Source organism: Marinifilum sp. JC120, from assembly GCA_004923195.1.
Classification (GTDB): domain Bacteria; phylum Desulfobacterota; class Desulfovibrionia; order Desulfovibrionales; family Desulfovibrionaceae; genus Maridesulfovibrio.
This window is the reverse complement of record RDSB01000003.1, coordinates 1-115343: the sequence shown is the minus strand read 5'-3', so window position 1 is coordinate 115343 and position 115343 is coordinate 1. Positions and strand designations below refer to the sequence as shown.

Annotated in this window: 106 protein-coding genes, 1 tRNA gene, 2 pseudogenes and 1 riboswitch (1 of these 110 running past the window's edge); of the genes and pseudogenes, 64 read left to right on the top strand and 45 right to left on the bottom strand. The window is 47.1% G+C overall.

Annotation, left to right across the window (positions count from 1 at the left end; genetic code table 11):
* The 4 genes from D0S45_04635 to D0S45_04620 form a co-directional block, all read left to right on the top strand.
* Positions 1-410, top strand: the 3' portion of a protein-coding gene (locus tag D0S45_04635; GenBank protein ID TIH18508.1) for an aminobutyrate aminotransferase. It extends 70 nt beyond the left edge of the window; only the last 410 of its 480 coding nucleotides appear in the window; its start codon lies off the left edge, out of view; it ends in the stop codon at positions 408-410.
* On the top strand, positions 407-520 hold the full coding sequence (locus D0S45_04630) for a Com family DNA-binding transcriptional regulator (GenBank protein TIH18507.1): 114 nt from the start codon (positions 407-409) through the stop codon (positions 518-520). Before D0S45_04635 ends, D0S45_04630 begins: the two co-directional genes overlap by 4 nt.
* 142 nt (positions 521-662) lie before the next feature.
* Positions 663-2330 (top strand): phage tail protein, encoded by a 1668-nt coding sequence (locus D0S45_04625; GenBank protein TIH18506.1) that lies wholly within the window; start codon positions 663-665, stop codon positions 2328-2330.
* A 241-nt stretch (positions 2331-2571) separates the two neighbouring features.
* Positions 2572-3258 carry a hypothetical protein gene (locus D0S45_04620; protein ID TIH18505.1) on the top strand — a complete coding sequence of 229 codons (687 nt, stop codon included), beginning with the start codon at positions 2572-2574 and terminating at the stop codon, positions 3256-3258.
* Here the strand turns inward: D0S45_04620 and D0S45_04615 are convergent.
* A complete protein-coding gene (locus D0S45_04615; GenBank protein TIH18504.1) occupies positions 3255-3749 on the bottom strand; it encodes a hypothetical protein in 495 nt (164 codons plus the stop codon). The genes D0S45_04620 and D0S45_04615 overlap by 4 nt on opposite strands.
* On the bottom strand, positions 3750-4529 hold the full coding sequence (locus tag D0S45_04610) for a DUF4198 domain-containing protein (protein ID TIH18503.1): 780 nt from the start codon (positions 4527-4529) through the stop codon (positions 3750-3752). It abuts the gene before it with no gap.
* Between the two features lie 468 nt (positions 4530-4997).
* On the opposite strand from D0S45_04610, the gene D0S45_04605 reads away from it, so the two are divergent.
* Positions 4998-5816 carry an alpha/beta hydrolase gene (locus tag D0S45_04605; GenBank protein TIH18502.1) on the top strand — a complete coding sequence of 273 codons (819 nt, stop codon included), beginning with the start codon at positions 4998-5000 and terminating at the stop codon, positions 5814-5816.
* 92 nt (positions 5817-5908) lie between these two features.
* Here D0S45_04605 and D0S45_04600 read toward each other — a convergent pair whose 3' ends face one another.
* The 7 genes from D0S45_04600 to D0S45_04570 form a co-directional block, all read right to left on the bottom strand.
* Positions 5909-6172: a type II toxin-antitoxin system RelE/ParE family toxin gene (locus D0S45_04600; protein TIH18501.1), complete on the bottom strand. Its 264-nt coding sequence runs from the start codon at positions 6170-6172 to the stop codon at positions 5909-5911.
* On the bottom strand, positions 6165-6404 hold the full coding sequence (locus D0S45_04595; protein ID TIH18500.1) for a toxin-antitoxin system antitoxin subunit: 240 nt from the start codon (positions 6402-6404) through the stop codon (positions 6165-6167). Before D0S45_04595 ends, D0S45_04600 begins: the two co-directional genes overlap by 8 nt.
* A 68-nt stretch (positions 6405-6472) precedes the next feature.
* The gene (locus D0S45_04590) at positions 6473-7612 is read right to left on the bottom strand and encodes an ABC transporter permease (protein ID TIH18499.1); all 1140 of its coding nucleotides are present in this window, start codon (positions 7610-7612) and stop codon (positions 6473-6475) included.
* Positions 7609-8523 carry an ABC transporter ATP-binding protein gene (locus D0S45_04585; GenBank protein ID TIH18498.1) on the bottom strand — a complete coding sequence of 305 codons (915 nt, stop codon included), beginning with the start codon at positions 8521-8523 and terminating at the stop codon, positions 7609-7611. The genes D0S45_04590 and D0S45_04585 overlap by 4 nt, the downstream gene beginning before the upstream one ends.
* Complete coding sequence (locus D0S45_04580; GenBank protein ID TIH18497.1) at positions 8516-9550, bottom strand: HlyD family efflux transporter periplasmic adaptor subunit; 1035 nt, start codon at positions 9548-9550, stop codon at positions 8516-8518. The genes D0S45_04585 and D0S45_04580 overlap by 8 nt, the downstream gene beginning before the upstream one ends.
* Positions 9547-10155: a TetR/AcrR family transcriptional regulator gene (locus D0S45_04575; GenBank protein ID TIH18496.1), complete on the bottom strand. Its 609-nt coding sequence runs from the start codon at positions 10153-10155 to the stop codon at positions 9547-9549. The genes D0S45_04580 and D0S45_04575 overlap by 4 nt, the downstream gene beginning before the upstream one ends.
* 313 nt (positions 10156-10468) lie before the next feature.
* Positions 10469-12172, bottom strand: a complete 1704-nt coding sequence (locus D0S45_04570) for a Na+/H+ antiporter NhaC family protein (protein TIH18495.1) — start codon at positions 12170-12172, stop codon at positions 10469-10471.
* 326 nt (positions 12173-12498) lie between these two features.
* On the opposite strand from D0S45_04570, the gene thiC reads away from it, so the two are divergent.
* Entirely contained in the window at positions 12499-13767 is a 1269-nt protein-coding gene (gene thiC / locus D0S45_04565) for a phosphomethylpyrimidine synthase ThiC (GenBank protein ID TIH18494.1), read from the top strand.
* Between the two features lie 226 nt (positions 13768-13993).
* Positions 13994-14653 (top strand): hemolysin III family protein, encoded by a 660-nt coding sequence (locus tag D0S45_04560; protein ID TIH18638.1) that lies wholly within the window; start codon positions 13994-13996, stop codon positions 14651-14653.
* Positions 14654-14747: 94 nt separating this feature from the next.
* On the opposite strand, the gene thiL is transcribed toward D0S45_04560, so the two are convergent.
* From thiL to D0S45_04535, 5 genes are all read right to left on the bottom strand, one after another.
* Positions 14748-15719, bottom strand: a complete 972-nt coding sequence (gene thiL / locus D0S45_04555) for a thiamine-phosphate kinase (GenBank protein TIH18493.1) — start codon at positions 15717-15719, stop codon at positions 14748-14750.
* Positions 15720-15726: 7 nt separating this feature from the next.
* The gene (locus tag D0S45_04550) at positions 15727-17844 is read right to left on the bottom strand and encodes an ATP-dependent helicase (GenBank protein ID TIH18492.1); all 2118 of its coding nucleotides are present in this window, start codon (positions 17842-17844) and stop codon (positions 15727-15729) included.
* A 217-nt stretch (positions 17845-18061) separates the two neighbouring features.
* Positions 18062-19360 carry a phosphodiesterase gene (locus tag D0S45_04545; GenBank protein ID TIH18491.1) on the bottom strand — a complete coding sequence of 433 codons (1299 nt, stop codon included), beginning with the start codon at positions 19358-19360 and terminating at the stop codon, positions 18062-18064.
* 213 nt (positions 19361-19573) lie between these two features.
* Positions 19574-20458: a DUF2156 domain-containing protein gene (locus D0S45_04540; GenBank protein TIH18490.1), complete on the bottom strand. Its 885-nt coding sequence runs from the start codon at positions 20456-20458 to the stop codon at positions 19574-19576.
* A complete protein-coding gene (locus tag D0S45_04535; protein ID TIH18489.1) occupies positions 20451-21842 on the bottom strand; it encodes an MATE family efflux transporter in 1392 nt (463 codons plus the stop codon). The genes D0S45_04540 and D0S45_04535 overlap by 8 nt, the downstream gene beginning before the upstream one ends.
* A gap of 290 nt (positions 21843-22132) precedes the next feature.
* Here D0S45_04535 and D0S45_04530 point away from each other — a divergent pair, with 290 nt between their 5' ends.
* Both D0S45_04530 and D0S45_04525 read left to right on the top strand, forming a co-directional pair.
* Positions 22133-22540, top strand: a complete 408-nt coding sequence (locus tag D0S45_04530; protein TIH18488.1) for a LysR family transcriptional regulator — start codon at positions 22133-22135, stop codon at positions 22538-22540.
* Between the two features lie 403 nt (positions 22541-22943).
* The gene (locus D0S45_04525; GenBank protein TIH18487.1) at positions 22944-24689 is read left to right on the top strand and encodes a hypothetical protein; all 1746 of its coding nucleotides are present in this window, start codon (positions 22944-22946) and stop codon (positions 24687-24689) included.
* A gap of 80 nt (positions 24690-24769) precedes the next feature.
* Here D0S45_04525 and D0S45_04520 read toward each other — a convergent pair whose 3' ends face one another.
* The 8 genes from D0S45_04520 to D0S45_04485 all read right to left on the bottom strand — a co-directional run bounded on the left by D0S45_04520 (position 24770) and on the right by D0S45_04485 (position 34180).
* A complete protein-coding gene (locus tag D0S45_04520) occupies positions 24770-25645 on the bottom strand; it encodes a hypothetical protein (GenBank protein TIH18486.1) in 876 nt (291 codons plus the stop codon).
* A 271-nt stretch (positions 25646-25916) separates the two neighbouring features.
* Complete coding sequence (locus tag D0S45_04515; GenBank protein ID TIH18485.1) at positions 25917-28175, bottom strand: acetyl-CoA carboxylase carboxyl transferase subunit alpha/beta; 2259 nt, start codon at positions 28173-28175, stop codon at positions 25917-25919.
* A gap of 9 nt (positions 28176-28184) precedes the next feature.
* A complete protein-coding gene (locus tag D0S45_04510) occupies positions 28185-29603 on the bottom strand; it encodes an acetyl-CoA carboxylase biotin carboxylase subunit (GenBank protein TIH18484.1) in 1419 nt (472 codons plus the stop codon).
* A 517-nt stretch (positions 29604-30120) separates the two neighbouring features.
* Positions 30121-30720 carry a hypothetical protein gene (locus D0S45_04505; protein TIH18483.1) on the bottom strand — a complete coding sequence of 200 codons (600 nt, stop codon included), beginning with the start codon at positions 30718-30720 and terminating at the stop codon, positions 30121-30123.
* Positions 30721-30903: 183 nt separating this feature from the next.
* Complete coding sequence (locus tag D0S45_04500; GenBank protein TIH18482.1) at positions 30904-32175, bottom strand: Y-family DNA polymerase; 1272 nt, start codon at positions 32173-32175, stop codon at positions 30904-30906.
* On the bottom strand, positions 32175-32609 hold the full coding sequence (locus D0S45_04495) for a LexA family transcriptional regulator (protein TIH18481.1): 435 nt from the start codon (positions 32607-32609) through the stop codon (positions 32175-32177). Before D0S45_04495 ends, D0S45_04500 begins: the two co-directional genes overlap by 1 nt.
* Positions 32610-32710: 101 nt before the next feature.
* Positions 32711-33628, bottom strand: coding sequence for an exopolyphosphatase (locus D0S45_04490; GenBank protein ID TIH18480.1), 918 nt, complete (start codon positions 33626-33628; stop codon positions 32711-32713).
* A gap of 129 nt (positions 33629-33757) precedes the next feature.
* Positions 33758-34180, bottom strand: coding sequence for a universal stress protein (locus D0S45_04485; protein ID TIH18479.1), 423 nt, complete (start codon positions 34178-34180; stop codon positions 33758-33760).
* Positions 34181-35015: 835 nt separating this feature from the next.
* Between D0S45_04485 and D0S45_04480 the strand changes: the two genes are divergently transcribed.
* From D0S45_04480 to D0S45_04470, 3 genes are all read left to right on the top strand, one after another.
* Positions 35016-35588 carry a TetR/AcrR family transcriptional regulator gene (locus tag D0S45_04480; protein ID TIH18478.1) on the top strand — a complete coding sequence of 191 codons (573 nt, stop codon included), beginning with the start codon at positions 35016-35018 and terminating at the stop codon, positions 35586-35588.
* Between the two features lie 129 nt (positions 35589-35717).
* Positions 35718-37862 carry a PAS domain S-box protein gene (locus tag D0S45_04475; GenBank protein TIH18477.1) on the top strand — a complete coding sequence of 715 codons (2145 nt, stop codon included), beginning with the start codon at positions 35718-35720 and terminating at the stop codon, positions 37860-37862.
* Between the two features lie 18 nt (positions 37863-37880).
* Entirely contained in the window at positions 37881-38780 is a 900-nt protein-coding gene (locus D0S45_04470; protein ID TIH18476.1) for a TIGR01777 family protein, read from the top strand.
* Between the two features lie 21 nt (positions 38781-38801).
* Here the strand turns inward: D0S45_04470 and D0S45_04465 are convergent.
* Positions 38802-38960: pseudogene (locus D0S45_04465) on the bottom strand (ISL3 family transposase).
* 106 nt (positions 38961-39066) lie between these two features.
* Here D0S45_04465 and D0S45_04460 point away from each other — a divergent pair.
* The 3 genes from D0S45_04460 (at position 39067) to D0S45_04450 (ending at position 41935) form a co-directional block, all read left to right on the top strand.
* The gene (locus tag D0S45_04460; protein TIH18475.1) at positions 39067-40464 is read left to right on the top strand and encodes a caspase family protein; all 1398 of its coding nucleotides are present in this window, start codon (positions 39067-39069) and stop codon (positions 40462-40464) included.
* A 110-nt stretch (positions 40465-40574) separates the two neighbouring features.
* Positions 40575-41024 carry a hypothetical protein gene (locus D0S45_04455; GenBank protein TIH18474.1) on the top strand — a complete coding sequence of 150 codons (450 nt, stop codon included), beginning with the start codon at positions 40575-40577 and terminating at the stop codon, positions 41022-41024.
* 17 nt (positions 41025-41041) lie between these two features.
* Positions 41042-41935, top strand: a complete 894-nt coding sequence (locus tag D0S45_04450) for a DUF4384 domain-containing protein (GenBank protein ID TIH18473.1) — start codon at positions 41042-41044, stop codon at positions 41933-41935.
* A gap of 91 nt (positions 41936-42026) precedes the next feature.
* On the opposite strand, the gene rsgA is transcribed toward D0S45_04450, so the two are convergent.
* Positions 42027-43067, bottom strand: coding sequence for a ribosome small subunit-dependent GTPase A (gene rsgA / locus D0S45_04445; protein ID TIH18472.1), 1041 nt, complete (start codon positions 43065-43067; stop codon positions 42027-42029).
* Positions 43068-43292: 225 nt separating this feature from the next.
* Here rsgA and D0S45_04440 point away from each other — a divergent pair, with 225 nt between their 5' ends.
* The 5 genes from D0S45_04440 (at position 43293) to D0S45_04420 (ending at position 47845) form a co-directional block, all read left to right on the top strand.
* Complete coding sequence (locus D0S45_04440; protein ID TIH18471.1) at positions 43293-44258, top strand: serine/threonine protein kinase; 966 nt, start codon at positions 43293-43295, stop codon at positions 44256-44258.
* 40 nt (positions 44259-44298) lie between these two features.
* Positions 44299-44787, top strand: coding sequence for a universal stress protein (locus tag D0S45_04435; protein TIH18470.1), 489 nt, complete (start codon positions 44299-44301; stop codon positions 44785-44787).
* 31 nt (positions 44788-44818) lie between these two features.
* The gene (locus tag D0S45_04430) at positions 44819-45802 is read left to right on the top strand and encodes a hypothetical protein (GenBank protein TIH18469.1); all 984 of its coding nucleotides are present in this window, start codon (positions 44819-44821) and stop codon (positions 45800-45802) included.
* Between the two features lie 105 nt (positions 45803-45907).
* On the top strand, positions 45908-46354 hold the full coding sequence (locus tag D0S45_04425) for an arsenate reductase ArsC (protein ID TIH18468.1): 447 nt from the start codon (positions 45908-45910) through the stop codon (positions 46352-46354).
* A 282-nt stretch (positions 46355-46636) separates the two neighbouring features.
* On the top strand, positions 46637-47845 hold the full coding sequence (locus D0S45_04420; GenBank protein TIH18467.1) for an L-serine ammonia-lyase: 1209 nt from the start codon (positions 46637-46639) through the stop codon (positions 47843-47845).
* Positions 47846-47928: 83 nt separating this feature from the next.
* Here the strand turns inward: D0S45_04420 and D0S45_04415 are convergent, their stop codons facing one another.
* Entirely contained in the window at positions 47929-48885 is a 957-nt protein-coding gene (locus D0S45_04415) for a dipeptide ABC transporter ATP-binding protein (protein ID TIH18466.1), read from the bottom strand.
* Positions 48886-48961: 76 nt separating this feature from the next.
* Positions 48962-49924 (bottom strand): ABC transporter ATP-binding protein, encoded by a 963-nt coding sequence (locus D0S45_04410; protein TIH18465.1) that lies wholly within the window; start codon positions 49922-49924, stop codon positions 48962-48964.
* A gap of 99 nt (positions 49925-50023) precedes the next feature.
* Here D0S45_04410 and D0S45_04405 point away from each other — a divergent pair, with 99 nt between their 5' ends.
* The 7 genes from D0S45_04405 to cobI all read left to right on the top strand — a co-directional run bounded on the left by D0S45_04405 (position 50024) and on the right by cobI (position 57339).
* On the top strand, positions 50024-51343 hold the full coding sequence (locus D0S45_04405; protein TIH18464.1) for a methylenetetrahydrofolate--tRNA-(uracil(54)-C(5))-methyltransferase (FADH(2)-oxidizing) TrmFO: 1320 nt from the start codon (positions 50024-50026) through the stop codon (positions 51341-51343).
* Between the two features lie 2 nt (positions 51344-51345).
* Positions 51346-52686, top strand: coding sequence for an MATE family efflux transporter (locus D0S45_04400; protein ID TIH18463.1), 1341 nt, complete (start codon positions 51346-51348; stop codon positions 52684-52686).
* Positions 52687-52705: 19 nt separating this feature from the next.
* Positions 52706-52908: riboswitch (cobalamin riboswitch) on the top strand.
* A gap of 104 nt (positions 52909-53012) precedes the next feature.
* Positions 53013-53915 (top strand): sirohydrochlorin cobaltochelatase, encoded by a 903-nt coding sequence (locus D0S45_04395; GenBank protein ID TIH18462.1) that lies wholly within the window; start codon positions 53013-53015, stop codon positions 53913-53915.
* Positions 53916-53933: 18 nt separating this feature from the next.
* Positions 53934-54995 carry an iron ABC transporter permease gene (locus D0S45_04390; GenBank protein TIH18461.1) on the top strand — a complete coding sequence of 354 codons (1062 nt, stop codon included), beginning with the start codon at positions 53934-53936 and terminating at the stop codon, positions 54993-54995.
* A 3-nt stretch (positions 54996-54998) separates the two neighbouring features.
* Positions 54999-55775: an ABC transporter ATP-binding protein gene (locus D0S45_04385; protein ID TIH18460.1), complete on the top strand. Its 777-nt coding sequence runs from the start codon at positions 54999-55001 to the stop codon at positions 55773-55775.
* Positions 55699-56631 (top strand): ABC transporter substrate-binding protein, encoded by a 933-nt coding sequence (locus tag D0S45_04380; protein ID TIH18637.1) that lies wholly within the window; start codon positions 55699-55701, stop codon positions 56629-56631. The genes D0S45_04385 and D0S45_04380 overlap by 77 nt, the downstream gene beginning before the upstream one ends.
* On the top strand, positions 56632-57339 hold the full coding sequence (gene cobI / locus D0S45_04375; GenBank protein ID TIH18459.1) for a precorrin-2 C(20)-methyltransferase: 708 nt from the start codon (positions 56632-56634) through the stop codon (positions 57337-57339).
* A gap of 62 nt (positions 57340-57401) precedes the next feature.
* Here the strand turns inward: cobI and D0S45_04370 are convergent, their stop codons facing one another.
* Positions 57402-58352, bottom strand: coding sequence for an aminodeoxychorismate lyase (locus tag D0S45_04370; protein ID TIH18458.1), 951 nt, complete (start codon positions 58350-58352; stop codon positions 57402-57404).
* 328 nt (positions 58353-58680) lie between these two features.
* Between D0S45_04370 and D0S45_04365 the strand changes: the two genes are divergently transcribed.
* Complete coding sequence (locus D0S45_04365) at positions 58681-60681, top strand: hypothetical protein (GenBank protein ID TIH18457.1); 2001 nt, start codon at positions 58681-58683, stop codon at positions 60679-60681.
* 140 nt (positions 60682-60821) lie between these two features.
* Here D0S45_04365 and D0S45_04360 read toward each other — a convergent pair whose 3' ends face one another.
* From D0S45_04360 to D0S45_04345, 4 genes are all read right to left on the bottom strand, one after another.
* On the bottom strand, positions 60822-61850 hold the full coding sequence (locus tag D0S45_04360) for an aspartate-semialdehyde dehydrogenase (protein ID TIH18456.1): 1029 nt from the start codon (positions 61848-61850) through the stop codon (positions 60822-60824).
* Positions 61851-61947: 97 nt separating this feature from the next.
* Positions 61948-62820 carry a methylenetetrahydrofolate reductase [NAD(P)H] gene (locus D0S45_04355; protein ID TIH18455.1) on the bottom strand — a complete coding sequence of 291 codons (873 nt, stop codon included), beginning with the start codon at positions 62818-62820 and terminating at the stop codon, positions 61948-61950.
* Positions 62821-62941: 121 nt separating this feature from the next.
* Positions 62942-63346 carry an NUDIX domain-containing protein gene (locus D0S45_04350; protein ID TIH18454.1) on the bottom strand — a complete coding sequence of 135 codons (405 nt, stop codon included), beginning with the start codon at positions 63344-63346 and terminating at the stop codon, positions 62942-62944.
* A gap of 118 nt (positions 63347-63464) precedes the next feature.
* Positions 63465-65459 carry an ABC transporter ATP-binding protein gene (locus D0S45_04345; GenBank protein ID TIH18453.1) on the bottom strand — a complete coding sequence of 665 codons (1995 nt, stop codon included), beginning with the start codon at positions 65457-65459 and terminating at the stop codon, positions 63465-63467.
* A 244-nt stretch (positions 65460-65703) separates the two neighbouring features.
* Between D0S45_04345 and D0S45_04340 the strand changes: the two genes are divergently transcribed.
* A complete protein-coding gene (locus D0S45_04340; GenBank protein ID TIH18452.1) occupies positions 65704-65976 on the top strand; it encodes a GIY-YIG nuclease family protein in 273 nt (90 codons plus the stop codon).
* 301 nt (positions 65977-66277) lie between these two features.
* Here the strand turns inward: D0S45_04340 and D0S45_04335 are convergent, their stop codons facing one another.
* On the bottom strand, positions 66278-66970 hold the full coding sequence (locus tag D0S45_04335) for a chloramphenicol acetyltransferase (protein TIH18636.1): 693 nt from the start codon (positions 66968-66970) through the stop codon (positions 66278-66280).
* A gap of 134 nt (positions 66971-67104) precedes the next feature.
* On the opposite strand from D0S45_04335, the gene D0S45_04330 reads away from it, so the two are divergent.
* The 3 genes from D0S45_04330 (at position 67105) to D0S45_04320 (ending at position 70756) form a co-directional block, all read left to right on the top strand.
* A complete protein-coding gene (locus tag D0S45_04330) occupies positions 67105-68796 on the top strand; it encodes a CgeB family protein (GenBank protein TIH18451.1) in 1692 nt (563 codons plus the stop codon).
* Between the two features lie 10 nt (positions 68797-68806).
* Positions 68807-70459, top strand: coding sequence for a glycosyltransferase family 2 protein (locus D0S45_04325; GenBank protein TIH18450.1), 1653 nt, complete (start codon positions 68807-68809; stop codon positions 70457-70459).
* 69 nt (positions 70460-70528) lie between these two features.
* Complete coding sequence (locus D0S45_04320) at positions 70529-70756, top strand: YgdI/YgdR family lipoprotein (GenBank protein ID TIH18449.1); 228 nt, start codon at positions 70529-70531, stop codon at positions 70754-70756.
* Between the two features lie 55 nt (positions 70757-70811).
* Here D0S45_04320 and D0S45_04315 read toward each other — a convergent pair whose 3' ends face one another.
* The 3 genes from D0S45_04315 to D0S45_04305 all read right to left on the bottom strand — a co-directional run bounded on the left by D0S45_04315 (position 70812) and on the right by D0S45_04305 (position 75506).
* The gene (locus D0S45_04315; GenBank protein ID TIH18448.1) at positions 70812-72350 is read right to left on the bottom strand and encodes a methyl-accepting chemotaxis protein; all 1539 of its coding nucleotides are present in this window, start codon (positions 72348-72350) and stop codon (positions 70812-70814) included.
* A gap of 277 nt (positions 72351-72627) precedes the next feature.
* Positions 72628-73170 carry a hypothetical protein gene (locus D0S45_04310; GenBank protein ID TIH18447.1) on the bottom strand — a complete coding sequence of 181 codons (543 nt, stop codon included), beginning with the start codon at positions 73168-73170 and terminating at the stop codon, positions 72628-72630.
* 149 nt (positions 73171-73319) lie between these two features.
* Positions 73320-75506, bottom strand: a complete 2187-nt coding sequence (locus D0S45_04305) for a glutamine synthetase type III (GenBank protein TIH18446.1) — start codon at positions 75504-75506, stop codon at positions 73320-73322.
* An 827-nt stretch (positions 75507-76333) separates the two neighbouring features.
* Between D0S45_04305 and glnH the strand changes: the two genes are divergently transcribed.
* From glnH to D0S45_04280, 5 genes are all read left to right on the top strand, one after another.
* Positions 76334-77077 (top strand): glutamine ABC transporter substrate-binding protein GlnH, encoded by a 744-nt coding sequence (gene glnH / locus D0S45_04300; GenBank protein TIH18445.1) that lies wholly within the window; start codon positions 76334-76336, stop codon positions 77075-77077.
* A gap of 77 nt (positions 77078-77154) precedes the next feature.
* A complete protein-coding gene (locus D0S45_04295; protein TIH18444.1) occupies positions 77155-77823 on the top strand; it encodes an amino acid ABC transporter permease in 669 nt (222 codons plus the stop codon).
* A gap of 4 nt (positions 77824-77827) precedes the next feature.
* Complete coding sequence (locus D0S45_04290) at positions 77828-78559, top strand: amino acid ABC transporter ATP-binding protein (protein TIH18443.1); 732 nt, start codon at positions 77828-77830, stop codon at positions 78557-78559.
* A 154-nt stretch (positions 78560-78713) separates the two neighbouring features.
* A complete protein-coding gene (locus tag D0S45_04285; GenBank protein ID TIH18635.1) occupies positions 78714-79289 on the top strand; it encodes a calcium-binding protein in 576 nt (191 codons plus the stop codon).
* Positions 79290-79434: 145 nt separating this feature from the next.
* Positions 79435-79932, top strand: coding sequence for a hypothetical protein (locus D0S45_04280; GenBank protein TIH18442.1), 498 nt, complete (start codon positions 79435-79437; stop codon positions 79930-79932).
* Positions 79933-79980: 48 nt separating this feature from the next.
* Here D0S45_04280 and D0S45_04275 read toward each other — a convergent pair whose 3' ends face one another.
* A complete protein-coding gene (locus D0S45_04275) occupies positions 79981-81252 on the bottom strand; it encodes a hypothetical protein (protein TIH18441.1) in 1272 nt (423 codons plus the stop codon).
* 207 nt (positions 81253-81459) lie between these two features.
* Between D0S45_04275 and D0S45_04270 the strand changes: the two genes are divergently transcribed.
* A complete protein-coding gene (locus D0S45_04270; GenBank protein ID TIH18440.1) occupies positions 81460-82227 on the top strand; it encodes a hypothetical protein in 768 nt (255 codons plus the stop codon).
* 80 nt (positions 82228-82307) lie between these two features.
* Here D0S45_04270 and D0S45_04265 read toward each other — a convergent pair whose 3' ends face one another.
* The 3 genes from D0S45_04265 to D0S45_04255 form a co-directional block, all read right to left on the bottom strand.
* Entirely contained in the window at positions 82308-84146 is a 1839-nt protein-coding gene (locus D0S45_04265; GenBank protein ID TIH18439.1) for a UbiD family decarboxylase, read from the bottom strand.
* 132 nt (positions 84147-84278) lie between these two features.
* Entirely contained in the window at positions 84279-84656 is a 378-nt protein-coding gene (locus D0S45_04260) for a PH domain-containing protein (GenBank protein ID TIH18438.1), read from the bottom strand.
* Positions 84657-84759: 103 nt separating this feature from the next.
* The gene (locus D0S45_04255) at positions 84760-85623 is read right to left on the bottom strand and encodes a TIGR02285 family protein (GenBank protein TIH18437.1); all 864 of its coding nucleotides are present in this window, start codon (positions 85621-85623) and stop codon (positions 84760-84762) included.
* A 177-nt stretch (positions 85624-85800) separates the two neighbouring features.
* Here D0S45_04255 and D0S45_04250 point away from each other — a divergent pair, with 177 nt between their 5' ends.
* The 4 genes from D0S45_04250 to D0S45_04235 all read left to right on the top strand — a co-directional run bounded on the left by D0S45_04250 (position 85801) and on the right by D0S45_04235 (position 88798).
* Positions 85801-86691, top strand: a complete 891-nt coding sequence (locus D0S45_04250; GenBank protein TIH18436.1) for a helix-turn-helix domain-containing protein — start codon at positions 85801-85803, stop codon at positions 86689-86691.
* A 69-nt stretch (positions 86692-86760) separates the two neighbouring features.
* Entirely contained in the window at positions 86761-87441 is a 681-nt protein-coding gene (locus tag D0S45_04245; protein TIH18435.1) for a 4Fe-4S dicluster domain-containing protein, read from the top strand.
* A gap of 115 nt (positions 87442-87556) precedes the next feature.
* A complete protein-coding gene (locus D0S45_04240) occupies positions 87557-88261 on the top strand; it encodes an HAD family hydrolase (protein TIH18434.1) in 705 nt (234 codons plus the stop codon).
* 153 nt (positions 88262-88414) lie between these two features.
* Positions 88415-88798 (top strand): ferredoxin:thioredoxin reductase, encoded by a 384-nt coding sequence (locus D0S45_04235; GenBank protein ID TIH18433.1) that lies wholly within the window; start codon positions 88415-88417, stop codon positions 88796-88798.
* Between the two features lie 76 nt (positions 88799-88874).
* Here the strand turns inward: D0S45_04235 and D0S45_04230 are convergent, their stop codons facing one another.
* Positions 88875-89927, bottom strand: a complete 1053-nt coding sequence (locus D0S45_04230; protein TIH18432.1) for a PAS domain-containing protein — start codon at positions 89925-89927, stop codon at positions 88875-88877.
* Between the two features lie 248 nt (positions 89928-90175).
* Here D0S45_04230 and D0S45_04225 point away from each other — a divergent pair.
* Positions 90176-91873 (top strand): annotated as a pseudogene (locus tag D0S45_04225) (pyridine nucleotide-disulfide oxidoreductase).
* 66 nt (positions 91874-91939) lie between these two features.
* Here D0S45_04225 and D0S45_04220 read toward each other — a convergent pair.
* Positions 91940-93112, bottom strand: a complete 1173-nt coding sequence (locus D0S45_04220; GenBank protein ID TIH18431.1) for an iron-containing alcohol dehydrogenase — start codon at positions 93110-93112, stop codon at positions 91940-91942.
* Between the two features lie 21 nt (positions 93113-93133).
* On the opposite strand from D0S45_04220, the gene D0S45_04215 reads away from it, so the two are divergent.
* Positions 93134-94186: an AraC family transcriptional regulator gene (locus D0S45_04215; GenBank protein ID TIH18430.1), complete on the top strand. Its 1053-nt coding sequence runs from the start codon at positions 93134-93136 to the stop codon at positions 94184-94186.
* Positions 94187-94201: 15 nt separating this feature from the next.
* Here D0S45_04215 and D0S45_04210 read toward each other — a convergent pair whose 3' ends face one another.
* Positions 94202-95551, bottom strand: coding sequence for a DEAD/DEAH box helicase (locus D0S45_04210; GenBank protein TIH18429.1), 1350 nt, complete (start codon positions 95549-95551; stop codon positions 94202-94204).
* Between the two features lie 215 nt (positions 95552-95766).
* Here D0S45_04210 and D0S45_04205 point away from each other — a divergent pair, with 215 nt between their 5' ends.
* Entirely contained in the window at positions 95767-96600 is an 834-nt protein-coding gene (locus D0S45_04205) for a class I SAM-dependent methyltransferase (protein ID TIH18428.1), read from the top strand.
* Positions 96601-96702: 102 nt separating this feature from the next.
* Here D0S45_04205 and D0S45_04200 read toward each other — a convergent pair.
* Positions 96703-96795, bottom strand: a tRNA-Ser gene (locus D0S45_04200).
* A 262-nt stretch (positions 96796-97057) separates the two neighbouring features.
* On the opposite strand from D0S45_04200, the gene D0S45_04195 reads away from it, so the two are divergent.
* Both D0S45_04195 and D0S45_04190 read left to right on the top strand, forming a co-directional pair.
* Positions 97058-98293 carry a phosphatidylserine decarboxylase gene (locus D0S45_04195; GenBank protein TIH18427.1) on the top strand — a complete coding sequence of 412 codons (1236 nt, stop codon included), beginning with the start codon at positions 97058-97060 and terminating at the stop codon, positions 98291-98293.
* A 70-nt stretch (positions 98294-98363) separates the two neighbouring features.
* The gene (locus D0S45_04190; GenBank protein ID TIH18426.1) at positions 98364-98768 is read left to right on the top strand and encodes a hypothetical protein; all 405 of its coding nucleotides are present in this window, start codon (positions 98364-98366) and stop codon (positions 98766-98768) included.
* Positions 98769-98814: 46 nt separating this feature from the next.
* Here the strand turns inward: D0S45_04190 and D0S45_04185 are convergent, their stop codons facing one another.
* On the bottom strand, positions 98815-99321 hold the full coding sequence (locus D0S45_04185) for a nucleoside deaminase (protein TIH18425.1): 507 nt from the start codon (positions 99319-99321) through the stop codon (positions 98815-98817).
* A gap of 51 nt (positions 99322-99372) precedes the next feature.
* Complete coding sequence (locus D0S45_04180; protein TIH18424.1) at positions 99373-100182, bottom strand: phosphoribosylformylglycinamidine synthase subunit PurQ; 810 nt, start codon at positions 100180-100182, stop codon at positions 99373-99375.
* A 286-nt stretch (positions 100183-100468) separates the two neighbouring features.
* Here D0S45_04180 and D0S45_04175 point away from each other — a divergent pair, with 286 nt between their 5' ends.
* The 17 genes from D0S45_04175 to D0S45_04095 all read left to right on the top strand — a co-directional run bounded on the left by D0S45_04175 (position 100469) and on the right by D0S45_04095 (position 114960).
* Complete coding sequence (locus D0S45_04175; GenBank protein TIH18423.1) at positions 100469-102100, top strand: CTP synthase; 1632 nt, start codon at positions 100469-100471, stop codon at positions 102098-102100.
* Positions 102101-102175: 75 nt separating this feature from the next.
* The gene (locus D0S45_04170) at positions 102176-102988 is read left to right on the top strand and encodes a 3-deoxy-8-phosphooctulonate synthase (protein ID TIH18422.1); all 813 of its coding nucleotides are present in this window, start codon (positions 102176-102178) and stop codon (positions 102986-102988) included.
* The gene (locus tag D0S45_04165; protein TIH18421.1) at positions 102978-103499 is read left to right on the top strand and encodes an HAD-IIIA family hydrolase; all 522 of its coding nucleotides are present in this window, start codon (positions 102978-102980) and stop codon (positions 103497-103499) included. Before D0S45_04170 ends, D0S45_04165 begins: the two co-directional genes overlap by 11 nt.
* On the top strand, positions 103500-104090 hold the full coding sequence (gene lptC / locus D0S45_04160; protein ID TIH18420.1) for an LPS export ABC transporter periplasmic protein LptC: 591 nt from the start codon (positions 103500-103502) through the stop codon (positions 104088-104090).
* Positions 104091-104104: 14 nt separating this feature from the next.
* Positions 104105-105730, top strand: a complete 1626-nt coding sequence (locus D0S45_04155; GenBank protein ID TIH18419.1) for an LPS ABC transporter substrate-binding protein LptA — start codon at positions 104105-104107, stop codon at positions 105728-105730.
* Between the two features lie 150 nt (positions 105731-105880).
* Positions 105881-106603: an LPS export ABC transporter ATP-binding protein gene (gene lptB / locus D0S45_04150; GenBank protein ID TIH18418.1), complete on the top strand. Its 723-nt coding sequence runs from the start codon at positions 105881-105883 to the stop codon at positions 106601-106603.
* 318 nt (positions 106604-106921) lie between these two features.
* On the top strand, positions 106922-108337 hold the full coding sequence (gene rpoN, locus D0S45_04145; GenBank protein ID TIH18417.1) for an RNA polymerase sigma-54 factor: 1416 nt from the start codon (positions 106922-106924) through the stop codon (positions 108335-108337).
* 51 nt (positions 108338-108388) lie between these two features.
* Positions 108389-108925, top strand: coding sequence for a ribosome-associated translation inhibitor RaiA (raiA, locus tag D0S45_04140; GenBank protein TIH18416.1), 537 nt, complete (start codon positions 108389-108391; stop codon positions 108923-108925).
* Positions 108926-108928: 3 nt separating this feature from the next.
* On the top strand, positions 108929-109378 hold the full coding sequence (locus D0S45_04135) for a PTS sugar transporter subunit IIA (GenBank protein ID TIH18415.1): 450 nt from the start codon (positions 108929-108931) through the stop codon (positions 109376-109378).
* Between the two features lie 97 nt (positions 109379-109475).
* A complete protein-coding gene (gene rapZ, locus D0S45_04130; protein ID TIH18414.1) occupies positions 109476-110357 on the top strand; it encodes an RNase adapter RapZ in 882 nt (293 codons plus the stop codon).
* Between the two features lie 30 nt (positions 110358-110387).
* On the top strand, positions 110388-110816 hold the full coding sequence (locus tag D0S45_04125) for a PTS sugar transporter subunit IIA (protein ID TIH18413.1): 429 nt from the start codon (positions 110388-110390) through the stop codon (positions 110814-110816).
* Between the two features lie 3 nt (positions 110817-110819).
* Positions 110820-111281 (top strand): PTS mannose/fructose/sorbose transporter subunit IIB, encoded by a 462-nt coding sequence (locus D0S45_04120; protein TIH18412.1) that lies wholly within the window; start codon positions 110820-110822, stop codon positions 111279-111281.
* A gap of 34 nt (positions 111282-111315) precedes the next feature.
* Positions 111316-111993, top strand: coding sequence for a hypothetical protein (locus tag D0S45_04115; GenBank protein ID TIH18411.1), 678 nt, complete (start codon positions 111316-111318; stop codon positions 111991-111993).
* A gap of 76 nt (positions 111994-112069) precedes the next feature.
* A complete protein-coding gene (locus D0S45_04110) occupies positions 112070-112990 on the top strand; it encodes a manganese-dependent inorganic pyrophosphatase (GenBank protein TIH18410.1) in 921 nt (306 codons plus the stop codon).
* Between the two features lie 165 nt (positions 112991-113155).
* Positions 113156-113383 carry a MoaD/ThiS family protein gene (locus D0S45_04105; protein ID TIH18409.1) on the top strand — a complete coding sequence of 76 codons (228 nt, stop codon included), beginning with the start codon at positions 113156-113158 and terminating at the stop codon, positions 113381-113383.
* Positions 113384-113512: 129 nt separating this feature from the next.
* Positions 113513-113866, top strand: a complete 354-nt coding sequence (locus D0S45_04100; protein ID TIH18408.1) for an aspartate 1-decarboxylase — start codon at positions 113513-113515, stop codon at positions 113864-113866.
* A gap of 83 nt (positions 113867-113949) precedes the next feature.
* Positions 113950-114960 carry a PEGA domain-containing protein gene (locus tag D0S45_04095; GenBank protein TIH18407.1) on the top strand — a complete coding sequence of 337 codons (1011 nt, stop codon included), beginning with the start codon at positions 113950-113952 and terminating at the stop codon, positions 114958-114960.
* Positions 114961-115343 lie beyond the last annotated feature (383 nt).

The following is a 115343-nucleotide window of genomic DNA, read 5'->3' as shown; positions in this document are numbered from 1 at the left end:
GATCTCCCGGTTTTAACGGCTATTTCAAATGGCACCGTTATACATACGGCACCAATCCTTCATCAAATAAACAAGGACTCAATGCCCCTGCGGACTGGCGCACCCCGGCAGATTGGACTTTTTCGGAAAAGACCGGGCACTGGTACACGCCCGGTGAAATGCAGAATGCCGGGTACAACAAAATTGAAGGCGAATGGCTGCATCCCAACGACATCCGTCAGCGGGAAGTTGATCGACAGAATGCCGAGCTTGATATCAAGGTCGCCCGGCGCAAGGAAACCGAAGGTCAAATGCGTAAAGTGCATGCTCTCGGACGGAAGAAAACAATTCTTACCGGAGCGAACGGGGTGGAAGGCAAGGCCACGGTCAGCAAAGAAATTTTAAATAGATCTAAAGGAGTAATGAAATGAGCGAGCATCGTTGTCCGGTCTGCCGTAGGCTTTTGATGAAAGGTAAAGTTGTGGAAGTGCAGGTTAAGTGCCCTAAGTGCAAGAAACTTGTAAGAATTGTCGGAGACTAGTGGCTTTTGAAGATTGCAAAGGCATTAAAATAAAAGAGCGAAGCTTACTAAAAGTTTGGAAGGGGGAGTCCAGAGGGGGAAACTTTYCCAAAAGTTYCCCCCTCTGGCCCTCGGAGAGCCACCGGAGGCAAAAGAGAGATATATGAAACATATTGAAAATAATAAATATTTGCAGCGATTGCAGTCATTGCGTCAGGAACGCAACAGCTGGGAATCGCATTGGCAGGAGATCAGCGATTACATCCTGCCCCGTAAAGGAATTTACAACGGGTATCGTCCTAATGACGGGCGTACAAGGTCCGGTAAAATTATCGATTCAACAGCCACAAGGTCCTTGCGTATCTTAGCTGCCGGTTTGCAGGGTGGGCTTACCTCCCCGGCAAGGCCGTGGTTCAGGTTGAATATTTCTGATCGCGATCTCGCGCGGCATAAATCGGTGCGCGAGTGGATTTCCAAGGTGGAAAGCACCATGTACCGTGCGCTGGCCCGTAGTAATTTTTATTCCTGCATCCATTCGCTTTATACGGAGTTGGCCGGATTCGGTACCGGGATTCTGTATTGTGAACCGGACGAGGAACGCGGAATCCGCTTCCGCACCCTTACTGCCGGGGAATACTGCCTTGCCACGGATGCGCAGAGCCGGGTGGATACGGTCTACCGTGAATTCAAGATGACTGCCCGTCAGCTTGAGAAACGTTTCGGCAAAGAGAATCTGCCCGCCACGGTGCATACCAGCCTGAATGTGAACCGGGACCATTGGTTTGACGTACTGCATGTTGTCCAGCCGCGCGATGAGTTTGATGTTGGTCGTATGGACGCTATGAATATGCCTTTTGAGTCAGTGTTCCTGCTCAATGGCAGGGGCGGACATGTTTTGTCCGAGAGCGGATTTGTGGAGAATCCATACATGGCTCCGCGCTGGGATACCGCAGCCATGGATGTGTACGGGCGTTCTCCGGCCATGGATGTGCTGGCCGATGTGAAGATGCTCATGGAGATGAGTAAAAGCCAGATTCAGGCTGTACATTTGACCTTGCGCCCGCCCATGAAGGTGCCTTCCATGTACTCAAGGCGCTTGAATCTGCTGCCCGGGGGCCAGAACCCGGTGGAGCAGAACCAGCAGGATTCGGTTGCCCCGCTTTATCAGGTTCGCCCGGATCTTGCCGGGGTCAGCAACAAGATTCAGGATATTCGAACTGCCATCAGAGAAGGGTTCTACAATGATATTTTTATGATGATGGCTGGGTCCAATCGCAAGACCATTACCGCTGCCGAGGTTGCTGAGCGGCACGAGGAAAAGTTGATTCAGCTTGGTCCGGTAATTGAGCGGCAACATACGGAACTTCTTGATCCGCTCATTGACAGGGTCTTCGGCATCCTGCACCGAGCCGGACAATTGCCTGATCCACCTTCGATTCTGGACGGGGCTGATCTTAAAATTGACTATATTTCTGTTCTGGCGCAAGCCCAGAAAATGGTCGGCACCCAGTCCATTCAGTCGCTGGCTCAGTTTGTGGGAAATCTGGCACAGGCTAACCCCGAAGTATTGGACAAGGTGGACATGGACCGGGCGGTAGATGATTACGCTGATCTTATCGGGGTGCCTAATGGCATTGTTCGTTCCGGTGACGAGGTGGAGAAGTTCAGGAACATGCGCAGGGATATGGTCATGAAACAGCAACAGTTGCAGCAGGGTTTGCAGGCCGCATCGCTGGGATCAGTGATAATTAAGGATCTTTCGCAATCAGGTTTGAATCCCGCCCAGATGCAGGGCGTGGTTAATCAGGCCGGGCAGATGATGCAGACATAATTTTAAAAGCGGAGTCGTTACGGCTCCGTTTTTTTTGTTTTTACACGTTACCTAAAGAAATATTGGACTTATTTTGAGAATGTTGCTGTGAGCGCGACAGGAGACTGTAAATACAGGAGTTATAAAGGTTCGGATTAAATGGTTCGGAACTATTGATCTACTTGACTTTTTTTGATTATTTGTGCTTTCTGTCTGGAGCGAGGGTGTCTGTTATTATTTTTTGATTGAAAGGAATATTTGCATGCTGGTTTTGACCGATTTAACGAGATTTAATGATAGCGATAATGTTTGTATGGCCTTGCTGGATGAGGATAGCTGCACCTGCTATCGCCCGTTGCCGTATGAGAATCTGGATTTTGTAGCTTTCAGAAATATCCGTCCGGGGATGATTGTTTCTGCGGATGTTATCCCCCATGAAGATGCAAATTCTCCTCATGTGGAGGATTGCACCTTTGAAAATGATGTCTGGCTCGATTGTGTTGACGAGCAGACATTCAAGGATCTTCTTGAACGCAGTGCAGTGGATTCTCTTGATGAGGCTTTCGAGGGTCTTATTACCCCTAAGAATAGGTGTGTTCTTGCTGAATCTCCCTGTGCCCATTCCATCAGGACCATACGTGTTAATCCTAAATCTATCAGCGTTCAGGTTGTTAATCCCGGTGACGATGTAAAGCTTCGACTCGGTTTTACTGATCTGGGCGGGGATAAATTTCGGCACACTCCCATTGCGGATTTATGTTTTCATCGTATGGCTATGGAGTACGTGCAGCAGGATCGCTATGATGAACTTGAAGCCCTGCTTGCCGGTGGGGAGGAAGTGTACATCCGTGCGGGTTTAAGCAGGCTGTACAAAAGCAGGAATGGCAAACAGGGCTTTTGGATGCAGGCTAATGGGGTTTTTATTTTTCCCGGTTATTATTCGGGTTAGCTTTTAATCTCTTTTATCGCCGTAGCCTTCCGTCTTGCCCGGAGGTAGGATGCGGCAAGACAGAGGTTGAAAATAAGGCTGATTCCCAGCAAAGCCTTGATCGTTATGGAAGCCTGCAACGGGCTTTCCTTTTTATGGGCTGAAATCCCGTCTTTATTCGATCCGGCAACGTCCACATCAAAAATCAGTTTGTGGCCCAGTCCGCCGTCCACTTCCACTTTCCATATCCCGGGCTTATCGGGCAGAAAGGAGAATCCTCCGTTTCTGTCGGTTCGCCCGTTCTGGAATTCCACTTCAGCATTATCCGGTCCATAGATCAGGACCTCTCCGTAGGCGATGGGGTCACCGGATGAGAATCCGGATTTGAATGTTATGGCCGGTGAGGTTTCGACCATTTCATACGAAACTCCATGAGCGCACGCGATGTTGCTGAGGTATAAAATCCCGGCCACAACGAGTGTCACGACCGGGAGAATCTTTAGTAATCTCATTTACTTTACTTCAAATATAAGCACTGCACGCATGACGTGGCTGTCGTAGTCCGCAGTGGGGTTGTCATTTTTATACTGTGCACGGACCATCCATGTTCCGGGAGCGGTGATTTTTACTTTTGCAAGGCCGTTTCCGTAAGGCTCAGTAAAGTATGCGTAGGTGTTGGGAGTCATGCTGAATCCATCGTAAGTGGCAGTCATGCTTTCAATAGAAACGGCTTTGCCGTCCAGCAGGGTCTGGAATTCAATTTCATCGCCGACTTTAGCGAGAGTAGGGTCGCTCATGGGAACAATTTCAAGCTTGTGGCCTACTATTTTTTTGTAGTTTCCGTCAGCTTTGCCCACAGTGATCAGGGTCTTACAGAATTTTTCATACTTACCGCTTTTGATAACTCCCTTTAATCCTTTTTTGGACTGCTGTTTCCAGCCTTGGGTAGTCTGGGTCCAGATCATACCGTTACGGTGTCCGGCAATGATGGCGGTACCTTCAGCTTCAGGTTTAACCTGACCATCCAAAGTCATGAGCATTTTATTCTCAGTAAGTTTGACCGGAGTGGATTTGCCGTTCTGGATGAAATTCATTTCGACCTGATTAATCGGTTCCATCTCTTCACTGATCATAAAGATGTGGGCAGAGACAACGCTGAAAGGTACAACATGTCCTTTTTCGGCTGTCAGCTGTACGGGCTTAACGATGAATTCATGGGCAAATGCGGTTGAGCAGCACAAAACAGCGAGTAGACAGGACAGTACTAGTGTGGTTGGTTTAAGTAATTTCATAACAAACTCCGGTTAAAGATTATAGATTGATTGTGCTTGTGTGTTATGAATTTTAAAAATGTATGTCAATATTGAAATTAAATTTTAGAGGGTTTGGGGTATGAGCGTGAAAAAAGTTTCATCCGGCCAAAGCGTACTTTGGCTCATAAATGCCCATGATTCTGAGTTTGAAAAACTCTTTGTCCCGATAGCTGTATAATTATCGTTTTAATGTCTTGATTTTATTGTTCTCGCCCAAGATAGGGCCTGACGAGATCGAATGATCGCAGAGGACAGAACGCTGAAACGGTATATAGCCAATATTCTGGTCATGACCTACAATGGCCGGATCTCGGACACATCGTTTCGGGTAATCAGATTTGTCATTTTTTACTTTTTATGTAAGATTAATTTAACTATTCTGTATTACCACTTCAAAAAGAATAATAATAAAAATCAAGTAGTTAAAAGACACCAGAGGACATATTCATGGACACATGGAGCCTACCTTACGAATTTCATTTTCAAGACAGAAGAATCAAGTATGGAATAACAGGACAAGGCCCTGCGTTGGTTGCAGTTCATGGAACTCCATGGTCTTCGTACAACTTACGACATTTGATCAAGTCCCTCGCAACAAACTACACAGTTTATTACTACGATCTTCTTGGCTATGGCCAATCCAGCAAAGAACAAGGCGATGTTTCTCTCGGGATTCAAAATGAAGCACTGTCTGCTCTTCTTGCTTTTTGGGAACTAGATTCTCCAATCGCACTTGGACATGACTTTGGGGGAACTACAGTGCTAAGGACCCACCTTCTAAACAATCCCTCATTCAAAAAGATCATACTCATTGACCCTGTTGCCATTTCTCCATGGGGCTCACCATTTTTTCAACATGTCCGGGAACATGAAGCTGCTTTTGCCGGTGTTCCTGACTATATTCACGAAGCAATTGTTAAAACTTACATTCAAACGGCAGCCTACCTCCCTATTCCTGAAATCACCTTAAACAGCACCATTAGCCCTTGGACTGGCCCAAAAGGCAAAGCTGCTTTCTATAGACAAATAGCTCAAGCGAGTTCTCATTTCACTGACGAAATTGAACATCTTTACAAACATATTTCGACACCAACTCTGATCATCTGGGGCAAAGAAGATACTTGGATTCCGGTAGACAATGCACACAAATTACATAAGTTGATTCCCGGAGCGGAATTGTTATTAATTGACGATGCAGGGCATCTTGTCATTGAAGAACACCCACATCAAATATTGAAAAAGCTGAAGTCATTCTTGGCTAAATAAAAAAGTTCACTAGGCCAAAGCGTATTTTGATTCATGAATCCTCATGATTCAGAGTTTGAAAAACTCTTTGCCCCGGTAGCTGTATGCCTGGTTCATCCGGTTAAAGCGAACTTCGTTTCATGAATACCTATGATCCTGAGTTTAAAAAACTCATTAATATAAGGGGTTTTGGGAGCTAGGAGTTTGCGCGTATTGATTGTGCAGCCTGTTCTTGCTCGCGCCGGGAAGTTTGTTAGGCTTTCTCCCGCATCAAATATCTTTTGTGCAGTCTCGCGGGCCAGCTCTGGGTCTGATTCTTTGAGATATAGAACGATCCGTTGAACGTCGTTTAGTGCCGGTTCTGACCAGTTAATCAATTTCTATTCCCAGATTGCGGATACGGTCTTTAGCGTCCTCATGCGAAATAACCTTGCCGTTTTTTACGGCATCAATCCCTTCCTGCACCTGCTGTGCGAACCACGTTTCGTAGCTTAAATATTTTGCAATAGCTTCCTGAATGACCCAGTCGCGGGATTTGTCTTTAGTTTTGGCAAGACCGTCGATCTGGCCGAGGATGGTTTGATCAAACTCTATGGATGTATGGGGCATAGTTCTCTCTTGTTTCTTTCGTTGAAGATTACACATCCTTTTTAAGCTGGGCAAGCCAATAGCCCCCTCTAATCCAAAGTCTGCCGATACCTCTTCAATCCTACGATAATTACAATTATCCAGAAAACCACGATGGGCCATAGGTGGTGCAGGGATTCTTCCCAGCCTGTTCCTTTGAGCAGGACCCCGCGCACTAAGCGCAGGTAGTGGGTTAGCGGGAGGATGGAGCCGAGGTTTTGCGCCCAGTCTGGCATGCCTCGAAAGGGGAACATGAAGCCGGATAATAGCAAGGATGGCAGAAAGAAGAATATGGACATCTGCACGGCTTGCAGCTGGTTGCGGGCCACTGTGGAGATGGTTACCCCCACGGTGAGGTTGGCGGCGATGAAAATAGCTGAATAGGTGAACACAATCAGCGGATTGCCGTTGATGGGTACGTGGAATACAAAGATGGATGCTGCCATGATCAACATCATCTGGATATAGCCGACCATGACGTAAGGGATGATCTTGCCCATCATTACTTCCAGCGGGCGGACCGGGGTGGTCAGCAGGTTTTCCATGGTTCCGCGTTCAGTTTCGCGGGTGATCGCCAGCGAGGTGATCATAACAAGCGTCAGGGTCAGGATTACGCCCATCAGGCCGGGGACGATGTTATACTGGCTGATGGCTTCGGGGTTGTAATCGGCATGGATACGTAGGTCCACTGCGCTTTCTTCGGGCAGCATATAGCTGAGCGATCCTTTAAGATCACGCGTCATTGCCCGGTTTATGATTTCACGCATGGAGTTTACTGCATTGCCCGTTGCCATGGGGTCGGTTGCATCAGCTTCCAGAAGCAATACCGGGCGTTCCCCGCGTTCGATATCCAACCCGAATTGTTGAGGGATGGTCAGCACAAACTGTACTTCGCCCAGCTCCAGCAGCCGTTTGGCCTCGGCTCGTGAATTAATGAAACGGTCCACATTGAAATACGTACTGGCTTGCATTCCAGCCACGATTGACCGCGAGTAACGGGAGTTATCCCCGGAAAGAACGGCAAGGGGCAGGTGGCGCGGGTCGGAGTTGATGGCAAATCCAAAGAGAATGATCTGAATTAGCGGGATTCCGATCATCATGGCGAAGGTTAACCTGTCGCGGCGCATTTGGATGAATTCTTTCCCGGCCATGGCCATGAATCTTTTGAAAGAGAATAGTCGTAAACTCATGGATTTTTCCCCTGCATCAGGTCTATGAAGACTTCTTCAAGGCTTGTTTCGCACTGTTCAAATTTGTTGTCAGGTCCGGCATGGGTTCGGATTCCTGTTTCGATCAATACGTTATCGCGTCCGCTGATGTGCAGGGTGTTCCCGAAAGCAACAACCTGATCAATGCCTTCGCTGGCTCGCAGTTTTGGAGTTAATTCATTTAAATTCGGTCCGCTGAGGGTCCATGTGTGCAGGCCGGAATCGTGCACCAGCTCATCAAGCGTGCCTTTTGCCAGCAGATCGCCATAAGCAATGTAGGCCAGCCGATGGCAACGTTCGGCTTCATCCATGTAATGGGTAGAGATGAGGGCAGTGATACCTTGCGCGGCAAGGTTGTGCACCTCGTCCCAGAAATCGCGGCGTGCAGACGGATCGACCCCGGCAGTGGGTTCGTCGAGGAGTAGCAGCTGCGGATTGTGCAGGGTGCATCCTGTCAGGGCCAAGCGTTGCTTCCAGCCACCGGATAGTGATCCGGCTAATTGGTTGGTGAATCTGCCCATGCTCATGCGCTCGATAGCGTCATTTATAAGTTTTTTGCGGTTGGGAAGCTGGTAAGCACGGGCGAGAAAATCGAGATTTTCTTTAACGGTAAGATCGCCGTAGAGGCTGAATTTTTGGGCCATGTAGCCCACTTTGGGCTTGATAAATTCAGCCTCATTAATGATGTCATACCCAAGGCAGGTGCCGGACCCGGAATCCGGGCGCAGCAGTCCGCAGAGCATGCGGATGAAGGTGGTTTTCCCGGACCCGTTGGGCCCGAGGAAGCCGAAAATTTCACCCTTACGGACCTGCATATCCAGCCCTTTTACCACTGTTTTGGGGCCGAAGGATTTGGTCACACCGGATACGTCTATGACAGTTTGATCAGTCATTGCTGCTCCGAAAGTAACTTTTGATGCGTGTGAGGAAGCCGTTTTCAATTTCAAATTCGGCAGCTGTCCTGCTTACATCTACGGGCTGTCCGGGTTTGAAAAGAACAGCTTTGTCCATAGCCGGAATAGCTTCCAGCATGAAAACCAGTTTGGCGCGGCTTTGGCTGGAGTAGATGACCGGAGGCGTGTACTCGGCCTGTGGTGATATGTAGGTCAGGGTTACCGGGATCGGTTCTGTCAGTCCGTCGTAATTAACGAGCAGCTTTTCGTTGAATTCAAATCCGCCCACAATTTGTTCCGGTACGTAAAAGCGCACCTTGCGGTTTTCCGGGGGCAGGATGGATATCACCGGTTTTCCGGCTGCGATCCATTCGCCACGGTAGCGGATGGTATCGAAAACCAGACCGGAGCGAGGCGCGGATTGTGCTTTTTGATCATAATTCCAGCGGGCCTGTTCAAGCTTGGCCTGAGCTGCCCTTACCGATGATTCTGCCGCACTGATTTCATCGCTGCGGGAACCAAGGGTTGCGGTTTTGAGTTCAGATTTAATTTCTTTTACCAGTTGAATGGCCTGCTCGTAATCAGTGCGAGCCTGGTCTCGTTCTTCTTCGGAGATCGTTCTGGAATTGTAAAGATCTGCTCTGCGTTTGTATTCTGTTGCGGCCAGCTTTTCCGCTGCCACGGCCTTTCTAAGTCGGGCTTTGATGGAGGCTATTTCAGAAGGTCTTCGTCCTTTGCGTTTGTCTGCAAGGTCACTGATGATTTTATCCAGATTTTCCTCTGCTTCATCTACTCCCGCCTGTTCAAAATCCCGTTCTAAGGTGAAAAGTGGCTGCCCGGTTACAACTGTCTGGCCTTTGCGCACGCTCACTTCATCAAGTTGTCCCCCAAGCGGTGATGATACATAGATAAATTCACCTTCCACATAGCCCTGCCAAAGATTGGATTCTGTTTCCTCGCATCCGCAGAGCAGGGTAGAAAGGAGTATCGCTACAATGATATGTGAAAATCTTAAGCCGGATTTCATTGTCGGTTCTCCTTTTTCACAGCAATGGTTTCTTCAAATAATTGCAGGTTGCGTTTGATCTGTTCGCGTGGATCGAATTCACCACTGGAAATATGAAAGAGGAAAGAGGGCGGAACTACGGTTCCCAGCAACATGAATACAATATCCGCTGGGTCAAGGTCTTTGCGGATTTGCCCCAGTTCCTGACCTTTCGCAGCAATGTCTGCGGCTGCGGCGCGGTATTCAGTCAATAGGGAATAGAGGGCTTTGCGGCGAATGGAATTCTTTTCCAGCGCGGCTTCAGAAAAAAGCAGTCGAGGGATGCCGGGGTGCTTGTGCAGTAAGTCCGCGTGGCGCAGGGCCAGTTGTTTGAGCACATCAAGCGGGGTTTCGCCTGCATCCATGGCATCTTTGGCATTGTCGATGAGTTTTTTGCGGATCAGTTCGCGCACGCCATCGAAAATTGCATCTTTGTTTTTGTAATGACGGTAAAGGGCGGCAGGTACAATGCCGCAAGCCTTGGCTACATTGCTCACCGTAATGGCTGAAACTCCTTTGGCAGCAAGCTTAAGGGCTTCTTCTGCTATCTGTTCGCGCCTTGAAGGGCTATCCATTCTTTTGCTCAATTTGATTCTCCAAGTTTGTGAATGTGAATTCACTTTAACTTTCTAAAAAAGTCTATGTCAACGGAAAAACAAAAAAACCTCCCACCGAATCAAATCGGAGGGAGGTATCAGACAGTTGATAAAGCACCATCTGCGGCGTAAAGTGAATTGTTAGTGAATCTTCGAGCTTACAAGACCTTACACCTGTGGTGCACTGTAAAAAATGCTGAAACTCACGTATGTCGTATACGCGTCGTTTCAGCACTTTTTTTGTTTCTTGCATCTGGCACTTTCTCATCAGTCTGCCAGATTTATTGATATCTTCTGCTGCGAACTAGTTCGGAACAGGCTTACCCAGGAACCTTACTGTTGCCAGCACTGCCAAAACGCCTACAGGCAGGATGATCAGTACGGGCATTCCGAGTCCTGCGGGGATGTAACCGAACAGGATGGAGATGGTTGCTACCGGGATGGCGTAGAACAGCTGTGTTCTGGTGTGATCGATGTGGTCACATGCGGACCCCATAGAGGACAGGATGGTGGTGTCCGAGATGGGGGAGCAGTGGTCGCCGAAGATGGCTCCGGTAAGAACCGCACCGATGTTCAGGATTACGTAGCCCTGCTCGGGTACCAGCGCGAAAGCCAGCGGGATGCAGAGCGGCATGAGGATACCCATGGTTCCGTAAGAAGTTCCTGTTGCAAAAGAGATGATGGAACCCATTATGAAAATAATGGAGGGCAGCAGGAAGGTCGGGATGGTATCGGAAAGTACGCTTACGAGATAAGCAGCGGTTCCGAGTTCTTTAATGATACCGGAAAGGGACCATGCCAGCAGCAGGATTACTGCGGTGATGTTCAGAGATTTTACACCCTGCACCCATGTGGAAATTGCTTCATCAATTTTCATGATTTTTTTGCCGATTGCCATGGCAAGGGCAACAATTCCGGCTATGAGAGCAGCCTGAAAGAGAACAACAGAAGCATCGGAAGCACCGAAAGCTTCTTGAATAGCCAGGAAGCTCATGGGAGAATCGAAAACAGCTTTGGCTGCTGCATCGTCGCCACCCATAATGCCGTTATATCCGTTGAAGTAAAAACCTAGGAATGCTGCAACGATCAGGGTGCCGATGGGAATGATGGCGTTCCAGATGCTGGGTGTTATGCCTTCAACCGGTTCCAGCTCTGTTGCTTCATCAGCGACCATGGGCTTTGCATTGTCATCAAGCAGTTTGCCTGTGGTACGTGCTCTATTTTCAGCTTTGTACATGGGGCCGAATTCGCGCATAAACCAGATAGTGGCAAGAATGAAGACCAGAATGAGAATGTTGTAAAAACGATAAGGAATGGTTTCTACAAAGATGCCGTATGCATTCATGGTGTAGCCGATGCCCTGCAAACCGTCACGGATGAGACCTACTTCGTAGGCTACCCATGTGGAGATCAGCGCAATACCGGCGATGGGAGCGGCTGTTGCATCAATAATAAAGGCAAGTTTCTCGCGGGAAACTTTCATTTTGTCAGTGACAGGGCGCATGATAGGACCGACGGTCAGTGAGTTTGCGTAGTCATCGAAAAAGATGAACAGGCCGAGCACCCAGGTTACGAACTGTGAGCTTCTGGGGCTTTTGGCTTTTTTAGCAAGAGCATCAGCAATTGCTTTGGCTCCACCCATTTTAGATACCAGTGCAATAAGACCACCGATGGCGAGGCACTGAAGTACAATACCAGCGTTCCACGGATCAGCAAGAGAAGTAAGAATTTCATTGGAAAGTCTCAGGAAACCATTGACGAATCCATCATAAATATTGAAGTCGCCGACTTCAAGCATGAATGCACCGGAAAATACACCGATGAGCAGTGAAAGAACAACGTTCTTGGTGATGAAAGCAAGAACGATAGCAACCAGTGGTGGAATAAGAGTCCACATGCCGAATTTCAGAGCATTAGCCGGGCCGAGGCTTGAGTCAGCCGCAAAAGCAGGCTGACACAGCATTGTAAATAGTACTGTGAGTAATAACAGTCCTCTCCAATTGCGCATTTTAAATTTCCCCCTTGAAATATTATGAATCGCAAGAAAATATGATTTGCTGATCTACTAGAATTTTCTCATAATTGCAAATTTGATTTTGTATCTGTTTAATTTTCCATGATAAAATTCTGAAATGACAGACTTTAAGCGTAAAAAATTAATGGAAAAGTAATGCGACGTTCTATCGAAATGTTCGGGAAGTCCGGCTCTTATTTAGTTTCGGGGCAAAAAGTTCCATTGTACCCCGCGGCGAATTGAGGTAAGGACTTGCCTGTACAGACACCATTGATAATACGAAAAATGCACAATCCTAAATAACGTTATAAGGAAATCAGATGTTTTCAAAAAATAAAGCTCTCAAAAGCATATTTGATTCCAGCATTGATGAACTTTGCAAGAGCGAAGGTCTTTCTAAAGAGACCATTATTCAGGGCATTGAAGACGGGACCATGGTTCTGCTTGGGAACCCCAATCACAAGAATGTAACTCCCACCCTCATCGGGCAGCCCGCAAAGGTAAAAGTAAACGCTAACATCGGTACTTCTCCTTTTAAGAGTGACCGTGAAAAGGAAATGAAGAAACTTGATACCGCATGGAAAGCTGGTGCACACGCTGTGATGGACCTTTCCACTGATGGTGATCTTGATGGAATCAGGACCGATATGTTGGCTCAGTGCCCGCTGCCTCTCGGTACCGTGCCTATCTATGCAATGGCTCAGCAGTATGTTGCTCGCGATGAAGATCCCGCAGGTTTCTCCATTGATGAACTTCTCGCTGAAGTTGAAAAGGAAGCTGAACAGGGTGTGGATTTCATGACCCTGCATTGCGGCTTGACCCGTCGTGGCGCAGAATGGGCGACTGAAGAAGGTGAGCGTCTGCTGGGAATTGTTTCCCGTGGCGGCTCTATTCTTGCCCGTTGGATGCGTGATAACGATGCGGAAAACCCGCTGCTCACTAACTACGACAGAATTCTCGAAATCTGCCTCAAGCACAACGTAACTCTTAGCCTTGGTGACGGCCTCCGTCCCGGTGCTGGTGAAGACGCTGGTGATGCTGCGCAGTGGGAAGAAGTTCTCGTACTCGGCAAGCTTGCCAAGCGTGCTCACGAATATGGCGTTCAGGCCATGATCGAAGGCCCCGGCCACGTGCCCATGAATCTTGTGGAAGCACAGATTCGCGGTATCAAGGCTGCAACCTATAACGCACCTCTCTACGTCCTCGGACCTCTGGTTACTGATTCCGCTCCCGGCTATGACCACATTGCCGGCGCCATCGGTGGTGCAATTGCTGTTATGAACGGCGTGGACTTCCTCTGCTATCTTACTCCCGCAGAGCACCTGACCCTGCCCGAAATTGACGACGTCTGGAATGGTGTAAAGGCTTCCCTCGTTGCCGCTCAGTGCGGTGAAGTTGGGCTTGGCCGTAAAGATGCTGTTCAGCGCGACAAAGACATTTCTATCGCACGTAAGGAGCTTGACTGGGACCGCATTGCCGAATTGGCAATTGACCCCGCTCTGGCCTGCGCCCGTAGAAAAGATCACAAAGATGAAAAAGAATGCGCTATGTGCGGAAAATTCTGCGCAGTTCGCATGCTTTCCGAATAGTCCTGATTATATCATAAGAGCCGCTCTGTACGTTCTATAGATGATAATGGCCCGTAACACCGCTGGTGTTACGGGCTTTTTTTGTGTATTCTGATTATCTTGTATTTAAACGATCGTTTGAATGTGTGCGTTTGCCCGTTTTTTGCAGATTTTTCTGCAAGCTGTTTTTGGGGAAAATGTCAGGGCCCAAGATGCTATAAAATTCGCTATTCAAGGACGGGATGTTATGCTGCAATATGTACGCGACCCCATGAGCGGGTTAACTCATTTTATAGGCTTTTGCCTTGCCATCGCAGGGCTGGTTATGCTGCTGGTTTCTTCAGTCAATCCGACTAGCGTGATGCATGTGGTTACTTTTTCTGTATTCGGCGGGGGCATGATTTTGCTCTACCTTGCCAGTACTCTTTACCACTGGTTACCCCTTTCCAAACAGGGCATCCTGTGGCTGCGTAAGCTAGACCATTCCATGATCTACATTTATATAGCCGCCACTTACACACCCATCTGCCTTGTGGGGCTGAAGGGGGCTTGGGGCTGGTCATTGTTCGTTGCGATCTGGTCTATGGCTGTGGCCGGGATCATTACCAAGATGGTTTGGCTCAACGCGCCGCGCTGGCTGTCCACTGGATTTTATCTTGCCATGGGCTGGCTGGTGATTGTGGGGGCGTACCCATTGATTCAGGCTTTACAGACCGGGGCTTTGCTTTGGCTGCTGGCAGGCGGGATCATGTATTCAGTCGGCGCGGTAATTTATGCTCTGAAGCGTCCCAATCCGTGGCCGGAGTTCTTCGGTTTCCATGAAATATTTCATGTGTTTGTCATGGCCGGAAGCTTTTGCCATTTTTGGGTCATGTATAAATATATTACGGCCTTGGGATGGAGTTAGAAAAGCCTCCGGCGGCCCTTCGGGGAGCAAAGAAACTTTTTGGAAAAAGTTTCTCTGCACACTTCAAAAACTTTTATTAAGCTTCGCTGGGTGTTTATCCAGAAAAGTGATCGAATCCTTCAGATGTATACTCTTTGCCGTTGAGTAATATTTTGCTGTCCCCGGTGATCGTGCCTATCTGGTACAGGCCGGGGATTGCTGCTTTTAATTCTGCAAATCCTTCAGCAGAAGCGGCCCCGAACAGGGCGTAATCTTCTCCTCCGAGAAAGGCGTGCTCTGTTGCGGAAATCGATTTTGATTCAGCATAGCGAACGATTTCTTCTTGCAACTGCGATTCATCCAGTGAAATTTCAGCTCCTAAATTTCCTTCACAACATCCCAGAAAACGGGGCAAATCTCGGGCCAGACCGTCTGAAAGGTCCATTAGTCCTTTCACGTGAGGCGACTGGGCCAGCTTTATCCCGGTAGCAACGCGCATGGGCGGGCGCAGGTGGGCTTGCACGCATTTGGGGTAAATTTTAGCTGCTTCTGTTCCAGACTCTTCAAGGGCCAGTAGTCCAGTGCGGGCCATGCCCGCAGAACCGTGCAGGAATAGAATATCCCCCGGCACAGCATTTCCCCGTGAAAGAAATCTACCCCCCGCAGATTCTCCCCAGACAGTCACTGAAATTCCAAGATATTGCCCACCGGAAAGGTCACCTCCGGCTAGAATCAGTCCATGCTGTTGCGCGAGAGCGGACATGGATTTAAAGAAAGGTTCCCAGAATTCATTTTCCAGACTGGGCGGAATAATCAGGCCCAGCGCGAATCCGCAAGGCTGACCGCCCATGGCCGCAATATCACTGATATTTACCGCAAGGGATTTATAGCCGATGTCTGTCGGTGAGAAGTATGATCTTCTGAAATGTACGTCTTCAAGAAACAAGTCTTTACTGATGCACAAGTCTTTCCCTGCACGCAGGACAGAGCAGTCGTCCCCGCGTCCAAGGGTGACATGGCCGTTCTCGGACGGGAAGTATTTATCGATCAGGGTCAGGAAATCCTGTTCTGAATTTAATTGAGTCATAATTTCCCTACAACATCTCTACGAAATCTTCGACGATCACTTTGGGTCCGAAGCCGGGAAAATTGATACGCAGCTTGTTAGGCTCGATGCGTTCAATGATCTTGCCGCGCCCGAATATCTTGTGCTTGCAATGACCCAGCTTCATGGGCGAGGGCTTCGTGGTGGTTGAGACCGAAGGAGCGGAGTAGGGATCGGGCTGTGCCACCCTGTTTTTCTTTTTCGCCATGCCGCCGGAATAGGATTCCTGTAGTTCATCGAAAAGCTCGGGATCCAGCTCGCGCAGAAACGGGCTGGGCACCGCAGGTTCGGAGAAATCGGTGTTCTTGCGGTTGATGGAAGCCGGGGCGCACATGATAAGCTCCTGCCGCGCACGGGTGCAGGCTACGTAGAGTAGACGGCGTTCCTCTTCATACTCATTGGGCTTTTGCATGGATTTGCGGGAAGGAAAACGATCCTCCACAAGATCAATGATGATGACCGCATTCCATTCCAGACCTTTGGCGGAATGGATGGTGGAAAGGGTGACTACATCTTCCTCTTTCTCTTCCTCGTTGTGCTGATCGGGATCAAGGCAAAGGTCGGTCAGGAAATATTCCAGATCATCGTAGTTTGATGCAATCTGGCTGAGCTGTTCAATTCCGGCCTCGCGTCGCGGATAATCGTCCGGGTATTGGGCAACCAGCAGCGGCCTGTAAAGCGGAACGATTATTTCAAGGCAGGTTGCCGGGGAGGAGTTCTTTTTCCGCAGCCCGTCAAGATCGCGCAGAATGTCCTGTAGTAATTGGTATTTCTTGGTGAATTTGCCTAGTGCCTTCTGGTCTGCGGAGATTACAGCTTGAGCAATTTTAGTTGCAGTCTTGGGACCTACTCCCTTAATGTGTCCAAGGGTACGCTGCCAAGCGATGATATCCGCCGGGTTGCTAATTAAGCGCATGAAGGCCAGCACATCTTTAATATGCGCGGCTTCGTTAAATTTCAGGCCGCCGTATTTTTTGAAGCCTACTCCCAGACGTTTGAGGGCCACTTCCAGCCCGTAACTCTGGTATCCGGCGCGAAAAAGAACAGCCACTTCTTCCGGGCCATGCTTTTTTTGTAATTCAATGATCCGGTCCAGCACGCGGTTGGACTGACTGAAGTCACTGAGCGGAACCATGAGCTGTGGCTTGTTGCCCCAAGTCTGTTCGGTGAAAAGTTTTTTGTCGAATTTGATCTCGGCCCCATCCAAAATGGCATTGGTCAGGTCGAGGATAGGTTGGGTGGAGCGGTAATTCTGTTCCAGCCGCACTATTTTCACCTCTTCGAAAATATCAGGAAATTTTAGGATGTTGGTAACGTCCGCACCACGGAAAGAGTAGATGGACTGGGCATCGTCACCAACAGCCATGACATTGCCGTTCTTTCCGGCAAGCAGTTGTACGATGCGGGCTTGCACAAGGTTGGTATCCTGATATTCGTCCACCATGATGTACTGGTAGCGCGAACGCAGGGAATTACGCAGAAATTTATCTTCTTGGAGTAGTTTTTCCAGATAGAAGAGCAGGTCGTCATAGTCCATCAGTCCGTGCTGTTTTTTATAGACAGCGTAACCTTTGGCGATTTCTTCCATTTCTGAAGCGTAAGTCGCCAGATGAAAGGCCTCGGAATTGACCAGCGTATCGATGGAGATTTCCTTATTGCGCGATTTGCTGATCATATCCAATAGGGTGGATTTTTTAGGATATGAGCGGTCACCTTTACCGAATTTCAGGCTGTCTTTGACTTCCTTAGCCGCTGCTTCAGAATCACTGCGGTCCATGAGGGTGATGCCGTTGGGGAATCCTATTTCAGCAGCGTTTTGGCGTAGTATTGAATAAGCAAAAGCATGGAAGGTTCCGCCCTGAGTGCCGTGCAGGTCTCTGCCCAGAATCAGTTCGGTACGTTGCAGCATTTCCTGTGCGGCTTTGCGGGTGAAGGTCATCAGCAAAATGGATTCGGGCGGGATGCCCTGTTCCACCAGCCATGCCAGACGGTAAACAATAGTACGTGTTTTACCGCTGCCAGCACCGGCAATAACCAGTACCGGACCCTGCGGATATGTAGCTGCTTCATACTGAGCCGGGTTTAATTCTTTCTGAAAATCTATCATGATATATAGCCTTCGGCGACCCTGCCGGGGGCCTTAAACCCTTTTTGCAAAAAGGGTTTAAGAATCCCAAAAACTTTTATTAGGCTTCGCCGTTTCGTGTGAATTGTTGTCAGTTAAATTTATTATGTCGTTTTAGTAAGCTACATGCGAAGCTTACTAAAAGGTTTAGGAGAGTCCAGAGAACCCTTTGCAAAGGGTTCTTTGGCCCTCGGAGAGATTAATCTGTCAAAGTAATATTAAACCAGTCAAGAACCATTTGTCCGGTCTGGTGCATGGTGCTTATCTGCTGCCCGTCTGAACTGTAGAAGAATGCGTCTTTTACAGTGTGCGTTCCGGTTCTACCGTGGAATCCGAATATTTCAGCCCGGTCAAATTTGGCTTTGAGATCGAATCCCGGTCTGGCTGTGCAGATCAGGTCCGGCGGGTCACCTATGGGGCTGTCTCCGTAAACTTCGCGCGTTGTCTGCACTGAATCCATGACCTGTTGGCCATTGAATTCGAGTTGCATGAGCTTCGCAGCTATTTCAGAAGCGATGTTCAGTGCTTGTTCTGGATTGACCTGTCCTCGCCTGAAACGATCAGACGTATGGATATATATTCTTCCGGGATCAAGGGCAAATGCTTTACTGCTCGGAGAGATGATTGTGGAATCCCATTGGTCCTTTGCGGGGCGGGTATACTCAAGGTATCCGTGCTGCACGAGGAAGGTATTCAGGTCCACTTCGGTTTCAAGGGTTGCAAAACCGTGGTCGGCGAATGAAATTAGTTTTTTCTCACCCGGTAGAGCTTTGAATTTATCGAGCACAATACCGATTGCCCGGTCCCACCTGTGCATGAATTCAGCAGCCTTGGGATAAAGCGGATGGTTTTCGTCCTCGAAAGCGGGATAAAAAAAGTGGAAAAGGCGGTCTGTCTCCGTAAAGACGATGGTGAACAAATCCCACGCAAGATCGTTCCAGAGCATTTCAAGGGCATTCAAGCGGCAGTCGAGGGTGAGTGCAACCTGATCGAAAAGATAGTCCGGGTCCATGATTCCCCGGCTGGTGTCAGCTTCAAGCTGGTAGCCGGTATCACGCAATGGCCCGAGCAGGAATGGAGGCTGCACTGCCCTTTCAAGTGAGTCAGCCACAAAGCCTGAAATGATCATGCCCCGCAATGGTTTGGCGGGGTAGGTGTTGGGCAGGTTGATTACCTTGCTAACCAGTCCCTTTTCACCCAGCGCATCAAAAATGGTCGGACAAAGTACCTGCTCAAAGTTATTGATGGAAAGCGTGTAGTTTTGCGGATTAATGGAAGTGAACCCGTAAAGGCCGTGCTTTTCCGGCTTCTGCGCAGTGAAGAACGAAGTCCAGTTTACTGGGGAAAGTTCCGGCAGTTCGGCTGAGATAGGCTCGCATTTACCTGCAATACGGCCCAGATTGGGCAATTTATTTGCCCACTGCAAAGCAAGAGAGGCCGGAAGTCCATCCAGCCCCAGCACTACAAATCTTTTTCTTTCTTTTTGATTAAAAAACATAATACAGCCTCCGGCGGCCCTGCCGGGGGCCTTAAACCCTTTTGCAAAAGGGTTTAAGAATCCCAAAACCTTTTAATTGTTTTTTTATTCACTAGATTCTCAGAAAGTTCTACGTAACCAGCGGCGAAGCCCGATTAAAAGTTTTTGAAGAGTCCAGAGAAACTTTTTCCAAAAAGTTTCTTTGGCTCTCGGAGAGCCGCCGGAGGCATACATCTATAATACGGTCAATTCATACTTCTTCATAAAATTTACGGGGTTGTATGATTCTTTTGCTTTGCGCAATCCGGGCTCGCCGAGATCCTGTTCGCGATTGACGAACTTTCTGTCGCTGGCATTGTTCTCCAGAAACATCTGGTTGATGGCTTGGTAAACGCCTTTGAAATAGGTGTTCCCTTTTTCAAAATGGATAACGATGGTGTCGTCACCGAGTGGCTCGGCAATGGTGTAGGCGATAATGCGGTTACCGATACGCAGGGTCCCCCCGGAAAGATTCTTGATGGTGTCCATTTCCTTAAGAACCTTGGCGATTGCTTCGTTCTCAGCCACAAGAGCATCGGAGTGATTGTTTTCTTCCTGCCAGCGATACCATTCGAGCTGCATTTCCAACACTTCTTCTACGCAGTCCGGGGTGATTTCACGGTACTCGTAATCGTATTTTTTCATGAACTGGCGATAGAGATTTTTCTTTTTGTGGAAACGGTTGCCGCGTAGCTCTATGAGTTCCTGCACGGAATAAACGTAATCGAAATGGTCGCGGTTCTCGGTTATTTCTATCTTGTCGCCGAATATATCCTTGAGATGTAGGGCCAGTGTTTCGGGGACGCGGGTGAATTTGGTTCCCGGGGTGTTCATAAGTTCGCACTTTTCCCAGTCTGCGCTGAACCAATCTCCGATGGGTGCCCAGTTAATGATTTCGGGCTTGGTCTGCCGCACATGAATCAGCCCGGATTGTCCGCAACGCAGCTCAAGTCCGTAGTGTTCGGTCCAGCCCCAGATGTTTGCAAAAGTGTAGTCGGAAGTCCGTTGTGGGCAGGCCGCGAGAGATTCGTCAAATTTATCCTGACATTCAAGGGTTATGGGTTTGAATTCGTTAGTCATTATTGGTCCTTTTCTTCTTTTTATTGATCATACTGAATTTCTGCCAGTTTTTGCACGAGAATGTGTAAAAAATGATGGCGGCCTGTAATCCCTGAGAAATAAGCATGGCCATCCAGATTCCGGTGGCGGAATGAAGTACTTCGTGGCCGAGAAAGTAGGCCAGCGGCAGCCTGCATCCCCAGACGGTAATGGCAAAAATGAACAGGTTGTAGATAGTCGCTCCTGCCCCGTTTAAGGCCCCGGCCATGATCATGGAGGTCAGGGTAAACGGGATGGCGAGCATATTATAGTAAAGATAGTTTACTGCTTCATCAAGGACCACCTGTTCCGGGGCGATGATGGAAGTTACCGGATAAATAACCTGCCACAATAGAATGGCGGTGATGCTTAGAAATCCGATAGCCAGAAACAGTATTCTATACCCGAATTTTTTGGCCTCGTCAGCTTTGCCGTCTCCGAGGTAATGCCCAATGATGATTGAAGCAGTCATGTTGAAGGCAAAAGCAGGCAGAAAAAGGATTGATTCAATGCGGATTCCCGCAGTCATGCCTGCAAGTGCAATGACGTTGCCTTCGGGCAGGCTGGCGGTGATGGAGTAGAGTACCATGTAGCCGGAATGCCAGACCAGCTGCATCAATCCGCTGGGCCATGCTACTTTAAAAAGGTACGGGAAGGCACTTTTCATCCACTTTAGCGGGGCAATGCATTTGCGGCGCAGGTCGCCGGAACGGTACAGAACCGCGAGGTTGAAGATTGCCCCCATGGTTACGGAGCCGAATGTTGCCCAGGCAAGGCCTTTATAGCCGAGATCGGGCAGTCCCCACATACCTAAACCTAATCCTAAATCACCGATGGTGTTGGTGGTAGTTACAATGATCATGCTGTACAGGGGCAGCATTACTTTTTTTTGCGCCCGGAAAACCGCGTTGGTAATGATGAGCATGTAGTAAATAGGTACAAGATAGAGGAATACTTCGATGAAATATTCCATCACATAACGCATCTCATCAGGAACTTGTAAAACGGTCAGGATTCCGTTTCGGTAGGGAAAGCCGAAGGTGAAAATAATCAGACCTAAAATGGCCCCGAGGATGCAGCATAGACCTACGTATCGTTTTGCCCTCAGCATCATGCCCGCACCGATGGACTGGCTGATTGCGGCTACTGATCCATTTGCAGTCGCCATGGCAATGACCAGAAAGAAAAACAGGGACTGACTGATCATGCCCATGGAGGCCTGAATTTCGCGGCCCAGTTTAGATGCTACCCAGACGTCCACAAGGCCGATCATCAGGTGAAAGAGCATCATCAGGATTTGCGGCCATGACAGGTTCCATATGGTTCTGTATGGAGCGTTGGTCATGTCTGCGGTGGTCATATTCATAAGCGGGAAAAACTCCGTATTAATTCAAAATCGTAAATAACCGTATACTATTTATCCGGTATAATGGAATCAGAGGAAAGTAGGAATCGGCTGCGGAGCTAGGAGTTTAGTTACAGTCTCAGGAAAAGCAAGCATTCAGCGGGCATTATCTTATTTTTACCCTGTGCTTGATTTTACCGAATATAGATTTATTCTCATGAGTCAGAAGCGTATACTTTGTGGACAGCTTTGTTTATGCTAATTAAAACATTAATTCAAAAGTGATTGGTAAATATGCAGGAGGGTGCTTGATGTCGAGTGATGAAAATTTCTGTCCGAGAGTGCGGTTGAATCTGTGGCTGGAAACAGAAGACGGTATGCTTTTCGGTCTCGGAAGGGCGCAACTGCTGGAGCAGATTGAGACACAGGGGTCGCTGAATAAGGCGGCCAAGGCACTCGGCATGTCTTACCGTGCGGCATGGGGCAGGCTCAAAAATACCGAAGAAGTGCTTGGCGATTCACTCGTGCTTAAAACCCGTGGCCGCAAGGGCTGTAGTCTGACCCCGCTTGGAGAGCGGGTACTTGAGGATTACCGTCAATGGGTACAGGAAGTTGAGAATTTCGCTGTTATGACCGCCCGTAAATCCTTTCCGTGGAATATCGCCTCTTATGAGGAAGATATGGAGCGCATTGCGCAGGAAAAGAAAGGTAAGAAGTAGATAATTTATTATCGTCTGCAGGAGAATAAAATGTTTTCTGATTTAAAATTTTCGAAAATTAAATTACCTGTTTTAGCTCTTGGTCTGCTGCTTTGTTTTTTTTGCATATCCTGCAAAACAGTAGATACCTCCGGTGAAATATCTGCAACCGTTTCAACTATTGATAACGGAAGCAGCAAATAAGCTGATAAGAGTTTATACGAATCAACTAAAAGCCCCCCTGTTTCATTAGGAACAGGGGGGCTTCTTTGTGCAATGTGGATAAAATTTAATTGTTTCGGGCATACCACTTTATGGTGTGCCTTTTTTTTGCACTTGATATTTAGGGCGGAGTCAGGGTAGTGGGGTGATGCTTATTTTGATTATTGTTCTATTTGTTTGATTTTATTTTCAGGAGTTGGAAATGCCTAATCGTTTTGATGTATTGAAAATTAAATTGCCTCTACTGCTCACTGGCATATTTCTTTGTTTTATTTGCATATCCTGCAAGACTGCGGACAAGCCTGTTGCCGATACCGGGGATGTTGTAAAAGAAGGCGTCCGTTTGAATAAGCAGGCTGAGAAGGCTTTTGTGAGTGCTTTAAAGAGGGTTAGAAAGCACCGCACGCTTTTTAAGGATCGGGAATCTTATCCTCCACTTAAAGCTGGTCTTATACAGGCTTCTCTTTTCTTGGATCAAAATAAGGGTGATAAGAAAGCCGTCGCAGCCCTTGCTGCCATGGATAAGGGCGATGTCCGACCGGCCGCAAATTGGTTTAAGGAAAAATATGTGCGTGATGTGATAAGTGACCCGCAAGGGGCGGCAGTTTTATTGCGTCATTGCGGGCAGTTAAAAATGTTTTATGATCCCGTTTCCGGGGTGAATATACTCTATCGGGCTAGCGGGCATGAACCCGGAAACTATCAGGCCATGATGAATCTGGGGATTTATTTGAATCGCATGTGCAAGTATTCCAATGCGGAAGTTCTCTTGCGCAAAGCCATGTATCAGGCCCAAAAAGCTGGGGATGATTCCGTTCAGGCCATAGTTTCCAGTGAGATGGCCTATAGCTATCGTATGCGCGGTAAGGCAAAGTTGGCAAAAAATTATTTTTTGAAGTCCGTGGAAAAGAGTAAGGCCGCAGGTAATGATCACCGTGTGGCGATAGGTCTATTCCAGTTGGGCATGATTTGCGAACAGCTTAAGGATAGTTATTGCGCTGAAATTTATTATGGCAGGGCGTTGAAAGAGTATGAAAAATTCGGCTGGAAGAAAGATGTTGCGGCCATGAATTTGAAGCTGGGCAGGTTGTATGTGGATCAGCAGAAGTGGCTGCTTTCCGAAGGCTATATCCGTAAGGCGGTATCCGGCTATCAGGATACGGGATATAAGCTTGGTCTTGCTATGAGTTATCTGCTTTATGCCGATTTTTATAAAGGGCAGGTCAAAAAAGATCAGGCCATCACCAGCTACGGCAAAGCGCAAAAGATTTATGCTTCTCTGAAAATGCGTGAGCATGTGGCTAAAATTTATAAGCAGATGGGCGATATTAGATTTGAGCAGAAGAAGCCCATTAAGGCCATGGCTGACTGGATTGATGCTCTTAAAATTTATACGGATTTAGGTGCTGAAAAAGAAATAGATGAACTTTATGCTGTTCTGGGGCTAAGCTCATTTGTTATCGGGGATATGTCCGGGGGAATAGATTTTTTTCAGCAGTTGGTGAAGCAGCGCAAAGGCGAGGTCAGCGGGCTGGAGGAAGCAAGTGGATATGTTATTGTCGGGGCGCATGAATTGCTGCAACAGCATTTTTCAAAAGCCGAAGAGAACTACTTGAAAGCTTACGACCTGAGTCGCAAATATAGCCTACCTTTGATTCAGGGAATTTCTTGTTATTCTCTGGGCGGGTTGTACTTCAGACAGGCTGAATTTAAAAAATCTGAAATCAGATTTCAAGAAGCACGAAATGTATTTGTCCTGCAAGAGGATAAAAATATGGTTGCACTCAGTGATTTAAATCTCGGTGCTTTGTACCTTGAGCAGAAGAATTATGATCAGGCAGGAGTTTATCTGCTGAAGGCGCGTGATTATTATGCACAAGCGAAGAATAAAGATATGCTTAGTCTGTTGAATACGGCACTCAAAAAACTAGAAAAGCAGAAGAAATAAAAAGAATACCAGCAATTAAAAGCCCCTTGCAACTGACGTTGCAAGGGGCTTCTTCATGTTTGTTGAAGGGATGGTGATGCCTATTTCAGCATATAATCGAGATATTCGTTGTCTGAGGGGCGGTTGGTGTTTTGGTTATTGTCGTTGTTGTTCGAGTTGTCGGGGGGGCTGTCGTTGGTATCAGGCTTAGTGTCCTGCCTGTTTTGATATGTGTTCCCTGAGTTGGAAGAATCCGTGTCCTGACTGTTTGAATATGAGTTGCCCGAGTCGTTGATTGTGTTCGTGGTGCTGTGGCTGGTCTGACGTGTGCAGCCCGGTCTATTCACATTTATTGTCGGGTTTATGTTTACGTTAGTATTGAGGTCCGTATTCTGACTGATAACCGAACCTTGGTTCGGTAAGCTCTGCTGGTTATTGTTAGTGTTCGAATAGCCTGAATTCGTCGGTCCTGACACACCGGGATAATGCCATGCGTTCATGGCATTTCTCATTTGAATTCTGACCCGGTCATGTCCTTTCATTGCATAGCCTATGAAAATATAGTTTGTTCCCCGGTAGCGTGAAACCACAAGATATGAATCATACCATTTTCCATTACGGTCCCAGCCTGAAAAAAATCTGAGTATTGCCGGATAGCCGGAGACGTGTCCCGGCTGTTCGTTTAAAAAACGTTGGTACGGTAAGCCTTTGCTTTTTAATCTCTGAGTCCATTTTTCAAGTTCTGCAACCAGTGAATCTGAGGTTCTTTTTGCGTATAATTGAATTACAGCATCATTTGTCTGCGGAGTGCATTGTTTGAGAAGGTGGTTGACGTCCCACAGCGGAGGCATCCTTTTGCTACTTTGCCATCCAGAAGGGCATTGAAGTCCGTCGGCCATGTTTTGGGCGATGGACACTGTAGGCAGTAGGAGGGCTGTTAATAATACTATAAAAAATAATTTTATTGCCTGTTTCATTTGCTGTCTCCCGTTTAAAGGGTTCACTCCTGACTTATTTATACACTACTATCTGGAACAATGACAGCGTATCGAGAAAAGAAGACGAAACGGCGAAGCCAAATAAAAATTTTTGGGATTCTAAAACCCTTTTTACAAAAAGGGTTTTAGCCGCCGGAGGCGAAATCATTTAATCAAAAGCGCGAAGCGCATCAAATCTGCTTTCAACTAGAATGCCCCCTGTTCCAAAAAGGAACAGGGGGCATTCTGTATATGAGGGGTGTGTGGTGTATTATCTGTAATAGAGGTTGCGGCCACCTACGGTCAGAAATGCCTGATGCAGGTTGCGGCGGATGTCGCGGCGATCCCAGATGTCCTGAATGTGACCTCTGGAGAGCGCGTTGTATGCGGAATGGTAATCCGGCGGGATGTCCATGCCGGTAGTTTCTTTGATAACGCCCGGACCCGCAAAGCCGATGCGGCAGGAGCGTACTGCGTACTGGTATGGTGAGCAGCCGAGGAAACTTGCAACCGGTCCGGCGTAGGAATTGGTATCGTAAAGTACGATATAGAGTCCGCCGGACTCGATGTAACGGCGTACAGCCATGGTTACGCGCGGCATCTGGATAAGGCCGTTAGTTCCTTCCTGAATACGGATTCCGGCAGTACCGTGTACGTATGCGAGGAAGGGGTAACGTTTCTTGCCTGCCAGCTCAAGGGCGCGGATGAATTTCTCGCCTTCTGCTGCACCTACGGAACCGCCCCGAAAGGGAGCTACGAGGGTAGCACAGGTCACCTTGGTGTGCTTAATGGCACCTTCATAGGTGATGCAACCGGATTGCAGCCCGGTCTTGGCCTTAGCTCCATCAAGTCTTTCCTGATAGTTGGGAAAGCCGGTGGGGTTGGCTGAGCAGATGGATTTGTTGAATTCACGCACAGTGCCCCAGTCGAAGAGGTTGGCCATGTACCAGCGGTACTCCATGGGAAAATGGTGTCCGCAAGTGGGGCATACCCCGGCAAATTCATCGAAAAGGTCACGGGACCAGATTTCGAGGCAGCCGTTCTTTTCAGCGTTGGGACAGGTGATTTCCTTGTCTTCGCTGGCACGCGGGCTAACATAGTGGCGATAATCAGACGGCGGAATATCCGGTTCTGAATCTTCGGAAAGATTGGTCAGAGCCGCTTCAACTTCTGACACGCTCTTGGTACTCGCGCCCATCTTGCCGAGGAGCATGTGTTTGAGCTTATCGAATTTGTTGGTCACAACATGCATTTCGTCCTTGGCTTCATCAGCAAGGGCCTGAATCTTGGACTGGTACTTCCTGATCATGTCGTAGCGTACGGTGGAGTACGCAGCAGCCATGGCATCAACTTTTGCGGAGTTGAGCTTTTCAAGGAAGGAACGTTTGTCGTCGAAAGCATCCTGTGCCATGCGGCGGTATTTTTTGTAACGCTTCCAGAGCAGCCTGTCCTTGGCATTGGGGCTGATCTGCCAGCGTACGAATACGGATTCGTCGGTAATATCTTTTTTATTGCGATTTTTGATGGCCGCTTTACTGAACAGGCGAAGGCCTTTAACGCTCAGAACTACTTCATCTGTAGCTCGGATAACTTCAGCACGGACCATCTTGTAAAAATCAAAATGTTCGGGACGCGCACCAAGAGCGGGCTCATGGATAACGCCATCAATGTAACCGAAACGCAGATTATCGTCCGCAGTGATGCACTGGGATTTGGCACAGGTTTCGATCAGTTCTGCGGGAGCGCGTTCTCCGCCGCGGATACGGCCTTCAATTGCGGCAGCACCTTCGGGGGAGATAACGGAATAGTATCCGTGGGAAAGCATGAGGCGTTTATCGGCCATGGCGATGGCTTCTGCACCGCCGGAGCCGCCTTCGGAAATAACGGAAATGACCGGCACATCAAGGCCGCACATCTCGTAGATGTTTTCCGCGATCTGCTGCGCTGCACCGGGGTAATCTTCTACCGGATAGGAGCCGGGGGTGAAAACATAGGTGTGGATGGGGATATTTTCGCGTGCGGCAACTTTCATGTAGCGCAGGGCATTGGCATTACCCCACGGTTTGATGCAGCCGCCATTGCGGAATTCCTGACCATGTCCTTTTTCCTGACCTACGACCATCACCGGCTGGTTGTGGACTTTTTTGCCCACGCGGCGGGTTATGTAGGCCCTGGCGATAACCATGCCGGGGTCAATGCTCATGTCATCCTTACCACCTACAACAGTGTAATTGTCGTAGACGTTTTCAAGGATGTCTTCGAGGCAAATTCTCTCGGAATGACGGACGATGCGCACCTTGTCCATGGCGGACAGGGTTTTATCGAGGTCTTTTTCCAGCACTGCGAGGCTCTCATCGTAAGTATTGAGCTTATCCCACAGTTCTTCCTGAGTCTTATTTATGCTGGTTTCAAGGAAGGCATCAAGCTTGCCTGCGAAGGCAGTAAGGCGTCTGTCCTCGGCATCACCGAGAATATCACGCGCATACTGGACCCGCTTGACTAACCCGTCCAGTTTTTTTTCTATATCCATAATGTATTATTAGAATTCCAGTATGTTTGTTGATTTCTTGGCCAGAAACTTTAGGTTGGACTTCAGGGAAACTTCCTTTCTGTCCTTGCCTTCCAGAACGAATTCATCAAGAAATTCGAGTCCGCGTTTCTTGGATTCCTCAAGGTCCTTGCCCCAGATAATGGCCAGTGCCAAGTTGGGGTCAAATTCTGTGGGAATCTGGTAGGGCAGGTCTTTGGGGATGTGGGTGTGCATTTTGAGCCACTCATGTTCATCCCAACGGAGATTTTCAATTTTGCCTGCCCACGGTGCGAATTTATCGTCAGTGTCTTCTGCAATGATTCTGTATTCGATTCCCACACCTTCAAAGGTGATGTCATCCTGAGTGTAGCCCATGTCATCGCCGAGGGCGAGTCTGATCTGTTCTTTGATCAGGTTTACGTCCGGGTTACCCTTGATGCGTGAAATGGCGGCAGAAACACCGTTTTCAACCTGAATACGGGTGTTAACTTCCATGAGGAAGGGCGCGCCTTTAGGTGTTACGATCCATTCCCATGTTCCCACGTTGTCGTAGTTGATTTCGCGGGCCATGCTCAGGGAGTGCTCGGTGACGTCATCGAGAACTTTTTTAGCATCAAAGGAATAGGCGATGCTTTCAGGGCAGAAGCCGGGAGCAACTTCAATCCTCTTCTGGCGGCCGGGACTCTGCACAGAGCAGTTTCTGGTGCCGAAGTGGACGTGTTGTTTGCCGGAGCGTTCGGAAACGATCTGAACTTCAATGTGGTTGAAGTTGAAGATACGTTGTTCGATGAGTACGCCTTCGTCATTGAAGGTACGCAGGGAGTAGTTTCTGATCTGGCGGTAAACCTGACGGAATTCCTCGATGGAGTAAACTTCATCGATACCCATACCACCGCCGCCGGCAGATGCTTTTACGAGAACAACGGGATTACGCACGCCCTGTTCTTTCTGGAATTCAAACAGGTTGGATGCAATTTCTTCCGCTTCCAGTTCATCGTAAATGGCTCTGTCAGAGCCGGGGATGGTTGGAACGCCGAGTTTTCTTGCCAGACGTTTGGTGTTGATCTTGTCGCCGAGATCGCGGATTACCCACCAAGAAGGCCCGATGAAAGTCATGGGACGATCCCTTTCGGTTACCCTGCGGGCGAAACGGAAGTTTTCGGAGAAGAATCCGTACCCCGGATGCACAGCGGTACACATGGTCTCATCTGCAACGGAGAGGATGTCCCCGGCATCGTTGTAGGATCTGATTTTATAGACCGCAGCTTCACCGCCAAGTTCTTTGGCGATGGTTACGTGTCCGGAATCTTTGTCCTCAGCCGTGTATACACTGACAAAACTGAGTCCGAGATCTTTACATGCCTGCATGATGCGCACGGCGATCTCGCCTCGGTTAGCAATAAGTACTTTATCTGTTTTGGGATTCAAAACGACTCTCCTGAGTCTTTCTGGTTAATTCGATATATAATGTTTTATGAAACTGTTTTTTCAAAAAAATACGCAATCGTTTTAAGCCAAATAAGGCTTCTGTCAAGCTAAATATAACTGACACTTACGTAGGTATAATCGGCTCTGCTCAAGTTTTGCAGATAAAATTATAACCAGTTGAAGAGGTTAGGCTTGTGGTTTTGTTTAAAGTTGACCTTTTAGGACGTTACTTTTTTTTCGGTATGAACTTCGCTAGAATTCATTACAGTTTGCCCTGATAAAACAAACACGCCTTCTTAGTCAAATTCAGACTGCCGATAAAGCACTATCTGTGGCTTAAAGTTAATTGTTAGCGAGTCTTTGAGCTTACAAGAGCCCATCCCTGTGGGGGGCTGCGAAATAGCCTTGCATCTGGCACTTTCTTAGCTGTCTATAAGTTTGGGGTTTAATTTTAAAAAAGAAAATCCCGCATTTTGTCAGTTAAAATGCGGGATTAAGTATGCTTACGCAAAGAAGATTAAATAAGTCCGAAGCTGAGCATGTCGATGATGTCGTTTTCTTCCTCTTCAGTAGCAGGTCCGGATTTGGCTTTTGTGGATTCTTCCACGATTTTGTCTACCGCAAGGTTTTTCTTCTCATCCGGGAGATCTAGTTCTGCCACAAAAATTTCTGTTTCGGAAATTTTCTGCGGGGTGAATTTGTCCTGCCAGACAGACATGCGAGTGTAGATGGTTATGTGTTCGAGAGCTTTCTCGGAATCTCCGAGTTCTTTGTAAGCCCGGGCCAGCTTTCTGTGAGCCAGTCTGATGTGGCCCTGCTCCAGTTCAAGGTTGAGGCCTGTGTTGATGATTTCAACAGCCTCTTTGTACTTGCCTTCCCGGAGGTAGCAGTCGCCAAGCATGATGTAGCTGGGGCCGTATTCCGGGTTGCAGTCTATTGCCTTTTCAAAATAGACAGAGGCCGCCTTATCCTGATTGAGCATAAAGGCGACAGTCCCTGTCTGGTGAAGACCGGAGGCTTCGTTTTTAGTGCCGCAGCCTGTTAAAAGGGCAGCAATAATCAGGGGCAGGCCGATCAAAGTCGCTTTGGTCCTGATACTGGTAAATATTTTATTCATAGTTTTGTAGACAGTAATCTTATTTTTCCCCGACTAGGGCTTTTGAGTTTTACTTTCACTTCGTTTCATGCCCTAAAGTTATCGAATGGGCAAGCAGGATCGGAGTTACACTTTTGTTTTTTACGGTGCTAAGAGATGGGGCGGATTACTCAAGACATGTTGGTATATCTTAAATATTAAGGATTAGTCTATTTTAGGTAGCTCATTCCAGCAGGTCGTGTAAGCAGGTGATTTGTAGTTTCTGTTCATCTTCCAAGGTTGTTCAAGTCCTTCGGAGGCATAGCTCAAAGTTCGCCTGCCGAAGCGGGTGTTGGCGGAATCCAGTAGGTCCATGAGTTTTTCTTTTTGGGCTGATTCAGCTTTGCGTTCCAGTTCCAGCAGGTTGCCTTGGCGGTTGTATTTTCCACATAGATCCAGCAGGACAATTCCGGTTTTTTTATACTTGAATCCTTCTTTATATATGGAACGGATGCATTGCAGTCCTGTGCGGATCAGTTCCGGTGTGTAGTCCGTGGCGATGGAGAGCATGCGGGTTGCTGAGTTGGAGTATTGTGGCAGATCATTGTGGCGGTTGGTGGTCAGGTAGACCATGACCCCTCCGGCAAGTGAATTCTGCTCGCGCAGTTTCTCCCCGGCCCGGGCTACATAGGCAGCAACCGATTCCTCCAGTTCCGGCAGGGATGAAACCGGGCGTCCGAAGGAGCGGGATGAGGATACAGTCTTCTTGGGTTGCGGAGAATTGTCCAGTTCAAAGCAGGGTGTGCCGCGCAATTCAAGTGCCGTATGTAATCCGGTCACGGCCATGTTCTTTTTGATCCACAAATTGGGCAGATCCTTGAAGTCGCGGGCAGTGTTCACGCCACGGGTGGTCAGCCTTTTGCCGTACCTTCGGCCTATTCCCCAGATTCCGGTGACCGGAACTTTATCAAGCAACCTATCCATGTCTTTTCTGGCGCACAGGCTGAAGATCCCTTTGGTTTGCGGATGTTTTTTGGCGAATCTACTGGAAATTTTAGCGAGAGTTTTGGTGGGCCCGAATCCCACGGAGATCGGAATTCCTGTCCATTTGAAAATTTTGTCTCTGATTTCTTGTCCGATAGCGGGCAGCTCACGGAGCATGCAGGGCGGAAACTCAAGGAATGATTCATCAATGGAGTAGATTTCAAGGTCCGGTGTAATAGATGCAAGGGCGGAGGTTACCCGCTGAGAAAGGTCTCCGTAAAGGGCGTAATTGGATGAAAATACTTCGACATTGTTTTGCAGAAAAAAACTTTTGTATTTAAAAGCGGGGGCAGCCATGGGAACACCAATGTCCTTGGCTTCCTGTGATCTTGCGATAACGCAGCCGTCATTGTTGGAAAGAACCACCACCGGGCGGTTTCTGAGTTCCGGGCGGAAAAGTCTTTCACAGGAAACGTAGAAGTTGTTGCAGTCCACCAGCGCAAAGATCCGCATCACACCGCCTTGTGGATGATGTAGGTCACTACGCCCCAGACTTCAAAGGAGGTGTCTTCGGTTATTTCCAGTGTGGGGTAATCCTGGTTTTCCGGGGCGAGGAAAAGTCTTCCTTCCCGTTGCATCAGTCTCTTTACGGTTAGTTCTCCGTTGAATATGGCGATGATGATGGAGTTGTGGCGGGCGTCTTGAGAGCGGTCCACAACCAGAATATCCCCCTGATTGATGTTGGCGTCGAGCATGGAATCGCCATAGGCCCGCACAAGGAAAGTTGCTGCCGGATTGCTGATCAATTGCTCATTGAGGTCCATTTTTTTATCGATGTAGTCGTCAGCAGGGGAGGGGAAGCCTGCTATTACTTCAGATAAGAGGAGGGGAAGCTCAAGCTTGGTTGTTGCTTCCGGGGAAAATGTTTCAGCGCAAAGATATTTCATGTTTATCTTGTATTTACTCTTACTCGTTTTTGTCAATATTAGATAAACAATATGAGCAAAAAAGAACCTGACTACAGTCGCAGTCAGGTTCTCCTGTTTGGTTATTTTTTATCCATGAACATTGCGACCATTTGACCGAGAGCTGCGTCCGCTTCCTCGTGCGGGACCTGACAGGTTCCGACCTGTTTGTGTCCACCGCCACCGAATTTGAGCATTACGCTGCCCACATCTATTTTGCTGGTGCGGTTGAGGATGCTGTGTCCCACGGAGAATACTGTATTCTGCTTCATCTTACCCCAGATGATCTGGATGCTGATGTTGCATTCCGGGTACATGGAGTAGAGGGTGAATCTGTTGCCGGGGTAAATTTCATCCTGATCGCGGAGGTCGAGAATAGCCACATTGCTGAACATCTCGGTCCTGTTTTTGAGCATTTCACGGAACTGCTTATCTCTTTCGAAATAGAGGTCTACACGTTCCTTCACATCAGGTAGTTCGAGAATTTCGATGATGGGCAACTCGCGGCAATAGTCAATGAGGTGTTCCATTAACTGGTAGTTGCTGACATTAAAATGCCTGTACCTGCCGAGTCCGGTGCGGGGGTCCATGATAAAACCGAGTAGAATCCAGCCCTTGGGGTCTGCAACTTCCTCGGCAGTAATGTCGCCGCTGTCCACCTTGTCTACATAGTGAAGCATTTCGTCGAATTTATCGCCGAATTTTTCATGACCGCCAAAGTATTCCCAGATGACACGGGCCGCACTTTTGGCCTGTTTAGACATGCCTTGGTAGTCCAGTTTCATGTTGAGGCGTTCATCTTCACTGGAGTGGTGGTCAAACCAGTAGCCGCAACCTTTTATATAAGGAACGTTGGCAACAATATCGTTAGGGTCACCGGGATAGCGTCCGTCCTGAACATCTTTGGGATGGACAAACATCCAGTTGTCCATGATTCCGATTTCTTTGAGCAGGACAGCACAGGCCAGGCCGTCAAAATCTGATCGTGTCAAAAGCCGCATTAAACTCTCCGTCTGCTGGGAATAATAATTAAAATTCCGCGAATAATTTTTAAAATACTTAATTGAAAACAAGCTCAATTACAATCCCATTTTATTATAGATTGTAATCCTGCAAAATTTTCATAGCGGCTATTTAATAACCAGAACCGGGCATTCGGCAATGTGCAGGACTTTATGGGTTACGCTGCCGACAACAAGCCCTTCAAGGTCGGATTTGCCTTTGGAGCCCATGATGATCAGGTCGCAGCCTTCAGTTTCGGCAACGGTCTTGATTGATTTTGCAATGGAACCGCCGATGATTTTCTCTTCATAATTAATACTCTTGTCTTTCAGAATAGCGGTTTGTTTTTCAAGAATGGCATAGGATTCGCGGGTGGCATCATCAATTGCTTTTTGAAAGTTTGGCTCACCAAGGCCGGTGGGAACAGGGCGATGGCAGTGCAGGATGGTGAGTTTGCCGCCGGACATTTCCGCGAGAGAAGCCCCGTAGCTGATTGCGCTTTCTGAATGTTTGGAGTCGTCAACCGGAATCAGTATTTTGTTAAAGATCATGTCTGTTCTCCTTTCATGGATGTTTACGGGATATTACTTTAAGCGGCGGTTTGCTGCAACAGTACATATCCGGTCTGTTGTATAAGTTGCTGTTTTTGATGCTATTGAACGCTTGATCAGCGTTTTTTAGAGGCGTATTTACTCTCTTTAAGTCGGGCTAATATGGTTGTTGGTGAAATATATTTATCTTATTAAGGCTTTTAAAACAAGTGTTTATGAGTAAAAGTGATTCGTTGATCAAAAAGTGCTAAAAAGTGTTGACAGGAACCGATGCTGAACGTAGATACTGTTTCCAGTTGATGTCGCTCTGAAAAAGAGTTCAGAGTAGATGTCTGCAAGGGGCTGACGTAGCCTTCAGGTCTAGTATGTTTCCTGCTTCCGGCGACTGTAGGGGTTTTCGGAGGAAAGTTTGAAAGCTTCGCCTGATAATGTTGGATGACGATTCAACCTCGGCAGCACTTTGCAAGAGTTACTTTGACACAACACGGGGAGAAGCCCGCATCTCTCCCCGAGTATGATGGACATCGGCATTGATCAAGATGAAAGCAAATGATGTGCGGACATGTTCCGGATATCAGGTTTTTATAGATCAGCTTAGTAAAACACCTTCCGTTTCCATTCCTTAAAGCATAGGCCCCTCCACCACCGGAGGGGCTTTTGTTCTTTACGGCAAAGGTTAGTGGGTAAGTATTTTGGAGAATAGGGAATAAGTACTTATTTGTGGGGTTACAGTTAGAGGTGTGATCACTTTCAGAGTTGACCTTTGCTTTATTTTACGTGTAAAGATTTTTCTGTGTCTATAAATTTCAACAAATTGAAATAACGAGACTTTATAATGACCAAAAAGGATACTGTATTAAAAGCGGCCAAAGAGCTTTTCGGTGAGTTGGGGTACAGTGGTACTACATTCAAAAAAATAGCCGACCGCGCCGGTGTTGCGGTGGGGCTGCTTTCTCATCACTATGGAAATAAGGAAAAGCTTTTTCGTGCGGCCGGTTTTGATGTTGCTGAACGTCTGACTCTGGCTTTGCAGGATGAGGTCGTTCAGGCCGAGAATGGTTATGATGCTGTATGCAGGTTTGCCCGTCGGTATCTTGAATTTTCCGTAGATCCTGAAGAAGACTTTTTGGTGCTGATTAGATGTTCTCCTTACAGTGATCTTAAGACCGGGGAAGACAGAGACGCAATGGTTCATAAATTTGTTCAGATCCCTGTGTTGCTTGAAAACTGTGTGGCCCGCGGTGTCCGTGATGGGTCCATTCCAAGTCTTCCTGTTTCAGAAACAGCATCCGTTGTTCTTTGTAACCTTGTTGGTGCAGTCAGAACCAATCTGCTCACCCCTTATAGTCCTCCCAGTCTTTACAAGGAAATTTTGAATTTTATCAGCAGGGCTCTTAAGCCTGCATAGCTTTTTAGCTTTATTTTGTTTTTTACCCCGGACGGTTTTGGCTGTCCGGGGTTTTTGTTGTTCTATTGGGTTTTGTTACGGTAATTCTGGACAATTGCAGGTAGGAGTGGTCTATTGTAGAGTGAAAAAATGATATGTAGTGGTGTGCAGGATTGCTGGCGCATTGAGTCTGGGAGAGTTACCTTGATTGCAGGAAAGGGCGTAGGGTTGAGATTTTTTTTCTTGTTGCTGTTGTGCATGGCTGTGTCTCTTGTCTCAGGGCTGGCTGCGCATGCTGAAAGTGTTCTTGTGGAGGGGGATAACAATTATCCTCCGTATGAATATTTGGATGACGGTGTGCCCAAGGGATTTAATGTAGATGTTATCCGGGCGGTAGCGGAAGCCTCCGGGCTGGATATTGGTATAAACCTTCTTCCTTGGAGTGAGGTTGTTGAGAATCTTGAAAAAGGGGTCAGTGATGTGGTCCTTGGAATGTATTTTACTCCTGCCAGAACTGAATTATTCGATTTTTCAATTCCCCATAATATAATTTCCCATACCATTTTTGTGCGTTCCGGCTCTGAGATCAAAAGACTTGAAGATCTGCATGATAAGGAAATTCTGGTTCAGCGCAGCGATATTATGCATGAGTACGCTTTGGAACATTATCCGAACGCGACCATCATTCCTGTGTCTGATCAGGCGGTCGCCCTGAAGGTATTATCTTCAGGCAAGCACGATGCTGCATTGCTAGGGAAGATGCAGAATCTTTTTCGTGCTGCTGAGGAAGATTTTGAGAATCTAGATACAACTGGGGCCGACTTTGCTTTCAGTAAATATTGTTTTGCTGTCCGTAAGGGCAATGCTGAGTTGTTGGGACGCCTGAATGAAGGGTTGAATCTGATTAAAAAATCCGGGAAATATGACCAAATTTATGAAAAGTGGTTCGGTATTTACGAGCGTAAGAGTTTCGCTGATCAAGTAATTCATTATGCCATTTTTGTTTTGGGGCCACTTTTGTGTTTTCTTTTGTTGTTCGCGCTCTGGGTCGTCTTGTTGCGCCATAAGGTCCGGCAGAAAACGGAGTTGTTGCGTGCAGAGCTTCGGGAGAGGCATCGCATTGAGCATAATTTGCAGGAGGTGCAGCTTTATCTTTCCAGCATAATTAATTCAATGCCTTCTGCGATTATCGGGGTAGACAAGGACTGCCGGATCAATCAGTGGAATATTGAGGCGGAAAATGTCTACGACTTAAGCCGAGGGGCTGTTCTGGGAAAAGAACTAGCGGATGTTGTTCCCGGTCTGGCCGGAGAGACTGAGCGGGTACGTGAAGCTCTGAGAACAGGAGTGAAGGTGGTTGATCCGCATGTTCGCAGGTATGTGGGCAAACGTGTACGCTATGAGAATGTGACAATTTATCCTTTGGATCAGCCTGGTGTGGAAGGTGCGGTCATCAGGATTGACGACATTACTGATCGCATGAATTTTGAGCAGATGGTGATGCAGAATGAGAAAATGCTCTCCGTAGGCGGACTCGCAGCCGGAATGGCCCATGAAATCAATAATCCGCTGGCCATCATTCTAGGGAATGTCCAAAATATCACCCGGCAGACTTCCTGTGGGCTGGAGAAGAATGATATTGTTGCGCAGGAATGCGGGACAACCATGGAAGTGATCCAAAATTATATGGAAAAACGGGGGATTTCGCATAAAGTTGAAAGCATATTTGAAGCCGGAATTCGCTCTGCTAAAATTGTATCAAACATGCTGAGCTTTAGCCGCAAGAGCGATAAGGTCAAGGGGTGCCATAACTTGCCGGAGCTTTTGGATATAACGGTTGATCTTGTTTCAAGTAGTTACAGCCTGAAAGAGAAATATGATTTTAGACAGATTGAGATTATTCGTGAATTTGAGCCCGGTGTCCCTGCTGTCTGGTGTGAGAGCAATGAAATCCAGCAGGTCTTTTTGAATCTGATCAGGAACGGAGCTGAAGCCCTACAGGGAAAGGATTATAAAAGTGACGGTCCGCGTATGATTTTGCGGGTAAAGCGTGCCGGGGATTTGGTCAGGGTGGAAATTGAGGACAACGGTCCCGGTATGAACGAAAGCGTGAGTAAGAGAGTTTTCGAACCTTTTTACACTACAAAGGAAGTGGGCAAGGGAACTGGGCTTGGACTTTCAGTCTCATATTTTATTGTTGCTGAACATCATCGCGGAACTATGAAGGTTGAGTCCATGCCCGGTGAATGGACCTGTTTCATCATACAGCTACCCATAGAAGAAATAAAATGTTGATCTTGGCAAGGAGGAACCATGCGAGTCGTGATTACCGGCGGAACCGGATTTATCGGAAAGAGCTTGAGTCGTGAACTGGTTTCAAAAGGATATCAGGTCATATGTCTGACCCGGTCCAGTCGTCCGTCCGAAATTTCCGGGGTGCGTAACGTCGTTTGGGACGGCAAGTCTTCTTCCGGCTGGTTGGAGTATGCAGACGGTGCAGATGCCATAGTCAATCTTGCCGGAGAGAATATTGCGTCCGGGCGTTGGTCTGTAGCAAAGAAGAAATCTATTCTTGCCAGCCGGCTCGATGCGGGCAGGGCGGTTACTGAGGCTGTTGCCAGAGCTGAGAATAAACCGAAGGTGGTTATTCAGGGCTCGGCCATCGGCTATTACGGTTCCTGCGGTCCTGAACCTGTAAATGAAATTTCTCCCAAGGGCGGTCTGTTTCTTTCTGATGTTGTTGAAAAATGGGAAGCCAGCACTGTATCGGTAGAAGAGCATGGTGTGCGCCGGGCCATAATCCGTACCGCAATGGTTCTGGGTAATGGCGGTGCGCTGGCAAGAATGACCGGTCCTTTCAAATCCGGGCTGGGCAGTTATCTTGGGCACGGTCATCAGGGCGTTTCATGGGTCCATATTGAGGATGAGGTCCGGGCCATAATTTTTCTGATTGAGAACGAGAAGTGCAACGGGGTTTATAATTTAAGCTCCATTCATCCGCTGACGTTTAATCAATTTGCGGATTCTCTCGGAAGGGTGCTTGGCAAGAACATCCGCTTACGTGCCCCTGCTTTTGTTCTTAAGCTGGTTATGGGTCAGATGGCTGAGGAGGTTTTGCTCAGCGGGCAGTTTGTGTTGCCGGAAAGACTTATTTCATCCGGATTCAGTTTCAGATTTACTGAAGCAGAAGAAGCATTGCGAGATATTCTGTAGTGTAGCTGTTTTGGACACTAAGAAAGGCAGCAAAGCCTTGGCTCCTTTGCCGTCACTCACAAAAACAACAGCTCCGCTTTCCAGATCCATGACCAGTGTCAGGTCTTTGTGCCCTTTGCGCACGCTGATTTCATCGATAGCGATATACTTCAGTTTTGACAGAACTGGTGTGCTGAAACGATCTTACTACCTACATACAGGCAAGTGATGCAATCTCTGGAGGATGTCTTTTCCTTGCCTCGCCCATTCCTTATTGCTAAATTAAAAGTAATATAGGAGGGGAGTGATGTTTAGTCTTCACATCTTTGGGAAAGCTCTTGCGTCCACGTACAGGACAATTCGTCAGTTGCGCCTCTATATCCTTTTTTTCGTTCTTCTTGCAGCGTTGACCTCTTGCATTCCCAAACCGCAGTATCAGGATCCACTGGCTGATCTCAACACCAGTCATTCCGCGCCCCGTGCTTTTGACGAAGTGCGTTTAGGGCTGCTTTATTCCGGAAATGTCCAGACGTCACGGGATTTCATTTCTAGGGCTCGCAAGGCCATGGATATAGGTATTCTGACCAATACCGCGGCTATGAACGATCTGGATCTAGACTATGTGGAGAAGAACCTTCAGAATATTCTTTCCCGGTCGTTCGGGGAAGTGGTCAAGGTCGATTCTTTGGATCAGGCCAGATCCATGAATTTAGACGTGGTCATGGTCTTTGATATGCAGGTGAATCTAGGTGCTACGTCAGGTGATCAAAGTTCGGTGGACCTTAAAGGCTCATTTTTAGACTGGGATCGCCGGGTGCTTGCCGATGTCGATGGGCATGGTGTGGGCGTAATCCCCTTTCCGGCTAACTCCTTCGGCTACACGGAGGCTGCGGGAAGAGCTCTTAAGGCCTTTAATAATGAGCTGAACACATCACGCAAGCTGGCCGCCGCCCTTGAAGCTGTCACTGCACCGATAGTGGTGGTAGCGCCTCTTCCTGCTCCGGTAGCGGTAAAGGGGGAGCGTTATGCTCTGGTTATCGGCAATAGTGCGTATAAGAACGCCCCTTTGAAGAACCCGGCTAATGACGCTAGGGATATGGGCAACACCCTGCGCCGGTTGGGATTCAATGTCATTCTGGTCAATAACGGCAGGCTGCGCGATATGGAGCAGGCCATGGACCGATTTTACGCTAGCTTGCAAAAGGGCGGCGTGGGCCTTTTCTATTACGCAGGACATGGTATGCAGGTTGGCGGCAGGAACTATCTCATTCCCGTAGACGCGACTGTAAAGTCCGAATCCGATGTTCGTTACGAATGTCTGGATGCAGGACGTATCCTTGGCAAGATGGAGGATGCTGGTAATGCGCTTAATATAGTCATCCTTGATGCCTGCCGTAACAATCCCTTTGCCCGTAGTTTTCGTTCGGCGCAGAGGGGGCTGGCACGTATGGACGCGCCTACCGGGTCCATTGTGGCCTATTCTACCGCCCCAGGTTCCGTGGCTGCGGACGGCAGTGGTCGCAACGGCGTTTACACGAAGTATCTGCTTCAATTTCTGATGCAGCCGGGGCTCGATATTAGCGACGTCTTTTTTTACACGCGGAAGGGCGTGGTGCAGGAAACCGGGGGAGGACAGGTGCCGTGGGAGTCCTCCTCGCTGGTTGATCGTTTTTATTTTTTGGAGGCTCCGTCCGGGCAAGAGTAATTGCTTGTACTGGGTTTTTATTTATTAAAATATTAGATTATAGCTTTAATGTTGCTGTATTGTCTGGTGTTTTCAGGATAATTGAGATTGTTTATACAAAAGGACAAGTCATGAAACGTTTTCACTATTATCTTCTTGCTCTCTTGCTAATTACCACTCTTTCTGCCTGTAAAAAGAATACTGCTTCAGCAACACCTGAGTTCGCCACGAGTTATATTGAAATATCTGATAAAGAAGAGGCGTTCTATAAAGGGTATTTTCAGGTCGTAGGTCGGGGAAATGGCGAATCCAAGTCCATGGCTTTGTTGGCCGCACGGGCTGTGGCACAGGCTCGTTTGGTTGAGATTGTGGAAGGGATTGAAGTTGAACGAAATACACTTGTCAAAGAAGGCAAGGTTCAGGGTGATATAATTCAAACCAAGGCTAAGGGGTTTGTGAAGTTCTCTTCCATTTGCGGGGAACAATATAACCCAGCTACAGGTAACGCTGAGGTGTGTTTGAGATTACATTTGAAAACCGGAAGACTGGGCGATTTGGTCGAAGATCTGATTGAAAGGTAATGTAAGGAGGATAAATCATGAAAAAGCATATTCGGATTTTTCTCCTTGGATTTATGGCTCTATGTCTGACAGCTCCTGTCCTGGCCGGTGGAGAAAAGCAAATTTCTAAATCATCCGTACTTATAGAAGCGGAAGGTATGGCTTGTCTGGGGCTTGACCGCACGCGTACTCAGGTGCGCAAACTTGCCTTGGATGATGCCAAACAGACTGCTTCCGAACGGGTCAGTACCTATGTTTCAAGAGAAACAAGTGTAGATAAGGGAAAGCTCAGTAAAGACCTGATTGATGTTTATTCGCGGGCTACTGTCAAGGTGATTGAGGAACTTGAAAAAGGATGGACCCAGTCAAAGGATAAGAGCGGCTATCTCGACCAGTGCTATAAAATCAAGATTAAAGCCGAGATAATACCTGCCGAATCGACCACGGGAGATAGTACTCACCAAAAGGCCATGAATAATCCTCGTGCTCCTCTCACTGTAGAACTCTGGACCGATAAAGATACATACAAGCTGGGCGACTTCATGAAGTTCTATTTCCGGGGCAATAAGCCTTTCTATGCCCGCGCAGTTTATAAAGATGCTGAAGGCAACCTCATAGAGGTGACCCCGTCCGGCAGTTCAATTAAGTATGATGGCGGTGTGATTTACGAAATTCCCGGACAGAGTGATCGGTTCTCCCTCCAGGTTACACCGCCGCTGGGTAAAGAGAAGCTTCTCCTTTATACCTCCACCAGTCCCATGAACAGCTATCTGGGGCAAAGGTCAGGAGATTTGCTGGTCATTGATAATGAAATTTCTGATCTTGGAAGAAAAACACGAGGACTTGCTGTGCTTAAAGGAGATAAAAGCAGGAAAAAGGCTGCAAAGGCGGAGTTTGCAGAAACGCAAGTTGATGTTTTGGTTGAAAAATAATTTTACAGGAGTTTCGGCACTGCACACGAGGCACATCTACAATTGAACCGGATGAACCAATAAAAAGGCAGCCTGATGGACTGCCTTTTTATTATTTGCGCCACTTGCGCGAATAGTTTTTTTTCTTTTTTCCGGCCAGTCGTTTCGCTCGTTCAGCTATTTCCTCAGTGTTCTTTTCGGCTTCTTCTTTCAGTTTCAAGTAGTTTTCAAGCCTACGGCGGGTGATGGTCTTACTTTCGAGGGCTTCACGAACCCCGCAGCCCGGTTCTCGTTCGTGGCTGCAATCTGAAAAGCGGCACATTTCTTCTGCTTCCACTATTTCGTTGAAAGCCCGGTTAATGCCGGCATGGCAATCATGAAGCTGCAATTCACGGATACCCGGAACGTCGATAAGCAGTGCCCCTGATGGCATTACATGTAGGGAGCGGGTGGTCGTGGTGTGGCGACCTTTTTCGTCAGCTGAGCGAATAGCTCCGGTCTTTTCTTTCTCAGTGCCGTTGATGGTGTTGAGCAGGGTCGTCTTACCAACCCCGGATGAACCGAGCAGAGCCACGGTTTCTCCGGGCTTGAACCATTTTTGCAGGGATTCCACGCTTTGCGGATCCTTACCGTTGATGGTCGCGATGGGCATGCCTTCAAAAAGGTGCTTAGCCTGTTTGCGGTATTCCTGCGCTTCTTCTGTCAGATCTTCCTTGGTCAGCACCAGCACAAAATTTACTCCGGCCTCAAGGGCAAGGCAGATGTAACGCTCTATGCGGTTCAAGTTGAATTCGCTGTTGCAGGAAGAAACAATGAAAAGTGTATCGATGTTGGCGGCAATGGGCTGTAGTTTTACTTCCTGCCCGGGGGCCATACGTTGGAGCAGGCTGGTTCGCTCAAGAACTTGTACAGGCACCATGGTTTTGCGATCCATGAGTAGCCAGTCACCTACAGTGGGTTGTTCGTTTAAGCTGCCTATACCTTTTCCGGCAATTTTCAGCAGCAGCTCGGACTGCCCGGTGGAAACAACCAAATGCCCCTTGTGGGTCATGGTAACCCTTGCGGGAACCATTTCGTCGTTGTCCATGTCGAGTTGGTCTTTGAAGCAGTCCTTCCAGCCAAGTTCATCCAGTGAATAATGTTTTTGGGTCAAGAAATCCTCTGTTGAGAATGGATTGGTTGAAGTGTTAATTTCAATCCTTGAATTTAAGATACAATTGCAGAACAGGCAAGAGGTCACTGACAATATATTTAAGTTGGATTCATATCGGCGCGCTCTACTTTTCTCTGTTTTTCTTTCATTATTGATGGTGGTGTGTTAGATATTAAGTAAGGACAGAAGTGGATTTGCTGAACAGCTTGAACCGCGGGAGTGGATATGAGCAAGGAAGTCCGGGACCTGATAAAGACGCATCTGCCTGATTACAGCAGTTCCCGTTTCGGGAATTTGTATATTGATACCACCGAATTCATGAATATTGATTTCAGTGATGTTATTAAGCTTGGGGATGAGCATTTCCTTGTTTCCAAGAATGAAATGGAGCGCAGGTTTGGCCTAGATGATCCGAAGTACTGGGTTAAAAGGTGCAAGCGGCTTGAAAACAAGCAGCCTCAGATCCTGAAGCTTGTATTTTACGAAAAATTTCCTATGAATATCGGCCCGTTCAAGATCGAGTGTTTCAGGAGTCCGCGCAAGGAGGCCCGAATACTTGATCTGGTCCGGGGCGACATGCGATTTATGCAGGGCTATTCGGCGAATGATTCTGTCGGGAACAATGTGCGGGTGCTGGATATTATCCGTGGCAAGCGTCTCGATGTATGGGTTCATAATATTCCTGTGGATCATCGCACTTACTTCCATGAACATTTTCCTGATATTTTAGAGAAATACATCGGTGCTTGTGAGGCTATTAAGTTCCTGCACGATAATGATGAAAAGCATGGCGATATCCGTAGAGATCATCTTTGGGTTGAGTACGAAACCGGAGATTACAGGTGGATTGATTTTGATTATGCTTTTGAACTCTATGAAAACCCTTTCGGTCTTGATGTGTTCGGATTGGGGAGCATTTTGATTTATCTTGTGGGGAAAGCAAATTTCACTCCTCAGACCATGAAAGATTATAACGTTGATCCATCCATGCTTTCGGGAATAAGCCCGGGTGATTATTCGGTGGTAATAGGGAACCGGATTGTTAATCTGCGCAAGATTTATGATTACATTCCGCCATCATTGAATAATATACTTATGCATTTTTCATCTTCCAGTTCTGTTTTTTATGAGAGCGTGGATGAATTGATGTTGGATATGAATAATAGTTTAAAGGAAATACGTGGCTTATAAGTAATTTCGTGCTGCTTAAAACAGCAGGAGGGAAATCTAAATGAAATCCATGAAGATGCTGGTTGCTTTTGACGGTTCTGACAATTCATTCAAGGCGGTGGAATATGTGGGTAATGTTGCCCGAAATTGTTCCGGTGGAGAGATTGTCCTTCTTTATGTGGAGAGGTTACCGGATAAGGATGTTTTCCCGGATGATGAAGCCTGGGAAAAGCAGTGCGGTGAAAATGAGCATACCATGATGGCAAAGCTGGCTGAAGCTGAGAAAAGTCTAATTTCCATGGGAGTTAACCCGGAAGAGGTGAGAGCTGAGTATTTTGCAAGCTGTAAGTCTCCGTTTCATGAAACAGACATTTGCTCTACCGGACGCAGTATCGGTATGGATATTTTGCGTATTCGTGAAGAGGGTGGCTACGGTACTATTGTCATAGGTCGGCGCGGGGTCAGCAAGGCTGAAGAGTTCCTGTTTGGTTCAGTTTCTACCAAGATTGTCCAGTCTGCTGTAGGTTGTACTGTCTGGGTGGTTAATTGATTTTTAGAATGAAATAATTTTTAGGGACGATATGCTAAAGAAAATTTGTTCGTTTGTATTTTTCATACTGGTTTTGTGTGTGACAACTGTTCAGGCAAAACCGAAGGTGCTCTTTATTGAGAGTTATCATGCTGAGTATGCTTGGGATCAAGAACAGAGAGCAGGGCTTGAGTCTGTATTTCAGGATCAGGTTGAGCTGTGCAATTTTCAGATGGATACTAAACGAGTCACTGCGGCTCAATATTTGGAAAAGGCTGAGCTTGCTTGGCAGTATTATTTGAAAATAAACCCGGATGTGGTTGTGATTTCAGACGATAATGCTTTGATGCTTTTAGCTGGACGTTTTTTAAAAACTGAGACTCCTGTTGTATATATGGGAATTAACAATAATCCCCGTAACTATACTCCTTTAGGTAGAAATATTACTGGTGTTCTCGAGCGTCCTCTTTACAAAAGGACAGTTAAGTATTTGAAAGATTTGCTTATTTTTGGGGAGGGCAAAACTCTTATCCTGCTGGATAAAGGAACCACTTCTCAAGTTTTCAAGCATTCAGTTTTCCGCGACAGTGATAGTATGGTAATTGGTGGGATTAAAGCCGATGTGAGATCATTTGCAGATTACGGCAGATGGCAGGAGGCCGTGGAGAGAGCTAGTAATGATGGCTATAAGGCCATAGTCATCGGTTTATATCACCGCTTATTTGAAGATGGGCACAATATTGATGGCGAAGAAGTGTTGAGATGGACATCAGAAAATTCTCCGGTCCCTGTTTTTGCTTTTTGGGAAATGAGTGTGGGTAAAGATAAGGCTGTTGGCGGAATGGTTTTAAGCGGTGAGGTGCAAGGACGTGCTGCCGGGAAGATTGTAATGAAAATCCTCGATGGGGTACCAGTCAGTTCGATTCAGCCCGTTATTCCAACCCAAGGGGAGTTTGTTTTCAGCCAGTCTGAGTTGGATAGATGGAAGATCAGACTTCCCCACTATATTAAAGATCAGGCCCGTATGCTTAAATAGCCTTTCTTGTGTCAATTGTATTACGCAGTGTTTGTTTGCTTGACTCAAACGGGAAGCTTTTTTATTAAGTTTTCCTCTTTGGCAAAATACTCAAGCAGGTGATAGATGACAAACAAGATAAATCTTTTGTTTTTGTGTACAGGAAATTCCTGCCGCAGCCAGATGGCTGAGGGGTGGACCAGACATCTTAAGAGTGACATTGTTAATGCTTATTCCGCAGGCATTGAAACCCACGGGCTTAATCCTTCCGCAGTAAAAGTTATGGCTGAAGCCGGGGTTGATATTTCAGGACAGAAATCTACCCATATCGATGAATTCAGGGATATTCCCATCGATATAGTGGTTACAGTATGTAACCACGCCCATGAAACATGCCCGTTTTTTCCGGGGGGCAGCAAAGTTGTCCATGTCGGTTTTGATGACCCGCCGAAAATGGCTAAGGAAATTGCGGAGCGGGGCGGTTCTAATGAAGAGCAGCTGGACTGTTTTCGTAAGGTCCGGGATGAGATCAGGGAATTTGTAGAGAACCTGCCTGAAGGTTTGGTAGATTAAAAATCGCTTGCAAGTGCATCTTTAAAAGCCTCCGGTTTCACCGCTGGAGGTTTTTTCTTTTTATTTGCGTTCATGTTATTTAAGCTTCAGTTTAGGGACGTTATAGCGGAAAATATGTGAATTATATTTCTTTTGTTCTATTTTTGCGGGCACTGATCACGTGATCAGTATTTTTTTGTTGTCTGATTTGATTAAATCGTAATATAAGCGTTTCTAATTAAGACAAACACAGCGTGTGTTTTCAGGGGATGATTTATAAATTTTTACAAGGCGGCAGGAGAGATGGAGTCTTTAAGAGAGTTGTACCGTATTGGAGTGGGACCTTCTTCCAGTCATACAATGGGACCGCGTATGGCTGCGGAAAGGTTTTTGGAAAAACATTCTGATGCACCTCGGTTCAGGGTTACCCTTTTTGAGAGTCTTGCCGCCACAGGCAAGGGACACCTTACTGACTGGGCCATACTCAGTGTCCTTGGTGACGATAAAACAGAGTTGATCTGGAGAGCCGAGGATAAAATGCCTGAGCATCCTAATGGAATGCATTTTGAAGCCTTGGATGACTCTGGGGCTGTCGTGGATGACTGGAAAGTATACAGCGTCGGTGGTGGAGCTATTCGTGAGGAAGGAGCTTCCACTTCCAGTGCAGAGTCCGTCTATGACTTGAGTACCATTGCCGATATCATGGCTCATTGTGAAGATAAGGGCATCACCTACTGGGAATATGTTGAGCAGTGTGAGGGTCCTGAAATTTGGGATTTCCTGCGGGAAATCTGGGAAGTCATGGAAGCCTCCCTTGAACGTGGTTTGGAGGAAGAAGGTGTTCTGCCCGGTTCCATTGGGCTGCGTAGACAGGCTAAATCCTACTATCGCCGTACAAGACACGCCGGGCCGGACATGCAGCTTACCGGTATGACCACAGCCTATGCTCTTGCTGTTTCAGAAGAAAACGCCGGTGGCGGGATTATTGTTACTGCCCCCACCTGCGGATCATGCGGCATTGTCCCGGCAACTTTACGCTATCTTAAGGATATCCATGATCTTAAGGAAAATGATCTCCTGCGTGCGCTGGCCACAGCCGGACTTTTCGGAAACGTGATCAAGACCAATGCCTCAATTTCCGGTGCTGAAGTGGGTTGTCAGGGTGAGGTCGGTTCGGCTTGTGCCATGGCTTCAGCCGCTGCGACTCAGTTGATGGGCGGTACTCTGCGTCAGATTGAATACGCAGCGGAAATGGGTCTTGAGCATCATCTTGGTCTGACTTGTGATCCCGTGGACGGATTGGTGCAGATTCCCTGCATTGAGCGCAATGCCTGCGCTTCCACCCGCGCCCTTGCTCGTGCCCAGATGTCTATCCTTTCCGACGGTTCTCACCGCATTCCTTTTGATGAGGTTGTGGAAGTGATGAAGGAAACAGGACATGACTTGCCGAGCCTCTACCGCGAAACTTCAGGCGGCGGTCTGGCGAAAGCCTATAATGAACGCGCTAAGTAAACGTAGATTTTTTGTTGATCGTTTGAGAGGCCGGGGCTGATGCTCCGGCCTTTTTATTTTATTTGATCTCGTGTCTGTTTCAATCAATACAGATGGCAGGCTACTTTATGTCCGTTTGCTGTTTCTTTAGGTTCAGGCTGGTCCTGCGAACAAATCTCCATGACTTTAGGGCAGCGTGGATGAAACGGGCAGCCGGAGGGTGGTGAAATGGGGCTGGGCATGTCTCCGGCAATGATTACATCTTCCTTTTGAATTTCCGGGTCCGGGACCGGGACGGCATCAAGTAGTATCTGGGTGTAAGGGTGCTGAGGATTATGATAAAGTTCTTCGGCTGTGGCGATTTCCATGAGCTGACCGAGATACATGACCGCTACCCGGTCGCTGATATGGCTGACCACTGAAAGATCATGGGAAATGAAAACGTAGCTCATTCCGAATTCTTTCTGAATGGATTTAAGCAGGTTAAGGACCTGTGCCTGAACGGATACATCAAGTGCTGAAACAGGTTCATCACAAATAATAAGATCCGGGTTCATGGCTATTGCCCGGGCGATTGCCACGCGTTGACGCTGGCCGCCGGAAAATTCGTGGGGGTAGCGTTTGTGGTGTTCCGGTCTCAAACCAACCTGAACCAGCAGCTCTTCCACTCGTTGTTGAATTTCAGCTTTGTTACCGGATTTATGGATGCGCATGGATTCGGAAATTATTTTTCCGATTCGCTGGCGCGGATTGAGCGAGGAATACGGGTCCTGAAAGACCATCTGAATCATGGTGCTTCGCTCGGTTGCGGTCCATTCATCAAGTTTGCGTCCTTTGAAATCTATGCTGCCCTGATCCGGTTTTTCCAGCCCGGTCAGCAGACGGGCGAGGGTGGATTTACCGCAGCCTGATTCTCCCACAAGGCCGAGGGTTTCACCTTTTTTCACTTCAAGACTGATGCCGTTTACTGCCTTGACCGTTGCTTTTGAGAGGGACAGCAAACCGTTGCTGACGGGGTAGTGGCGTTTGACGTTTATAATTTCCAGTATGTTTTCATTCATTCTCAACTCATTTATGGCAGTGTTGCGTCCGTTAACTTTAGTAATAGTAAATAGGATTTATTTTAAGATTGTTAATCTAAGCGTGCAGCCAGCAGCGAACCAGCCTGCCGTCTTTACTTAAAAGTTGCGGTTCCTGTTCCCGGCAAAGGTTAAATGCCCGTTCGCAGCGTGGATGGAAGCGGCAGCCCTGCGGCAGGTCCAGTAGTGCCGGAACATTGCCCGGAATGGGGATGAGCTCGGTGCGGCAGCCCAGTCTCGGCACTGAATTCAGCAGTCCTTGGGTGTACGGGTGTAGCGGGTCTTTGAAAATCTCAGAAATAGATGCGGATTCAACAATCTGTCCCGCATACATAACCGCTACCCGTGTGGCTACCCTTGCCACCACGCCGAGATCGTGGGTGATGAGCATGAGTGAACCGTTCATTTTGTGCTTGAGATCATCCAGCAGACGCAGAATCTGTGATTGGATGGTCACGTCTAGAGCGGTGGTAGGTTCATCGGCAATGAGGACTTCCGGGGAACAGATCAGAGCCATGGCGATCATGACCCGCTGGCGCATGCCGCCGCTCAGTTCATGGGGGAAATTGTTGAGTCGTTTGTGCGGATTGGGAATGCCGACTAATTTTAGGGCATCAACAGCGGCTTCAGCTGCCTGTTGTTTGTCCATGCCTTTGTGTAGACGCAATGTTTCGCCGATCTGGTCTCCGATTTTGAAGACCGGATTGAGCGAGGTCATGGGTTCCTGAAAGACCATGGATAGGTGATTGCCGCGGATTTTTTGCATTTCCTGTTCAGAGAGTTGGACAAGATCTTGATCTCGGTAGATGACCTGCCCCTCGGTAATCCGCCCCGGTGGATCGGGAATAAGTCCCATCACCGAGAGGGATAGTACGGTCTTGCCGCAGCCGGATTCCCCGACAATGGCTAAAGTTTCTCCTTGCCCTAAGTCCAGACTGGCATTATCCACAGCCTTGATGATTCCGCCCGGAGTGGCGAAAGATGTGGTCAGGTTCTTGATTTTTAAGATTGGTGCGGTCATAAATGATGAGTTATGTATAATTTGGCAGGATCGCGAAACACATCTATAATTTATTAGTTTAGATAATCAAAAAATTCAATCGACTTTGGAGTAATATACGTGGATAAAATCGCAATAATCGGTGGTGGGCTGGCCGGATGTGAATGTGCAATGCAGCTGGCTAAGGCTGAAGTTCCGGTGGTCCTTTATGAAATGAAGCCCGATAAATATTCCGAGGCCCATCATCTACCCGGTCTGGCTGAGCTGGTTTGTTCAAATTCTCTGCGTTCCGGTGAGCTGAATACAGCCATTGGAGTGCTCAAAAAAGAAATGGAAGCCCTTGATTCCGTGCTTATGAAAGCAGCTATGCAGGCCCGTGTTCCAGCAGGTTCCGCTTTGGCAGTAGATCGCGAGGTTTTTTCCAAGCTGGTTACCGAGATTATTGAGCAGAATGAATTTATTACTGTGGTCCGCAAGGAAATAAGTTCCCTTGATGATCCTGAATTGGCTGATTTTTCAAAGATCGTTGTTAGCGCAGGTCCGCTTGCTTCTGAAGGTTTGACTGAGAGCCTTATCTCCAAGATTGGCGAACAGCGTCTTTATTTTTATGATGCCATCGCACCCATTGTCAGTCGCGATTCTGTGAACATGGATGTGGCTTTTTACGGTTCCCGTTACAAGCCTGAAGATGATGATTACCTGAATTGCCCCATGAACGAAGAGCAGTACAAGACCTTCATCAAAGAACTCAAAGAAGGTGAGCGGGTGGTTCCTCGTGAGTTCGAAAAGGAAATCCATTTCGAAGGCTGCCTGCCTATTGAGGAAATGGCTGACCGTGGCGAGAAAACTTTATCCTTTGGTCCTCTTAAGCCTGTCGGTCTCATTGATCCGCGCACAGAAGAGCAGGCCCATGCCGTGGTTCAGCTTCGTGCCGAGAACAAGGACAAGACCGCCTTTAACCTTGTAGGTTTTCAGACCAAACTCAAGTACCCGGAACAGAAACGTATTTTTCGCATGATTCCCGGTCTTGAAGATGTTGAATTCTTGCGCATGGGTTCTATTCATCGCAACACCTACGTCAATGCCCCTGAAGTGCTGGACGATAAGTTGGCTTTAAGGGCTGATCCGCGCATTCATCTTGCCGGACAGATTACCGGGGTGGAAGGTTATCTTGAATCTGCTGCCTGCGGACTCTGGGTAGGGCGCATGCTTGCTGAGCAGGCCAAAGGAAATGACCTTCCCGCGCCGCCGCCGGAAACTTCTATGGGCGCATTGCTTGGGCATCTGCGCGAAAAGAAAAAGAATTTTCAGCCCTCCAACGTGCAGTTCGGACTCATGCCTGCTTTGAATAAACGCGCGCCCAAACGGGTTCGCAAAGAATTGTATGGCAAACGTGCGATGGAATTGTTTGAAGAGTGGTTCAAAGAAAATATTAAATAGTAATGACAGAAAAAATACATCCGTTTGAAGATAAACCGAACCGGACATTGCTTACACTGGCAATTCCGGTTCTTTTCTCTATGGTCGCCGAGCCTTTGACCGGGCTGGTGGATACCGCTTTTGTTGCCAAACTTGGCCCGGAAGCTCTCGCCTCGCTGGGTATCGGGACCATTGTCTTTTCTTCCGTGTTCTGGATTTTCGGATTCCTTGGCATCGGCACCCAGACTGAAGTTTCCCATGCACTGGGCAAAAATGATCTCAAGCGTGCTTCGTCCTTGGGCTGGATGGCGGCCGGTATTTCCGCTGTGCTGGGAATGGCGTTGATTCTCCTTGTCTTTCCTTTTCTGAGCAATATTGCGGTGATGATGGGCGGGGAAGGAAATGTCCGTGATCTGGCTGTAGATTATATGAGTTACCGATTGCTTGGCGGACCGGCTGTTTTGATTGTTCTTGCCTGCTTTGGGTCTTTGCGTGGCTATCAGGATATGCGCTCTCCGCTGTGGATTGCGGTGGGGATGAACGCGATTAATGTCGTTTTGGATTGGTGTCTTGTTTTTGGGCAAGGCCCGTTTCCCGAGATGGGAGTTGGTGGCGCTGCTTTGGCAAGTTCCATCAGTCAATGGATCGGTGCGGTTTGGGCGGTGTTGGTTGTTCGCAAGCATTACGGATTTAATACCGGATTCAGCTTTGCTGACGCACGCAGGCTTTTTGTTATCGGTGGGGACATGTTTGTACGCACCGGGTGCGTCTGTATGTTTCTGCTGCTCTGTACCCGTTTTGCCACCAAAGCCGGGGCGGAATCCGGTGCTGCGCATCAGGCCATCCGCCAATTCTTTGTTTTTCTAGCTCTTTTTCTGGATGCTTTTGCTATCAGCGGCCAGTCGTTGGTGGGTTATTTTATGGGACGCGCAGACCGGGGGACAGCTCGCAGGGTAGCCGCGTTGGTTTGCAAATGGAGCTTCGGGACTGGGGTGCTGCTGACCATCGGTATGTATCTTGGTCAGCAACCCGTTGTCTGGATGCTGGTGCCGGAAGAGGCAGCTATGGTTTTCGGTCCGGCATGGCTGGCGGTTACTTTTCTTCAACCCATTAACGCACTTTCCTTTGCCACGGATGGAATTCATTTGGGGACCGGAGATTATCGTTATCTACGAAACGCCATGCTCATTGCTGTTTTGACAAGTTCTGCGCTTCTTTTTGTGGTAGATTGGATTCATCCGCAAAGCATGTTGTTTTGGATATGGATTGTGGCCGGAATCTGGACCACATTGCGTGCTCTGTTGGGGATGATCCGTATCTGGCCGGGAATTGGTGATGGCCCGCTCTCGGTGCGTTTACGTTGACAATGTGAGTGAACAAACATATCAAGCATTTGCCTACGGTGCTCTAACGAGCTTAATAGGGAATCCCGTGAAAATCGGGAACGGACCCGCCGCCGTAAGTCCTATATAGTTTCTCCCCATGTGATCGGACCAGTACGGTTCGGCGTGCCACTGAATTTCAATTCGGGAAGGCAGGGTGAAATAGGACGAGTCGGAAGACCTGCCTGGGCGCAAATCACGATCATTTTGACGGATAACGGGGCTTTTATCTGTCAAAAACTGCTTTGCGCGTAATCTGCGTGCGTGGCTCCATTCTCTTCAAGCCCCCCAAATTACAGGAGACTGTTATGCAGTGCCGTTTTGGGGACAAATTCAAATTTTTCCCCGCTTTTATTCTTGTTTGTGTTCTTATGGTTCCTTCACTGGCCTTGGCCGGACACGGTGAAGCAAAGGCTGTAAAAAAAGGTATTATGCTGGCTGCTTTCGGTTCCAGCATGCCTGAAACCAAGCCTGCGTTTGACGCAATCGACAAGGCTGTGAAAAAAGCATTTCCCGGTGTGCCTGTCCGCTGGTCCTATTCTTCCGCGATCATCAGAAATATTTTGGCAAAAGAAGGCCGCGCGGTTGATTCCCCGGTTATGGCTATGACCAAGATGATGGACGAAGGTTTTACCCATGTGGCCGTGCAGTCCCTGCATACCATTCCCGGTGAAGAGTTCGAAGGCATCAGTGATACCGTAAAAAGGTTCGAGGGCATGCCCAAGGGTATTACTAAAGTAACCGTAGGTAAGCCGCTTCTTTATTCCGACAAAGATATGCAGCGCACTGTAAAGGCCATTATCGCCAACATTCCCAAGGATCGCAAAGCCAAGGATGCAGTTGTACTCATGGGCCACGGAACCCACCATGCTGCGAATATCTACTACCCCGCTTCTCAGGATTACTTTTCCAAGGTTGATCCAAAGATTTTCATTGGAACAGTTGAAGGCGCTCCTTCCCTTGATGAAGTTAAGGTTCTGCTCAAAAAGAGCAATGCTAAGAAAGTCTACCTCATGCCTTACATGTCTGTTGCCGGTGACCATGCCCGTAACGATATGGCTGGAGATGAGGCTGATTCATGGAAATCCGAGCTGTCCAAGCTGGGTTACAAGTGTGTCCCCGTGCTTAAGGGTACCGCTGAATTCCCGCAGGTTTTGGACATTTGGGTTGACCACCTCAAGGTAGCTTTTGAACACCTTGGCGACCATTAATTAAATCGGGCGGTGAGGATGGAATTTTTAGGTAACAGAAGGGCGCAGGCAGTCATTGTACTATCATTGCTCGTGCCTATTTCTATCTTCGCCGCCTGTCTTTTCGGGGCTTATCCCACTGAATCTGCTCAGGTCTTGGCGGTCTTTAAAACTACTTTAGGTTTGGGTGGCGAGAAAGTTGATTCAGCACTTTCTTTTATCATTATAGACCTGCGATTGAGCCGGGTTTGTCTTTCTTTTCTGGTGGGCATGTCGCTGGCTGTTGCTGGTACAATTTATCAGGGTATCCTGCGTAATCCGCTTGCTGATCCGTTTACCCTTGGAGTGAGCAGCGGTGCGGCTTTTGGGGCCAGTCTGGCGATTTTTTCCGGCTCGACAATGCTCGGCGCGGAACTCTGGTCCAGATTCGGGAATCTATTTCTGCCGCTGGCAGCTCTTGCCGGAGCCATGGCCGCGCTTGGAGCAGTGCTCATGCTGGGCAGGATCGGTGGAAGGCTTCGGCGTGAAACCATGGTGCTGGCTGGGATCGTGGTTGCGACTTTTCTTTCCGCGTTAATTTCTCTGCTAAAATCACTTGATGAAGAGTCTGTAACGTCCATTGTTTTTTGGATTATGGGCAGTTTTCAGGGCCGTGGCTGGAGTCATCTTACTCTTTTTCTGCCGTACTTCATCGCCGGGATGATTCCGCTGGTATTCTACTCGCGTGAACTGGATATCCTTTCCCTTGGCGAGACTCAGGCCCGCCATCTGGGCATGGATGTTTCAAAAGTACGTATGGCCTTGCTCATCGGTTCCGGGCTGTTGACCGGGGCGGCGGTGGCTGTTTCCGGGATTATCGGATTTGTGGGACTGATTGTTCCTCATCTGGTGCGCATGTTTCAGGGCGCAGAACACAGGCCGCTTTTGCTTTCATCTTCCCTGCTGGGCGGATTGTTGCTGGTCTGGTCTGATGTAATTGCCCGTTCGTTGCTTTCCGGCGGGGAGGAACTTCCCGTTGGTGTGGTTACTGCCTTGCTTGGCGGACCGTTCTTCTGCATTGTACTCCGCTCCGGATTTAATGGCGGAAGGGGGGGGAGTTAGCGCATGATCAAGATTACGGAGTTAAAGGCCGGATACGGAGGGCGCGAAGTCCTGCACGGGTTAGACCTTGAGTTGCCCGCAGGCTCCATGACCGCCATACTCGGTCCCAACGGGAGCGGCAAGACCACTCTTGTTTCTTCAATCTCCGGTGTCCTTTCTCCATTGAATGGGCGGATTGAGATTGATGGTAGCACGGTTGATTCATACCGTCCTCGCGAACTGGCTTCCCTTATGGCAGTTCTTCCGCAACGGGTGGACCCGGCTTTTGGATTGACCGTTAAATCCATGGTTATGATGGGACGTTATGCCCATGGTTCCGGTTTTTTCGGTTATGATGTCGAGGATGAGCAGATTTGTACCGAGGCCATCGAAAGAGTAGGTATCAGCCACCTGACAGAGCGTTCGGTTGCCGAGCTTTCAGGCGGAGAATTTCAGCGGGTGCTTATGGCTCGTACTGTTGCTCAGCAAGCCCGGATCATGGTGCTTGATGAAGCTTCCTCCGGTGTAGATGTTGCCGGGAAAATTGAGCTTTTTGATCTCCTGAAAAGGATGAACCGCGACGGGGCTACCATTGTCTGCGTGATCCATGATCTCAACTTAGCGGCCCTTTATTTCGACCGTCTGGTATTTCTTTCTCAGGGAAGAGTCATGCTGGATGGTTCGCCTGCTGAAGTAATTACAGAGGAAAATATTTCAAATGTTTATGAAACATCTGTTGCGATTGTGGAGCATCCGAGTCTCCATGTTCCGCAGGTTCTTTTTTCTCCTGCTGCTGATTAGTTTCGCAGGTACTTTTGCGTTCGAGGGGCAGGCGGCGGTTTCCATTACCGATGACTTCGGCAATGAAGTCACTTTGCAGGCTCCGGCTAAGCGTATCGTGGCCTTGTATGGATCGTTCAATGAGATTCTCTATGCCATGGATCTCGGCGATAGGCTGGTGGCCCGCACCGCTGCGGATCATTATCCAGAACAGATTACGGTCCTGCCGTCCATCGGTACTCATATGCGGCCCAATCCGGAACTGATCGTGGCTCTAAAGCCTGATCTTGTCTTGCAGATGGCCGGACGTTCGCAGGCTGCTACAGCTCTTGAACCGCTCAAAGTCAGGGGGATTCCCTGCGCTATGTTTCAGGTGGCCTCGTTTGAGGAAATGTTTTCCGTAATTCGCAGGCTGGGCGTGCTTACCGGGGAGCCGGGGGCAGCAGATAAATTGATTGATTCAATGAATGTGCGGCTTAATGCGGTGTTGCAAAAGTATGTAACTTCTTCAGTTCTGCCGACCGTTTTTTTTGAAATACGTTATCCTAATCTGCTGGCAGCAGGGCAGGGTTCCATTGTGAATGATATTATCCGCCATGCCGGGGGATTTAATTGTGTCGGCAACCATAAAAAGATCGTACGCATGGGTGAAGAAGAGTTAATGCGGATTAATCCGCAGAACTATGTTTATCAGACTGGGCGTATGAATCCATCTCCGGTCATGCCCGATGAACGCAGCCATTTCAAGTTGATTGATGCGGTGCGCAAGAATAGAATTTTAAAGGTGGACGAGTCGGTTTTTTCCCGGCCCGGTCCGCGAAATGTGGAGGCCGTGGAGATTCTTGCGGACTTCCTTCTTAATAACAAAGAGAAATAAATGAATAATTCCGGAAAAATATACGGTATCGGGGTCGGCCCCGGTGATTCTGATCTGTTGACCGTGAGAGCGGTACGTGTGCTTGAAAAAGTTGATGTGGTTTTTGCTGCTTCTTCCACCAAGAACGAATATTCTCATTCACTTGAAATAGCATCCGAATTCGTGCGTGATGATTGCGAAGTGGTCAAGCTGGGCTATCCAATGACCCGCGATAAGGATGTGCTGAACGATGCTTGGGAAGAAAATTGCAGTATTGCTTGTCAGCTTTTGAAAGGTGGTAAAACCGCAGCATTCCTGACTCTCGGCGATCCGCTAATCTATTCCACTTTCGGCTACATGATGCAGACCATGAAGCGGCTTTGCCCTGAAGTTGAATTCGAGGTTGTACCCGGCATTACTTCCTATCAGGCCGCTGCCGCAAGATCGCAGCAGGTGCTGGTGGAGTCCGGTCAAAATCTACTGCTCACCTCTGGAGTTGCCGATCCTGAAAAGTTCGCCAAGTCTTTGGAACTCGTTGATAATGCCGTAATTCTGAAGGCCTACCGTAATTTTCCTGAACTGCGTGAAACAGTTAATGAAATAGGTAAGATGGATGTGAAGTTTTACACCCGTCTGGGGCTGGATGGCGAGGCCATTTATTTGGATATCAACGAAGTGCCGGAAAAAACGAATTATCTTTCACTTATGCTGCTGACAGCTAAGAAGTAGTATTTAAGTTACGCACGAAATTTAAAGGGCCGTGAATCCAGCGAGATTCACGGCCTTTAATTTTAGCTTTTAATAATCGGTGTCCCCGTTTCTTCGAGATCTTTTTGCAGCAGCTCACGCATGCGTTTGCAGATGGGACCGGGGCGAACATCGTGAATTGGCTTTTTGTTGAAGCGCACAACGGCTACTGCATCAATGGATGTGCCGCAGATAATGACTTCTTTTGCTAGCAGGATGTCTTCTTCGGATATGGCTCGGAAATCTACTTCAATCTCATCTTCAATGAGCTGGAGGGCTCGGGCAATGGTGGTTCCAGCCAGAGAGTTGGTAAATTTTGGAGTATACAGCTTACCGTCTGGGCTTACAATGCAGACATTCTCAGTTGCTCCTTCTGCAAGGAAACTCAGGCTGTCAAAGCAGAAGGGCACGTCGAATCCTTCTTCCTTCGCATTGATTTTCATCATTACGTTGGGCAGGTAGTCGATGGATTTGATCGTTGCCAGATAAGGCTGTTTAGCCGGAACCTTACTTCTGAAAGCGGTTACGCCTTTTTCATACCACGAATCCGGTTTGGGTTCGTGTTTGTATACTACGATGTATAGGGACGGAACCGGACATTCATACGGACTGATGCCGAAGCCGCCGGAACCACGACCGAGCATTACTCGGACCATACCGGAATCAACACCGGATGCTCCGGCTACTTCCAGAATGATATCGCCGAGTTCATCCCAAGAGCAGGGTGGTTCAAGGCTGATTGTGCGGGCGGAACGCTTCATACGGCGCAGGTGTGGTTGAAGCTGGTAAAGTTTGCCGTCTACAAATTTCATGCTTTCAAAAATACCGTCCCCGCGATGGACCAGATGGTCGTCCCAAGGCATAAGCATGAGTTTGGGATCGGTGCAGACCAATCCGATGCGGTGCTCGTAAAATGCACAAATTTTATCAGTTCCCGCGCGCATGGCGGAAAGCATGGCATCAATATATTCGTTACTGTCTACTTTTCTAATCAATTCCGGACTCCGTAAATTTATTTAAACCCCATCAGGGATCATAACCGCCATAAGCTTCGGGAATTCCTCTTCCGCAAAGCCAAGTTACCCTACCGCCAAAGGGTGGGCTTCCGCAAGTGAAGATTCTGGAGATGAGTTGAATTTAAATGTCTAAGTAGCCGTGTTTGTATTTCTATTTATGATAGTGTTTAAATTTGTTTTTGGAGTTTTAGTCTTATACATTTGATGCAATATTTTTTTTAGCCATGTTGTACAATGTTTGTATGTGTAGTATCCGTTCTGCATAATTAAAAAAGTTCTTTTAATAGCATTATATTATGGGGTGGGTATGAAAGGGATTTTGAGAGTTCTTTTGCTGTGTCTGTGTTTTCCGTATGTTGCTGTTGCTGATGGTGTGCCTGTCGTTTTTAGCCTTGCTTCAGGGCAGGATGCTAATGATGTTTATGTTACTTTTTTTAATTGTCAGAGCGGTGCCGGGTTAATTTCAGGTACTTTCAATAATGCCAGCGGGGCTCAGGCTTTGAGTACTTCTCAGTCCTATACTATGAAATCTCTCACCAGTGTGACCAGTGTTGCCAATGGAGTTCCTGCCGGAGTTCCTTCTATTCAACTGGATTCATTTCCTTCTGGACGGATATATCTCTCAATTGGTGGTTCTCCTACTGCTACCCCATGTTCTGAGCCCTCTACTGATCCCAATTCAGGTGATGCAAGCCTCGGAGTGCGCTATCAGCCCATGGAACTGGATGTAACTAATGGTGTGGTCAACGCCGATTTAACCTATATTGATTATGCGGCAATCGCCCTTTCATTGATCGTTCAGAATTCAACCACTACTGTTACTAACAGTCCTTTGCTGACCTCTGTGTCAAGCGAGGTGCTTACGGATGCTCTTGGTAAGTCCAGTTCTCCTAATTACCAGACTGTTCAACCCTCTCCCTCAGACAGATTGCCTAGTGCAAATTTTGCAAGGGTTCTTTCTCCTACTACAGCGGCGGAAGTTCCTGATTTTCACGATTGGACTAATTACTTAAAAACTACACTTTACCAGATAACTACCGTTCAAAATAAACCGATTAAAATTTCAGGATTGTTTAGCGGGGTAGGGAATTCGCCCACTGGTAATCCTAAAACCCAGCAGCAGTTATACGATTATCTTGTTACAGTGGATATTAATGGAGATATTACATTTACTGCTCAGGGTAATTCCGGAAATGGTCAAATGGCACCGATTCCGAACGGCCTGCAAGGACCCGGGGTTGGGAATAATAATATTACGGCAACCTTTGCTGATATGAATGCTGCAACCGGTATTTATGGCAACAATCCTAAATATACCCCCCAAGGTGAAGCTAAGACTGCGGGAATTGTGAATGACTTTTATGGCTGGGTGGTCGGTGATTTTGTTGCCGCATTGAGTTGGGGGTTCCCGGGAAGTATTGTAGATTTTAACGGAACCCCTCTCGGCGACTATGCCAGCACTTATTGGTGGGGAGGAACTGCTGTGGATGGTGCGATTGTTGCCGCCGCTGATTCTGCTGTGGGCAAAGGGGTTGTTTTTGGAACAGCTCAGCCAACTGAGCCGGACAATTATCACAGTTACGGAGCTGCTCTTAAAGGTCTTACTGCTGCCTATGGGTTTGGCTTTGAGGATCGTGCCGGGTCGACTCTGATTAATTTTGGCAGGGCAGCACAGCCCAATGCATATCTTGAAATAGGTATCGGCAACCAAGCTGTGCCGGCTGTTCAGGCCAGCAGCTTTCAGGATACAGGGATCACAGTTAACGTGGATGGTTTTGTTCCTAAGACCAAGACAGGGGCTCAGTTGCGGTCAAGTTATAATACTGACGATTTTGTGCCTTATGCTTCAATCTGTTCATTTAATGCAACAATCAACACCAATGGTGGGTGTGCAACGTTTATGATCGACTCAAAAGAGTTGCCTAGCGGCACTGTTTCAGATTTTAAGCTGCTGAAATTGTACGATTCCAACAGTTCCTCGTCACCTTATCAAAATTATTCTTCAAATGGAGCGCAGTTTACGGACGGGTACTGGTGGATCACCGATCTTGCAGGAAATCATCTGGCTCTGACTGATACGGTTACTTATGGAACGCATTATTACATCCATTTCGTTGTCAAAGACAACGGAGACTATGACGCAGACCCGGTTTTAGGCCAGATCACCGACCCTTTTGTAATCGGCGGCACATCATCCAGCGGTTGTGTTATGAATCCTAACGCGGGCGTGAAGTTCGAGCTTATGGCTTTATTGGGAGCCGCTATTCTTCTGTTAGCAGTTCGTAGATTCAGAGATCGAAGAAGTTAAAAATTGTAGCCAATTAAATAAAAAAAACGGTGAAGCTGAGTTTACTCGGCTTCACCGTTTTTAATTTTTAAAGGCACCTTTTAGCAGGTTGAGTTCAAACTATTAAAAAGTTTCTTTGGTTCCCGAAGGGCCGCCGGAGGCTATTTCACACGAACCAAATCGCGTGCAATCAGAGTCTCGGCGATCTGTACGGTGTTCAGCGCGGCGCCTTTGCGGATGTTGTCGGAAACAATCCACATGTTCAGGCCGTTCTCGATGGTTTCATCTTCGCGGATACGACCTACGAAAACATCGTCTTCCCCTGCGCAGTCAATTGCCATAGGGTAGATGTTTTTTTCGGGGAAATCCATAACCGTGATGCCGGGGAAGCTGGCAAGCAAGTTGCGGCATTCCTCAACAGTTACCTTTTCCTCGGTTTCGATGTTCACGGATTCGGAGTGGCTGTAGAAGACGGGCACGCGCACGGTTGTGGCGGTTAGCTTGATGGAATCGTCGCCCATGATTTTTTTGGTCTCGTTGACCATTTTCATTTCTTCTTTGGTGTAGCCGTTATCCATGAAAACATCGATGTGGGGCAGGCAGTTGAAGGCGATCTGGTGCGGGTAGGCACTGGGAACCACTTCTTTGCCGTTGAAAAGTCTGCTCACCTGAGTTTCAAGCTCGGTGATGGCTTTTTGTCCGGTACCGGAAACAGCCTGATAGGTGGAAACGATGATACGTTTGATCTTGGCTTCATCGTGAATGGGTTTTAGCGCAACAACCATCTGGATTGTGGAACAGTTGGGGTTGGCGATGATGCCGGGATGCCAGTCGAGGTCTTCGGGGTTAACTTCGGGAACAACGAGGGGCACTTTGGGGTCCATTCTCCATGCGCTGGAGTTATCCACAACTACGCAGCCTGCTTTGGCAGCAAGGGGAGCGAATTTTTCGGAGGTTCCGCCACCTGCGGAGAAAAGAGCAATATCAAATCCTTCAAAGGAATCTTCTTTCAGCTCGATAACGGTCAGCTCTTCGCCTTTATAGGGAACCTTGGTTCCGGCGGAACGGGCAGAAGAAAAAGGAACAATTTCAGATGCGGGAAAGTCGCGCTGCTCAAGGACATTGAGCATTTCACGGCCAACCGCGCCTGTGGCCCCTACAACAGCAACTCTGGGATTTTTGGTACTCATAGCTAAACCTCCGTATTCTTGACCCGGACCATCGGCAGTCCGGTTTGTCTGTTAATCGCTTGCGGCAATGTAAGCAATTGCCTGTTCAATAGCCGTATTAAAATTTTAATGCCTGACCGATTTCAAGGCAGGCTTTAGCTCTGTTCAATGTATAGAGATGCACTCCGGGTGCGCCTCCGTCGAGCAGTTCCTGTGCCTGTCTGGTGGCAAATTCGATGCCCAGTTTGTAGACCGCATCATCGCCGCCGTCTGCGTGGGCTTTTTCCAGTGCACTCAGGAATTTACCGGGAATGGCCGCGCCGCACAGGGAAAGAATAAATTTTGCGGATTTGAGACTCATGATGGGCAGCACTCCGGGCAGCACAGGCACATCAATGCCCATTCCTTTAAGCCTGTCGCAGAAATCAAAGTAGACCCGGTTATCGAAAAAGAGCTGGGTGATGATGAACTCTCCGCCCTCGTCTATTTTGTATTTCATCCATTTGAAGTCTTCTTTAATAGAAGGTGATTCAAGGTGCGCTTCAGGGTAACCTGCCACTGCGATACCTACACCGGGATGTTGATCTTTTACGTAGGTGACAAGATCGGAGCCGTGTTTGAAGGGCTGGGTGTTGAAATCAAAATTTTCATCCCCGACAGGGGCATCGCCGCGCAGAGCAAGGATATTTTCAACGTTTGCTTCCTGAAGAGCAGAGACAAATTTACTGATGTTCTCCGGGCTGGCACCGACGCTGGTCAGGTGTGCAAGAGGCTCAATCCCTGCATCCTGCTTCATTCTTTTAACAATTTCAAGTGAATTGTCCTGAGTTCCGCCTCCTGCGCCGTAAGTAACGGAAGCAAAAAGGGGATTCAGTACTTTGAGCTTTTCAACAACTTCAAAGAATTTGGGCCATGATTCGCGATCTTTAGGGGGAAAGAATTCCAAAGAGATGAATTGTCCGTTTTTATTAATCAAATCGATGATTTTCATGTGTGTCTCCTGTATGCCTCCGGCGGCTTAAACCCTTTTTGTAAAAAGGGTTTAAGAATCCCAAAAACGTTTAATAGGGCTTCGCCTTTTTCTCAGGCAGATTGTGCGGGGAGGGATCTTATTAATTAAGTTCCCGTTCTTTCAACATTTCTAAGATTTCGTAATTTACTGGAAGGAATTTTACTTCGCGCATGTTTTTGAGGTCGAACCAGTCAAAGCGTTGATTTTCAAGTGATGACACTTGACCGGAGAATTCCCAGATGTCGAAGAAATTTAAGTGTACCGTGTATTCGGGGTACTCTACTGTTTTTTCCATCCAAAAGTCAAAATTTGTGGGAGTTATACCCAGTTCTTCCTGTAATTCACGCACCAGCGCATCGCCCAAGGATTCATTTATTTCAACCTTACCGCCGGGAAATTCCCACCACCCGGCGTAATCTTTGCCTGTGGGGCGCTCAGCAGAAAGGAAAAGTCCATCTTTCCAGATGACGCCTGCAACAACTTGAATTGGATTTGTTTTGGTCATGATTAACAACAGATTTAAGAATTTTCAGAGCGAAGCTTAATAAAAGGTTTTGAAGGGATGGGGTCTGGGGAAGGGAAACTTTTGCAAAAGTTTCCCTTCCCCAGCCGCCGGAGGCATCTTAATTTTCTTCCAAAAGCTGCTTCTTGCGTTCTTCCAGTTCGGCAATTTCTTCTTCGAGAACAGCCATCTTTTCCATCAGCTCGTCAGCCCATGCACAGGTCTCGGTGTAGCGGGAATTTAGCTCCACTGCTGCTGCGCCGTCGCTGTACAACTCTGGATCGTTAAGCTTTTCTTCCATCACACCCTGATCTTCCAAGGTTTTTTCAAGGTCCTTTTCGAGCTTTTCATACTCGGCGGTCTTGGGTCTTAGTTCTTTGTACAGGGCATTGCGGATTTCAGCCTGTCTTCGTTTGTCTTCTTTGCTCAGCTTGCGCTTGGCAGGCTTGTGGCTGTCATTTGGTTCAGCGGAGTCGGATCGGGCTGCGGGTGCTGCAAGCTTTTCCTTACGATGATCATCGTATTCTTTAAAAGAATGAAAAGTATCAAATCCCGAGTCGTTCAAAGCCCAGATTTCGTCGGCGACCTCTCCGAGCAGGTAACGGTCATGCGCTACAAAGAAAAGAGTTCCGTCATAATCCTTCAAGGCCCGGATCAATCCTTCCCGACTTTCGAGGTCCAAATGGTTGGTGGGTTCGTCAAGGATGAGCAGATTGGCCCGTGACAGGAAAAGAGATGCGAGAATCAGCCTGTTTTTTTCTCCACCGGAAAGGGCAGAAACCTTGCGTTCGAAATACCCCTCGCCCAGCAGAAACAGGCCGAGTACACTTTTAAGTTGTTCTTCGGTTGTGTCAGGATCGCAGAGGCGGCGGATTTCGGAAAGCGCAGTCATTTCATCGCGCAGGATGTCGCTTTGGTGCTGGCTGAAATAGGCCAATGAGGTGTTTTGTCCTACTTTAGCAAATCCTGTGTTGGCTTCGAGCATGCCCATGATCACTTTGAGCAGGGTGGATTTACCGGCCCCGTTCGGTGCGGCAAGGGCAACTTTCTTGCCCCGGAAAAGCTGGAAATTAAGTAGCGGCCAGATGGAAGGCGGCTTGCCGTCATATGAAAATTCAAGATCAACCACACTGATGGCGGCTTTATCTCCGCGTGCGGTGGGTGGGAGGCGGAAGCTCAAAGTTCTGCCGGAACGGTTGAGTTCGGCTTCACCTTTAATCTTGTTGAGTTCCTTGGACATTTTTTCCACTTTCTTGATTTTGGACTGTGCCTGCGCGGCCTTACGGGCCTTTACTCGAAAGCGGTTGATGTATGAGTTCTCAGTTTCAATACGTGCGGAAAGCTTGGCGGCTTCGCGGCTGCGCTGCTCTGCGTTTTCTGCCTGCCATTTAAGAAATTCAGTAAAATTACCGCGCCTGACTTGCGGACGCCCGGCCCCGAGAAAAAGAACATGGGTACCGACCTTATCCAGAAAGATACGATCATGGGCTACATAAATTACCGCGCCACGGAAGGAAAGCAGGTAGCTTTCCAGCCATTCCACAGCCTCAAGGTCAAGGTGGTTTGTGGGTTCATCCAAGAGGAGTAAATCCGCACCTTGGAGCAGGACACGGCCCAGCTTAGCGCGTTCACGCCAGCCGCCGGAAAGTTCTTTGATTTTGCTGAGCAGGTCATGTTCGGAAAAACCCAGTCCGGTCAGGATGGTACGGGCTTTGTGTTCGGGGTTGTATCCGAACTGGTGCTCAAGTTCAGCCTGCTTTTCGGAAAGTCTTTCCATGTGAGCTTGGTCATTATTCTGTCCGGCTTCTTCCCATTGCTCCCAGAGCGTATTCCAAGAAGGCAGCGCGGAGAGTACCCAACTGAGCAGGGTGTTTTCGAGAATTTCCCCGGTCAGTTCCTGCGCAACGTAACCGAGGCGCGCACCTTTGGAAATGGAAAGCACTCCACCGTCCGGTTCGATTTTTCCGGCAATGAGTTTGAGTAGGGTGGATTTGCCGCAACCGTTGGGACCGGCCACGGCAAGACGCATTCCGGCACTCACTTCAAATGAAAGGTCGCTGAAAAGGTCTTCCCCGTTATATGATTTCTCAAGGGATGAAATAGTAATTCTGGGCATCTGGTCTCCGGATTGGGCTTTTTAGCTCTCTCAGATAAGGCAAAAAATTGAATGATATCTTTTATATATATTCGCGATCCGCAGTAAATATGGCGGTCCGCGATCATGAACTTAGTAAGCTCGACAAAATATATGCTCAGCCCGCAGAATGCAAGGTTAAATGGGTGCTATCGGGACTTAATCCGTAAATATAGTTTGTGAATTAAGTTTTGACCGTGCCGGAACTAACAGCTATGCCCGATTTATGAGCACATGGTACGTATATCTGCTGCGTTGCAGCGACAATTCTTTATACTGCGGAGTAACCACCGATCCTGCGCGTAGGCTGGAAGAACACAATTTCGGCAAGGGTGCAAAGTACACCCGTTGCCGCCTTCCTGCGACCATGGAAGTGTATGAATCCTTCCCGGATAAACGTGCTGCGTATCGCGCTGAATATGCTGTAAAGCAGAAACGGGCGGGGGAGAAGGTGGGGTTTCTTAAGGGATTGGCACAAGAAAATGCGACTAGAACATAATCTAAATGCTAACACCTCCTAATATCTAAACCATCTTTTTTGTAATCCGTAGTAGCTAAAACCCAATAGCGCTACTGGGAATAAATAGAAGTATATATTTTCAGTTATATAAGAACCCAATAAAGCTACTGCCCATAGCGGAATTAGTTGGCCAATGTTTGCATGGGTTCCTTTGCGGGCATTGCAGTGAGCACATACAATTGCTCCATGGTTGAGTTCACTGCGGCAAAAGGGGCATAGTTCTACATATTCCATATTAAATCTCGTTTGTTAAAATGTTGGTAAAAATAAAAATGTACATTTACAAATACGCCCCCGGCTTCTTGCACATCGTATCAAATTTACTGAAAAAATCTCCAAAATGCTTGCCATCCATGAGACCGTGCAGGGCTTCCACTGCCACGGGCATGATCTTTCTGCCGGACTCGTTCTCAGTGATATGCCCGAACAGGATTCGCGGTACTGAATCCGTATTGCAGTTACCCCAAGGGTTACTGGCGGATGTGAAAGCCACCCCGTTTACCACACTGAAATAGAACAAATTCGGCTTTTCTCCACCTGCGGGGGTGAGAGTCGGTTTTTCATCTGCACTCTGGCGGGCTATTTCGATATTGGCGGCGGTTTCGCTGAAATCCTGCCCGAGCCGGCAAAGGCAGTTGGCGTGTAGACTGCGTTCCTTTGGGATATAAGTGAATGCCGGATGGATCACATCGAAGATAGCAGGCTTTTTGTCCACAATACGGGTGCGGAATTCCGGGACGTCATTAGCTGCGCGGGTTGCCAGATAATAGAGCATGGATGAAAAGCGGATCTTGGTTGAACCGTTATTCTGCTCTTTGCGGTAATTGAAAAGTTCTGTCACATCCTGCTGAATTGTGAAGCCGTAGCGGCTGGTGCAAAGAGATTGAAAAAAGGTAAAATGTTCAGCTCTTTCCCATGTTTCCATATCCAGAAAATTCATATTGCTTTCGGTCTGTAGTGCTTTGTTAATCATATTCATTTTTTATTTATATATTTGAAATTTTGAAATCACGCTTGCGTCAGCTATAACGAATGAAAGACTGATCCGTAAACTCTTCATTTCTTATTCAAAAAAATATCAATCAAGCATTGTCATAGCGTGCTGTCATGACATACATAATCAATATGTCGAAACTAGCTTATACTGTTGAACCAGTGATGGATCAGGACTGCGTTGCGGACGTGCGTATCCATGTGGACGGCAAGAAATGGCACCTCTGGGGACGTAAAGGGGCGGAGCGCGAGCGCGGTCTTGCTGAATCTGTTGCGTCCGGTAAGTTACCTGTGCTGCTTGGCGCAGGACTTGGCGTATGTATAGAAGAATTGCTGAAATCAAGTCCGGTGGCAGTGCTGGATAATGATCCGTTGATTGCTGAAGTTTCCGGGGCGGAAAAATTTCGGGATCACCCGCAGGTTACGTGGCTGAGCGGTGATCCTGTGCAGGTTCTGGAGCAGCTTCGTACGTGGCGTGCTGAGAATGGAAACGGTCCGTTGGAGCTGCTGAAAATCCCATTATACCAACGGCTGGATCGGGAATGGTATCTTGCTATCGGTAACACTCTCGAAGATGAGAAAGAGTCCGCGCCAGTGGATTTCTGGTCCGAGGTTGCCTATCCGAAATTTCGCAATGAAAAACCGAAAGTGCTTTTCTTTCATCGTACTTATTTTTTGATGGGAGAGATTACCGCTGCGCTGGAACGTTTGGGTATAGAATTTCGTAGTGTGGATATTGGCACTGGCGATACGGTGCGCGAAGGATTCGTAGAAGATCTGCTGCGCACGGTGGTGGAATTTAAACCCGATTTTGCTCTGACCGTGAACCATTTTGGAGTTGACCGGGAAGGTAAACTTACTGATTTGCTGCTTAAATTAAAACTTCCACTGGCTTCATGGTTTGTGGATAATCCGCATTTGATTCTCTACCGTTACGCTGACGTGCTGCCTGATTTGACCGCCATATTTACTTATGATGCCGGGAATCTGGAGATCATGCGTGATAAGGGCTTTGACAATGTTTTTTATCTGCCGCTGGCAACGGATGTAGGGCGTTTTAAGCCGGGGCTGTCCGGGCGTGAGGAATGGCGGGCAGATGTCTCGTTTCTAGGCAATTCCATGGTCCATGCGGTGGATAAGTATTTACGCTCGAGCGAGCTTGACGCTGATTTACAGCAGAAGGTGCCGGAGCTGGCAACTGAATTCGGTGAGCGGGCCGAGCTTTCGGTGGAAGAATTTTTGCGTAATTCCTATCCTGAGTTGCTTGAAAAGATTGAAAATTTACCCACTGACGAGAACAGACTTTCCTTTGAAGGCTTGATCACATGGGAGGCCACGCGTCGATACCGTCTTTCATGTGTGCGTGAATTGCTGCCGTTTAAGCCGCTTATTGTGGGTGATGAGGGCTGGCATGAGTTGCTGGAAAAAGGAAGCTGGCGTTATTTGCCTTCTTTGGATTACTATAATGATCTGCCCGCGTTTTATCCCATGTCCAAGGTTGGTTTTAATTGTACCAGCAGACAGATGAAGGGCGCAGTGAATCAGCGGGTCTTTGATGTCCCGGCTTGCGGCGGATTTGTACTTACCGACCATCGGGAGCAGATGGAAGCTCTTTTTGAGCCGGGTAATGAAATTATTTCGTACAATGATATTTCTGAAATCGGCCCGCTGCTGGAAAAATGGCTGGCTGATGATGCGGGGCGAGCCAAAGTAATCGCTGCCGCACGTAAAAGAATTATTGCTGAACATACCTATGAACACAGGCTTTCCACGTTGCTGGAAAAAATGCGTCAAACATTCGGGTAGGGATTAAATTATGTCAGGTAAATTCTGGGGATTTCTAGACAGTGCTTCTCGCTATAGGCTTTTGGTTTCCGGGCATGGCAAACCTCATCTTATGGAGACCGCGAATCGGATCATCAATAGTGCTGATAGCAGTCGTGAGAAGAGCACGCTTATTGATCTTGGCGTGGATATGTTTTTAGCGGCATGGGAATCCAGTCCTCTGGATGGGCAACTGGCCTCCAATCTGTTGGCTATAAATAAGCGGCTTAATTTTTTGCCTGTGCCGCTGGCTGAAACCATTTCCTTGATTGCATCCAATAGTGCTGTTCCTGAAAATCTGGGTTACCTGCAACGGCTTGTTTCCAAGGATGATAAGGATAAGCTTCTTGATTATCTTTCCAAGCAAACCGAGCGGGAGCCGGAGAATCTTTTTTGGCTTTCCCATCTGCTCGATCTGGCTTTCTTTTTGGGGAGACATGAGGTTGCCAGTGCGGCCCTTGCCCGTGACTGGCCCACATCCATGAATATGGTGCTTAATAAATATGCCGGGGATATTGCCTTCTGTTCCGGGGATTATGAGCAGGCTGAAAACATTTATTCTGATACTTCCGGTGGCGCGCTCATTTTGGGTGAGAATCTGCTGCGGCTGGCCGAAAGTGTCGACCGCATGGGTAGGCGCGATGAGGCCATGATTCTCTGGCGGGATCGCATGACTGCCCGTCCGTGGCAGGTCAACACCTGGTTTAAGGTCTATGATCGTTTGCTCGGTGGCGGAGGGGTGGACATGCTGGACGGTCAGGTTGCGGTATGCCTGTATACTTTCAATAAGGCTGACGATTTTGATGCAACCATGAGTTCGCTTGCTGAGTCACCGCTTGATAATGTGCATATTTTTGCGCTTGATAACGGCAGTTCCGACCATACTTCCGAGATTATGGCTAGTTGGAAAGACAGGCTTGGTGATAGATTTCGAAGCATTGACCTTCCGGTGAATGTGGGTGCTCCTGCTGCCCGCAACTGGCTGAAAAATATGAATGAGCTAAAGCTCTATGATTATGTAGCCTATCTCGATGATGATGCTTTGATTCCCGATGACTGGCAGGCCCATTTCAGCGCGGCAGTGGAATCATATCCTGATGCCGGGGTCTGGGGTTGTAAGGTTGTCAATGAGGATCAGCTGGAAGTGATTCAGCATGCTGACCTGCATCTGCGTGAGACCCCTGCTGACTTTGAGGATGTACTCCGTAGTTTTGAATTTTCGTATCTGGACCCGTACAATCAGGATCTTGATTACGGGCAGTTTGATTATTGCCGTCCCTGTGTTTCGGTGACCGGGTGTTTCCATCTTTTCAGGCAGTCAGTTCTGGAGCATAGCGGTGATTTTGACCTGCGCTATTCCCCTACCCAATATGATGATTTGGATCATGATCTGATGCTTGCAGTTGCCGGAAAATCCGCGGTGTATCAAGGTAAATTGCAGGTGAAGCATAAACGAAAATCCGGCTCTGCTTCAACAATCAGCCGTGCCGCCCGTGGCAGCGGGGCGGGGAATGTGATTAAGCTGGAATCCAAGTATGAAGCACGGGATGTAGCCGCAATTATTGCGCGTGATATTGATCGATTGGAAAATGATTTTACTGAGAAGGCCCTTAAGATCGGGCATGTGCTGAAGGAAATGGAATAATAAACTGAGCTCGTTGTTGTATTTGCAATAATCTGCTAGGCTTCACTCAAACCTTACAAGGAGTGGGCTATGAAAAATATTTTTATTGCGGGTTTGTTGTGTGCGGGATTGCTGATTTTTGCCGGTTGTGGCTCAAAGCATCACACAATTACCAAAACAGACGGCTCTACTGCGGTTAGTGTAGGTAAACCGCTATTTAACAAAGACTCCAATACGTATTCTTATGAAAATCTTGATGGTCAGGAAACTATCATCAAGCGTGAGGATGTGCAGCAGATAGAAGAAAATAAGAAATAATTATTGCAATTAAAATCCGGAATCTCATCTTAGCCGAGATTCCGGATTTTTGTTTTTATGCTTCCTGAATCTGCATCTTATTCATGAATTCATCTAAGTCAGTTGCAAGGGTTGTCAGTTCAGAAACCGCGCCTGCTACCATATCCATTGAGTCTGAAGTCTGTGTAGCGATACTGTTTACCGCATCAATTGCGCTGGTTACTTCCTCACTGGCTGCTGACTGCTGTTCTGCCGCAGTAGCGATCCCCTCGACCTGTCCTGCTGTTTCCTGTGATATTTCCAGTATCTGCTTAAGTGCAGAATCAGCTTTGCTGCAAAGTTCTGTCGCTTGTTGGATACTGGTCAGTGTGTCTGCTGTTGCGGCAGTGCTTTTATGCGAACTTCCTTGAATGGCATCAATATAACTACCGACTTCCTTTGTGGCGTGCATGGTTTTTTCTGCCAGTTTTCTGATTTCATCTGCAACAACTGAAAATCCGCGGCCTGCTTCCCCGGCCCGGGCTGCTTCAATGGCAGCGTTGAGAGCCAGCAGGTTAGTTTGGTCTGCAATATCCGATATTACTTGCATAATGGTGGTTATGCCCGTGCTGTGATTTTCAAGGGTGCCCATCTCTTCTTGGAGGTTTTCGGCCTTCATATTTACTTCGGTCATTACTTCTATGACGTTTTCGACAAGACCTGAGCCGTCATTGGCCGTCTCTTGAGTCTGCCGGGCCATGCGGGCTGCATCACTTGAATTTTTAGAAACTTCGAGGATGGATGCATTCATTTGTTCCATGGAGGTAGCGACTTCTTCGGTTCTGACTTTCTGGTCATGTATGCCGTTGCTGGAATTCTGGATTTCTGAACTGATTTCATCTGATGTTCCTGCGAGTTGTTCAGATATTTTTGTGGCATCTGTTACGCCGCTGGCAATCTTATTGTTCTGGGCCGTGATGAAGTCTTCTTTGAGCTTTATGTTTGTAAAATCCATAATAGTGGTAAAGCCGCCAAGTAGTTTCCCTCTGGAATCGAAGATTGGAGAGGAAGCAACTGAAATGTATTTTGTCGTTCCTTTGCGACCATCAACTTGTCCCTTGAGAAACTGTTTTTCCTGTTTCTCCATACATTTTTCGGATATAGTTTCCTGTTTTGATCCGTAAAAAAATGTTGAGAAGTCTTGCCCTATATAATTTTCCGTTTCGCCATCATGTTCGATCAATTTAACAATGCTTTCATTTAGCCAGCAGATGTTGCCATCAGGGCCGACGACTACCATAGGTGTCATAATGTTTTTGAGCATGGATTCGCTCATGCCGACTTTCTCGTTCAACATATTGTTGAGTCCCTCAATTGCTGTGGCAAGGTCGCCAAGTTCAGCCATGAAGTTGTGGTGAGGGATAGGAGTGTAGTCTGCTTTAGAAATTCTTTTAATTTCGCAGATGAGTGCTTTTATTGGTGAAATAATATGACGTTGTACAACAAAACCGAGAAAGAGCAATGCCGCAATAGAAGCCAATACAATAAGAATAGCTACTTTATTTTGAATAAAAAATAATCCTGCTCCTAGCAGGAGGGTAATTGCTGCAATGCTGGCATACAAGCGTCCGGTCATATAAGCCTCTCGTTATTTAAGTAGAAGTGCTGGAACTATAAATCGACGAAGCATATTTGGTGCCATGTGTTTATTTATCAATTGTAAGTGATGGTGAGTGTTGTTTTGAGGTGTCTTGGAAAGGTAAAATGGGTCATATTAGCACAGTGTTACTTTGTAATGAGCATGAAGAGAAGTTTTTAAGAGTCTTTGTAACGTGTTAGGTTGTGTGTCAAGATATCCCACATAAAAAAAAAGAGGCCTTAAGGTCTCTTTAAAAAGTATTTGAATATATAATTTATTCCATGGTACTGGAAAGCTTTTCAAAATAAGGCCGTACAACTTTCACATCTTCAGAGGGTGCTTTCATCATTGCTTTTGCAGTCTTCATGGATGAGAGCATGTGTTCCTTGAACATCTTTTTTTGTTCCGGGGTCATGTTCGGATCAGCTTCCATCTGGGCAATTGCTGCTTCAAGTTCAGCCATACCGGCATTGCCGTCTTCTTCCATGGCGATAGAGGCAAATGCTTTTACAACACGTCCTGCTGTTTCAGGCCATGATTTGTAGGTAAATCCATTTGCTTCGATTATCCGTTTTGCCTGCGGGGTGTAGCCGTAAAGCATGGCAAACTCTTTATGCAGGATTTCAGGATCAAGGGGATTTGCATCGCTTTCACCGGATTCTTCCAGTTCTTCTTCCATTTGTTCCATAATGGGGTCCAGTTGTTCAAGTGTCTTTACAACTCTTTCAACCTGATCCCCTGTAAGCGGGGGCATGGCGTTGGCTGTGTATGCGAAAAGAAAGGTCAGTACGAGCAGTAACAGTATTTTTTTAAGCATTTTTTCTCCGGGCAATATATTTTTTATCATACTGATTATGGATATATATGAAATTAAGATTTTGTAAAGAGGGATATGGAAAATGAAAGGTCCCCGCTTCTTTCGAAGCGGGGACCTTTCTTGTCTTACGGATATGGGAGTAAATGATCTTATTTAATGAAGAGCATTTCGGAGTAGCTGGGCAGGCACCAGAGGTCATCTGCAACAACTTCTTCGAGCTGGTCTGCGTATTTACGAACTTCAAGCATTGCGGGAAGTGCGGTGCAGCAGAGGTATCTTGCTTCTTCGTTGATGTCACCCTCAGGCTTGGCTTCCATGATCTTTTCAAGCTCGATGTTGGCGAATTGCATCCCGCGTAGCTTGGAGGTCAGATCTTCGAGGGTTCCGGTGGTGAACTCTACGCCGATTGTTTTCATCGCAGCGCAGGTTTCAGCCAGTTCCTTCTGGTAGCGTACTGCACCGGGGAGGATGTGAGTTTTAGCAAGCTTGGTTACAAGAGCTGCTTCGGTCACGATAGCCTGATTGTACTGTTCGAGGTAGATTTCAGTACGGCTGTCCAGTTCTTCTTTGGTGAAGACGCTGTACTTGGTGAACATTTCAACAACTTCAGGTGAAGATATTTCGGGGATTGCATCTGCGGAGGTACGCAGGTTAGGCAGACCGCGCTCTTCAACTGCTTCTTTATGCCATTCATCAGAGTAGCCGTCGCCGTCGAAAATAATCTGGCCGTGGTTGTCCATGATGTCTTTGATGACTTTGTTTACTGCATCGGTGAGCTTGGACTCATCTCCGCCCATGAATGCTTCCAGTTCATCCGCAATGAAATCGAGGGATTCAGAAAGAATGCTGTTAATGGCAACCTGAGGACCGGCAATAGATGAGTTTGAACCTACTGCGCGGAATTCAAAACGGTTACCGGTGAAAGCAAAGGGGCTGGTGCGGTTACGGTCACCTGCATCTCTGGGAAGCGGAGGCAGGGTGTCTACGCCGGCTTTGAGAAAACCTGTGGAAGTGGGAGTCGGGGAGTCGCCTTCCTGAATCTTGTTGAAGATTTCGGAAAGATGGTCGCCGAGGAAGATAGATATGATCGCCGGGGGAGCTTCGTTTGCACCGAGACGATGATCGTTGGAAGCGGTAGCAACTACTGCGCGAAGAAGTTTGCTGTATTTATGTACAGCACGGATAACCGCAGCGCAGAAAATAAGGAACTGCGCGTTCTCTGTGGGGTTTTCGCCCGGATCAAAAAGGGAGCCGTGTCCATTGCAGCTCAGGGAGTAGTTGAGGTGCTTACCGGAACCGTTGATTCCTGCGAAAGGTTTCTCGTGCAGCAGGCAAGCCATGCCGTGCTTTTTAGCCACGCTTTTGAGGGTGGTCATGATCATCTGGTTGTGATCTGTTGCAACGTTGGCATGTTCATAAACAGGAGCAATTTCAAACTGGCCGGGAGCAACTTCGTTGTGGCGTGTTTTAACAGGAACACCTAATTTGTAGAGCTGGTGCTCAACGTCCATCATAAAGGATAGCACGCGGCGGGGGATTGCACCGAAGTAGTGGTCATCAAGTTCCTGACCTTTAGCGGGTTTTGCGCCGAACAGGGTTCTGCCTGCCATCTGAAGGTCGGGACGTGCGAAGAAAAAGTTTCTGTCGATAAGGAAATATTCCTGCTCAGGACCGGCATTGGAGATAACACGGTTGCCGGAATCATCGCCGAATATTTTCAGGACACGCTGAGCGGAAGTGTTGATAGCCTGATTGGCTCTCAGCAGGGGAGTCTTTTTGTCCAGAGCTTCACCTGTCCAGGAGATGAATGCTGTGGGAATGCACAGGAAGGTTCCATTGGGATTTTCAAGGATGTATGCGGGGCTGGTTACGTCCCATGCGGTGTAGCCACGTGCTTCAAAGGTAGCGCGCAGGCCGCCGTTAGGGAAGCTGGATGCATCAGGTTCACCCTGAATAAGCAGTTTGCCTTCGAATTCGGAAATAGCATTGCCCTGTCCGTCAGGAGAAAGAAAACCATCATGCTTTTCAGCTGTAGATCCGGTCAGGGGGTAGAATACGTGAGTGTAATGAGTAGCTCCCTTTTCCATGGCCCATTCTTTCATTGCGTTTGCTACTGCATCTGCAACGGAAGGATCGAGCTTAGCACCTTCTTCAATAGTATTTTTCAGGGATTTGTAGACTTTTTTAGGCAGTCTATCCTTCATTACGTTGTCGTTGAAGACGTTGCAGCCGAAGAGTTCGGTGGGTTTAGTGTCGGCAAAGCTGAAGGAAGCTTCAGGGGTAGAGTAGTTGGTCACTGCGGTGATCGCACTCTGGCGGGAGAGGTTGGAACTCATTAGAAAAAACTCCTTGAATCTATTTAATGGTGACCTCCATTTGGCGGAGGGTTGTGGGCTATCATCAAGTCTGCTCAGACATAAGCACAGGGTGTGCCTAAGGTAAAAATACTAATATTTTTGGGTTGTTACCTGTGTTTGTTGTGTCTGGTGAGTTGTATGATGTTACAAAAATGTAGAATAATGGCGTTTGTCGTCGCTTTTTTTGTACAAAATTGTTATTTAAATTGCTTAGAAGAGAAAGTTTATAAAAAATATTACAAAATTGTGTATTTTGATCGTCGAAACGATTCTAAGTGACTAAGGATACGTATTGATCGTCAGAAGCCATTTGAGAATAGTTACCCATGGTTTTTCGACTGCGGTTGATGTGTACATTAATATAGTATGATTGTCAGCTGTATATTCTTTCGTTGAAGCCTGTTCGTATTAATTTTAAATAGAATCTTAATTTCGAGCAAGATTTTGTCGAAAACTGCTTCTGTTTTTATGGTGTTTTGACACAAAATATGAATGAGTATTGCTTGAATAGTGATGCGTGTGGTTGTTGTTATTTGTCATTTAGTTTTGTGTAGTTTGATTCGTCAATCAGGTGAGTGTCTGCTTTTAAATTTGCTCGTATTTCTGTATTGTTAGCACGTATTTAGTTCTTGATTCGTTTTCTAATTTAATGGTTGTGCGGCCAATGTCTTGAATTTAGTGTAAAATGGTGCTAAATTTTCCCACTTCGACAAATAATCAACGGATTATTTTCTTGTTGATCGGTCTATCTTCATTTTTATCTGATGGAGATTTTTTAAGAAATGATGTGTATTCTTGGAGGATTCATGAAAAAACTGCTTTCAATAATCGTTGCCGCTCTGATTACCGCGACTATGGTCGGAACTGCTTTCGCAGGAAAACTTACTGTTGCCTGTGACACCAGCTTCCCTCCTTTTGAATTTAAAGATCCTGCTACCGGAAAGCACACCGGCTTTGACGTTGAGCTCTGGCAAGCTATCGCTGAGAAGATCGGTGTTGATTATGATTTGCAGCCCATGGACTTCAACGGCATCATTCCCGGTCTCCAGTCCAACCAGATTGATGTTGGTATCGCTGGTATCACCATCAAGCCTGAGCGTGCTAAAGTTGTCGACTTTTCCGACGGTTACTACAATTCCGGTCTGCTTATTCTCGTTAAAAAGGATAACAACTCCATTAACGGTATTGAAGACCTTAAAGGCAAGGTAATTTCTACCAAGCTGAGTACTTCTTCCGCTGACTTCGCAAAGAGTGCTAACGCCAAGGAAGTAAAGCTTTACCCCAACAACGACGCCATGTTCATGGAACTTATGACCGGCGGTGCTGATGCGGTAATTTTTGATTCCCCCGTTATCGCAGACTTCATGCGCAAGGCCGGTAAAGGTCAGGTTAAAGTTGTAGGTCCTCTCTACAATGGCCAGCAGTACGGTATTGCTTTCCCCAAAGGAAGTGATCTTGTTGCCAAAGTTAACGCAGCCCTCAAAGACCTGCGCAAAGACGGCACCTACCGCGAACTGTACGTAAAATGGTTTGGTACTGAGCCTAAATAATTTATTTATAACTATTCCAATGTGTTTTGTGGGGCGGCTTTCTAGCCGCCCCTAATTATTTTTAAACAGAGGTCCTAATGGCATTCGCATTTGACACTACAGTTTTCTGGGACACATTTCCCATGCTCATGCGTGGTCTCAAGCTTACAGTTGAGATTACCATCGGCGGTCTATTTCTTGGATTTATACTTGGAAGCGCAGCAGGTTTGATGAAGCTTTCCCGCAATTTTTTCACCAGAAAAATTGCCGGGGTTTACGTTGAAGCCATCAGGGGCACGCCCATGCTTGTTCAGGCCATGTTTCTTTATTACGGGGTTCCCATGGCTCTCGGACTGCGCATTCCCCCCATTACCGCCGGTATTATTATTATCGCAGTCAATTCAGGTGCCTATATTGCCGAGATCGTCCGTGGGGCGGTTCAGTCCATTCATAAAGGACAGTTTGAGGCAGGGCGTTCAATCGGCCTGACCAACGCGCAGACTATGCGCTATGTTATCTGGCCGCAGGCTCTCAAGCGTATGATTCCACCACTTGGCAACCAGTTTATCATCAGTCTCAAGGATACCTCTTTGCTCATGGTTATCGGTGTCGGTGAACTTATGAGAACCGGGCAGGAGATCACTTCCGTGAACTTCCGGGCCTTTGAGGTATATCTTTCCGTTGCCTGTGTTTATCTGGTTATGACCCTTTCCATCGCATTCGTTATGCGTCGCATAGAGAAAAAGCTCAATACTTCCCGGAGGTAGTGACATGATTGAGATTAAGAACCTTCATAAAAGTTTCGGGAAGCTTGAAGTTATCAAAGGAATCGACCTCAAAGTCGAGTCCGGAGAAGTTGTCTGTATCATCGGGCCTTCCGGGTCCGGTAAATCAACCGTACTTCGCTGTATTAACAAGCTTGAGGAACCTACTTCTGGTACCATCATTGTAGACGGTCATGACATCATGGCCCCGGCTACAAATATCAACGAAGTTCGCACTGAAGCTGGGATGGTTTTCCAGCAGTTTAATCTTTTTCCGCACATGAATATCCTTGAAAACGTGACTCTCGGTCCGGTTAAAGTCCGTAAGATGTCCAAGAGCGATGCTGATGAACTTGGCCTCAAGCTGTTGGAGAAGGTCGGTCTCAAGGATAAAGCCCGCAATTACCCGGAACAGCTTTCCGGGGGCCAGAAACAGCGTGTAGCAATTGCACGTTCACTGGCTCTTCAGCCTAAGGTTATTCTTTTCGACGAACCTACTTCCGCACTCGACCCCGAATTGGTCGGTGAGGTTTTGGAGGTAATGCAGAAGCTGGCCAAGGAAGGCATGACCATGATCGTGGTTACCCATGAGATGGGTTTTGCTAAGGAAGTAGCCGATCGCCTCATCTTTATTGATGAGGGGATCATTCAGGAAGAAGGCGATCCCACTGCGGTTTTCGCCAACCCCAAGAATCCGAGACTTAAGGATTTTCTTGGAAAGGTTGTTTCACACCTTTAAGTGCTATCTGTTCAAAAAATCAAATTATGAGGCAGTCCGTAAGGGCTGCCTTTTTTTTGGTGACTCGTTGTTTTTCAGAGAATTGGTTGACGTATTCGGTTCTTTGCTAAATAAGTGTAGTATCATTAATTTTGAAATTTGGGAGGCAGATAAGATGAAAAGATTTCTGAGTTGTGGCGTTGTTGCTCTAGTTCTGGTGCTGATGGGGTCCTTTGCCTTTGCTGACGGGTGTCCTGAGTTGCGCGGAACCTGGGTTGGTACGGTTAAGATGATCACTAAAGATGGAAAAGTTAAAGAGAATAAAGCCGTTTTCGTTATTAAAAAACAGGACGGTAACCTGTTTTCAGGAGAAAAAGCATGGTTTGCCGAGAATAAAGAGAACCTTGTCACCGAAGGATTCAGCGGAATTATCGGTGCTGACGGTGTAAGTCTTTATTTCGCAGAGCATGAGGAAGGGTATACATTGGGAACCCTGACCGGTAAGGAAAATATGTCTCTCTACAATCTTGAAAGTGGGCGCAAGGCCAAAGCTTTGTTCTATAATATGGAAAGAATTCGCTTTGCTCGTGCCTTTGTTGATATCGATAAAGACGGTAGTAGAACCGTTATCCGTTCCGAAATTATCAAGGTTTATCCTCTTAATGCCGGACGTATCATGCGTGAAGCAGACCTGAATAAGGATGGAAAGCTCAGCAAGAAAGAATGGGAAGAGTGGAAAAAGAAACAATAATATTGTTCAATTTTATATAGAAAAAGGCACGGATTTGGGTCCGTGCTTTTTTTTTAGTAATGCTTTTTTGCGATTGAAAAAAATATCTGCCCGTGAAATAGTCTGATTAAATAAATCAATGATCGTAAGTTGATGTGGGGGGAATATGAGCGATGCGTGGGCGGTGCTTTTAGCGGGGATTGGAGGATTTTGTCTGGCTTATGCCATGATGCAGGCTCGAGAGCAGGGTAAGGGTGCCGATAAAGAATTTCAGCAATGGCGCAAGGACATAAGGAAGATGGCACTGCTTATTACCAATCATACGCCCCGACAATATGGCGGGTGTGCAAACAACAAGTCATCGCATATGGCCGTTGCTAAATTACGACAGTTACATACCGGGTTGGCTGTAAGACTTTTACCAGATAATTCTATCGGGTTGAAACTTTTAAGTAGTTTTAATCGTTTGATAGCAGATATTGATGAAGGCAATGTCGGGCAGAAAAGCCATGCAGAAGTTATTCGTTTGTTTGCCGCTTTATTGGCGGAACGGGGTGGTATAGGTCAGTCTCCGGCAGGTCTGTCCTTAAACAGTTTTTTCAACTGGATATATCGATTGCCTGACTATCTGACTGAGTATGATCGGGAACGTAAAACTAATTAATGAATTTTTGGGAAGGCCTTTCGTGTACTGCACGGAGGGCCTTCTTTCTTAAGGTTTAGCAAAAAAATTCCGTTCTTCAGTAGTCAAATGTGGATAATCTGCTGCTCTCTTGAAATAGAGATTAAAAACCATCAGATGGACCCAGTGGCGATGTATCAGGTCGTCATGCGAGTTCATGATGACATGCCATTCATTATCAGCAATTTCTTTTTTAAGTTTGACCATGCATGGGTGTTTGAGAAGTGTCTTTCTAATATTATCCAGCAGGGCGGCGAAATTCTTTTCAGTCCTGTTGAAAATGGTCAGGACTATTTTGCATCCGCGGCAGAGTTTGTCCTGAAGCAATGTGTTGAGGTTGTGTATTAAGCCTTCTTCGCAGTGCCATGTTAAACATTTGCAGATGAGTGCTTGTTGGCATTCAAATGAAATTGTGAATCCATTTTCGCCTAAAAGTTTGAATATATCTTCGTTGTTATCTCCTGCGAAATGGGTGTTTAGATTTGATACCAGTATGTTGCGCAGGTCCTGATCATTGTGGACATTGTATATGGTCGGAGTGCGTTCAAAACTATTCCCGGTATGGCGCAGTACGCGGATTGTCTTTATGAAATCTTCATCGGAAATGACAGGCGTTCCGGAAATAGCAGGCTGGTGACGCAGGTGGAGCCTGTTACGAACATGCACGGGATTGAACACTGTTGCTTCGGGTTTGGGGGCGAGATGCAGATAAATTGTTTTGTCCCTTTCTCGTCTCTTTGACATTGCATTGACCACAAGTTTGCGCAGTTTTTTATCGAAAAGAGCTATGTCATGCGCTTGCCATGCGAGGTATTTATTAATTTTTTCATAATTGCGCAGGAAATGGCTCTTAAACGATTTCGGGTCGGAATAGAGAGGGCGAACATAATATTTTACAATACGGTCTTCCTTGATGCTAAAGCTTGGGCCACCGTGTTTGTAGTGTATGCTCGGTCTGCTGATCAGAAGTCTTTTATCGCCGGAGTATGGAATCTCTACTTGCGTTATCATTCCATCCTTTAAATCAGGCGGGTCCTGTCCATCTACAGGTCGATATATTTTTCCAGCAGGGGTGATCCGGCAAAGGGCCGGTTTGCGCATGCGTATTTTTTCTTCGTGCAGGATGATTTGTTTTATTGAATTTTGCTCGATGATGTTTGTCACCAACTCGGAATCTGAAGAGGAAAAAAATTCCGTTTCCGGAATAGCTTCGACTTGCGGAATGATGCTGTTGCATACGTTCTCAAGGATGACGTTTAAATCACAGTCATTAAATAAATTATTTCGATGTTGTTTAACCATGGGTTGCCTCCTGTGAGGCAAAAATTTGACTCTTTTTTGTTTTTATTATGATTTATGCATGAATTATTCCAGAGATAATGCAAGGTGGGGCCTGCTATTTTCACAGTGGGAATTCGAAAGAGCGAATTCTTCTCTGACTAGTTAAAAGTCTGGTTCTGCTGTATGATAAAATTTGATAATTAGAAAATTGATTAATTCTGAGGGGTAATGATGCGCTATGTTGTTTGGTCAGCATTTTTTTTGATACTATTAACTTCAGTTGCCGGAGCTGAGAAGATTAGGGTCGGTGGGTCCGGGTATTGGTCTCCATATTGTTATACTACTTCTGATGCCCCGCTAAAACTAAAAGGTTTTACGGTCGACTTTCTCAAGGCGGTATTCAGTAAGCCTGATGATGAATTGATGTTGGTGGCCCGGCCATGGAAAAGATGTCTGGCTATGCTTGAAAATAACGAGCTTGATCTTGTGCTTGACGGCAGTAAAGATTCTCCACGGTTGCAGAGCTATCTATTTTCAAGGGAAATCTATCATCTTGATAATGTTTTGTACTACCTCAAAGCCAAGTTCCCCCATGGGCCGGACATAAAGAAAGTTTCAGACATAAACAAGTATTCGCTGGGCGGGGTATACGCATTAAATTATAACTTTTACCCGTTCGATGTTTCCAAGGTTCAGAAAGGAGCAAAGGATATTGAAACCATGCTTAAGATGCTTGAAAAGCAAAGATTTGAACTGGCAATTGGTTTTGAGCAGATAGTAGCCTCGCATGGAAGGTTGAAAGATATTGATATGACGGGGATCGGTTGTATTCCTATGCCAGGAGTGAAGTCATTGCGATTTTATATTTTCGGCAACCACACACCTAAAACTAAGCGGCTTATTCAAAGGATAGATTCAGCGTTAGAAGAAGTGGATGTAGATGGTCGGCTTGAGAAATTAAAACGTAAGTATGGATTGCAGAGCGTCGAGAATTAATAGCCATTTGTCGTGATAGGAATTTTGTAACTCCCCGGCTTGGTTGAGCCGGGGAGTTGTTGTTGATGTACGTATTTTTCCTATATCACCCCATAAAGAGGCCCACCAGATGCAGCCAGCGCGTCAACACGTTTTTCAACTTCCGGGTCGGGATCAAGCGGAGGGGCTTGGTAGGCTTTCATCCTGGCATCGATGATGAATGCTTTTTCGGTTCCCCAGTGCTTGGCCTTGGTGAAGGATCCGGCTCCGTAAATGTCTGTTGCCGGGTCAGAGCGGGTAAAGGTTACCCAGATAAAATTTTCCCAGTTCTTAGTGGTGAAATCAGGATCATCCACAACTACGATCATGGGGAATCCTTCGATTCCTTTGGCTTGGTTGAGAGCTTCGCCGAGCCTTTCCATTTGCGGGTCCCCCTCTCCTCGGGCGGTGTCGCTCTTACGGCCTTTGAGGAGCATTATTCCGGGGCCGAAGACTTTTGCATCGCCGAAACCATCGGGTAGGGTGGGAAGTTCGGGCAGTTCTTTGGAAAGCTTACGTTTTTTTGATCCGGCGGCGGCAAAAATAAGCTTAGAACCTTCGTTGAATCCCATGCCGGAGTAGTCGAGAGTGTCGATGGTAGTTCTGGTAATGAAATGCAGGTCGCGTTTGAGGTTGGCGCGCTCCAACATGTGTTTGAAGAAGACTGGGATGTTGTGGCAGTTCTCCCCGTGCTGCATGTCTTCTTTAGCACCGATGAAAAGGTATTTGGCGAGGGCGGTCTGGGTATTGCCCAGCAATGCCATGCCATTGGTCAACAATTCCTGTGGCTGGCGTTCCTCGGCATAGGGCACGTAGCGTTCACTGCCCACGGCCAGCAGCAGTGGATGTACTCCGGCTACATCTACGGCGTGTACTTCATGTACCCCGGTGAATACGGACGGAACCAGCTCGGAAGTCAGTTCGTGAATGAAATCACCGAACATTGTATCTTCCTGCGGCGGACGTCCCACTGTGGTGAAAGGCCAGATTGCGTCACTGCGGTGGTAGACTTTGTCCACCTTGAGTACCGGGAAATCGTGGGTCAGGCTGTAGTAGCCGATGTGGTCACCGAAAGGTCCTTCGGGTTTCTGTTCATTGCTTATGGTTCCGCAGATGCAGAAATCAGCCTCGGCAGGGACCGGCAATCCATTAGGCTGCATAACCATGGGAATACGGTGTCCGCCCAGTGATCCGGCAAAGAAAATTTCCGCCAAGCCTTCGGGCAGGGGCATTACAGCGGCAATGGTCATGGACGGTGCACCGCCTACAACGATGTTTACCTTGAGCTTTTCGCCTTTTTTCAGTGCCTGTGCATGATGATGACCGATGCCGCGATGAATCTGGTAATGCAGTCCCACTTCGGTATTGTTATATTGGTTGCCGGAAAGCTGAACACGGTACATGCCGATGTTTGAGCCTGCGAATCCGGGATTTTCCGGGCTTTCGGAATAAACCTGAGGTAGGGTGACGAAGGCTCCGCCGTCCATGGGCCATGACTTAAGCTGTGGCAGCTCCGCGATAGTGGTTTCGTTCGCGGTAACCGGGCCTTCGGAAAGCTTGCGCGGCATGGTGTGGTAGGCAGTACGTGGTGCGCCTAAGTATTTCCAAGGTCGTTTAATCGCTTCCATGGGATACATTTTCAGCTTCATGAGCCGTTCCACGGTTTCGATGGTATCGCGGAAAATGAAGTTCAGCCGTTCTTTTGTACCAAAAATATTTGCGGCCATGGGGAACTTGCAGCCTTTCACATTAGTGAAGAGCAGGGCAGGTCCTCCTGCTTGAAATACGCGGCGCTGGATAACCCCAGCTTCAATATTAGGGTCGATTTCCTGATCGATTCGCAGCAGGTCCCCTTTGGCTTCAAGGGCGTCGAGGCATTCTTTAGTATTCTTGTATCCCATTATATTTATCCTTTGTTGGAATTGTGTTCGTGCGGCAGAGTGTATGGATTCAGGGGGCGGGAATCAAGTTTTATCAGGCACAAAAAAGCCTGCCGGGGTAGGCAGGCTTTAAGAAATGTTATTTGGACGAAGTTACTTCAAAACTTTGTTTGCCAGCAGTTTCTGGATGCCTACAACATCACTGCCTTTTTTCAGCTCTTTGGTAATGGGATCGCGGCGACCGGAAACCCACATTTTAAGTTCGGAATCCATGTCGAAATGTCCGGCAGTTTCCACGGAAAATGTGGAAATGGATTTGTAGGGTATGGACATATATTCTACTTTTTTCCCGGTAAGACCTTGCTTATCGATAAGGATTAGGCGGCCGGAAGTAAAAACATACATGTCGCGGATGACCTTGAAAGCCCGCTCCACCTGTTCGTTGTCTCCCAAAATAGGGGAAAGCTCTTCCTGTACGTCTTCAACGCTGACTTCAGAAGCATTGCCCATTAATCCGTCTAGAATTCCCATATGTTCTCCATTCTTTGTTGCGGCGATTGCCGTTTGTGATATTAATAAAAGTTATGATTGATAGTAGCTTATGGGGCAGCTTGTGTCGAGAGGAGTGAAATGATTAATTGCTCTCAGTGGGAAAAATTTTTGATACAAAACCTTCATGTTGATCGATAAGATTTCCGGGCAGGTATTTTTGGTAACGTTTTTTGTATTCTCCTTCATATCGTCCGTCTAAGATTTTGTTTACTTTGGAGATAATCCGCTTGCCCCATTTGTTTTTAGAACAGCCCACGTAGCTTAAATTGTATTTCGGCATTTCACGTATGGGGATAAAAATAAAAATATCTTTTACTGCATTTTGAGAAACAAGCCATTGCAGTTCATGTGGGTATCCGATCGTATAATCAATACTTCGTTCAGCCTGAATGTTTTTCAGCAGAGATTCGAGTACATCTTCTTTGTAGTGAACCACTAGTTTTGCTGAACATGTATTGTAGTCTATTATACTGTCTACTTTTCCGCCGTAGCGTCGTCCTTTGGAAATCCCCATGCGCATGGTGGAATTATGAAACAGGTTGCTTATAGAAATAAGCCCGCGTTTATCAATATATGGTTTGAAATAGTTCATTTGTGATTTGAGGGTGATAACCCCATTGGATAGATAGAGCATAGCCGGGTTACTGAATTCTATGTATTTTTCCCGGTCAGGAGTCTTTAGCATTGTCACACAGCAACCGTTTGTTTGTTGCAGTTGTTTGAGTATACGTCCGTAATTGGCCGTATGGTCTCTATGTGTGTATTCTGGAAAATTCTTTTTCAGTTTTTTTTCTAGAAAGTTTTCATGACCAGTTCCTTCCAGTTTGCCGCAAATGATGCTCGATGGCGGAAAATCTGCATGGTACCAGTTGATGATACTACCTGCTTGAGTGGACAGAGGTGTCATTAATGCGAAATAAAGAATAAAAAGTATAAGATATCTCATTGCTTTTAAAAGTTCTGTTTTAGTGTTGTTTTTATATGGTCTTAACTTTTTTTAATCATGAAGTCAGTAAGTAATTCTCAAAATTAAGATTGATCTGTTCAGAAAGTTGCCGGAGTATAGAAATGAGCGTGTTTTTTATTCTTGATGAGTTGTTGAGGGGGGTGATATTCAGCAGTCATGAAAGAAAATTATCCCCTTCATAAGGCTGATGAATTGCTCAGCATTGAGTCAAATTTTAAGATATACCCCTTTACCGAGGGATCTGGATGTCCCATCAGCGATGTTCAGAAACCGCACTTGCACGATTTTTATGTTGTTCATTATGTTTCTTCTGGAAGGGGAAGTTGTGTCATAGATTTTGAGACCTACGATATTATTCCCGGTTCATTGTATTTTGTTTCTCCGGGACAGTTGCATTTATGGAATCCAGAAGTTGTGGTTGACGGATTCGTTATGGTTTTCACTGATGAATTTTTAAAATCACCTGAAGCACCGATTTATAATGCTTTTGAGCTTGAGTTTTTTAATAGTGTAGTCAATTCGCCTATGTTCATGCTTTCCACTGAGCAGAAAAGTGAATTGTCCGGGGTGATGTCTCAGCTCTGTAAGGAATTCAGTGCCAGAAAGCCGGGGTTTGAAACCGTGCTTCGTTCTTATTTCCATATTTTGATGGTCAGTCTGCAACGGATGTTTGCGGATCGTTTGCAACGGCCCGGAGCAAGGTTCGAAAATCGCATTGTGCGGGAATTCAAACAACTTGTTTCCACTGATCACAATCCCCAGCTGCGGGTTCAGGATTATGCTGAAATGATGAATGTCAGCGTAAGCAGGCTTAGCGCGGTCATTAAAGAAGTTACCAGTATGACTCCGGGGCAGATTGTGCGTAATGAGCTTGTTGCTACTGCCAAACGTATGCTGGCTAATTCCGACATGAATGTTTCCGAGATCTGTTATGAACTTAAATTTGAGGACCCTTCGTATTTCGGAAGATTTTTTAAGCGTGAGACTGGATTTACTCCGTCAGTTTTCCGTGAACACGTAAGAGGAAAGTACCAGCAATTAATATAATATTGTCTTTTTCCTGTTAAAGTCATGGGGTATTTTCTTCGCAAGTAATTTACCAAGAGGATAATAATTATGACTTTACAGGAAATAACTAGAGCAATTGAGAAAATAGGCTGCCTTTCGATTACTACTTTGGACAATGGCTCCATGTATAGTCGCATAGTAAGTATTTGTGGCGGAGATGATGAAGGACTTTATTTTTTGACCATGGATGTAAAGCCCTTTTACCGCCAGCTTAAAGCCAATCCGCAGGTTGCCATGTGCGGTATTTATCCCACCAGTCGCAAGGAAGGGAAGAACAAGGACGGTCAGCCGTATTTCCCTCCGGGGTACACCTTGAGAATTACTGGGGAAGCTCGTGAAGTCTTCATGGATGAACTACGGGAAAAGGCTGAAGCCGGAAATCCCATTCATCAGTATGTACTGGAAGATCATGAACGGTATCCTGCAATCCGTCTTTTCTGTGTCCATAAAGGCAAGGGTGAAATCTTCGATTTCGACTTTGAAATGGAGCACCGCGATCATAAGTTGCTGCGTACCCGTTTTGCTTTCGGTGGTGAGGAATACAATGAAGCCGGGGTGCGTATTGATCCTGATAAATGTATAGCCTGTGTTGAGTGTCGTGAGGTCTGTACCTTCAAGGCCATTGTTCCGGGTGAAGTTTATCGGGTTGACGGCTCTCGCTGTGATGAGTGTGGGAGCTGTATGCAGGTCTGTCCGGCTGACGCCATAGACCTTTCGTTGACCATTTAGTTTGGTTTTTAATCATACGCTAGTAAGGCACGGTTCAATATGATCCGTGCTTTTTTCTGTGCCGGATTTGACTTGCAGCAGGTCAGTACTTACTTCTCTTTGCAAGGAGAAAAGAATGTTTCATGGAAAAGTGAAGGCTGTGGGCTTCGATGCTGATGATACCCTTTGGATCAATGAGCCTTTTTTTGCCCGGGTCAAAGCTGAAGTTGCGGAAATGATGGCCGGGTATGTCCCTGCTTCAGAATATATTGAAATTTTAGAAAAGACACAGGGGCGTAATACAGCTGTTTTTGGCTATGGTGTTAAATGTTTTGTCATTTCATTGATAGAGGCAGCTAATGCTGTGGCATATGATCAAATTAAAAGTTCCGAGATTGAGCGGATTATTGAGTTAGGCAGGGCAATGCTAACAAATCCCGTTGAGCCGATCAAAGGGATTGAAGCGGTGTTGCGTTCTTTAACCGGAAATTATGAGTTGCTCATGATCACCAAGGGCGACGTTACTGAACAGCAGCGCAAAGTTCAGCTGTCCGGCATGACCGAATACTTTAATCAAATTGAGATTCTGCCCGAAAAAGACGAAGCAGCATATGAACGAATTCTCCATAAGCATGGTATCCGGCATGATGAATTTCTCATGGTCGGCAATTCCGTAAAATCAGATATTCTTCCTGTGCTGAGCATCGGGGGGAGTGCCGTGCATATCCCGTTTCATACCACCTGGGTGCATGAGGTTGTTTGTCAGGATGATCTTTGCGGTAGGGAATACGTGGAACTCAGCAGAGCGAGTGAGTTGCTGCCATTGTTGATGAGTCCGTAATTAGAAGAAGATATTGTAGATTTTATACCGCAATTAATCACTTTCATTATAGTGTGATGAATGTTAATAAATCACTGTTTGCGCATTACGGGATGTAGCTGCATTTCACATGCGCAATTTGTGTAATAAATATTAAGAAATAAGGTGATAGCATTGTCTCAGCCTACTGAAAAAAGTGAAAAATTGGTCTCCAATTATGTGGAGAAATATTGCGAGCGTACCGGACTTAATCTCCATCCCATGAAGGATGTTTCGGAGGCCGTGACCACTGGTCTTGCCATGCATCTTGACCAGCTCAAGCGTCCTCTCTGTCCCTGCCGATTCTACCCGGACAAGCAGCAAGCGGTTGCGGATCGTGAATGGCTCTGTCCTTGTTCGGATATGAAGGACTATAAATACTGTCATTGTATGCTTTTTGTTAATGAGGAAGGCATGCCTGTAACCGAACATCTGCCCGAAGGGCATGAAGGCCGCGAGACCTATGGTGACATCGCTGACCCGGCTCCGGCAAAAATGCATCGCAAGCTGCCTAACTAGGTATCTTTAAACTAATCCAAAAGATAAACGGACACAGGCCTTATGGCTTGTGTCCGTTTTTTTGTTTTGCGAAAATTTAGGGTTTGTCTTCTCTTTTTCTCTTTTTTCGGCCTTTTATATACCATTGCTGATCTCCATACATTTCATCTGAGCATTCGGGGCAGAGTCCGTGGCTGAATGATGCTTCGGAGTATTTTTCTATGTATGACTCAAGGTTGTTCCAATAGCCTTTGTCGTCGCGGATCTTCTTACATTTTGCGCAGATGGGCATAAGTCCGCTGAGGGTTTTCACCTTTTCAAGTGCATCGGACAGTTCCTCAATGAGTTTTTCTCTTGCCTGTTCGGCTTCTTTCAGGTCGGTGATGTCGATGAAGCTTTCAATGTAATAGGGCTTTTCGCCAATTTTTAAAGTTTTAACTGTCTTGAGTATAGGCTGTTCGCCTGAGTTGGCTGTGATCAAGGTCCGTTCAGACATATCTACTTTTTGGCCAAGATCAGCAATGGGGCATTTCCCTTTTTCCGCCGGGCAGACAAAATTGTGGCATTCCCTGCCGACTACACTTTTTTTATCGCGACCAATCATTTTAAGGGCAGTGTTGTTGGCATCGACTATTTTATGGTTCTCGGCATCAACAACAATAACTCCGTTTAGAGTGGAGTTAAAAAGCACATCCATGTAGTGTTTATTTTGTAGCAATTCGTTTTCATAGGCTTTTTCACGGGTTACATCCCGTCCAAAAATTGCAATTCTATAGACTTCTCCTTGCTTGTTAAGGATAGGAACCACGCTACAGTCTATTATACGGCCTTCTCTCTTATCCTGAAGTTGGACCGGTTTTTTATTTTTGACTACTTCTGTAAGAATTTTCATTCTTGATTCAGCCTGTTCCGGGGGAAGGAGTTCTGTGAAAGATTTACCGATTAGCTTTTCAACAGTTGTTCCCAGCCGATCGGCTGTAACTTTATTGGCTGTGATGAAAACGCCTTGCTGATCAAGAAGGAAGACAGATTCGGTAGTCGCATCCAAAAGGGCATGAGCCGTGTCCTGACAGGCTCTTATTTGTTCGCGACTTTCAAGTTCAACTATTCGCTGTTCAAGTTCTTTGTATGTAGGCTTTTTGGAATTCACTGAGTACCTTTAAGTGTAAATAATTTAATTAAACTATACGATACGGGTGGGGATTCGTCTATTAGAAATAGAGCCCGGAGCTTTTGTTCGGTATTGATTATGCGGGCTTAATTATTGTTCAACGAGATTGTTTTTCCTGAGAAAATAGTTTCCGTTGATCTGGATCAATGCGTTATGTTTGTGGAAGAGTAGGCTCCTTTCAAAACGACTTATGATTGAATCAATGTTGAAAGTGAAAGGAGATACAGATGAGTGCCAGAAAAATTATTGTGATCGGCGGTTCGGCTGCCGGACCTAAAGCCGCAGCCTGTTCAAAACGCCTTGATGCCGGGGCAGAGGTGACTCTGTTGCAGAAGGCTGCGGAGTTGTCCATGGCTTCCTGCGGTTATCCATATTACATTTTACATTGGCGGGAATTTTGATGAGCGTAACGCGCTTCTTGCCACTCCCACCGGGGTGGTGCGCAATGAAGGTTTCTTTGCCGCTGCCAAGGGCGTGAATGCAAAGGTCAATACTGAAGTTACCGCCATCGCCCGCCAGAATAAAACAGTAGCCTGCACGAATGTTATTACCGGGGAGTCTTCCTCTGTTGACTACGACAAGCTGGTCATTTGCACTGGAGCTACTCCGCGCCGTCCTCCCATTCCGGGTATTGAGCTTGAAGGCGTGCGTTCCCTTTCTGAAATGCGCGATGCAGATAAGCTGCGTGAACTGGTTGATTCAGGTGAGGTCAAGGATGCTGTCATAGTCGGCGGCGGGCTGATCGGGATCGAGGTTTGCGAGGCTCTTTCCGAATCCGGTATGAACGTGAATGTGGTGGAAATGCTCTCCCAATTGCTTATGTTCCTCGACTGGGAAGTCGCTAAGCTGGTGGAAAAGCACGTTGCTTCCAAGGGTGTTACCGTGCACACCGATAATGGTGTGGCAGAATTTCTGGGCGAAAACGGTAAATTGACCGGAGTCAAACTTAATGATGGTTCCGTGGTTCCCTGTGAACTGGCAGTTGTTGCCATTGGTGTTGTTCCTAATGCAAAGCTTGCCAGCGACGCAGGCCTTGAAATAGGCGGTTTCGGCGGTATTGCGGTTGATGAATTCATGCGCAGTTCCGATCCTGATATCTATGCCGCCGGAGATTGCGTTGAGATATCTCATCGCATTACCGGCAAAATAACTTTCGCACCTTATGGTGACCTTGCCAATCTTGAAGCCCGTGTTGTGGCGGATAATATTGCTCGTGGTGATAAGCACAAGTTTCCGGGCACAGTCAACAGCGGCATCTGCAAGGTTTTTGATCTTAGTGCCGGAGCTACCGGGCTTTCTGAGCAGCGAGCCAAGGCTGAAGGGTATGATGTCGTTACCGCCACCAATGCCAGCCCGGACAAACCCGGTTTCATGGGCGCCAAGCTGCTGGTTTCCAAGATGGTTGCTGATGCAAATACCGGACGCATACTTGGTTTCCAGTGCGTAGGTCCCGGTGAGGTTAACCGCCAGTTAGCCGAGGCCGCCATGGCCGTTATGAACGGCAACACAATTTACGAGATCGGTCAGATCTGCCGTACGCGCCGCCGTTTTCTCTGGCAATTGATCATTTCATCACCACCGCGCACATCCTTGATAACAAAATTGCCGGGCAGATGACCGGGGTCAGTAATGCCGAGGTTAAGGAAAAGTTGGATGTAGGTGAAAAGCCATTTATTCTAGATGTTCGTGCGCCCAATGAGTTTGAGGAAATGCGCCTGAACGTGGGTGAAACTTTAATTCCTCTCGGCAAGCTGCGCAATTCCCTTGATCAATTGCCGGAGGACAAGGATGCGGAAATCATCACCTTCTGCAAGATCTCCATGCGCGGTTATGAGGCTCAGCGGGTGCTTGAAGCGGCTGGTTGGACCAACGTAAAAGTCATGGAAGGCGGCATTATGGCTTGGCCTTTCAGGGTTGAGATGTAGGTTTTATAGTTTATAAATTGAAAATATAAAGGGCCGTAGCACTTTGGTGTTACGGCCCTTGTTTTTTTAGAGTGCTGCTTCGAGCATTTTCCTTGATACGTCCAAGGTTACGTCTCCGCGTTCGGAAAGCTGGGTCATGCCGTGTTTTTCGAGGTTGGCAACGACTTTGTCGACGATCTCGGGACCGATTTCGTAGGCTGAAAGCTTGGTTGCCATGCCGATGCTGTTGAAGAATGCTTCAGTTTTGGCGATGGCCTGATCAATGCGCGCTTCATCATCACCTTCACGGATATCCCAGACCCGCTTGGCGTACTGGATGAGTTTTTCTCGTTTTTCCGCACGGCGGACTTTCCAGTTGGCAAGCTGGATGACTGCCAGTGTCTTAGCGTGATCAAGACCTGTGAGGGCGGTCAGTTCATGACCTATCATGTGGGTTGCCCAGTCCTGCGGGACTCCTGCGCCTATTAGGCCATTGAGGGCCATGGTTGAGCACCAGACAAGGTTGGCTCGGGCATCGTAGTTATCAGGATCATTAACGGTTGTTTCTCCGATTTCGATAAGAGTCTGTAAAATTCCTTCAGCGGTACGGTCCTGAAAGCGGCCTTCTGCTGGGTAGGTCAGATACTGCTCGATAGTATGGATAAAAGTATCAACAACGCCGTTTGTCACCTGAGTTTTGGGCAATGTGAAAGTGATCTTTGGATCGAGAATGGAGAATTGCGGGAATGTGTGGGTGGAGAAAACCGGAAGTTTGTCTTCACCGTCACTGATTACCGCGCCGTTGTTCATCTCAGATCCGGTTGCCGGAAGGGTCAGCACGGTTCCGAAGGGAATAGCGGAATCAACAGGAACGGGAGTGAAGCCGAAATGCATCAATTCCCGTTCACGGCCCTCATATTCTTTTGCCGGAGAAGTCAGTGCTATGAATTTGGTGCCGTCAATAACGGACCCGCCGCCAACAGCAAGGATGAAATCAATATTTTCGTCGCGAACAATTTTAATGGCATCCATGAGTACTTCAAATCTCGGGTTTGCCGGGATTCCGCCGAATTCAAGCACCTTGCGTCCGCTTTTGGCCAGCTCGGCATTGATGCGGTCAAGTAGTCCGGTTTTCTTGGCACTGCCGCCACCGTAGGTGATAAGGACCGTGGCATTTTTAGGGACAAGATTATCCAATTCCTGAAGCTGATTCTCGCCAAAAACAATTTTTGTCGGATTGTAGAAAGTAAAATTAAGCATGCTAGCTCCTGTTTTGTAGTGATGTTTTGTCTATCTTATGCCCTTAGCAGAGTTTGTAATGAATACCCATTTTTGCAAACTGTTTGCCTTATTTTGCAAGAAGAGCATATTTCAGTAGAATCATTTTTGTACGATGATAAGCAAGATAGCACAATATGTCGCTGCTTAAGGAGTAAAAAGATGATTTTTCAGGATATGAGTTCGTTGGATAGATTAAAAGAGGCCCTTGACGACGGAGCCGTGAGCGAAGGGATTAATGAAACATTTCTGGATGAAGTGACCCTGTTCCGGGTTTCAGAGCACAAGCCCAAGGTTCCGCTGATTTATGAGCAGTGCTTTTGCATTGCCGTGCAGGGCCATAAACATTGCCATCTGACTGATTCCACCTTCACATACGGTGAGGATGAATTCTTGGTGGTGCCCGCCATTGTGCCGCTCGATATTGAAGTAGTTCCCGAGATTGATAATTCACTACTCAGCATCACGGTTTCCCTTGATTTTGAGATGATTCAGGAGCTGGTGGAGTCCATAAATCAATATGATAAGCAAGCTCTCGGCAAAGTTTCCGCATCATCAGGAATCTATTTCGAACCCCTGAATGATGATATCATCGAACCGACAATCCGTTTGTTGCAGGCCTTGAAATCCCGCAAGGAAGCCAATATTTTTGGCAGGCAGATAATCCGTGAAATTTATTACCATATCCTCATGGGTGAGAATGGACACCTGCTGGCATCTGCAGCTTTTGGAGAATCTGATTACGCCCTGATAGCCAAGTCCCTGCGTTTTATCCATGACAACTACAATAGCGGGATCGATATTGATAAGCTGGCGGCTGATGCGAACATGTCGGTGCGTTCATTCTATAACCATTTCAAAGCCGTAACCGCGCTTACCCCGGTGCAGTATTTAAAGCGTATTCGGCTGGAAAAGGCCCGCCAGTTTATGGTGGTCCAAGGTGAGCAAGCCAGCTCGGCCGCGCATCTGGTGGGCTACGAAAGTCCCTCGCAGTTCAGCCGCGAATTCAAGCGTCATTTCGGATTTACGCCTCGGGAAGCGGTGCGGAATAGTTAGGTGATGGTAGGTTGTTTAAGCAATTTCCTCATAAATTTTCTGCCTAAGTCCCGCGCTGTGCTTCAAGACACCTACTTCAAGATCTACAAAGTCATATAGGCGTGGGCGTTTACCATCTTTGGGGCGCAGAATTCTGCCGATGATCTGGACTAGTCTGCCTTTGGATTTGATGGGGGAGCAGAGGAAAAGAGTAGAAAGTCCTGAACAATCGAATCCTTCACCAATCAGCGATGCGGTACTTGCCAGCACTTTGATTTTGCCAGCGTTTAGGTCTGATATGATTTCTTCACGTTCGCCTGTGGGAGTTTTTCCGGTCAGCACTGCCACTTCCACGCCTTGATCGAATAAAAGATCAGAGAGCGCGTCGAGATGGGCTGTGCGGTCGGCTACCATAAGCATGGTTCCGGGATTCTGCTTAAGTTCTTTTTTTACACAGGAAGCAATAATTTTGTTGCGCGGATAATCCTCAGCAATGGCAGTCATCATGAGCGGATATTCCTCAGACGCATTGCCGGCAAATTTGAATGCAGTTTCCACGGTGAAAATTTCCGGTTTGAGAATCGCCCCGGTATTGCGCAGCAGGTCAGGATTTACCCGGTGAACCACAGGGCCGAGGGTCATGTTGATCATCTTATCCAGACCGTCCGCGCGGTAAGGCGTTGCGGATAGTCCGGTCAGGTATTTTGCGTCGAAATTTTTGACTACTTTCTGAAAAGTACTGGCCGGGGTGCGATGGCACTCATCAACTATGATATGCCCGAATGTTTTTTTCAGGTCATCCAAACGGTTACGGGCAGTCTGAATGGTCGCCACTGTCAGCGGTTTGATCTTGAATTTGCCGCCACCAATCTGTCCGGCTTCAACCCCCAGAAACTGATTGATGCGATCAATCCATTGCAGCAGAAGTTCTTTGGTATGCACGATGATCAGGCAGGGCTGCTTGCGCTGGGCAATCAGGGCCAGAGCCATGACGGTTTTACCTGCCCCTGTGCCCGCTTCCAGTAGCCCTTGTGTCTGATTGGAAAAGGATTCCAGAGCTTCCTGTTGGTACGGCCGAAGTTCGCCCTTAAATGAAAAATCCACGGGATCAAGTTCCAGTCTTTTATCTTCATATGTCGGTTCCACGCCAGCGGCCTTGGCGATCTGATGAAGCTCAATGCCGAATCCGCGCGGGCAATGCAGTCTTTTCTTGCGGTCACCGGACCACATCTTGATAAATTTGGGAATACGTTTCCCGACTCGACCCCGGTATTTAATGGCGTTGAGGTAGTCTGGGTTCATCAAGGTCAGGGCTTCCTTGATCTCATCTATGAGTTCTTCGGGGGCGTCAGTAATGGTCAGGTCTTTTGAAATTTCGATCAGCATTGGCTCTCCTGTTGCTGCCCGGTTTATCTCAAGGCGAAGAGTAAGTCGACCATGTTTTTCGATAGCAAAAGAATGGCTTCAGTTTTGAAAGGTGCCAGTTTCGATTCATCTTTATTGACTTTCTTGTTTTATCTATTTAGTGGCACTAAAATAAGATTCGTATTCGAAGTTGGTGGGTTTGTGTAGATTGATAGTGCTGAATAAGGGGTGAAATAATGGAACTGACCGAAGCTGGTATAGACTGGAGCGAAGAATGGAAGCGTCTTTATGAGAATTCATCCATAGCCATGCGCAGATCAAGCAGACCTGCATATTGGAACAAGTGTGCGGATCGTTTCAGTGCCATGGATAACGGAGCTTTGGGGAGAGTTCGGGCCATTATGGAACATATTGGTCTCGACAGTACGAGAACAGTTCTAGACATAGGCTGTGGGCCTGGAAACCTGGCCGTGCCACTGGCAAAGCAGTCCGGGAGTGTCACCGCCTTGGACCCGGCGCAGTCCATGCTTGAAAATCTTGAGCAATTCGCACTGCGCGAAGGGGTGAATAATATAACCACCATCCCGAAAGGGTGGGAACAGGCGGTGAGGGATGGAGATATTGTTCCCCACGATCTTGTGCTTTCTTCCTATTCACTGATCATGGAAGACATGAGCGAAGCTCTTGCCGCCATGCATGAAACGGCCTTGGATACAGTGTGTATTTTTTGGTTCGCAGAGCGGGAGTGTTTCGGCTACGACAAGTTTTGGCCCGCACTTTTCGGGGAAAAATATTCAGCCGGACCGGATCATACTATTCTTTTGAATATCCTGAATTCCATGAATATACATCCTTTCGTAAAAATCTTTCCGTTGCAGCATGTAACCCGCTATTCATGCTTGGATGATGCCGTGCAATGCTGGGAAGATTCCTTGTATGCATCAGGCGCAAAGCATCGGGAAATTATCCGCGAAAAACTATTGGAATTACTTGATACGACTACGGAAACTCCGGTCATGCGGAGAGAAGTGCAATGTGCCATGACCTGGTGGAACAAGAAAAAGGCATAGCTCGCGGTATTTATGCTTGAGGTTGTCTAGAAATAAATATTTGATGAAATGCGGCAATGAAAAAGGGTTCAGGAAAATTTCCTGAACCCTTTATTTATTAGCTGGCGGAAAGGGTGGGATTCGAACCCACGTATGGTTTGACCCATAACCCGATTTCGAGTCGGGCGCGTTACGGCCGGACTTCGCTACCTTTCCGCTTTTATAAGCAAGGCCGATTCCGGCGATCCGGCCTTGGAAGGCAAAATTAATATACTTTCTTGTGGGGATTAGCAAGCTGAAATGGGCGTGCATCTTTAGGGATATTCAAAATATATATTAAATATTGGATAGATGCGGAGAGCGATCTCAAAGATGTTTTATGATTTCAGGGCAGCTCAATTTGTAGTATGCTTGAGTTTGTACTCTGTGTGTTCTCTGTATGGCCCGGTTAATTTATAATTTGCATGAGGGGGCGGTAATGAGCAAAAAAAGTGTGTCTTTGATTTTAAGCTGTCTGGTTCTTCTTTGTTTCCCATATGTTAGCTTCGGTGCAGACTACAACATTCCGGATGATTGCCCTTGCAAGGAGTCAATTTCAGAGTTGGTGGAATCTTATGAAGGGGATCAGGTTTTCAAACTGCTCATTGATGAAGCTTTTCAGAACATGCAGCCTGCCCCGAAAGGTTATCGCGCCGGGGGGAATCCGTGGCAGGGTAAATCGTTTGCGGATATGGTTCCTTTCTTTATTGATTGGTGCTCGTTTCTGCCTGAAGCCAAGGGGAGTTCGGATAACGGGCTTTTATATATCGAACAGATGGATCTCTTTGCTTACAAAAATCCGTTCGGAAGAGCCGCATTCCAGACTCATCCGGGTATTATGATTTTTGATAACTTCGCAAAGGAGCGCGGGGATTTTTTGAACAGTAAGGGGTCAACAAAATATGTGGCCCAGTGGCTGGCTGATCCTCGTATTGAAAAAGAAGAGTATGTTTTGCCTGACCCGAAGGCTGTTGATGGTGGATTCAAATCTTACAATGAATTTTTCTCACGGAAATTTAAGGATATAAATAAAGTACGCCCGCAGACAATGCCGGAGCGGGATTATGTGATCTCCGCGCCCACGGATGCCATTGTGAATACCATCCCGGCGAAGATTATTGCTGAGTCCGCCACAATCCCCACTAAGGGGATGCAGGTTTTGAATATCAAAAAAATGCTTGCCGGGTCGAAGTACTGGGAAAGGTTCGTGGGCGGAACTGCCATGTCGTGTATTTTGATGCCTAACACCTACCATCACTATCACGCGCCAGTGGGCGGGAAAGTTGTTGAGACTAGGCTCATTGATGGTGCTTTGCTGGGTATGGAAGATTTCCCGAAGTTCGTACCTACTACCGGAAATGTCGGATATTACGGAGCCAGTTTCGGTGCATTTGAAAGCTACCAGCGCGGTTACTTTATTATCGATACCGGCAAATACGGTTTGGTCGGGGTGGTGCCGGTGGGGCTGAGTACTGTTGGTTCAGTAATATTTGAGGATAAGTTTCTCAAGGCCAAAGGCCCTGTTGCAATTAAACGTGGCGATGAGCTTGGGCATTTCCTTTATGGCGGATCGCTGGTGATTCTGATTTTCGAGCCGGGTAAATACAAATCCGGGGCAATTAAGGTTCGTTTAGGGAACCAGATTGGGCTTTTTGATACCAACTCAAATGATTAGGTTACCTTGCCGTATGTTCAATAATAGATGTTTTGTGACTGATTGAAACATAGACAAAGGGAGAATGATTATGAAGGTAAGATTTACTCGGCGCAGTATCTTCAAAAGTATTGCTGCTGTTTCAGTTATGGTGTGCGTGCCGGTTATTGGTAGTGTTGCTTTGGCCGCGAAAGGAAAAGGTAAGGGACGCAAAAAAGATGAGCAGGACAGTGCCAAGGCTGAGCGGGAGCGTAAAAAAGAAGAGCGGGAAGCTCAACGCGAGCGTGATAAAGATCAACGGGAGAATTTGAAGAGTGAAAGAGAGGAAGATCGTGAAACCCGTAAGGAAGAATCAAAGGAAGAAAAAGAAAAGCGCAAAGAAGATGCTGCGGAAGAGCGTGATAGGCTGAAGGAAGAAAGGGATAACGAGCGTGAGGAGCGGAAGAGCAATAAGAAAAAAGATAAGAAAAACAAAACCAAAAAGAAAAAGAAATAAAAGAAGTTAAGTGATTATGAAGGCTGGCTATGAATAAAGTCAGCCTTCATTTTCTTTTACTTAGAAAAAAACTCTGTAAAATTTCCTTACACTCATCTTCACAAACCCCGCCGATAGTCCAGAATTTGTGGTTGGCGAAGGGGAGTTCTGTTCCTTCCAGATTGGATACTACAGCCCCGGCTTTAGGATCTGCTGCACCGAATACCACGCCACCTACCCGCGCGTGGATAATTGCACCAAGGCACATGATGCAGGGCTCTAACGTGACCACCAGAATGGTTCCTCGTGGCAATCGATAATTATTCAGCTTTTCGCAGGCGTTGCGAATGCAGTTGACTTCTGCATGTCCGGTGGGGTCGTTTTTAGTCAGGGGGGTGTTATTCCCGATTCCGATGAGTTCGCCTTCTGTCGTAAAAAGTGCCGCGCCAATGGGCACTTCATCGTGCTGACGGGCTTTGAAGGCTTCGCGCATAGCAATGTCCATCATGGAGCGCCAAGTCTGACCTTGCGGCGGCTGAGCGGGCGGGGTGCCTCTGGTGATAATATTTGTCATGATAAAAAAAGGGGAGAGCTAGAAACTCTCCCCTCTAGTTGTGATTGTGACTTACAAAGATTTAATATACTTCACGCCACCTTCGAGCAACGCCAGCCCGAGGGTAGGTATGTCGCCACGAGTCCACTTGGGGTGGTTGGTGGGGTGGTTGAATGCTTCGGGGTGGGGCATGAGCCCGAGAATGCGGCCAGTGGGATCGGTCAATCCTGCAATACCAAGCGGAGAACCGTTGGGGTTGGCAGGGTATTCCTGTGTTACATCGCCGGATTCGGGATCAATGTACTGCACTGCGTGAAGGTTGTTCTCCACGATTTTTTCCAGCATGGCATCATCGGCGGGGATGATTTTACCTTCACCATGACGTACTGGTACGTTCAGGGTGTCGATATCCTTGGTGAAAACGCAAGGGGAATCGGGGTTGGCCTTGAGGTGTACCCAGCGATCCTCGTATTTTGCCGAATCGTTGTAGCTGAGCGAAACCTGACGGGTGAAGTACTCACCGCCCACTGCGGGCAGCAGGCCGAGTTTGACCAGCAACTGGAATCCGTTACAGATTCCGAGGATTACGCCGCCGTCTTCAAAGAATTTTTTGATCTGATCCACAAGCGGGGTTCCGTCTGTGGTGTGGGCGTGTTTCCAGCGGAGCGCGGCAGCCTGTGCTGCTCCGAGGTCATCGCCATCGAGAAAGCCGCCGGGGAAAATCAGGTAATTATAACCTTCAAGAGTTTTTTTACCTGCGGCGAGATCGGAAAAATAAGTGACGTCAACTTCGTCTGCACCCGCTTTTTTAGCGGCATGAGCAGACTCGTGTTCACAGTTGGTTCCGTAACCGGTGATGACCAAAACTTTAACGCGGGCCATATATTTTTGTCCTCCAGATGTTGACAATAGAAATATTCCAAGACTATCTAATGCGTGTTTGAAGAGAGGAACATAATTGCGGGTCAGCTTTCCGTCAACAGTCTATATTCCTCAGGACGTACCGCTAACACATTTTTTTTAAGTGGGATACGCCTGAATATGGGATTGTTAACGGGTTGGGTCTCTTTTTGTGTTTTTTCTTATTTACTGACTTTATTCGCTGTCCATTTTGTTTTATGTAACAGCGATATTTAAAATAAATTGTCCGCCACGGGACAGGAGCGTTATGAAAACCAAATTTATATTCATCACCGGGGGCGTGTTGTCCTCACTTGGTAAAGGGCTTGCAGCAGCATCCATCGGGGCACTTCTTAAAGCCAGAGGGATGACCGCAACCATTCAGAAGCTTGATCCTTATATCAATGTTGACCCCGGTACCATGAACCCCTTTCAGCACGGGGAAGTTTACGTAACTGACGACGGCGCGGAAACCGACCTCGACCTCGGTCACTATGAACGTTACCTTGGCGTTCCGCTTAGCCAGAAAAACAACATGACTTCCGGTCGTGTTTATCACAACGTAATCACCAAAGAACGTCGTGGCGATTACCTCGGCGGCACCGTACAGGTTATTCCGCACATTACTGATGAGATCAAGAACGCCGTGAAAAATGTTCCCAACGGCGAGGACGTGGCCCTCATCGAGATCGGCGGTACTGTTGGTGATATTGAAGGTCTTCCTTTTCTTGAAGCTATCCGTCAGCTGCGCTCCGAACTGGGCAGCGAGAATGTGCTTTATATTCACCTGACCCTCGTTCCTTATCTTGCCGCAGCGGGCGAAGTAAAAACCAAGCCTACCCAGCACTCTGTTAAAGAACTGCGTGGAATTGGTATTCATCCTGATATTATTCTCTGTCGTAGTGAAGTTGATCTGGATGAAGATATCAAACGCAAGATTGCACTTTTTTGTGACGTTGACCGTGACGCGGTTTTCACTGCTGTTGATGTTAAGTCTATTTACCAGCTTCCGCTCAGCTTTTATAACGAAGGGCTGGACCAGAAGATCGCCATTCTGCTCAAGCTTCCGGCCAAGAATTGCAATCTTGAGCCATGGAAAAAACTTAATCATATTCTTGAGCATCCCAAGGGTGAAACCACAATCGGCATTGTCGGTAAATATGTGGACCTCAAGGAAGCATACAAGTCATTGCACGAAGCCCTTATCCACGGCGGTGTTGCTAACGAGGTTAGGGTTAACCTGCGTTACATAAATTCTGAAGAGATTACTTCTGAAAATGTCAAGGAAAAGATGGCCGGCATTGACGGTGTACTCGTTCCCGGCGGTTTCGGTAACCGTGGTGTTGAAGGCAAAATTACTACCATCCAGTATGCCCGTGAAAATAAGGTTCCTTTCTTTGGAATCTGCCTCGGTATGCAGTGTGCTGTGATTGAATATGCCCGCAACGTTCTGGGGCTTAAGGATGCTAATTCTGAAGAGTTCAATCCTAATGGTTCTGACAATGTCATCTACCTGATGAAAGAATGGTACGATTACCGTACTAAGAAGACTGAAAGCCGTTGCGAAGAAAGTGACAAGGGCGGCACCATGCGTCTTGGTGCGTATCCATGTAAGGTTGTTGAAGGCACCAAAGCTATGGATGCTTACGGCGAAACTGAAATTCAGGAGCGCCATCGTCACCGTTATGAATTCAACAAAGAAAAATTCGCGGATCAGCTTGTTGAAGCTGGTCTAGTTCTGAGTGGTCTTTCCCCGGACGAAGCTCTGGTTGAGATCGTAGAAGTTCCCGATCATCCGTGGTTCCTTGGCTGCCAGTTCCACCCGGAATTTAAGTCTACTCCCATGAATGCTCATCCGCTGTTCAGGGATTTCATCAAGGCTGCCTGCGATAATAAATAAAAATTAACTTTTGATTGCCCGGAAGCACTGGTATGCGGTGTTTCCGGGCAACCTTATATCTGGAGGGTAGTCTTTTTGACCCCCGATGAATTATATCAGAAAAGTTTGCAGGGGCCGTTTGTTCTGGCGGGACCTTGCGCACTGGAAACCATAGATGTCGCCCTGCGCGCCGCAGAAGTGCTGGCAGACATCGCTTCCCGTCTTGATGTGACGGTAATTTTCAAAAGCTCTTTCGACAAAGCTAATCGGACCTCCATGACTTCTTTCAGGGGACCGGGCATGGAGGAAGGGCTTAAATGGTTGCAGCGGGTGAAAGACGAAACCGGTCTGCCCGTAGTCACCGACATTCATACTCCGGATCAGGCCGTGCCTGTGGGCGAAGTGGCCGATGTGATCCAGATTCCCGCATTTCTCTGCCGTCAGACTGACCTTCTAGTTGCCGCCGCTAATACCGGACGGGTCATCAACGTAAAGAAGGGCCAGTTTCTTGCGCCCCATGAAATGCGTCATGTGGTGAACAAGCTGCGTGAAGCCGGAAATGAGCGTATTTGGCTCACCGAGCGCGGTTCCTCCTTCGGTTACAACAATCTCGTAGTGGATATGCGTTCCATGGCGATCATGAAAGAACTGGGCTGTCCGGTGGTTTTTGATGCCACCCATTCAGTGCAGCTTCCCGGCGGTTTGGACGGTAAGTCCGGCGGTCAGCGTGAGTTCGTCCCTGTGCTTTCCCGTGCAGCCATTGCTGCGGGTGCATCCGGTGTGTTTATGGAAACTCATCCCGACCCGGACTGCGCTCTTTGTGACGGTCCCAACAGCTGGCCCCTTGATCGAGCAGAAGACCTGATCAAGGATCTTCTGGCCGGATGGAGTGTAGATTATGTCTGCTAGACAGCGTGCAGAAAAAATTAAATTGCTTATCCTTGATGTGGATGGAGTGCTCACTGACGGCGGTCTTTATTACGATCATGAAGGCAATGTCGTGAAGCGTTTTAATGTTCAGGACGGTCTTGGTATTAAATTCGCGCAAAAGGCGGGCATCGAGTTGGCGGTAATCACCGGGCTGAACCACGGTGCGGTTGAAAAGCGTGTTACTGAGCTTGGAATTACCGAATATTACCCCGGACAGCGTGAAAAACTTCCTTTTTATGAAAGGCTGCTTAAGGAAAAGGGGCTGAAAGACGAAGAAGTCGCTTACGTTGGCGATGACTGGATCGATGCTCCGGTTATGGTCCGTGTGGGATTGCCCATGGCTGTGAAAAATGCTCAGCCTGAAATTTTCGGAATATCCAAATGGATATCCAGCCGCGAGGGCGGTCAGGGTGCCGTGCGCGAAGCGATTTCTTTTATCCTTGACGCTCAGGGCAAGCTGAATGAAATTTGGAAAGAGTGGGCAGGCTAGATGGGCCGTATCGGCTTGGTTTTATCTTTGATTCTATCCCTGTCTCTCGGGGTCTGCGCTGGAACTCTGCTGGGTAAGAAATATGGAACCTTTCCGCATATGGCACGTGATGTTGTGGAAAATCCGCTTCTTTCCAATAAAAATCAGTCTGATATTTCCGCTGAGGAAATTGAGCTGATACAGGGGACAGGCGGCGATATTGAGTGGATTCTGAGGGCCGGAAGTGCCGACTATGATCAGGAAAAAGGGTTGGTCATAGCCGACAAACCTCGGGTCACATACTATCTTGGCCGGGATCGCAAAGAAGTTTTTGTCAGCGCCCTGCATGGCGAGGTCAGCCAGAAAGGCGAAGGCCTCAAGCTCTGGGATAATGTTAAGGGTCATTATGGTGATATGGGTCTTGTTGCCGAACGCCTTGACTTTAAACCCAAAGACAACCTGCTTTTTCTTGAAGGTAATGTAAAAGTGCAGAGTCCTACTGTTTATATTACTGCCAAACGGGTCAAGGTGGACCTTGTCACTCGTGAAATAATGATTGAAGACGGATTGGAAGCCCTGATTTCACCGGACATGGTGGTAATGCCTCAATAGAAGCGAGCATTCATTTGATTAATATAGCTGAAAAAAGTTCATTGTTTAGCGGTAGGTCCGCATCTGCATTGCTTTCTCCCGCCATTGTCTGCGCGGTGTTCATTCTTGTTTTTATTTTTGCTGGAACATCTGCCCATGCCTACGAAAAGTCTGAGCTGAAGATTGCCCGGACCATTGCCAATGTCCGCGCAAAGCCCGATTTGAAAGGGCCTGTAGTTTGGGTTCTTTCTCCGGCGGAAAGTTTTCTGGTCGGCAAGGTTCAGGGTAATTGGTATCCGGTTTATCCTGCCTCTGATGAAAAGGATGTGGCTCCTGTGGGCTATGTCTCCCGCAAGGTGGTTGTTCCTGCTGCTCCTGATAGTCCTTTGGTGGACTGGGGTGATATTCGTTATGTGGGCAAGGATCTCAAATACCATCTGGAACGGACCGTGAAGTCTTCAACCGGGGGCATGCTGAAATCAGGTGACAAGATTAAGGTCGGTTTTCTCAAAGACGGCTGGTATGCAATTTTTAAGGCTGAGGCAAAAGTAGGTTCCGAAGCTGATGCTCTTGGATATGTAAAACAGAGCGATATTGATATTGTTAATGATGACGCACGTATCCGCTATGCTGTGCGCAGAATTAATGTAATTGAAAAGCCTGTGGCCACTTCAAAGGCTGTGGGGGTGCTTAGCCCCGGACACCGTGCACAGGTTGGTACAGATAAGGGTGGCATGTATGCCCTTTACCGCATTGATGCCATGGTCAAAAAGGAAACTCCGGTTTGGGGTTATGCTTGGGGGCCGTTTCTCGCTCCTTATCCCAAGAGTCTGGAAAAAGCTCAGATGGCCGGGATAGATGCCCGTAAGGCTGAGATCAAGGCTGAAAAGACAAAAAAGGCAAAGCAGGAAATTAAAAGGAGCGGTGAGTTGGCTGCCATGGAAGAAGCCATGGACGAGATGCTGCTGGCTCCGGTTCAGACTAAAATAATGTACGCCACTGCGGTTCTCAATGTTCGTTCTGAACCAAACGCCAAGTCTTTAATAGTGGACAAGCTTGAACTTGGTGAGGGCGTTAGCGTCGGGCAGGAAGAAGGGAAATGGTATCCTGTTTTCAAGCCCGGAAAAGATAATGAATTGAAACGGGTCGGCTATGTTTTCGGTACTTATATCAAGGCCGAAGCTCCAGTTGTGAAAAAGGAAAAGCCGCGCAAGAAACGTGTTCCTGGTGGACCGGATGAAGTACCTATCAAGATCACTTCCACTAAGATGACCTTCAGCGAGAATCGTAACCGGATTACTTTTTCCGGCAATGTTAAGGTTGTACGTTTGGACGTAACTCTTACTTCTGAAACTCTGACGGCTCATTTGAGGCCGGAGGGGGATTCCCTTACCGACACTCAGGATAAGATTAAAAAGATCGTAGCCGGCGGTAATGTCAAGGTGTCCATGAAGAAGCGCAAAGGGAAGTGTGACAAGCTGACCTACGTGGTGGGCGATTCCATTATTTATATGAACGGGAATGCTGAGTTGCAGGACGGTCCCAATCTTATTCAGGGTGATGAGATCAAATTTTATCTGAAAGACAACCGCGCCGAAGTTGTGGGCGGCAACAAGCCTATTGAGGCCATTTTCTATACTCCCAAGAATGTGTCGCCTTAGATTGCAGGGGAATTTGATTAAAGTGCTGGTTTAGATATTTCCTGTTGTAACTAATAGGGATTCCAAAGGGGCTTAGCTCCTTTGGCCGCCGGAGGCGAAACATAATCGTCAAAAGCGCGAAGCGCATCAAAATTTAATTACAGGAAAAGTATGTCTTCGATTATCGCCAAGAAACTGGTCAAAAACTATGGACCTAAAGAGGTTGTCCGCGGAATCGGGCTGACTGTGCGTGAGGGCGAGGTTGTGGGACTGCTTGGTCCTAACGGAGCCGGTAAAACCACAACGTTTTACATGCTTGTGGGTGTGGTTAAACCCACGTTCGGTGATGTTTATTTCAATAAGCAATTAATAACCCGGCTTCCTTTGCATGAGCGGGCACGTCTTGGGCTTAGTTATCTTCCGCAAGAAAGTTCCATTTTCAAGAAACTTTCCGTGCGTAAGAATCTTGAAATTATTATTGAGCATACTGGTCTTTCCGGCAAAGCCGTCCCCAAAAGGGCGGATGAATTGCTTGATCAGCTGGGCATCCTCCGTTTGGCAGATCAGAAGGCCATGTATCTCTCCGGTGGTGAACGCCGTCGTCTTGAAATTGCAAGGGCCATGATCAATGATCCGAAGTTCATTTTGCTTGATGAACCCTTTGCCGGGATTGATCCCATCGCGGTTATTGATATTCAGGACATCATTTCCTCGCTTAAAGATATGGGATTGGGAATTCTTATTTCCGACCACAACGTGCGTGAAACCCTTTCCATCTGTGACCGGGCTTATCTGGTTTATGAGGGTAGGGTTATCCTGAATGGTTCTCCTGAAAGTATTGTGAAAAACACCAAGGCGCGCAGGCTGTACTTGGGTGATAGTTTCAGTCTCTAGATTTGTGTATCGAATTCATTTGTGCGAGCCGGGTCCCGTTTGGGTCTCGGCTCGTTTTTTTGGTACAAAGTTTGATGAATTTTACCTTTGTTGATTTACAGTCCGCCCGAACATTGGTACACTTTTTTCATATACAAATTCTGTATGTAAAAAATCCATAAAATTCAGATAATTCAGAGGTCTTAGTTGCATCTTGCATTTGGATGTGGCATAGTAAAGTCAAGGCTGAGGCAGAATAAAAAGACTTTTTCTTGCTTTAGTGTGCAACTAGCTGAAATAAATTGAATTCGAGAATATATTACAAGGTGGCCTGAATATATGGGATTGGAACTTAGACAACAATTAAAGCTTACTCAACAGCTGGTCATGACTCCCCAGTTGCAGCAGGCGATTAAGTTGTTGCAGCTTTCCCGATTGGAGCTGTTGGATAGTGTCCATCAGGAACTCATGGAGAATCCTATCCTTGAAGAAGCTGAAGCGCAGGAGCGTACTGACGCCGCTGATGCTGACGCAGGCACCGCTACAGCCGAAGAAGCACAAATTTCTAAGGAAGCCGAATGGGAAAACTATCTCGGCGAATTCTCCAGTACATCAAAGCAGTCCGCTTCCCGCGAGTCTGAATCTTATGAAGAAGGAACTTCATTTGAAGCGCGTTTAACCAAGTCCGCCTCCCTTGAAGGACATCTGCATTGGCAGATGAGCCTCTCCGATTTTACCGAGAAAGAAAAGGTCATCGGCGAATGCCTTATGGGCAATTTAAGTTCGGGAGGTTTTTTACGGATAGACTTGGAAGATGTATGTGAAACATGCTATGCTGAAATCGAAGACGTAGAAAAGGTATTGTACCGTATTCAGCGTTTTGATCCGGTAGGCGTGGCGGCAAGGACTCCGCAGGAATGTCTGCTTATCCAGATGGAAGCCTTGAAGCTTGATGATGATCCGATCTTGGTCTCGCTGGTCCGGGATCATCTGGATGATCTTGAAAAGAAGCGCTACAAGCCGCTGGCTCGGAAGTTCAAGCTCAGCATGGAGGATTTAAAGAGTTACCTAGACTTGATGCAGACACTTGATCCCCTGCCCGGAGCAAGTTTTTCAAGCGGAGACTCTTTCTATGTCAGTCCCGATGCTTATGTTTATGAATATGATGGTGATTTTGTCATTGTTCTGAACGAAGACGGTCTTCCAAAGTTGCAGATGAATGCATTTTACGTGGAGACGCTGGCATCAACAAAGGGAGAGGATAAGGAATATTTTCAGGATAAGATGCGGTCTGCGCAATGGCTGATGAAGAGTCTGTATCAGCGGCAGCGCACCTTATACAAAGTTCTCGAGTCTATAGTTAGGTTTCAGCGCGGTTTTTTTGCTCACGGTGTCACCAAGCTTAAACCGCTTATCCTCAAGGAGGTTGCGGAAGACATCGAGATGCATGAATCCACAGTGAGTCGAATTACAACGAATAAATATGTTTCGACTCCCCATGGAATTTATGAACTTAAATTTTTCTTTAATAGCGCTCTCGGTCTGGATGACGGATCTCAGGTCGGTTCCGAGTCCGTCAAGGCTACGATCAAGAAGTTGATCGGCGAAGAAGATGGAAAGAAACCCCTCAGCGACGAGAAGATCGCCGAGATTCTCAAAGAGAAGCTGGAAGTCAATATCGCTAGAAGGACCGTCGCTAAGTATAGGACTGCAATGGGGATACTCTCCTCATCCAAAAGGAAGAAGGTTTTCTAGTGTAGTCCGGAGAAATCAAAGCATATTCACCCTTTACTAAGGAGGCTCTTTATGAACGTAGCATTTACTTTTAAGAATTTCGACGCATCCGAACATCTTAAGGAATATGCAAACAGCCGTTTCTCCAAGTTGGTAAAGTACGTTAGCAATCCTGAAAACACTGATATGCAGGTGAATCTGTCAGTGGATAAGTTCAGGCATGTTGCTGAAGTCGTTTTCACCTCCGACCATTTACATGTTTCAGCTTACGAAGTGTCCGAGGATATGTATTCCACCGTGGATATGGTCTTGGATAAGCTCGAAGCCCAGCTTCGACGTGCAAATGAAAAGATGAGAAGTCACAGGCGTAAGGAGGCAGCTCCTGCCCGTATGGACATTCTCAGTTATGGAGAGGAAGAGTATAGGGAACCTGTGATTGTGGAGTCCGACTCTTTTGTTCCCAAGCCTATGAGTATTGATGAAGCAGCAGAGCAGCTTCAGACTCTTGACCATGAATTCCTCGTATTCCGCAATGCGGATAACGAAGCTATAAATGTAATCTACCGCCGCAATAATGGCGATTTCGGTTTAATTGACCCGGGATACTAACTGATGAATATAACTGATAATCTGGCGAAGGACCTTGTTCTTCATGAACTACAGGCCTCTAATAAGAGTGAAGTTCTGAAGGAAATGGTTTCCACCCTCAAGGCCGCAGGTCTGGAAGTGGATGTGGACAATGCCCTTAAGGTCCTTAATGATCGTGAAAAACTTGGAACAACCGGAATAGGGGATGGCATAGCCATCCCCCACGGTAAACTGGAATGTCTTGAAGAGATTGTTGTTATTGTCGGCCGCTCCAGTGAGGGTGTCGACTTTGAATCTCTGGACATGCAGCCATGTAAGATATTCTTTATGGTACTGGCCCCCGAGCAGGGGGCCGGTGCCCATTTGAAGGTGCTGGCGCAGATTTCTCGTCAGCTTAAAGATGAAGCGTTCCGACAGGCATTCATAGATACCGGCGATAAGACAGAGTTGCTTAAGCTTCTCGGTCTCGACTAGATCCGGAACCTTACGGAATCAATGAAAATCAGATTAGCAATGAACTCAGGTCATTGCTAATTTTGTTTGTGGGCTATTGTGCAAGGAGGATACTGGGGTGGTTGATGTGGATTCCTTTCCTGTGATTGTTGTAACCGGGCTTTCGGGTGCCGGTAAATCTACTGTGCTGAAAGTCTTCGAGGATCTGCGTTTTTTCTGTGTCGACGGACTGCCCGCAGGTATGCTTCCACGTCTGGTTGAATTGTTCAATACTCGTGACAACGCTTATCGGGGACTGGTGCTGGGTATGGACCTGCGTCAGTTGGAATTTAGCGTTGACTGGGAAGCCACCCGCGAAGAGCTTATTTCCAAAGGATACCGTCCGAGTATTCTTTATCTTGAAGCCCGTTTGCCGGAATTGGTCCGCAGGTACGCTACAACACGTCGCTTGCATCCTCTGGAGTCGAGGGATATCGGATTGGAGCAGGCTCTTGAAAAGGAAAAGGAAGCGCTTGGCGAAGTTCGTAATCAGGCGGATTTGGTCATTGATACTACCACATATTCCATACATGATCTCCGTCGCAGGATTCAGGAGAAATGGGCTGAATTGAGCGAAAAGACCCGCGGACTGCGTGTTCACGTCATGTCTTTCGGCTTCAAACATGATGTGCCCACTGCTGCGGATATGGTCATGGATCTGCGCTTTTTGCCTAACCCGTATTTTGAAGAAGAGCTCCGTCCGCTCTCCGGTCAGGATCAAGCTATTTCCGATTACGTTTTAGGTGCGGAACCCGGTTCAATTTTTATTGAGAAATATCTCGATTTCATTCAATATGTGCTTCCTCTTTACGAGGCGGAAGGAAGATACAGGCTGACCATTGCCTTGGGCTGCACAGGTGGCCGCCATCGTTCCGTGGCCACTGCTGAAAGGGTATTTGCAACTCTCAAGGATAATGGTTATTCTGTTTCACTTGAGCACAAGCACATTCATTTAAAATAGTTTTTATAGTTGAATATATCGGGAATTTTGATGGGCACAGAATCTAGCAAAAACGGAATTGTTCTTGTTACCCATGGTAACTTCGGACAAGCGCTTATTGAAGCGGGTGAATTGATAGTCGGACCTCAGGAGGGAGTTCTTTCCCTTAGCGTTGATGTCTCGCAGGGTATTGACGCGGCTGTTGAATCTCTGAAAAACAATATTGCCGAAGTGAATAATGGGAATGGTGTTCTCATTCTTACCGATATGTTCGGTGGAACCCCTACCAATCTTAGTCTGTCTTTGTTGCAGGGGGATGATATAGAGGTTGTTACCGGGGTCAGCCTGCCTATGCTTCTCAAGGCGTTTCAGATGCGCAATGAATCCTTGCAGAAGATGGCCGAAGAGGTCAGCAAAGCCGCAGCCAAAGGGATTGTGATTGCTGGCGAAATGCTGCGAAAACGCACTTCAAAAGGGTAGGCCATGATGTGGGTGAGAATTGATAACCGTCTTGTCCATGGGCAGATTATTGAAACATGGCTTCCGTATACTCACGCAAAGCATATTATTGTGGTGAACGACGCCGTTGCCGGGGATGATTTGCAGCAGCAGATTATGTCGCTGGCTATTCCACAATCAGTAAAGTGTTCTTTCTGTTCTGTTGATGATTTGAGCGATAGAATTTCTGCTGTCGCTGATGTAAATGTCAGTACGATCATTCTTTTTTCTTCCTGTGCAGATGTGCGCCGTGCACTTGATTCCGGATTCGAGTTCAATACTGTAAATATTGGCAATATCCATTACGGTCCTGGCAAAAAACAAATTTCTCCCAGTGTGGCTCTGAGTTCAGATGATGAATCCTGTCTTCATTATTTTAAGGGGCAGGGCATTGAACTCGATTTCCGCTGCGTTCCCAATGATCCTGTTCAGGTGAGGTTTTCATGAGTCTGTTTCAAGGATTGGCGTTATCGTTTCCCGTATGGGTTGCGGCGATTGGTTTTTTTTTGCGATTTTTTCGCTCTTCCGCTTTACAATAAATCCCGGTTTTCTTGAGCGTCCCCTTGTGGTCGGTGCCCTATGGGGTGCCGTTACCGGAGATGTGGCTACAAGTCTTAAGATTGCCGTATTCTTCGAACTTTTCTGGCTGGATAACATCCCCGCCGGGACATATATTCCACCGCATATTTTGGCTCCCACGTTTGCCGCGCTGGCCCTGACCACTTCTTTTGCCTTTACCGAAGCCCGGCAGGTTATGGTCATCCTACTGGCTTGCCTTCCTCTTGCCCGTATCGGGTCCTGGGTGGATTCTTCACTCAGGCAATGGCATAATCGTGGGCATAATAAGCTTATCGGCTGGGCACGTAAGGGAAAGGCCGGTGATCAACTCCCGCAGAAACTGGTTTTTCAGTCTATTTTAAGAACTTTTGCTACTTCTTGGCTTTTTTTCTGGACAAGCACCATCATCCTTCATTATATCCTTTGTATATTTTTTCACAAATGGGGGCCATTGGTCGCCGCTGTGGATATGAAATGGTCTTTTTTATGGATTGCAGCCAGCCTCGGAGGTCTTTTGGCCCTGAGATTGCGTAAAGCTTACGCCACTTTTGTCTTCGGAGTGGTTATGTTCGGCTTTATTATCCTTGCCGGGATCATCTAGACTTGGCAGAAAAAGAAGATTGTGATAGAAGACACAAGCTCAATTAGCTACCACATTTCTTAGGAGGAAATTTATTATGGCTATTATCGCAGTAGGACACAAAAACCCCGATACCGATACCATTGCATCCGCAATCGCAATTGCTGACCTCTGGTCCAAAGCAAAAGAAGAAACCAAGGCTGTTTCACAGGGCGAACTCGCTCCTGAAACCGCTTTTGTTCTCGAAAAATTCGGTTGCGCTGCTCCCGAAATCATGACTGATGCTACCGATCAGAAAGTTATTCTCGTTGACCACTCTGACATTGCTCAGTCCATGGACAACCTTGATAAGGGTGAAGTTGTTGCAGTAGTTGACCACCACAAACTTGGTGACGTAACTACCCCCAACCCTCTCGAAATGTGGGTATGGCCTGTAGGCTGCACCGGTACCGTTATCAACGCAATGTACAAGTTCTACAATGTAGAAATCCCCAAGAACATTGCTGGCGTACTTCTCTGTGCAATCCTGTCTGACACCGTTATGTTCAAGTCCGTAACCTGCACCGAAGCTGACAAAGAAGCTGTTGCAGAACTGGCTAAGATTGCTGGTGTTGAAGACGTTATGGCTCTCGGAATGGAAATGTTCAATGTTAAGTCCGCAGTTGCCGGTGCTTCCATGAACGAACTTATCTTCCGTGACTACAAAGATTTCAACATGTCCGGCAAAAAAGTTGGCATCGGCCAGCTCGAAGTTGTTGACCTGTCTGTTTTCGACAACATCAAAGCTGATCTCTACGCTGAACTTGAAAAAGTTAAAGCTGACGGCCGTCACAGCTGTTTCCTGCTGCTGACCGACATCATGAAAGAAGGCTCTGAAATGCTCATCGTTTCTGACGACGCTTCCGTTGTTGAAAAAGCATTCGGCGTTGCTCCCGAAGGTACCAAAGTATACCTCGAAGGCGTAATGTCCCGCAAAAAGCAGGTTGTACCTAACTTCGAGAAAGCTTTCTCCGCATAAGTTAAGTTTACATCGCTTCTTTGGGTCCGGCAGGGTTTGCTCTGCCGGACCTTTTTTTTACAGGCTCGGCTGTTGATTTACTATATGATTTTTTTTACATTCAAGACTCAGTATCCGTCAGTGACAGGCTGATTGTGGTTTATCAATATATTCAAATGAGGTCTTATGAAAATTACTTTGCTCTGCTATGCAACCTTTGCTGTTAAAAGTCCCTCAGATTCTGAGGCCTTTCCTATTTCTGAAGGTGAAACCGTTACTGATGTTCTGAATAGAGTAGGCATCCCGGTTGATGAGGTTAAGATTATTTTCATAAATGGCGTTTCATCTAAATTTGATGCCGTTCTTAGTGATGGAGATAGGGTTGGATTATTTCCCGCAGTTGGTGGCGGTTGATTATTCTAATAGCTGAGTTGGCATATTCTTAGATAAATAAAGGCTTCATTTCTTATATTGATAATCTGTTGGCCTCATGGTATCCGCTTATCCGTTCAGGTAAATTAAATACCCCTGAAGGAGGAAATTATGGGCAGTCGTTGCCTTTTGAAGTCTAAGATCCACAGAGCGACCATCACCGACGCCAATGTCGATTATGAAGGTTCCATTTCAATTGATGTTGATCTGCTGGAAAAAGTGGGGATTCTTCCCTATGAGCGTGTTGATGTTTTAAACGTCAATAATGGAGAAAGACTCACTACCTACGCCATTGAAGGCGGTCCGGGTGAGTTTTGTCTGAACGGCGCAGCTGCGCACAAAGGCGAAGCCGGGCAGAAAATTATTATATGTTCCTACACGTGGCTGGATGAAGACGAACTCGCTCTTCATAAGCCGCGGGTTGTCCTGCTAGGTGACGGGAATAAGGTTAAGAAAGCTGAATAGCTCTATCAAAAAGGCGCGGAAAACCGCGCCTTTTTTTATTCCTATATATTATGTATAGAGTAGGCATCAAAAGGGAGGATACAATGAAGAAAAGGTTACTCGCGATATTTTGTGGTCTTACTTTGGCTGCCGGGTGTGCTCCGGTTGTTAAGACTCAGTCCATACCTGTCTCAACTAATCCCATGGGCGCGACTGTTTATGCAGATGGTAAGGTTGCCTGCACTTCTCCGTGCACAGTTGATCTGCCGCGCAATGCCGATCATATACTAACCGTAAAGAAAGATCAGTACCGCCAGCAAGATGTAATAATCAAACGTGTCTATCAGCAGGAAAAAGTAATGATGAAAGCTGTGTCTCAGGGCATGCAGTCGTCTTCTTATGCTGTGGGTAGCGGTGGTGATAAAACAGCTTGGGGTATGATGCAAGGTGTGAACTCCATTGATTCACAGGAGCAGACTGGTGATGCCTACGTATTGGCTCCGTCTGCGGTATCAGTTCGTCTTGTTCCTCTTACTGCTCAAGCTCAGTATGATATGACCGGATCAACTGCCCCGGATATGCAAAGTCTAACCACCACAGATCGTGCTCAGATCAGTTATATACTGGAGACCATGAAGTCTGGGACAGATTTTAACTGGACCAATTCTCAGACCGGTATCAAGTATAATGTAAAAGCAGGGGCCGCATTACCTGGTTATGATGCTCCCACCCGTTTTTTTATATTGAAGATGACTGCTCATGGTCAGACTGCAAATTATGATGCCAAGGCTAGCAGGGTAGGACAGGGGAAATGGACCATACTCGGTAATGGTGCTTCCACTTCTATGATTACTGACGATGGTAGTGGAGTGGAAACCTCTCAGCCCGCAACAATGAATAGCGATACATTTGTAAAGGATGCTGTTAAGGCCGGGGCTATGGCAGCTCCAACCATTCATGGTGGTGTTACAGCAAAAGGCGGCTCATCCAGCGAAGGGTGGGACGGAAATACATATACACAGAAGTCTTCTGAGACGAAAGTTAAGGCTGGAGTGAGTGTTAATCCGGCTCAGGCTCTCGAAGTTTTGGACATGCTTACTAATGATAAGAAGTAGTGAGTCAGTGTAAATACTAGTGTCAGGGCAGAAGTTCATCTTCTGCCCTTTTTATATGTAAAATCTGTGAATCCCTCTTAACCCGCACCACTAAGCCATTTACTTCATATGAGTGTAAATTAACTCTCAAATATACCACAAATAATTCAAAAACCCCTTGACCCCAATCTCTGTTTTACATAGAACCTCTTCCTCGGCTGATGACGGCCCTGAACGGGTGCAGCACAGCTGAGAATTTTTTTGACTGACCGGTCATTAAACGGTTGACAAACGGAACGGGTTTACATAGATTCCCAATCCGCGCTGAGCGAAAGCAAAGCACTGAGATCATTGAAAAAATATTTTGCGAGAACATTGAAATTAATGATTGACAGCGGCGGCTG

Coding starts and splice junctions, on each gene's coding strand:
- D0S45_04205 (TIH18428.1), top strand. CDS start 95,767: ATGGAACTGACCGAAGCTGGTATAGACTGGAGCGAAGAATGGAAGCGT.
- D0S45_04545 (TIH18491.1), bottom strand. CDS start 19,360: ATGTTTTTTAATCAAAAAGAAAGAAAAAGATTTGTAGTGCTGGGGCTG.
- D0S45_04260 (TIH18438.1), bottom strand. CDS start 84,656: ATGGGAATTCTAGACGGATTAATGGGCAATGCTTCTGAAGTCAGCGTT.
- D0S45_04520 (TIH18486.1), bottom strand. CDS start 25,645: ATGAAACAGGCAATAAAATTATTTTTTATAGTATTATTAACAGCCCTC.
- D0S45_04355 (TIH18455.1), bottom strand. CDS start 62,820: ATGAAAATCATCGATTTGATTAATAAAAACGGACAATTCATCTCTTTG.
- rpoN (TIH18417.1), top strand. CDS start 106,922: ATGGGATTGGAACTTAGACAACAATTAAAGCTTACTCAACAGCTGGTC.
- D0S45_04190 (TIH18426.1), top strand. CDS start 98,364: ATGAAGGTAAGATTTACTCGGCGCAGTATCTTCAAAAGTATTGCTGCT.
- D0S45_04315 (TIH18448.1), bottom strand. CDS start 72,350: ATGACCGGACGCTTGTATGCCAGCATTGCAGCAATTACCCTCCTGCTA.
- D0S45_04440 (TIH18471.1), top strand. CDS start 43,293: ATGAGCAAGGAAGTCCGGGACCTGATAAAGACGCATCTGCCTGATTAC.
- D0S45_04495 (TIH18481.1), bottom strand. CDS start 32,609: ATGAAATATCTTTGCGCTGAAACATTTTCCCCGGAAGCAACAACCAAG.
- D0S45_04590 (TIH18499.1), bottom strand. CDS start 7,612: ATGAGTTTACGACTATTCTCTTTCAAAAGATTCATGGCCATGGCCGGG.
- D0S45_04330 (TIH18451.1), top strand. CDS start 67,105: ATGACATACATAATCAATATGTCGAAACTAGCTTATACTGTTGAACCA.
- D0S45_04585 (TIH18498.1), bottom strand. CDS start 8,523: ATGACTGATCAAACTGTCATAGACGTATCCGGTGTGACCAAATCCTTC.
- D0S45_04115 (TIH18411.1), top strand. CDS start 111,316: ATGGGTTGCGGCGATTGGTTTTTTTTTGCGATTTTTTCGCTCTTCCGC.
- D0S45_04120 (TIH18412.1), top strand. CDS start 110,820: ATGATGTGGGTGAGAATTGATAACCGTCTTGTCCATGGGCAGATTATT.
- D0S45_04500 (TIH18482.1), bottom strand. CDS start 32,175: ATGCGGATCTTTGCGCTGGTGGACTGCAACAACTTCTACGTTTCCTGT.
- glnH (TIH18445.1), top strand. CDS start 76,334: ATGAAAAAACTGCTTTCAATAATCGTTGCCGCTCTGATTACCGCGACT.
- D0S45_04515 (TIH18485.1), bottom strand. CDS start 28,175: ATGGATATAGAAAAAAAACTGGACGGGTTAGTCAAGCGGGTCCAGTAT.
- D0S45_04435 (TIH18470.1), top strand. CDS start 44,299: ATGAAATCCATGAAGATGCTGGTTGCTTTTGACGGTTCTGACAATTCA.
- D0S45_04185 (TIH18425.1), bottom strand. CDS start 99,321: ATGACAAATATTATCACCAGAGGCACCCCGCCCGCTCAGCCGCCGCAA.
- D0S45_04335 (TIH18636.1), bottom strand. CDS start 66,970: ATGATTAACAAAGCACTACAGACCGAAAGCAATATGAATTTTCTGGAT.
- D0S45_04420 (TIH18467.1), top strand. CDS start 46,637: ATGGAGTCTTTAAGAGAGTTGTACCGTATTGGAGTGGGACCTTCTTCC.
- D0S45_04340 (TIH18452.1), top strand. CDS start 65,704: ATGAGCACATGGTACGTATATCTGCTGCGTTGCAGCGACAATTCTTTA.
- D0S45_04215 (TIH18430.1), top strand. CDS start 93,134: ATGTTTTGTCTATCTTATGCCCTTAGCAGAGTTTGTAATGAATACCCA.
- cobI (TIH18459.1), top strand. CDS start 56,632: ATGAATAATTCCGGAAAAATATACGGTATCGGGGTCGGCCCCGGTGAT.
- D0S45_04605 (TIH18502.1), top strand. CDS start 4,998: ATGGACACATGGAGCCTACCTTACGAATTTCATTTTCAAGACAGAAGA.
- D0S45_04105 (TIH18409.1), top strand. CDS start 113,156: ATGAAAATTACTTTGCTCTGCTATGCAACCTTTGCTGTTAAAAGTCCC.
- D0S45_04505 (TIH18483.1), bottom strand. CDS start 30,720: ATGAATAAAATATTTACCAGTATCAGGACCAAAGCGACTTTGATCGGC.
- D0S45_04570 (TIH18495.1), bottom strand. CDS start 12,172: ATGCGCAATTGGAGAGGACTGTTATTACTCACAGTACTATTTACAATG.
- D0S45_04580 (TIH18497.1), bottom strand. CDS start 9,550: ATGAAATCCGGCTTAAGATTTTCACATATCATTGTAGCGATACTCCTT.
- D0S45_04310 (TIH18447.1), bottom strand. CDS start 73,170: ATGCTTAAAAAAATACTGTTACTGCTCGTACTGACCTTTCTTTTCGCA.
- lptC (TIH18420.1), top strand. CDS start 103,500: ATGGGCCGTATCGGCTTGGTTTTATCTTTGATTCTATCCCTGTCTCTC.
- D0S45_04380 (TIH18637.1), top strand. CDS start 55,699: ATGAAACATCTGTTGCGATTGTGGAGCATCCGAGTCTCCATGTTCCGC.
- D0S45_04540 (TIH18490.1), bottom strand. CDS start 20,458: ATGACTAACGAATTCAAACCCATAACCCTTGAATGTCAGGATAAATTT.
- thiC (TIH18494.1), top strand. CDS start 12,499: ATGTTTTCAAAAAATAAAGCTCTCAAAAGCATATTTGATTCCAGCATT.
- D0S45_04560 (TIH18638.1), top strand. CDS start 13,994: ATGCTGCAATATGTACGCGACCCCATGAGCGGGTTAACTCATTTTATA.
- D0S45_04290 (TIH18443.1), top strand. CDS start 77,828: ATGATTGAGATTAAGAACCTTCATAAAAGTTTCGGGAAGCTTGAAGTT.
- D0S45_04275 (TIH18441.1), bottom strand. CDS start 81,252: ATGGTTAAACAACATCGAAATAATTTATTTAATGACTGTGATTTAAAC.
- D0S45_04240 (TIH18434.1), top strand. CDS start 87,557: ATGTTTCATGGAAAAGTGAAGGCTGTGGGCTTCGATGCTGATGATACC.
- D0S45_04165 (TIH18421.1), top strand. CDS start 102,978: ATGTCTGCTAGACAGCGTGCAGAAAAAATTAAATTGCTTATCCTTGAT.
- D0S45_04625 (TIH18506.1), top strand. CDS start 663: ATGAAACATATTGAAAATAATAAATATTTGCAGCGATTGCAGTCATTG.
- D0S45_04285 (TIH18635.1), top strand. CDS start 78,714: ATGAAAAGATTTCTGAGTTGTGGCGTTGTTGCTCTAGTTCTGGTGCTG.
- D0S45_04360 (TIH18456.1), bottom strand. CDS start 61,850: ATGAGTACCAAAAATCCCAGAGTTGCTGTTGTAGGGGCCACAGGCGCG.
- D0S45_04180 (TIH18424.1), bottom strand. CDS start 100,182: ATGGCCCGCGTTAAAGTTTTGGTCATCACCGGTTACGGAACCAACTGT.
- D0S45_04245 (TIH18435.1), top strand. CDS start 86,761: ATGACTTTACAGGAAATAACTAGAGCAATTGAGAAAATAGGCTGCCTT.
- D0S45_04485 (TIH18479.1), bottom strand. CDS start 34,180: ATGATCTTTAACAAAATACTGATTCCGGTTGACGACTCCAAACATTCA.
- D0S45_04195 (TIH18427.1), top strand. CDS start 97,058: ATGAGCAAAAAAAGTGTGTCTTTGATTTTAAGCTGTCTGGTTCTTCTT.
- D0S45_04425 (TIH18468.1), top strand. CDS start 45,908: ATGACAAACAAGATAAATCTTTTGTTTTTGTGTACAGGAAATTCCTGC.
- D0S45_04475 (TIH18477.1), top strand. CDS start 35,718: ATGATATGTAGTGGTGTGCAGGATTGCTGGCGCATTGAGTCTGGGAGA.
- D0S45_04390 (TIH18461.1), top strand. CDS start 53,934: ATGGAATTTTTAGGTAACAGAAGGGCGCAGGCAGTCATTGTACTATCA.
- D0S45_04415 (TIH18466.1), bottom strand. CDS start 48,885: ATGAATGAAAACATACTGGAAATTATAAACGTCAAACGCCACTACCCC.
- D0S45_04430 (TIH18469.1), top strand. CDS start 44,819: ATGCTAAAGAAAATTTGTTCGTTTGTATTTTTCATACTGGTTTTGTGT.
- D0S45_04270 (TIH18440.1), top strand. CDS start 81,460: ATGATGCGCTATGTTGTTTGGTCAGCATTTTTTTTGATACTATTAACT.
- lptB (TIH18418.1), top strand. CDS start 105,881: ATGTCTTCGATTATCGCCAAGAAACTGGTCAAAAACTATGGACCTAAA.
- D0S45_04550 (TIH18492.1), bottom strand. CDS start 17,844: ATGATAGATTTTCAGAAAGAATTAAACCCGGCTCAGTATGAAGCAGCT.
- D0S45_04220 (TIH18431.1), bottom strand. CDS start 93,112: ATGCTTAATTTTACTTTCTACAATCCGACAAAAATTGTTTTTGGCGAG.
- D0S45_04345 (TIH18453.1), bottom strand. CDS start 65,459: ATGCCCAGAATTACTATTTCATCCCTTGAGAAATCATATAACGGGGAA.
- D0S45_04365 (TIH18457.1), top strand. CDS start 58,681: ATGAAAGGGATTTTGAGAGTTCTTTTGCTGTGTCTGTGTTTTCCGTAT.
- D0S45_04615 (TIH18504.1), bottom strand. CDS start 3,749: ATGAGATTACTAAAGATTCTCCCGGTCGTGACACTCGTTGTGGCCGGG.
- D0S45_04490 (TIH18480.1), bottom strand. CDS start 33,628: ATGCGGCTTTTGACACGATCAGATTTTGACGGCCTGGCCTGTGCTGTC.
- D0S45_04530 (TIH18488.1), top strand. CDS start 22,133: ATGTCGAGTGATGAAAATTTCTGTCCGAGAGTGCGGTTGAATCTGTGG.
- D0S45_04210 (TIH18429.1), bottom strand. CDS start 95,551: ATGCTGATCGAAATTTCAAAAGACCTGACCATTACTGACGCCCCCGAA.
- D0S45_04450 (TIH18473.1), top strand. CDS start 41,042: ATGAAAAAGCATATTCGGATTTTTCTCCTTGGATTTATGGCTCTATGT.
- D0S45_04095 (TIH18407.1), top strand. CDS start 113,950: ATGAAGAAAAGGTTACTCGCGATATTTTGTGGTCTTACTTTGGCTGCC.
- D0S45_04460 (TIH18475.1), top strand. CDS start 39,067: ATGTTTAGTCTTCACATCTTTGGGAAAGCTCTTGCGTCCACGTACAGG.
- D0S45_04135 (TIH18415.1), top strand. CDS start 108,929: ATGAATATAACTGATAATCTGGCGAAGGACCTTGTTCTTCATGAACTA.
- D0S45_04320 (TIH18449.1), top strand. CDS start 70,529: ATGAAAAATATTTTTATTGCGGGTTTGTTGTGTGCGGGATTGCTGATT.
- D0S45_04455 (TIH18474.1), top strand. CDS start 40,575: ATGAAACGTTTTCACTATTATCTTCTTGCTCTCTTGCTAATTACCACT.
- D0S45_04325 (TIH18450.1), top strand. CDS start 68,807: ATGTCAGGTAAATTCTGGGGATTTCTAGACAGTGCTTCTCGCTATAGG.
- D0S45_04385 (TIH18460.1), top strand. CDS start 54,999: ATGATCAAGATTACGGAGTTAAAGGCCGGATACGGAGGGCGCGAAGTC.
- D0S45_04110 (TIH18410.1), top strand. CDS start 112,070: ATGGCTATTATCGCAGTAGGACACAAAAACCCCGATACCGATACCATT.
- D0S45_04255 (TIH18437.1), bottom strand. CDS start 85,623: ATGAGATATCTTATACTTTTTATTCTTTATTTCGCATTAATGACACCT.
- D0S45_04250 (TIH18436.1), top strand. CDS start 85,801: ATGAAAGAAAATTATCCCCTTCATAAGGCTGATGAATTGCTCAGCATT.
- raiA (TIH18416.1), top strand. CDS start 108,389: ATGAACGTAGCATTTACTTTTAAGAATTTCGACGCATCCGAACATCTT.
- D0S45_04280 (TIH18442.1), top strand. CDS start 79,435: ATGAGCGATGCGTGGGCGGTGCTTTTAGCGGGGATTGGAGGATTTTGT.
- D0S45_04480 (TIH18478.1), top strand. CDS start 35,016: ATGACCAAAAAGGATACTGTATTAAAAGCGGCCAAAGAGCTTTTCGGT.
- D0S45_04265 (TIH18439.1), bottom strand. CDS start 84,146: ATGGGATACAAGAATACTAAAGAATGCCTCGACGCCCTTGAAGCCAAA.
- D0S45_04400 (TIH18463.1), top strand. CDS start 51,346: ATGACAGAAAAAATACATCCGTTTGAAGATAAACCGAACCGGACATTG.
- D0S45_04410 (TIH18465.1), bottom strand. CDS start 49,924: ATGACCGCACCAATCTTAAAAATCAAGAACCTGACCACATCTTTCGCC.
- D0S45_04100 (TIH18408.1), top strand. CDS start 113,513: ATGGGCAGTCGTTGCCTTTTGAAGTCTAAGATCCACAGAGCGACCATC.
- D0S45_04630 (TIH18507.1), top strand. CDS start 407: ATGAGCGAGCATCGTTGTCCGGTCTGCCGTAGGCTTTTGATGAAAGGT.
- D0S45_04350 (TIH18454.1), bottom strand. CDS start 63,346: ATGACCAAAACAAATCCAATTCAAGTTGTTGCAGGCGTCATCTGGAAA.
- D0S45_04305 (TIH18446.1), bottom strand. CDS start 75,506: ATGAGTTCCAACCTCTCCCGCCAGAGTGCGATCACCGCAGTGACCAAC.
- D0S45_04470 (TIH18476.1), top strand. CDS start 37,881: ATGCGAGTCGTGATTACCGGCGGAACCGGATTTATCGGAAAGAGCTTG.
- D0S45_04610 (TIH18503.1), bottom strand. CDS start 4,529: ATGAAATTACTTAAACCAACCACACTAGTACTGTCCTGTCTACTCGCT.
- D0S45_04620 (TIH18505.1), top strand. CDS start 2,572: ATGCTGGTTTTGACCGATTTAACGAGATTTAATGATAGCGATAATGTT.
- D0S45_04175 (TIH18423.1), top strand. CDS start 100,469: ATGAAAACCAAATTTATATTCATCACCGGGGGCGTGTTGTCCTCACTT.
- D0S45_04535 (TIH18489.1), bottom strand. CDS start 21,842: ATGAATATGACCACCGCAGACATGACCAACGCTCCATACAGAACCATA.
- D0S45_04595 (TIH18500.1), bottom strand. CDS start 6,404: ATGCCCCATACATCCATAGAGTTTGATCAAACCATCCTCGGCCAGATC.
- D0S45_04525 (TIH18487.1), top strand. CDS start 22,944: ATGCCTAATCGTTTTGATGTATTGAAAATTAAATTGCCTCTACTGCTC.
- D0S45_04125 (TIH18413.1), top strand. CDS start 110,388: ATGGGCACAGAATCTAGCAAAAACGGAATTGTTCTTGTTACCCATGGT.
- thiL (TIH18493.1), bottom strand. CDS start 15,719: ATGACTCAATTAAATTCAGAACAGGATTTCCTGACCCTGATCGATAAA.
- D0S45_04395 (TIH18462.1), top strand. CDS start 53,013: ATGCAGTGCCGTTTTGGGGACAAATTCAAATTTTTCCCCGCTTTTATT.
- D0S45_04295 (TIH18444.1), top strand. CDS start 77,155: ATGGCATTCGCATTTGACACTACAGTTTTCTGGGACACATTTCCCATG.